93 protein-coding genes (2 of these 93 running past the window's edge) are annotated in these 115,343 nt (G+C 37.8%); 55 read left to right on the forward strand and 38 right to left on the reverse strand.

Annotated elements, in window-relative coordinates; genetic code table 11:
• The 3 genes from CRO54_RS17915 to CRO54_RS17925 all read right to left on the reverse strand — a co-directional run.
• Window positions 1-739, reverse strand: the beginning of a protein-coding gene (locus tag CRO54_RS17915) for an ABC-F family ATP-binding cassette domain-containing protein (RefSeq protein WP_097133450.1). The gene continues 1,124 nt to the left of window position 1, outside the view; the window shows 739 of its 1,863 coding nt (coding positions 1-739); its start codon is at window positions 737-739; the stop codon falls past the left edge of the window.
• A 203-nt stretch (window positions 740-942) separates the two neighbouring features.
• Window positions 943-1,629, reverse strand: coding sequence for an MCP four helix bundle domain-containing protein (locus CRO54_RS17920; protein WP_097133451.1), 687 nt, complete (start codon window positions 1,627-1,629; stop codon window positions 943-945).
• Between the two features lie 455 nt (window positions 1,630-2,084).
• A complete protein-coding gene (locus CRO54_RS17925) occupies window positions 2,085-2,717 on the reverse strand; it encodes a GIN domain-containing protein (protein ID WP_097133452.1) in 633 nt (210 codons plus the stop codon).
• Between the two features lie 407 nt (window positions 2,718-3,124).
• On the opposite strand from CRO54_RS17925, the gene CRO54_RS17930 reads away from it, so the two are divergent.
• A complete protein-coding gene (locus CRO54_RS17930) occupies window positions 3,125-4,642 on the forward strand; it encodes a DUF2271 domain-containing protein (protein ID WP_097133453.1) in 1,518 nt (505 codons plus the stop codon).
• A gap of 6 nt (window positions 4,643-4,648) precedes the next feature.
• Window positions 4,649-5,269 (forward strand): PepSY-associated TM helix domain-containing protein, encoded by a 621-nt coding sequence (locus tag CRO54_RS17935; protein ID WP_205944019.1) that lies wholly within the window; start codon window positions 4,649-4,651, stop codon window positions 5,267-5,269.
• Window positions 5,270-5,332: 63 nt separating this feature from the next.
• Here the strand turns inward: CRO54_RS17935 and CRO54_RS17940 are convergent, their stop codons facing one another.
• The 3 genes from CRO54_RS17940 to CRO54_RS17950 form a co-directional block, all read right to left on the reverse strand.
• Window positions 5,333-5,791, reverse strand: coding sequence for an SRPBCC family protein (locus CRO54_RS17940; protein ID WP_097133454.1), 459 nt, complete (start codon window positions 5,789-5,791; stop codon window positions 5,333-5,335).
• A 94-nt stretch (window positions 5,792-5,885) separates the two neighbouring features.
• Complete coding sequence (gene ybeY / locus CRO54_RS17945; protein WP_097133455.1) at window positions 5,886-6,308, reverse strand: rRNA maturation RNase YbeY; 423 nt, start codon at window positions 6,306-6,308, stop codon at window positions 5,886-5,888.
• A gap of 146 nt (window positions 6,309-6,454) precedes the next feature.
• Window positions 6,455-9,769, reverse strand: coding sequence for a DUF4175 family protein (locus CRO54_RS17950; protein ID WP_097133456.1), 3,315 nt, complete (start codon window positions 9,767-9,769; stop codon window positions 6,455-6,457).
• A gap of 316 nt (window positions 9,770-10,085) precedes the next feature.
• On the opposite strand from CRO54_RS17950, the gene CRO54_RS17955 reads away from it, so the two are divergent.
• Entirely contained in the window at window positions 10,086-10,871 is a 786-nt protein-coding gene (locus tag CRO54_RS17955) for a glycerophosphodiester phosphodiesterase (RefSeq protein WP_097133457.1), read from the forward strand.
• 73 nt (window positions 10,872-10,944) lie between these two features.
• Here the strand turns inward: CRO54_RS17955 and CRO54_RS17960 are convergent, their stop codons facing one another.
• The 4 genes from CRO54_RS17960 to CRO54_RS17975 form a co-directional block, all read right to left on the reverse strand.
• A complete protein-coding gene (locus CRO54_RS17960; RefSeq protein ID WP_097133796.1) occupies window positions 10,945-11,136 on the reverse strand; it encodes a cold-shock protein in 192 nt (63 codons plus the stop codon).
• 86 nt (window positions 11,137-11,222) lie between these two features.
• Window positions 11,223-12,176 (reverse strand): hypothetical protein, encoded by a 954-nt coding sequence (locus CRO54_RS17965; protein ID WP_097133458.1) that lies wholly within the window; start codon window positions 12,174-12,176, stop codon window positions 11,223-11,225.
• A gap of 27 nt (window positions 12,177-12,203) precedes the next feature.
• Window positions 12,204-13,070, reverse strand: a complete 867-nt coding sequence (locus CRO54_RS17970; RefSeq protein ID WP_097133459.1) for a phosphodiester glycosidase family protein — start codon at window positions 13,068-13,070, stop codon at window positions 12,204-12,206.
• A 7-nt stretch (window positions 13,071-13,077) separates the two neighbouring features.
• The gene (locus CRO54_RS17975) at window positions 13,078-14,319 is read right to left on the reverse strand and encodes an aspartyl protease family protein (protein WP_097133460.1); all 1,242 of its coding nucleotides are present in this window, start codon (window positions 14,317-14,319) and stop codon (window positions 13,078-13,080) included.
• A gap of 148 nt (window positions 14,320-14,467) precedes the next feature.
• Between CRO54_RS17975 and CRO54_RS17980 the strand changes: the two genes are divergently transcribed.
• From CRO54_RS17980 to CRO54_RS17995, 4 genes are all read left to right on the forward strand, one after another.
• The gene (locus CRO54_RS17980) at window positions 14,468-15,745 is read left to right on the forward strand and encodes a D-alanyl-D-alanine carboxypeptidase/D-alanyl-D-alanine-endopeptidase (RefSeq protein WP_276329157.1); all 1,278 of its coding nucleotides are present in this window, start codon (window positions 14,468-14,470) and stop codon (window positions 15,743-15,745) included.
• Between the two features lie 193 nt (window positions 15,746-15,938).
• Entirely contained in the window at window positions 15,939-16,970 is a 1,032-nt protein-coding gene (locus CRO54_RS17985; protein WP_097133462.1) for a glycosyl hydrolase family 18 protein, read from the forward strand.
• On the forward strand, window positions 16,970-18,022 hold the full coding sequence (locus CRO54_RS17990; RefSeq protein WP_097133463.1) for an aminotransferase class I/II-fold pyridoxal phosphate-dependent enzyme: 1,053 nt from the start codon (window positions 16,970-16,972) through the stop codon (window positions 18,020-18,022). Before CRO54_RS17985 ends, CRO54_RS17990 begins: the two co-directional genes overlap by 1 nt.
• A gap of 38 nt (window positions 18,023-18,060) precedes the next feature.
• Window positions 18,061-18,588: a phosphoglycerate mutase family protein gene (locus CRO54_RS17995; RefSeq protein ID WP_171047943.1), complete on the forward strand. Its 528-nt coding sequence runs from the start codon at window positions 18,061-18,063 to the stop codon at window positions 18,586-18,588.
• Here CRO54_RS17995 and CRO54_RS18000 read toward each other — a convergent pair.
• Together CRO54_RS18000 and CRO54_RS18005 are read right to left on the reverse strand one after the other, a co-directional pair.
• Window positions 18,583-19,269: a M15 family metallopeptidase gene (locus tag CRO54_RS18000; RefSeq protein WP_097133465.1), complete on the reverse strand. Its 687-nt coding sequence runs from the start codon at window positions 19,267-19,269 to the stop codon at window positions 18,583-18,585. The two genes, CRO54_RS17995 and CRO54_RS18000, sit on opposite strands and share 6 nt — an antisense overlap.
• Before the next feature lie 12 nt (window positions 19,270-19,281).
• A complete protein-coding gene (locus CRO54_RS18005; RefSeq protein ID WP_097133466.1) occupies window positions 19,282-20,508 on the reverse strand; it encodes an alanine dehydrogenase in 1,227 nt (408 codons plus the stop codon).
• A gap of 121 nt (window positions 20,509-20,629) precedes the next feature.
• On the opposite strand from CRO54_RS18005, the gene CRO54_RS18010 reads away from it, so the two are divergent.
• Window positions 20,630-22,459, forward strand: a complete 1,830-nt coding sequence (locus tag CRO54_RS18010) for a hypothetical protein (RefSeq protein WP_097133467.1) — start codon at window positions 20,630-20,632, stop codon at window positions 22,457-22,459.
• Between the two features lies 1 nt (window position 22,460).
• Here the strand turns inward: CRO54_RS18010 and tsaE are convergent, their stop codons facing one another.
• On the reverse strand, window positions 22,461-22,886 hold the full coding sequence (gene tsaE, locus CRO54_RS18015; protein ID WP_097133468.1) for a tRNA (adenosine(37)-N6)-threonylcarbamoyltransferase complex ATPase subunit type 1 TsaE: 426 nt from the start codon (window positions 22,884-22,886) through the stop codon (window positions 22,461-22,463).
• Window positions 22,887-22,964: 78 nt separating this feature from the next.
• Window positions 22,965-24,515, reverse strand: a complete 1,551-nt coding sequence (gene porX / locus CRO54_RS18020) for a T9SS response regulator signal transducer PorX (RefSeq protein WP_097133469.1) — start codon at window positions 24,513-24,515, stop codon at window positions 22,965-22,967.
• A gap of 111 nt (window positions 24,516-24,626) precedes the next feature.
• Between porX and CRO54_RS18025 the strand changes: the two genes are divergently transcribed.
• The 8 genes from CRO54_RS18025 to CRO54_RS21275 all read left to right on the forward strand — a co-directional run bounded on the left by CRO54_RS18025 (window position 24,627) and on the right by CRO54_RS21275 (window position 31,885).
• Complete coding sequence (locus CRO54_RS18025) at window positions 24,627-25,850, forward strand: HD domain-containing protein (protein ID WP_097133470.1); 1,224 nt, start codon at window positions 24,627-24,629, stop codon at window positions 25,848-25,850.
• A 102-nt stretch (window positions 25,851-25,952) separates the two neighbouring features.
• A complete protein-coding gene (lpxD, locus tag CRO54_RS18030; protein ID WP_097133471.1) occupies window positions 25,953-27,026 on the forward strand; it encodes a UDP-3-O-(3-hydroxymyristoyl)glucosamine N-acyltransferase in 1,074 nt (357 codons plus the stop codon).
• The gene (locus CRO54_RS18035) at window positions 27,026-28,438 is read left to right on the forward strand and encodes a bifunctional UDP-3-O-[3-hydroxymyristoyl] N-acetylglucosamine deacetylase/3-hydroxyacyl-ACP dehydratase (protein WP_097133472.1); all 1,413 of its coding nucleotides are present in this window, start codon (window positions 27,026-27,028) and stop codon (window positions 28,436-28,438) included. Before lpxD ends, CRO54_RS18035 begins: the two co-directional genes overlap by 1 nt.
• Window positions 28,435-29,220: an acyl-ACP--UDP-N-acetylglucosamine O-acyltransferase gene (gene lpxA, locus CRO54_RS18040; protein ID WP_097133473.1), complete on the forward strand. Its 786-nt coding sequence runs from the start codon at window positions 28,435-28,437 to the stop codon at window positions 29,218-29,220. The genes CRO54_RS18035 and lpxA overlap by 4 nt, the downstream gene beginning before the upstream one ends.
• 77 nt (window positions 29,221-29,297) lie before the next feature.
• Complete coding sequence (locus tag CRO54_RS18045; RefSeq protein WP_097133474.1) at window positions 29,298-29,915, forward strand: ABC transporter ATP-binding protein; 618 nt, start codon at window positions 29,298-29,300, stop codon at window positions 29,913-29,915.
• Between the two features lie 382 nt (window positions 29,916-30,297).
• A complete protein-coding gene (gene efp, locus CRO54_RS18050; RefSeq protein ID WP_097133475.1) occupies window positions 30,298-30,858 on the forward strand; it encodes an elongation factor P in 561 nt (186 codons plus the stop codon).
• A 163-nt stretch (window positions 30,859-31,021) separates the two neighbouring features.
• Window positions 31,022-31,582 carry a 5-formyltetrahydrofolate cyclo-ligase gene (locus CRO54_RS18055; protein WP_097133476.1) on the forward strand — a complete coding sequence of 187 codons (561 nt, stop codon included), beginning with the start codon at window positions 31,022-31,024 and terminating at the stop codon, window positions 31,580-31,582.
• Between the two features lie 141 nt (window positions 31,583-31,723).
• A complete protein-coding gene (locus CRO54_RS21275; RefSeq protein WP_171047942.1) occupies window positions 31,724-31,885 on the forward strand; it encodes a hypothetical protein in 162 nt (53 codons plus the stop codon).
• Between the two features lie 84 nt (window positions 31,886-31,969).
• On the opposite strand, the gene CRO54_RS18060 is transcribed toward CRO54_RS21275, so the two are convergent.
• The 4 genes from CRO54_RS18060 to CRO54_RS18075 all read right to left on the reverse strand — a co-directional run bounded on the left by CRO54_RS18060 (window position 31,970) and on the right by CRO54_RS18075 (window position 35,835).
• Window positions 31,970-33,001 carry a formimidoylglutamase gene (locus tag CRO54_RS18060; RefSeq protein ID WP_097133477.1) on the reverse strand — a complete coding sequence of 344 codons (1,032 nt, stop codon included), beginning with the start codon at window positions 32,999-33,001 and terminating at the stop codon, window positions 31,970-31,972.
• On the reverse strand, window positions 32,994-34,232 hold the full coding sequence (hutI, locus tag CRO54_RS18065) for an imidazolonepropionase (protein ID WP_097133478.1): 1,239 nt from the start codon (window positions 34,230-34,232) through the stop codon (window positions 32,994-32,996). The genes CRO54_RS18060 and hutI overlap by 8 nt, the downstream gene beginning before the upstream one ends.
• Window positions 34,233-34,314: 82 nt before the next feature.
• On the reverse strand, window positions 34,315-35,082 hold the full coding sequence (locus CRO54_RS18070) for an exodeoxyribonuclease III (RefSeq protein ID WP_097133479.1): 768 nt from the start codon (window positions 35,080-35,082) through the stop codon (window positions 34,315-34,317).
• Window positions 35,083-35,130: 48 nt separating this feature from the next.
• A complete protein-coding gene (locus tag CRO54_RS18075) occupies window positions 35,131-35,835 on the reverse strand; it encodes a peptidylprolyl isomerase (protein WP_097133480.1) in 705 nt (234 codons plus the stop codon).
• Window positions 35,836-36,029: 194 nt separating this feature from the next.
• Here CRO54_RS18075 and CRO54_RS18080 point away from each other — a divergent pair, with 194 nt between their 5' ends.
• From CRO54_RS18080 to ygiD, 3 genes are all read left to right on the forward strand, one after another.
• Window positions 36,030-36,587: a helix-turn-helix domain-containing protein gene (locus tag CRO54_RS18080; protein ID WP_097133481.1), complete on the forward strand. Its 558-nt coding sequence runs from the start codon at window positions 36,030-36,032 to the stop codon at window positions 36,585-36,587.
• A gap of 207 nt (window positions 36,588-36,794) precedes the next feature.
• Window positions 36,795-37,367, forward strand: a complete 573-nt coding sequence (locus tag CRO54_RS18085; RefSeq protein ID WP_097133797.1) for a YceI family protein — start codon at window positions 36,795-36,797, stop codon at window positions 37,365-37,367.
• Window positions 37,368-37,437: 70 nt separating this feature from the next.
• Entirely contained in the window at window positions 37,438-38,274 is an 837-nt protein-coding gene (gene ygiD, locus CRO54_RS18090; protein ID WP_097133482.1) for a 4,5-DOPA-extradiol-dioxygenase, read from the forward strand.
• A gap of 184 nt (window positions 38,275-38,458) precedes the next feature.
• Here the strand turns inward: ygiD and CRO54_RS18095 are convergent, their stop codons facing one another.
• Together CRO54_RS18095 and CRO54_RS18100 are read right to left on the reverse strand one after the other, a co-directional pair.
• Window positions 38,459-38,926 carry a DUF6265 family protein gene (locus CRO54_RS18095; protein ID WP_097133483.1) on the reverse strand — a complete coding sequence of 156 codons (468 nt, stop codon included), beginning with the start codon at window positions 38,924-38,926 and terminating at the stop codon, window positions 38,459-38,461.
• 80 nt (window positions 38,927-39,006) lie between these two features.
• Window positions 39,007-40,404: an aldehyde dehydrogenase family protein gene (locus CRO54_RS18100; RefSeq protein WP_097133484.1), complete on the reverse strand. Its 1,398-nt coding sequence runs from the start codon at window positions 40,402-40,404 to the stop codon at window positions 39,007-39,009.
• 112 nt (window positions 40,405-40,516) lie between these two features.
• Here CRO54_RS18100 and CRO54_RS18105 point away from each other — a divergent pair, with 112 nt between their 5' ends.
• The 7 genes from CRO54_RS18105 (at window position 40,517) to CRO54_RS18135 (ending at window position 47,815) form a co-directional block, all read left to right on the forward strand.
• Window positions 40,517-41,716 (forward strand): FAD-dependent oxidoreductase, encoded by a 1,200-nt coding sequence (locus tag CRO54_RS18105; RefSeq protein WP_097133485.1) that lies wholly within the window; start codon window positions 40,517-40,519, stop codon window positions 41,714-41,716.
• A gap of 167 nt (window positions 41,717-41,883) precedes the next feature.
• Window positions 41,884-44,286, forward strand: coding sequence for a S9 family peptidase (locus CRO54_RS18110; RefSeq protein ID WP_171047941.1), 2,403 nt, complete (start codon window positions 41,884-41,886; stop codon window positions 44,284-44,286).
• Between the two features lie 51 nt (window positions 44,287-44,337).
• Window positions 44,338-45,237: a DUF4886 domain-containing protein gene (locus CRO54_RS18115; protein WP_097133486.1), complete on the forward strand. Its 900-nt coding sequence runs from the start codon at window positions 44,338-44,340 to the stop codon at window positions 45,235-45,237.
• A 169-nt stretch (window positions 45,238-45,406) separates the two neighbouring features.
• Window positions 45,407-46,039 (forward strand): peroxiredoxin, encoded by a 633-nt coding sequence (locus tag CRO54_RS18120; RefSeq protein ID WP_097133487.1) that lies wholly within the window; start codon window positions 45,407-45,409, stop codon window positions 46,037-46,039.
• 194 nt (window positions 46,040-46,233) lie between these two features.
• Window positions 46,234-46,542, forward strand: coding sequence for a thioredoxin family protein (locus CRO54_RS18125; protein ID WP_097133488.1), 309 nt, complete (start codon window positions 46,234-46,236; stop codon window positions 46,540-46,542).
• Between the two features lie 2 nt (window positions 46,543-46,544).
• On the forward strand, window positions 46,545-46,808 hold the full coding sequence (locus CRO54_RS18130) for a DUF6952 family protein (protein WP_097133489.1): 264 nt from the start codon (window positions 46,545-46,547) through the stop codon (window positions 46,806-46,808).
• A 107-nt stretch (window positions 46,809-46,915) separates the two neighbouring features.
• Window positions 46,916-47,815: a phosphatase PAP2 family protein gene (locus CRO54_RS18135; RefSeq protein ID WP_097133490.1), complete on the forward strand. Its 900-nt coding sequence runs from the start codon at window positions 46,916-46,918 to the stop codon at window positions 47,813-47,815.
• A 60-nt stretch (window positions 47,816-47,875) separates the two neighbouring features.
• Here CRO54_RS18135 and CRO54_RS18140 read toward each other — a convergent pair whose 3' ends face one another.
• Complete coding sequence (locus tag CRO54_RS18140; protein WP_097133491.1) at window positions 47,876-48,703, reverse strand: N-acetylmuramoyl-L-alanine amidase; 828 nt, start codon at window positions 48,701-48,703, stop codon at window positions 47,876-47,878.
• A gap of 195 nt (window positions 48,704-48,898) precedes the next feature.
• On the opposite strand from CRO54_RS18140, the gene CRO54_RS18145 reads away from it, so the two are divergent.
• The 3 genes from CRO54_RS18145 to CRO54_RS18155 all read left to right on the forward strand — a co-directional run bounded on the left by CRO54_RS18145 (window position 48,899) and on the right by CRO54_RS18155 (window position 53,557).
• Window positions 48,899-50,575, forward strand: a complete 1,677-nt coding sequence (locus CRO54_RS18145) for a dipeptidyl-peptidase 3 family protein (protein ID WP_097133492.1) — start codon at window positions 48,899-48,901, stop codon at window positions 50,573-50,575.
• A 540-nt stretch (window positions 50,576-51,115) separates the two neighbouring features.
• Entirely contained in the window at window positions 51,116-51,724 is a 609-nt protein-coding gene (locus CRO54_RS18150) for a carboxypeptidase-like regulatory domain-containing protein (RefSeq protein WP_097133493.1), read from the forward strand.
• A 414-nt stretch (window positions 51,725-52,138) separates the two neighbouring features.
• The gene (locus tag CRO54_RS18155; protein WP_171047940.1) at window positions 52,139-53,557 is read left to right on the forward strand and encodes an outer membrane beta-barrel family protein; all 1,419 of its coding nucleotides are present in this window, start codon (window positions 52,139-52,141) and stop codon (window positions 53,555-53,557) included.
• A gap of 306 nt (window positions 53,558-53,863) precedes the next feature.
• Here the strand turns inward: CRO54_RS18155 and CRO54_RS18160 are convergent, their stop codons facing one another.
• From CRO54_RS18160 to gltX, 8 genes are all read right to left on the reverse strand, one after another.
• Entirely contained in the window at window positions 53,864-54,226 is a 363-nt protein-coding gene (locus CRO54_RS18160) for a response regulator (RefSeq protein WP_097133495.1), read from the reverse strand.
• 9 nt (window positions 54,227-54,235) lie between these two features.
• Window positions 54,236-54,808, reverse strand: coding sequence for a chemotaxis protein CheB (locus CRO54_RS18165; RefSeq protein WP_097133496.1), 573 nt, complete (start codon window positions 54,806-54,808; stop codon window positions 54,236-54,238).
• A complete protein-coding gene (locus tag CRO54_RS18170; RefSeq protein ID WP_097133497.1) occupies window positions 54,805-55,632 on the reverse strand; it encodes a CheR family methyltransferase in 828 nt (275 codons plus the stop codon). Before CRO54_RS18170 ends, CRO54_RS18165 begins: the two co-directional genes overlap by 4 nt.
• Entirely contained in the window at window positions 55,632-56,006 is a 375-nt protein-coding gene (locus CRO54_RS18175; RefSeq protein ID WP_097133498.1) for a response regulator, read from the reverse strand. Before CRO54_RS18175 ends, CRO54_RS18170 begins: the two co-directional genes overlap by 1 nt.
• Before the next feature lie 8 nt (window positions 56,007-56,014).
• Window positions 56,015-59,602: a response regulator gene (locus CRO54_RS18180; protein ID WP_097133499.1), complete on the reverse strand. Its 3,588-nt coding sequence runs from the start codon at window positions 59,600-59,602 to the stop codon at window positions 56,015-56,017.
• A gap of 20 nt (window positions 59,603-59,622) precedes the next feature.
• Complete coding sequence (locus tag CRO54_RS18185; protein WP_097133500.1) at window positions 59,623-60,747, reverse strand: ATP-binding response regulator; 1,125 nt, start codon at window positions 60,745-60,747, stop codon at window positions 59,623-59,625.
• Between the two features lie 77 nt (window positions 60,748-60,824).
• Window positions 60,825-61,670, reverse strand: a complete 846-nt coding sequence (ypfJ, locus tag CRO54_RS18190; RefSeq protein WP_097133501.1) for a KPN_02809 family neutral zinc metallopeptidase — start codon at window positions 61,668-61,670, stop codon at window positions 60,825-60,827.
• 30 nt (window positions 61,671-61,700) lie between these two features.
• Entirely contained in the window at window positions 61,701-63,209 is a 1,509-nt protein-coding gene (gltX, locus tag CRO54_RS18195; RefSeq protein WP_097133502.1) for a glutamate--tRNA ligase, read from the reverse strand.
• Window positions 63,210-63,447: 238 nt separating this feature from the next.
• Here gltX and CRO54_RS18200 point away from each other — a divergent pair, with 238 nt between their 5' ends.
• The 4 genes from CRO54_RS18200 to CRO54_RS18215 all read left to right on the forward strand — a co-directional run bounded on the left by CRO54_RS18200 (window position 63,448) and on the right by CRO54_RS18215 (window position 66,833).
• Window positions 63,448-64,677: a sensor histidine kinase gene (locus tag CRO54_RS18200; RefSeq protein ID WP_097133799.1), complete on the forward strand. Its 1,230-nt coding sequence runs from the start codon at window positions 63,448-63,450 to the stop codon at window positions 64,675-64,677.
• Window positions 64,637-65,140 (forward strand): DinB family protein, encoded by a 504-nt coding sequence (locus tag CRO54_RS18205; RefSeq protein ID WP_097133503.1) that lies wholly within the window; start codon window positions 64,637-64,639, stop codon window positions 65,138-65,140. Before CRO54_RS18200 ends, CRO54_RS18205 begins: the two co-directional genes overlap by 41 nt.
• Window positions 65,141-65,208: 68 nt before the next feature.
• A complete protein-coding gene (locus CRO54_RS18210) occupies window positions 65,209-65,637 on the forward strand; it encodes a hotdog fold thioesterase (RefSeq protein ID WP_097133504.1) in 429 nt (142 codons plus the stop codon).
• Between the two features lie 146 nt (window positions 65,638-65,783).
• On the forward strand, window positions 65,784-66,833 hold the full coding sequence (locus CRO54_RS18215) for a DNA topoisomerase IB (protein ID WP_097133505.1): 1,050 nt from the start codon (window positions 65,784-65,786) through the stop codon (window positions 66,831-66,833).
• A 76-nt stretch (window positions 66,834-66,909) separates the two neighbouring features.
• Here the strand turns inward: CRO54_RS18215 and CRO54_RS18220 are convergent, their stop codons facing one another.
• The gene (locus CRO54_RS18220) at window positions 66,910-67,263 is read right to left on the reverse strand and encodes a DUF6249 domain-containing protein (RefSeq protein ID WP_097133506.1); all 354 of its coding nucleotides are present in this window, start codon (window positions 67,261-67,263) and stop codon (window positions 66,910-66,912) included.
• Between the two features lie 128 nt (window positions 67,264-67,391).
• Here CRO54_RS18220 and CRO54_RS18225 point away from each other — a divergent pair, with 128 nt between their 5' ends.
• From CRO54_RS18225 to CRO54_RS18240, 4 genes are all read left to right on the forward strand, one after another.
• Window positions 67,392-67,958 (forward strand): Crp/Fnr family transcriptional regulator, encoded by a 567-nt coding sequence (locus tag CRO54_RS18225; protein WP_244904299.1) that lies wholly within the window; start codon window positions 67,392-67,394, stop codon window positions 67,956-67,958.
• A 328-nt stretch (window positions 67,959-68,286) separates the two neighbouring features.
• The gene (locus CRO54_RS18230) at window positions 68,287-68,613 is read left to right on the forward strand and encodes a DMT family transporter (RefSeq protein ID WP_097133508.1); all 327 of its coding nucleotides are present in this window, start codon (window positions 68,287-68,289) and stop codon (window positions 68,611-68,613) included.
• A gap of 166 nt (window positions 68,614-68,779) precedes the next feature.
• Window positions 68,780-69,361, forward strand: a complete 582-nt coding sequence (locus CRO54_RS18235) for an RNA polymerase sigma factor (RefSeq protein ID WP_097133509.1) — start codon at window positions 68,780-68,782, stop codon at window positions 69,359-69,361.
• Complete coding sequence (locus tag CRO54_RS18240) at window positions 69,358-69,861, forward strand: anti-sigma factor family protein (protein ID WP_097133510.1); 504 nt, start codon at window positions 69,358-69,360, stop codon at window positions 69,859-69,861. Before CRO54_RS18235 ends, CRO54_RS18240 begins: the two co-directional genes overlap by 4 nt.
• Window positions 69,862-69,888: 27 nt before the next feature.
• Here the strand turns inward: CRO54_RS18240 and CRO54_RS18245 are convergent, their stop codons facing one another.
• The 3 genes from CRO54_RS18245 to CRO54_RS18255 all read right to left on the reverse strand — a co-directional run bounded on the left by CRO54_RS18245 (window position 69,889) and on the right by CRO54_RS18255 (window position 73,418).
• Window positions 69,889-70,458 carry a DUF2911 domain-containing protein gene (locus tag CRO54_RS18245; RefSeq protein ID WP_097133511.1) on the reverse strand — a complete coding sequence of 190 codons (570 nt, stop codon included), beginning with the start codon at window positions 70,456-70,458 and terminating at the stop codon, window positions 69,889-69,891.
• A 63-nt stretch (window positions 70,459-70,521) separates the two neighbouring features.
• Entirely contained in the window at window positions 70,522-70,704 is a 183-nt protein-coding gene (locus CRO54_RS18250; RefSeq protein ID WP_097133512.1) for a hypothetical protein, read from the reverse strand.
• 209 nt (window positions 70,705-70,913) lie between these two features.
• On the reverse strand, window positions 70,914-73,418 hold the full coding sequence (locus tag CRO54_RS18255) for a bifunctional glycoside hydrolase family 9 protein/polysaccharide deacetylase (protein WP_097133513.1): 2,505 nt from the start codon (window positions 73,416-73,418) through the stop codon (window positions 70,914-70,916).
• A 373-nt stretch (window positions 73,419-73,791) separates the two neighbouring features.
• Between CRO54_RS18255 and CRO54_RS18260 the strand changes: the two genes are divergently transcribed.
• Both CRO54_RS18260 and CRO54_RS18265 read left to right on the forward strand, forming a co-directional pair.
• Window positions 73,792-76,374, forward strand: coding sequence for a phosphoenolpyruvate carboxylase (locus CRO54_RS18260; protein ID WP_097133514.1), 2,583 nt, complete (start codon window positions 73,792-73,794; stop codon window positions 76,372-76,374).
• 212 nt (window positions 76,375-76,586) lie between these two features.
• On the forward strand, window positions 76,587-77,042 hold the full coding sequence (locus CRO54_RS18265; RefSeq protein ID WP_097133515.1) for a GNAT family N-acetyltransferase: 456 nt from the start codon (window positions 76,587-76,589) through the stop codon (window positions 77,040-77,042).
• 426 nt (window positions 77,043-77,468) lie between these two features.
• On the opposite strand, the gene aspS is transcribed toward CRO54_RS18265, so the two are convergent.
• Window positions 77,469-79,220 carry an aspartate--tRNA ligase gene (gene aspS / locus CRO54_RS18270; RefSeq protein WP_097133516.1) on the reverse strand — a complete coding sequence of 584 codons (1,752 nt, stop codon included), beginning with the start codon at window positions 79,218-79,220 and terminating at the stop codon, window positions 77,469-77,471.
• A 373-nt stretch (window positions 79,221-79,593) separates the two neighbouring features.
• Here aspS and CRO54_RS18275 point away from each other — a divergent pair, with 373 nt between their 5' ends.
• The 4 genes from CRO54_RS18275 (at window position 79,594) to CRO54_RS18290 (ending at window position 84,173) form a co-directional block, all read left to right on the forward strand.
• Complete coding sequence (locus tag CRO54_RS18275) at window positions 79,594-80,739, forward strand: DNA polymerase III subunit (RefSeq protein ID WP_097133517.1); 1,146 nt, start codon at window positions 79,594-79,596, stop codon at window positions 80,737-80,739.
• A 1-nt stretch (window position 80,740) separates the two neighbouring features.
• Window positions 80,741-82,273 carry a PSP1 domain-containing protein gene (locus tag CRO54_RS18280; protein ID WP_097133518.1) on the forward strand — a complete coding sequence of 511 codons (1,533 nt, stop codon included), beginning with the start codon at window positions 80,741-80,743 and terminating at the stop codon, window positions 82,271-82,273.
• Complete coding sequence (locus tag CRO54_RS18285; protein ID WP_240775156.1) at window positions 82,266-82,835, forward strand: gliding motility lipoprotein GldH; 570 nt, start codon at window positions 82,266-82,268, stop codon at window positions 82,833-82,835. The genes CRO54_RS18280 and CRO54_RS18285 overlap by 8 nt, the downstream gene beginning before the upstream one ends.
• A gap of 147 nt (window positions 82,836-82,982) precedes the next feature.
• The gene (locus CRO54_RS18290) at window positions 82,983-84,173 is read left to right on the forward strand and encodes a thioredoxin family protein (RefSeq protein ID WP_097133519.1); all 1,191 of its coding nucleotides are present in this window, start codon (window positions 82,983-82,985) and stop codon (window positions 84,171-84,173) included.
• A gap of 636 nt (window positions 84,174-84,809) precedes the next feature.
• On the opposite strand, the gene CRO54_RS18300 is transcribed toward CRO54_RS18290, so the two are convergent.
• Window positions 84,810-86,111 carry a UDP-N-acetylmuramoyl-tripeptide--D-alanyl-D-alanine ligase gene (locus tag CRO54_RS18300; protein WP_097133521.1) on the reverse strand — a complete coding sequence of 434 codons (1,302 nt, stop codon included), beginning with the start codon at window positions 86,109-86,111 and terminating at the stop codon, window positions 84,810-84,812.
• A 156-nt stretch (window positions 86,112-86,267) separates the two neighbouring features.
• Between CRO54_RS18300 and CRO54_RS18305 the strand changes: the two genes are divergently transcribed.
• From CRO54_RS18305 to CRO54_RS18340, 8 genes are all read left to right on the forward strand, one after another.
• The gene (locus tag CRO54_RS18305; RefSeq protein ID WP_097133522.1) at window positions 86,268-88,751 is read left to right on the forward strand and encodes a M14 metallopeptidase family protein; all 2,484 of its coding nucleotides are present in this window, start codon (window positions 86,268-86,270) and stop codon (window positions 88,749-88,751) included.
• 571 nt (window positions 88,752-89,322) lie between these two features.
• Window positions 89,323-92,448, forward strand: coding sequence for a SusC/RagA family TonB-linked outer membrane protein (locus CRO54_RS18310; protein WP_097133523.1), 3,126 nt, complete (start codon window positions 89,323-89,325; stop codon window positions 92,446-92,448).
• A gap of 9 nt (window positions 92,449-92,457) precedes the next feature.
• The gene (locus tag CRO54_RS18315) at window positions 92,458-94,131 is read left to right on the forward strand and encodes a SusD/RagB family nutrient-binding outer membrane lipoprotein (protein ID WP_097133524.1); all 1,674 of its coding nucleotides are present in this window, start codon (window positions 92,458-92,460) and stop codon (window positions 94,129-94,131) included.
• A 12-nt stretch (window positions 94,132-94,143) separates the two neighbouring features.
• Window positions 94,144-95,028, forward strand: coding sequence for a hypothetical protein (locus CRO54_RS18320; RefSeq protein ID WP_097133525.1), 885 nt, complete (start codon window positions 94,144-94,146; stop codon window positions 95,026-95,028).
• A 422-nt stretch (window positions 95,029-95,450) separates the two neighbouring features.
• The gene (locus tag CRO54_RS18325) at window positions 95,451-98,393 is read left to right on the forward strand and encodes a SusC/RagA family TonB-linked outer membrane protein (protein ID WP_097133526.1); all 2,943 of its coding nucleotides are present in this window, start codon (window positions 95,451-95,453) and stop codon (window positions 98,391-98,393) included.
• A 12-nt stretch (window positions 98,394-98,405) separates the two neighbouring features.
• Window positions 98,406-99,932, forward strand: a complete 1,527-nt coding sequence (locus CRO54_RS18330) for a RagB/SusD family nutrient uptake outer membrane protein (RefSeq protein WP_097133527.1) — start codon at window positions 98,406-98,408, stop codon at window positions 99,930-99,932.
• A 332-nt stretch (window positions 99,933-100,264) separates the two neighbouring features.
• A complete protein-coding gene (locus tag CRO54_RS18335; protein ID WP_097133528.1) occupies window positions 100,265-103,426 on the forward strand; it encodes a SusC/RagA family TonB-linked outer membrane protein in 3,162 nt (1,053 codons plus the stop codon).
• A gap of 18 nt (window positions 103,427-103,444) precedes the next feature.
• On the forward strand, window positions 103,445-104,935 hold the full coding sequence (locus CRO54_RS18340) for a RagB/SusD family nutrient uptake outer membrane protein (RefSeq protein WP_097133529.1): 1,491 nt from the start codon (window positions 103,445-103,447) through the stop codon (window positions 104,933-104,935).
• 369 nt (window positions 104,936-105,304) lie between these two features.
• Here CRO54_RS18340 and CRO54_RS18345 read toward each other — a convergent pair whose 3' ends face one another.
• Window positions 105,305-105,970: a hypothetical protein gene (locus CRO54_RS18345; RefSeq protein ID WP_097133530.1), complete on the reverse strand. Its 666-nt coding sequence runs from the start codon at window positions 105,968-105,970 to the stop codon at window positions 105,305-105,307.
• Window positions 105,971-106,561: 591 nt separating this feature from the next.
• On the opposite strand from CRO54_RS18345, the gene CRO54_RS18350 reads away from it, so the two are divergent.
• Window positions 106,562-109,702, forward strand: coding sequence for a SusC/RagA family TonB-linked outer membrane protein (locus CRO54_RS18350; protein WP_097133531.1), 3,141 nt, complete (start codon window positions 106,562-106,564; stop codon window positions 109,700-109,702).
• Between the two features lie 10 nt (window positions 109,703-109,712).
• Window positions 109,713-111,212 (forward strand): RagB/SusD family nutrient uptake outer membrane protein, encoded by a 1,500-nt coding sequence (locus tag CRO54_RS18355; protein WP_097133532.1) that lies wholly within the window; start codon window positions 109,713-109,715, stop codon window positions 111,210-111,212.
• A 99-nt stretch (window positions 111,213-111,311) separates the two neighbouring features.
• Here CRO54_RS18355 and CRO54_RS18360 read toward each other — a convergent pair whose 3' ends face one another.
• Window positions 111,312-111,719 carry a DoxX family protein gene (locus tag CRO54_RS18360; RefSeq protein WP_097133533.1) on the reverse strand — a complete coding sequence of 136 codons (408 nt, stop codon included), beginning with the start codon at window positions 111,717-111,719 and terminating at the stop codon, window positions 111,312-111,314.
• 7 nt (window positions 111,720-111,726) lie between these two features.
• On the reverse strand, window positions 111,727-112,626 hold the full coding sequence (locus CRO54_RS18365; protein ID WP_097133534.1) for a S66 peptidase family protein: 900 nt from the start codon (window positions 112,624-112,626) through the stop codon (window positions 111,727-111,729).
• Between the two features lie 39 nt (window positions 112,627-112,665).
• On the opposite strand from CRO54_RS18365, the gene metG reads away from it, so the two are divergent.
• Both metG and CRO54_RS18375 read left to right on the forward strand, forming a co-directional pair.
• Window positions 112,666-114,774, forward strand: a complete 2,109-nt coding sequence (gene metG, locus CRO54_RS18370) for a methionine--tRNA ligase (protein ID WP_171047939.1) — start codon at window positions 112,666-112,668, stop codon at window positions 114,772-114,774.
• A 251-nt stretch (window positions 114,775-115,025) separates the two neighbouring features.
• Window positions 115,026-115,343, forward strand: the beginning of a protein-coding gene (locus CRO54_RS18375) for a mechanosensitive ion channel family protein (protein WP_097133536.1). It continues 966 nt past the right edge of the window; the window shows 318 of its 1,284 coding nt (coding positions 1-318); the start codon lies at window positions 115,026-115,028; its stop codon lies off the right edge, out of view.

Raw genomic sequence — 115,343 nt, forward strand, 5'->3', positions numbered from 1 at the left:
CTTCTCTTTCTGATTTCTTTTCTAGAAAATAAGCATAGTTACCATTGTAAGTGAAAGTCTTCCCTCTCTCTAATTCTACAATGGTATTGCAAACATTGTCTAGAAAATATCTATCGTGGGTTACTAATAATAAAGTTTTAGCGCCTGAAGTAAGAATTTTTTCTAACCATTCAATCGTATCGATATCCAAATGGTTGGTTGGCTCATCTAATACATAAATTTCAGGGTCTTCAATTAGAAGTTTAGCTAAAGCAAGCCTTTTGCGCTGACCACCAGATAAAGTATCTATTTTTTGTTGCAGTTGGTTAATGCCCATTCTGCTCAAAATAGTTTTTATTTGATGTTCATATTCCCATGCATTGTGCTCGCTTAATTCTTCATATAATCTGTTGAGCTTCTTTTCATCAGGATGTTCTTCCTCAATTAATTCTTCATATTCTTTTATCAACTGTTGTTGCTTGTTTTCTGAAGAGAAAATAAAGTCGCTGATAGATGAATTATCTGGGAAAGATGGTTCTTGATCCAGGAATCCAATCTCGGTAGATTTATTTTTTACAATCTTTCCTTCTAGCGGAGCGAAGCGCTCTGCAAGTAATTTCATTAGCGTGCTTTTACCAGCGCCATTAACGCCAACCAGCGCAACACGCTGTCCAGCATTAATTCCTAATGTTAAATTTTTAAATAGCCATTCGTCGTGGTAGGCGTGGCCGAGCCCTTCTGCTGCAATTAATGTACTCAAGATGCTTTGAAACGATTTATATAAACTAAACCATTCCGATTATCGGAATAGCTTCATCACCCTTTAAACAATTATTTATATGGTGAAAATTCGCAGCAAAAGTACGGAATAATAACTGCTTAATGCTTTGTAGCTAACAGATTAGTTGTTAAACCAAAAAATATTACGAAAGTGTGTTACGGATGTAGCGAAGTTTAATCTAATTAATTCAAATTGAAATTGTCGTTTCTGATGTTCATTACGTTAGATGCGGCAAGAATTGACACGATTAAAGCTCCAATAATGATGGCAATAAGTAGTTGTAAAGTGGAATATAGATTGGTGCCTCTTACAATTTTTTGAGATTCTTCCTTTAATTGTTCCCCAACTACGGTTTGGACTTTTGTAAGTTGAGAAAGAGTATTAGAAATATCTAAAAAAGATTGTTCGGCATTGCTGTCGTATAACTTTCTAAGCGCTGTTTTTTCTAAGGTATTTGCATTTAATAAGATGTTTTTTTCCAGAACTTTATTTTCTAATAACTTAACTTTTAATTCAGTTAAATGATTTTTTTCATTCTTTACTAAAAATGTCTTTTCGTACTTAGCTAATAACGTATCAATATGTTTGTCGTACGTTTTAAGTTTGTTGTTTAATTGCTGAGCAGAAAGTTTATTTTGATCGCTATAAACGAATGTTTCTAGAAGGAAGCGCTTTGCGTAAAGCTTCTCGGAAATGTAGAAAATATCAGTTGCCGGAACGAGCCTGTCGTTATACAAAGAAGAAAATGCCTTTTCCATGTTTTTAATACTTCTGTCTTCGAGTAAACGAATCAAAATGGTACAAGCCATAATTAAGAACAGCAAAACCGCAATCTTGGTCTTTTGCTTAAGGGAGTAAGCGAATTTCATCTATCTGTTTTATTAATATTTTGTTTATTTTCTCATTTTGTATTAATGAGCTCGTAAACTCGGTTTTATTTTTCAAAGTTGATAAGCACTCTCCCGATATTTTCGGGATCGGTTTCATATTTGGTTGTTATAAATTCACAAGATAACTAAATTTTTGTAAAGGGTAGGGTTTATGTTGAACTTGCTCAATTGATTTTTGGTAGCTCAAATTAGGCTGCGCAAGAAAACTTAAATACGAGAACTGGTTTACATTATTTAAACCCGATTAAAGCGAGCACAAAATGAAGCGCTATCAGCGCAAATGGAGTAAAGCGGAAAGCGGGACTATCGGGACCCTTATTGTAGTGATATTGCTTTTCTAAAATATATTTTTCGAAATCAATAGAAATAAAAAAAGCGGGCATCCACCCGCTTGTTAACTAAAACTAAACTAAATTTATATGTGAATATGAATTTTAAAAAATGGTTAAAACATCGTTAGTAGGTAGCTCGTTGCTTGCAACTTGCTTTTGGGCTACTGCAGTGTTTTTAGATTGGATACTACTATTTTCGGCAGTAAATTTATCCATATTGATAGCTGCCAAATTGTTAATTGATGCGTTATATTCACCAGTATTACCGCTTAAAGTTAAACTAGATTTTCCGTTTACGTTTGCGAATAAATCAACAGTGTTTGTGTTTAAAATTGCTTTAGATTGGTCTTTCAAATTAATGGTTAAACTAAGTGCGCTAAATTTTCCGCTAGTTTTTACTATTGCACTGTCGCTAACTGTAATTTCGTTTAATTGATTGGCGTAAACCACAACCGTTAAGGTTTCTTTATTGAACGAGCTAATTCTTAACTCGCCATTTTTCTCTTGTACTAAAGCATTTTTTGCATAGTAGTTATCGTAAACTTGTACACTTTGATTTTGGCTTTGAACCAAGATTACTTCAACGTTACCAGCAACGTTTAATTTGTTGAACTTTTTAACTTCGCCTACTACAGTTACTTTTTTTGTTGCTGAAGCGTTTACAAAAGCTGGAGCACTTGTACTGATAGCTACTGTTAAGATGGCTGCGAATAGATTTTTAATAGAAGTTTTCATATCGTTATTTATTTAAATATTTTTCTGTTTTTTAATTGGTTACATCTATAAGACTGTATCATTTGGAAAACGTTGCAGCAGATGTTGAAGGTTTATACCAGCGAGAGTTTTGCTTCGACCAACGCTTGTAATTTTTCGACGAACGGTCGCGTATTTTTGAGTGGAATGTCAACAAATTAAGTTTGATGAATTTAGGTAGCTTAATTTCGCATGTATCATTAAATATTAATTGAAACATTAAGGAGTTAAGGTTAATTAAGGATTTTACTTCGCTTTTTTAATTCATTATTGATTAAAGTTTTTGGCTGGAGAACTTCTCGAGATGAAATAAAAATTGCTTAGCCGCATTGAATTTGGCTCCAAGAGGCTAACTTTGCTCTTATCTGGAATAAAACTTAATAAATACAATGAAGATATTAGCTACCGTGCTTACTGCATTTATATTGGTGGGCAGTCATCCCGATAGGGTAGAAAGGCCAGCAAAGGCACATTTATATGTTTCTAACTACGAAAATATTTTAGGAACATCGCTAGAATTTAAAATGATGAGCACATCTGAAGCTGAAGTGAATAAGGCGGAGCAGGCGGCATTGAAGGAAATCAAAAGGCTTTCGAATATTTTTAGTGCTTATGATGTTAACAGCGAATTCAGCCAATGGATGAAGCAGGATTTGAATAAGCCAATAAGGGTTTCGAAGGAACTTTTTGAAATGTTGAGCTTGTTCGATGCTTGGAAGCAAAAAACAAATGGAGCTTTAGATGCTTCGGCTGTTGTGGCTTCGCAGCTATGGCGTGATGCAGCTGCTAAAAATGAGTTGCCTACTAAATTGGCGTTGAAAAATGCAGTTGCTACAATCCAAAAGAAGCATTATTTGCTAAATAGTGCAGACTTAACAGTTACCAGATTAGATCATGTGCCTTTGGTAATGAATTCTTTTGCGAAAAGTTACATCATTAACAAAGCTACTGAAGCTGCTTTTGCTGCTGCGCAGGTAAACAATGTGGTGGTAAATATTGGAGGAGATTTAGTTACAAAAGGAAATGAGAGGGATTTGGTTTATGTGACGAATCCTATAGAAAATGCAGATAATGATGCTCCGTTAGCGAAATTACGTGTAAGAAATAAAGCGGTTGCTACTAGCGGAAATTACCGCAGGGGTGTACAAGTGGGAAAAAATTGGTACTCGCACATTGTTGACCCAAGATCCGCAATGCCTGTAGATGGAATCATCAGTGCTACTGTAATTGCAGACAATGCAGTTGATGCTGGTGCCTTGGCTACGGCTTTCAACGTATTGACTTTAGCAGAAAGCAAAGCGCTGGCAGAGAAAGTAGCAGGAGTGGAGTATATTATCGTAACTAAAAGCGGAAAAATAGTAAACAGCAGCGGCTGGAATAAGTATGTTATAGCAGAAGAAAAACCAGTTGAGAAAACTGAAATCGCGGTAAACTCCGCTTTTGAAAAAGTTTGGGACCCGAAATTTGAGTTGGCTGTCAGCTTTCAATTTAATGCAATAGAAGACAATAGCCACCGTCCGTTTGCGGCTATTTGGGTAGAAAACGACAAACGAGAATCGGTTAGAAATTTAGCTTTATGGTACAATAAACCAAAGTGGATTCCAGATTTGAGGAATTGGTACCGTATTAATGGAGAGCGCTTCAATGCAGATAAAAATAATTATGCCTCGGTAACTGGTGCTACCAGAAATCCTGGAAAGTACACCGTAAAGTGGGATGGTAAAGACGACAGCGGAAAATATGTACCACAAGGCAAGTATACCATCATCATAGAAACAGCAAAAGAGCACGGTACAGACGAAATTTTGCGCCAGCCGTTGCAATTGTTGAAAGCTCCGGTAAAAGTGACTCACAACGGAAATTTGGAGATTTCTAACGTAAGTTTTGAGTTTGCAAAGAAGAAATAGATAACATTGGCAACGAAAACTAAAAAATCCGGCGGAGCAAGGAAAGAAGTAGCTAAACTTTCTAGGTGGCTACACATTTACCTTTCGATGGTGAGCTTTGCTATTGTCTTGTTCTTTTCCTTTACAGGATTGACCTTAAATCATCCCAATTGGTTGGGCGGCGATAAGCAGATTGAAGAAAAATACAAAGGAAAGTTAAATGTAATTTGGGTAAATCAACCTGATACAAACAAAATTGCGAAGCTAGAAATTGTAGAATTTTTAAGGGAGAAATACAAAGTAAAAGGTGCAGTTAGCGAGTTTAGAATTGAGGATTATGATGTAACGGTTACGTTTAAAGGTCCGGCATATTCTTGCGATGCTTTTATTGACCGAGAAAGCGGAACCTACGAAATTACAGAAATCAAAATGGGTGTAATTGCGCTTTGGAACGATTTACACAAAGGTCGCGATTCGGGAAAAGGGTGGAGTTGGTTAATCGACGTTTCTGCTGTATTTCTAATCTTGGTTTCCTTAACGGGATTAATTTTACTGCTGTTTATCAAGAAGAAGCGAATAGCAGGATTCGTAACTGCAGTTTTAGGGTTGATGATTAGCTACTTGATTTATTTGATTTTTGTGCCTTAAAATTTTAAGCTTTTTGTGAGACTTAAGAAGTTTTCGAAACTTCATAAGTCTTGATCATAACAACTAAATCATTTTCTGAAGCTCAATTTCGAGACGGTCAAAGTTCTCTTCATTTTTATCTACCACATAAGGCTTCAGTTTGTTACACTCTTCTGCTGTGTTAAAAAGCATTTTGAAAACGAGCTTTGTTTCATCTTCTGATAATTCTTCAAAAGTGGCTAATACTTGAAAAAGTGGTTTGGAAAATCTTTTCCAAGCTATAAGCGAAGGTTCTTCAATTTTAAGGAACTCGCATTCGTTAGCATAATTTCCTTTGTCTGGTCCATGCATTACAAAACTCCATTTTCCACCAACCCTAAAATCGAACTCGTTAAAAGTATTTGTAAACCCGTTTGGTCCCCACCAATTTTTAAGGTGATTAGCATCTGACCAAGCTCGGAAAACAATTGTTCTCTTGAAATTAAAAACTCTCGAACTTACAATTTCGCTTTCGGGTGTTGTGGTGATGATTTCTGTAGCCATTTTGCATTCGTTTAATGTTTGGTTATCACTAAAATAAAGATTTTGTTATAAGAAAGGATAGGAAGGTAGTCTTAGGCTTAAGTTTTCAACTACATTAACTTCTTGATGCCAAATAGAAATCTTCCTTGGCGGTCATTTCCGTTTTTGCTTTTTTGCTTTTGTCTTTATAGCCCAATAAATGCAGGGTACCATGAATCATGATGCGGCATAGTTCATTATGTGTAGTTGCGTTATTTTGCTTAGCGTTATCCTTCACTCTATCAATGCTGATAAAAATATCTCCCAGAATCGTTTTAAGCTCCTCAGAGTTGTCAAAAGTGATTACATCGGTATAATAGTCATGTTGAAGGAAATCTTGGTTTACACGCAATAAATATTCGTCGGAGCAAAAAATAAAGTTCAGCTCTGCTAATTGATAGCCTTCTGAGACAATAGTTTCTTGTAACCATTTTTTAATGGCTGTTTTTCCTTTTAATGTATAGCTGATGTCTTCTGTGAAGAAATTGATTTTTGGCATGACGATATTTGAAAAAGCAAAGTTAAAAAAGAATTAACCACGAAGGCACAAAGATCACTAAGACTCTTATGATTGACAATTTCATGATTATAAAAAAAGGTGCTTGGCGTACTTGGTTTCTTTGTGGTTAAATTTACACGATTAGACTACTTTTTCGTCGAATTTAACAGCCTAAAATACTCTGCTACTTTATTCTTGTAGTAGTAATTCAAGTTTGGTGGCAATTTTTGAATCAGCTCACTTTCACTCTGCATGCTCTTATTAAATTTCTCTAGCATTTGTTTGTAAGAAGGAGGAAACTGTTTTGCCGCATTGCTTTCACGTTTTTCGTCTTGTTCCTGTTCTCGTTGTGCCTTTTCTGCATCCAACAATTTCACCATTAAGTTTTTCTGACGGTTAATCGTTTCCTGATTGATTCGCTTATTTACCAAGTCCAATTCAGATTGTTTCATTTCTTGCACAGCCTGATTCAAATTACCTAGTGAGCCTTTGCCATCTTTATTGTCTTCCTTGTTTATTTTCTCCAAAGCTTCTCTAATCATTTGCTGCTGCTGCGCCATTTTAGCAAATTCCTGACTCATTTGTCCTTTTGGAACTGTGCCCATATTGCCCTCACGTTCCATTTTCTCTTTGGCTTGTTGCATGTTTTTGTTCAGCTGCTCTTGCATTTGTTGTAATTGCTGCATGCTTTGTTTTTGCTTGCCTTTGCCGCCTTTGGCATTTTTCATGGCATTTTGCAACTGCTCTAAAGCCTCGTTCAACATCAGCGCCAAGTTATTTAACGAAGTCATGGCAAACTGCTGCGAACGGTTGGCTTCGCCAGTTCTTCTATCGCCCAAAAAATCTATCGCTTTTCCAATATTGAAGTTGATTTTCTCTACTTCTGTATTTACAGTACTTTCAATTTGGGGAACGCGTTTGCTCAATGAAAACAAGCTATCGGCAATAGTTCTCATGTTGTCACGAATCATGTTCTGCTTTTGCGCCTGCGAAACATAGGCAGGGTCGGTCGGTCCCATTTTACGAAGCGACATCATTACTTTTTCCTGTTCAAAAGAAGTGCTCAATAAGTTTTCTAACAACTTGCGAAGTTCTTGCGCATTTACTTTATTTTCTTCTTCAGAACCAGCTTGTTGTTGCTCTTGCATTTGCTGCGCTAATTGCTGCATCTGCTCGCTGGCTTGCTGTTGTTTTTCTGAAGCTTTCTGTTTGTTATTTTGGTTCAGCTGCTCCTTACTTTCCTGCTGGTTTTTTTCTATTTGATTGGTTTCCTTTTCGGGATTTTTATAATCGTTTGGTCTCTCTAATGCCTGATTTTTTTTGTCCAAATCCTGCAGCTCTTTCTTCAAATCCTTGAAATCTTTGTTAAGCTGGTCTTGCTTCTCTTTCAAATCTTGCTGTGACGAATTTTTGTCCTTACTTTGATTTGATAAGTCTTTCTGCTCTTTGGCCATTTCATTTAGCCGGTCGATTTTATTTTGCAGATTTTGCTCAAATTCCAGCTGCTTGTAGAGTTCCAAAATACGGTCTAGCTCATTCTTTACAGATTTGTTGTCCATTTGCATTTTCGAGAGCTCTTCTCTGGTTTGGTCTTTCCTGTTTTGGTCCATCAACTGCTGTAACTTTTGTAAAAGTTCCTTCGTTTTTTCATCCAAAACATTGTTGAAGAGGTCGTCTATTTTCTTCTGCTTTTCTTTTAGCTCTTCTGTTAATTGTCCATTTTCCTGCTTATCGAAATTATTTTTTTCGTTCAGCTCCTTGATATCCTTAACCGCTTGGTCTAACTGTTTTTGTTTATCTAATAATTGCTCAATCTGCTTTTTATCTTCAAAGTTGAGCTGTTTTTTATCCAGTAAGCTTTCGCTCAGTTTTTTGCTGTCTTTTTCAATGCTATTGGCCAACTTAATGGTTTGTTCCATTTTCTGTTTCAACGATTGACTGCCTTCCGCCAATTTTTCCGCAATCTGCTGCTGTGTTGGCGCTTGGTAGGTTTTTATTTCTGAGCGAGTAACTTTGGCTCCGTTTACACCATCATTATCTGCCACCTCAAAAAAGTAATCAATGGTTTGGCCAGATTTGGTAGCAACCTCGTTCAAATTCCAGAGGTAGAAAAAATTATTTTCCGTTTGTTGGTTCTTAATCGCAATGGCTTTTGTTCCTTGTGCAACAACCTTGTTTTTCTCTTTAATTTGATACCTAAACTTTAGGGATGAAAACCCATAATCATCGTTAACTACACCCGTAAAATACAAAGCTTTACTACTTAAGCTATCTGGAGTTTCTGTTACAGCAATGCTAGGAAATTGATCCTTAATTACGGTTAATTGATGACTTAACGAATCGCGTAAGCTAACAAACTGATTTTTTGGAACGATTTGGTAGTTGCCATTTTGCTTGATTACCGCACTAAAATTGGCGCTATTGTCAACCACATTAATTTGATGAACTTTCTGTTGTAAAATGAAACTGATTTGTTCAGCGTTTTCCGTCTTTAATTTCCAGTTTACTTTTGTTCCTTCGGGGATAAGCAAATCGCCAACATTTGGTGCTTCTTCAGCTTTTCTGTTCAAATATGCTGGATAAACCAACTTTGCACTTAAATTTAATAAAGAAGGTCGAGGTTTTACGCTGATGATATGGCTTGCAGAATTAAAACCGCCGCCGCTAAAGCGGATAGATTTATCTTTTTGAACGTTCTTAAAGGTATAGCTAAAATGACTGATATCTTCCTTTTCCAGTTTGTAACTATTCACGCCATCTTCCAAGTAAATATCCTGCGGAAATTCATTACCAGTCAGTTTTACTTTGAGGGTCAAATCATCGCCCTGCGTAATATTCAAATGCTTGTTTTGAACTACAAATTCGAAAGGCGCTTTGGGCAAAACTTCTTCATTATAGCGAATGAAACTGCTGGTGCCTTCCTTCAAAATAGCAGGAGCAATAATTCCAATAGCTAAAATGATGAAAAGTGGCAGCGCAATGTATTTGATGTGCTTTTTATTATCGCCCAAATTAATTGCAGTAGCAAACGGAATAGGTTGTAGTTCGTTTATTTTTTGGTCGATTCCGGCTAAAATTAGCGCACTGTTTTGAGGTGAATGATCAGCCAGTTCCTTTAGCTGTAAAGTATTCAATAACCTATCCTTAACATTAAAGAAATGGTTTCCTATTAAATTTGCAGCCTCTTCTAAGCTTAAATTTTTACTTAGTTTGAAATAAGAAAGCGCTGGTTTTACAATCCAGAAGAGGATGGCAATTAAGGAAACGGCGAGATACGAGTAGAAGAGTAATGTTTTTGTGGATATACTTGGATAGCTGTAGAAAATCCAAACGAAGAGAACAAGATAAAGGCTTAAAATTAGGGCAGCGGCATACATGCTACCTCGTAAAAGTTTGTTGAGGTAAAACTTTCGGGTAAACTCATTGATTTTTTGTAGCAGTAAGTTGTAGTTATTGCCCATTTATCTTGATGTTTTAAAGTAGCTTTTACCACATAGATACGTAGAATAATATTGTCTATGTACTTATAAGTAAAATAATTTAGCAAAAGCTATTGGCCTAAGTGGTTTTAAAGTTTATACAGTATCAAACGACAATAAAGGTAAAAAATGTGCGTCTAAAATGAAAGTCGGGATTTTTGTGTTAAATGCTTTCGGTTTGTTGCATAAAACAACAATAAAGTATAAATTAGAAGTAAAATATAACCAATAAAAACAAAAAATAACAGAACAGGTGTATATTGCATCAGGTTTAACCAATAACAAAAAACAACACACAATGAACAAAAGATTTTTTGTAGCTATTTTAGCTATGATGATTACTGGAACCGCATTAGCGCAAAAACAATTTAAATCTTGGAACAAAAACGTGGTGATCGCTCACCGAGGGGCTTTTAAAACTCAAAACTTGCCAGAAAATTCTATTGCATCTTTAAAAGAGGCCATTAAAATTGGTTGTTTTGGGAGCGAGTTCGACGTGCAGTTTACAAAAGACAATATCGTTGTAGTTAACCACAATGGCGATTTTTTAGGGAAAGATATTGCTACAAGTACTTACCAAGAGTTAGTAGATTACAAGAAATTAAGTAATGGCGAAAGTATCCCTACGTTGGTAGAGTACCTTAAAGCCGGCATCAAGCAGAAGAAAACAAAGTTGATTTTGGAGATTAAACCTCAGAAAACGCAAGAAAGGGAAGAGGCGCTAACGAAATCAGTAATTGCCACAGTTAACGAGTTGAAAGCTACGCCTTGGATTGAATACATTACCTTCAGTCATTTTATTGGTAAATACCTGATTGCTAATGTGCCAAATGCAAAGGTTTCTTATTTAAATGGAGAATTGGAACCGGCAAAATTGAAAGAAGAAGGTTTCTATGGCTTAGATTATCATCAAAACGTTTTCAAGAAAAATCCAGATTGGATTAAGCAAGCTAAAGATTTAGGTTTAATCATTAATGTTTGGACAGTTAACGCTGCCGCGGATATGGACAGGTTGTTAGAGCAAAAGGTAGATTACATTACTACCAATGAACCAGAATTGCTTTTCACGAAGATTAAGAAATAAATTGAAAATCGAACCTCAATAAAAAAAGCCCCGAGAATGTTCTCGGGGCTTTTTTGGTGAAATATGATAATAATTAGATTACTTTCACATTAACGGCGTTTAAGCCTTTTCTACCGTTTTCAACTTCGTATTGAACTTTGTCGTTTTCACGAATCTCGTCGATAAGGCCTGTTGAATGTACGAAGATTTCAGCGTCACCATTTGCTGGTACGATAAATCCAAAACCTTTTGTTACATTGAAAAATTTTACTGTTCCTTCTTGCATTATATTATGTATTAAGTTTGCAAGGTACAGATTTAAATCTAAATACAAGAAAAACTGATTTTTTTTCAACAATTCCTGTAAAGCAATTACTTATTGCCAACCAAGCTAATTGTAATCTCGCTAGAATGTGGTATACCCAGTGTTGTTCCTGGTTTAATGTGAAGCAGATTTTTTAAATAGACATCTGCTATACCCTGAATTAGCTTCTTTCTATGTGGCATATCTTCAGGTAAAACGCCTTCAATTCTGTTCACATATAAATTTCCCTTTACATCAACAATTACCGAAAAACGGTAGCGAAATTCTTTGTAGGATTTGTTGATTTCTACGCGATATTCTGGGTACATGTAGGCGAAAGATTTTCTATGTGCGCCACTGTCGGCATAACCAATCAGTTTTAAGGATACATTTTTGCTGTTAGGCTTGAAATTTACAATCTCTGTTGCCGCAAAAGCAGAATCAGGATTTGCAGGATGTTTATAGGTTCTTTTGGATAAATTTTTGATGAATGCCGTATCAGCCGATGTAGGACGTTGTAGCTCTCCAACGGTGGTTTTAAGTACTTTTTCGATGTAATCTTTGGTGTAGTAAGTACAATTCACATCCGAAACTTCGCCTTTGGTAATTACACGGGCATCTACCTGTAAACGTTGTAGAATCAAGCTGTCTTTTGCAATTTTCTTAACCCTAAAAAATTCTCTGGCAAAATTATAAACCCTACCATGGTCAAATTGCAGGTAAAAAGCTTCCATGCCTTTTTTTTCGGGACTGTAAGCCAACATGGTATCGGGAGCTTTGTATTCCAAAATCCAAGTTGGTTGCAGCATAAAACCGTCTTTGTTAAAAGAAAGCCCATTGCTAAATCTACGTTTTACCTCATAAAACCTAACTCCGTTTACATCTCTAAAAGTTAGGCCTTCTTCATTTTCTGTAGATGAAGAACTGTTTTTTTTGTTGGATTCGCCCTCTGAACCGCCGCCACAGGCATAAAAAGTAACGGCAATTATCGACGATAGGAACAGTATACGTTTAAAACTCATTTGTTAGAATCTGAATAAAGGCGCAATTTAGGGTTTGCCTTTGATAAAAATAACGTTGGCAACCTTTCTTTCGCCTTCGTGGTCCCATTTTTTATTGTCAGAAGGATGATTTACTATTCCATTTTCGCCATAGCCGCTCACCCAAAGTGCAGTAGAACCGCCACCATCTAAGTTGATAGCACTTGTACAGCCCAACCATTTCATAATTTTGGTAAGCTCGAACAAACTCATCCCTGCCGAATTTTGCTGCCTGCCATCAACCGTTAGCAAAAGTACACTTCCATCGGGCTTAATACCTATCGCTGTACGTGGATGACGAAGTTTGTTAAACGGAACAGAATCCAATTTTTCGTCTTCGTTATTCAATCTTAACAAAGGTCCGCTAAGCATTATATTTTTGTCACTCAGGTTATTTTCCCAAGTGTCCGAGCCGTCCCATTTTTTAATGCCCAATTTATAATCATTAATTACAACTGCGGCTTTGTGATGTAAAGCCCTAATGTTGTTTTTTTCCTGTCTGTTTTGGTTGATGATAGTATCATTTACTTTGATAAAATCTACCGAGCCTCCATTTTTGATATCAAAGAAAGTTCCGTTGATGGCCACAGTTGCATTATATTTTTTAGCAAAATCCGATGTTGTAATCAACTCCTTTTTATCGTAACCAATGAAAAAAACTGGTGCTTTCTTATGGTTTCCCACTTCAACGAAGCTGATATATTGGTTTGCTTTAAATAGGCTACTATCGGTAAATTGATAAGTGTAGACCTTTGTTTTTTTAGCAACAGATTTTTTATCCGATTTGGCTTTTGTAAAAACTAAGGAATCTAAATCTTGGGCGTAAATATTAACAGAAACGAGCGTTAAAAGGAATATTCGTAAAAGAGTTTTCATGTGTGTTCTATATTCGTTTTTTCAGTTTTAGTAATTTAATAAGAGTTGATTTATTTCGCCAAACTTCTACCACAATACTATAACCATTTTTTGCTTTAAATGCGGCGCCAATATCGTCTAAAGTGTAGTCATCTATTTTTTTAAAGTTAATGGAAATGATTTCATCACCTACTTTTAAACCAACTAAATCTGCTGGCGATTGAGGCTCTATTTTATTGATAATTGTTCTTGACGGCGGTCCAGCTTCGGTATAAAGCTCAATTCCAGACATGTCATGCTCGAAATCACGATTAAATTTTTCGTTCTTTTTAATGTACATTAACCGGTTTTGATAATCGTATATGGTATTAAAACGACTCAAAATTTCTGCACCTAAGTTGGCATTTCGTCCTTTGTTCATTAACGAATCGATGTTGTATTCTGGGTAATTAGAAATCACATCATCCAACAAATAATTACCTATTTTCAGGTACGATATTCTCCCGATGTGACCATTTACCTGTCCTGTTAAGCCATTTCCTAGATTGGCGTTCATGGTAAATTGGGGCTTTGGAAAAGATTTGCCTTCCAAAGCTTCCAGTGATATGGCGTGGCTGGCTCCACAATCAACCAGTGCTTTGATGGTTTTAGTTCCCAAGCCTTCCTGTTCTATCGTTAACGATATGTAGGGCTTGTTTTCAATAAGCTCGAACGGAATTTTTTCTCCTTTTAATTTGATTTTCTTCGGATGACTTGCAAAACGTAAAGATTTATTGGTGTAATCTACCTTCACCAAAAAACTATTGAAAAAATTGTAGCCTATTAATCCGTAAATCTTTCTGCCCGCAAAGCCAGAGATGGGAAGTACATCATCCTTTAAAAAAACCGTTGGAATATTTTCGGCTTCTGCATCCCCGATTTTAACTGCTGTAGCACCAAGAAAGGCATCAACCCCCTCGAAATTGCCATAACCACTAATTTTGATTGCACGAGGAAAAGGTACCTTTAAGCTTTCTTTTAAAGTAGAATCGGTAACAATCATTGGATTTACTCCGGTATCTAAAATGAAATCGAAAGGACCTTTTTCATTAATATAAATGGGAATAATAATTAGGTTTTTAGTTAAGGAGAAGGGAATACTTTGCGCTTTTCTGCCATTATTGAATTTAAAATCTTGCGCTAAGGCTTTTTCAAAACTTGCTATTATTGAACTACAGGCAATAAAAATACACAGTATTTTCAAATGAATGTTTGATTTGCCGTTGTTCATGAATCTAAATTAATAAATTAGTGCACACCTAACATTGTTTCGAAATTAAAAGTTAAGCTTCAACGTACAGGCATTAATTTAAATAACCTTATTTCTGATGAATAATATCCGATTAAAAAATATTTTATTTAGTTCATTGCTGTCCACTATGGCTACATTTTATGCCTGTAAGCCTAATCAAATCATAGCCAAAAAGGTATCTAAAGAGTTTAAAAATTCTGAAATGCTGAAGAGATATCAAGTAGGATTTGCCTTATACGATATGGCTGGTAGTGAGATGATTTTTCAAAAAGATGCAGATAAATACTTTACGCCAGCTTCTAACACCAAACTTTTTACCTTTTATGCCGGCTTAAAGATTACACCAGATTCAATTCCTTCGTTGCGATACGTTGAAAAAGGAGATTCACTGATTTTTTGGGGAGCGGGAGATCCTTCTTTGTTGCATACAGTTTTGAAGGGCACCAAGGCCATCGACATCTTGAAGAATAGTGATAAGAAATTATTTTTTGCCAGCGGGCGATATACCGGTAACTTTTTTGGAAATGGCTGGAGTTGGGATGATTACAACGATTATTATCAGCCAGAAATTACGGAAATGCCATTGTACGATAATGTAGTTTTGGTAACCGCTAAGCAAGCAGGAGAGATGAATATTTCTCCTAAAATTTTTAATTCTTGCTTTAGTGTAGACAGTACAGATAAAGCATCGAAATTTAACGTACAGAGGGAGTTTTTAGTCAATAAATTCCATTATCCAACGGCTAAGACCACAGCTAATTACGAACAGCAGATTCCTTTCAAAACTTCAACAGGTGTTACACTTACTTTGTTGGCGGATACCTTGAAGAAAGAGGTGCATGTCGTAAATTATGTATTGCCTAAAGACGCAAAAACCGTTTACAGTTCTAAAAGTGACGATGTTTTCAGGCAGCTGATGTTGCCTTCGGATAATTTCGTAGCAGAACAGTTGCTGCTTACCTATGCAGATAAGTTAGGTCTTGAATTGAGTACTCCAAAAGTAATTGCCGCAATCCAAGAAAAGTATTTGACTGAGCTGCCCGACAAGCCCAAATGGGTAGATGGTTCTGGATTATCGAGAGGTAATTTGTTTACACCAAGGTCTTTAATTAAATTGCTAGACCTCATTTACAAAGAAGTGAATAACCAAGAAAGGTTGTTTAGCATGTTGCCTGCTGGAGGAAAAACAGGTACTTTAAGAAATGCTTATCCAAAAACTGATACGCCATTTGTATATGGAAAAACGGGAACTTTATCTGGTGTTCACAATCAAAGTGGCTACCTCATTACCAAAAAAGGAAAGTTCTTGCTTTACTCATTCATGAATAATAATTATGTACAGTCTACGTCAGAAATTAGAAAGGAAATGGTTCGGGTAATGACTTATATCCACGATACATTTTAATTACTGTTGAAATTGTTTTTGCAGTTTTTTGCAATTATTTAAATAGAATAGAGTGCTTGCTCGTCTAATACTATCTGTGGTTTTATTTGAATTTGCAGATTATTGCGTTTTTTAAAAATTATTCTTAATATTACTATTCTGAATTCGCTAACCCTCAAGAATAGAATACAATAACTTTAAGCCAAACTGAGAAATGAAAAAGCATTTACTTTACCTAGCTACGGTATTAATTTTTTTAGCGTCTTGTAGTAAAAAAGATGATCCAGCGCCAATGCCTGTTGATTCCTATGTTTCAGATAAAAGCTTTAAAGTCGTGGCTTATATGCCGGGGTACAGAGATCCAGCGTTAATACCAGATGCAAAGTATAAAATGATTACTCATTTATTTTTTGCCTTTTTAAATATAAACCCAACGGCAGATGGCTCTGTAGTTTCTTTAACAGCTACCGAACAATCGCGTTTTAATGTGTTGAAATCAAAAGCAGCACAGAATAATGTAAAATTTGGGATTTCTGTAATGGGTGCAGAAAGCATATTTGCAACAGTAGCGGGCAACTCTGCCACGAGGGCTAAATTTGTAGCAGATTTAGTGAGTTTTGTAAAAGCAAATGATTTGGCGGGTTTAGATATGGACTGGGAATACCCTAGAACAACAAGTACTACGGATGTTAATCCGAATGCAAATTATACCTTGCTGATGAAAGAATTGAGTGCAGAACTACATAAAGCAAATAAATTTTTGAGCGCAGCCATAACACCTGGGGTTTATGCCTCAAGCAATAGGCATGCTATTGCACCAGAGGTTTACCAATATGTAGACTTCTTTAACATTATGCAATATGATGGATCTGGATATGACACCTCGGAACCCTTAAATCATGCTTCTTATAAAATGACCGAAGCTAGCTTGAATTTTTGGTTAGGTACCAAGGGCATGCCAAAAGAGAAGGCTATTTTAGGTATGCCTATTTATGGTAAGAGCGCTACGGGGAGTAGCATTACCTATGCTGCTATTATAGCGGCATCTAAAGCAAATGCTGATGTAAATGTAGCAACGGTTAGTGGTGTGGCATACGGTTATAACGGTATGCCAACAATCAAGCAAAAAGCTCAGCTAGCAAAAGATAAGTGTAATGGCATCATGTTCTGGGAATTTGGACAGGATACAAATGATGAAACTTCACTGATAAAAGCCGCTAACGACCAGCTTGGAAGAACATATTGATGAGTGTTAAAATTGATTTCGACCAATTAGATGAGCATCTATCATCAAAGCTAACGGTTAATAACGAAAACTATCTTTACTTCGGGGGTACAGCCTATTTAGGCATCCCTCAAAATAAAGATTTTATAGACATTTACGTAGAAGGCATACAACGTTACGGCCTTAATAATGGCACAAGTAGAGGCAACAATATCCAATTGGCAATCTACGATGAAGCAGAGGCTTTCATAGCAGAACGATATGGAGCAGAGGCCGCCTTAATCACTTCTAGTGGTTATTTGGTGGCAAAGCTAACGGTGCAGGCTTACGCTAGTTTTGGTGCAATTCGATATGCGCCAAACACACATCCCGCATTATGGCTGGATGGAAATCCGTTTAATAATTTGGATTTTGAAGTTTGGTCTAAGCAGTTGGTTGAAGAAATTAATAGCTCAGAACAAGAAAATTGGGTATTGCTAAGTAACTCGTTAAACAATCTTCATCCAGAAATTTACGATTTTAGTTTCATTAAGGATATCAGCCCTGCTAAAAATGTGATGCTCATAATTGATGATTCTCATGGTATTGGTATCATTAATGGTGGTTTCAGTGCGCTTCAAAGTATTCCCAAAATATCAAATGTAGATGTGGTCATCGTGGCATCAATGGCGAAAGCTTTAGGTTTGGATGCAGGGGTTGTTTTTGGTTCCAACGCAGCTATTTCGAAACTGAAACAGAGTGATGAATTTTATGGTGCTTCGCCGCCCGCTGCAGCTGGATTGTACGCTTTTATGAAAGGACAAGAGCTTTACAAAGTAGCCTATCAAAAACTTCAAGCTAACGTAAAATTGTTTAGGCAATTATTGCCCTGTAATAGCGACTGGCTTTACTCAGATGCATTCCCTGTTTTTTTAAACAAGGAGAAAGCTATAGAGCAACGATTATTGCAAGAAAAAATCCTAATTTCGTCTTTCCCTTATCCCGATAGGAATGGAAGTATTTTAAACCGAATTGTGCTATCAAGTTGGCATGGAGAGGTTGATATTTTGAAGCTGATTACGGCATTGCAATGAGTAATCCTAAAACGGGGGTGAGATTAAATCTTAGAAAAATGAAAAAATTAATACTATTATTTGCGCTTGCCTTGGGTTTACAGCAATCATTATATGCCCAAAAAACTTTAAAAGTTTGGATTGTAAGGCATGCGGAAAAGGATATTTCAAATCCGGCAGATAAAGACCCAGACCTTTCGCCAGCTGGAGCAGAGCGTGCCGAGGCCTTAAAGAAAGAGCTGAAGGGCCAAAAAATAGATAGTATTTTCTCAACAGATTATAAAAGAACTAAACTTACCGGTTTCCCTCTGGCAGATATTACCGGAATCAGCATTCAAACTTACGAGCCTTCAAAAGTTGCCGCCTTTGTAAAATCTTTAAAAGAACATGCTGGTGGTAAAAAAGTATTAATTATCGGTCACTCTAATACAGTTCTGGAATTGATTGAAGCTTTTGGCGCTAAAAGACCAGTTCCAGCTATTTCAGACGATGAATATGACTACTTGTTTTCTTTAACAGTAAAAGGAGATAAGGTAGATGTAAAGACTGATAAATACGGAGCAAAGCGCAAAGCAGAGTCGTTATAATTTCTCGAAAGGAATATCCATCAAATCGTAAGCTTGCCAGCCAATAAAATCGAAGTGCCACCATTCGTTGTAAATCACTTTGAAGCCATTTGCTTGCATAGTGCTAATTAAGAAATCTCTGTTTTTGATGATGTGGGCTGGCAAATCGGTATAATGTGGTGCTGCGGCAGCTTCAAAACTATCGTAAGGCGTTGGCATTGGCACATCTTTTCCCGTTTTTAGGTCGATAATACTTAAATCTACGGCACAGCCTCGGTTATGTTTAGAACCCTTAGATGGATTAGCTACAAAATTTTTATCACTGGCCTTTTCGTAGAAAGATACTGTTACGGAATAAGGCCTGTAACCATCGTAAATTTTTAGTCCGTAGCCTTTTTTCTTCAGCTCTGCTTGTATTAATTTTAGCTTCTCTACTACAGGTTTGCGGGCAAAGGCACGAGCTTGCTTGTACATTGCCTGTTTCATAAAATTGTTTTTTGTTGCATATCGGATATCCAAAACTACCGATGGAATAGCTTTTTTGATGTCTACCAATTCGAGCTTAGGATTATTTGCAACATCTGCTTTATAAGTAGCAAAATCGTTGACAATCTTTAGTCCGTACTTATTTTGCGCATTTTTTTGAGCACACGCACTTAAGCAAATACTGATTAGCAATAGTGATAGCAAATGTTTTTTCATCCTGATCAGGTCTTATTGGTTAGAAAGCACGAGCAACTCTAAATCCTTGTAAGGGAGATTGAACATATTTGCTAAATCTTTATTGGTTAAGTGCCCTTGATAGCAATACAGCCCATCCCTTATGCCGGGTCTGTTCCAAACCATGTTCATTAAACCGCCCATATCGCCAATATCTACTAATATTGGAGCAAATATGTTGGTTAAAGCATAAGATGCGGTACGTGGCACCCTAGACGCTATATTCGGCACACAATAATGAATCACATCATGCTTTATGAAGGTTGGTGCTTTATGGTTAGTAACTTCAGAAGTTTCGAAGCAGCCACCTTGGTCTATACTCACATCTACCACCACAGAGTGAGGCTTCATTCTAGCTACCGTTTCTTCCATTACCACACAAGGGCTGCGACCATGATCTGAACGGATGGCGCCAATAACTACATCACAAGTGGTAATCGCCTTGGCTAATACGATAGGCTGCATAACCGAAGTGAAAACTCTGCTTCCCAAGTTGTTTTGAAGGCGTCTGAGCTTAAAAATTGAGCTATCAAATACCTTTACCTCTGCGCCTAAAGATAGTGCCGTTCTAGCCGCATATTCGCCAACGGTTCCTGCACCCAAAATAACGATTTCGGTTGGAGGAACGCCAGTAAAACCACCGAGCATTAATCCTTTACCTCCAAAAGCACTGCTTAGATATTCTGCAGCAATAAAAATTGAAGTAGCGCCAACAATTTCGCTCATGGCACGCACCACGGTAAGTACATTTCCTTCGTCGCGGATGTTCTCAAAGCAAAGTGCATTAATTTTCTTGGCAAGTAGCGCTTTTAAAATATCGGACTTAAGCGTACCAATCTGTAAGGCTGAAATCAAGGTTTGCCCTTTATGCATTAAGCCAATTTCTTCGATGGTAGGTGGGGCAATCTTCACGATAATATCTGATGCCCAAACATCTTTTTTATTGAAGGAAATTTGCGCACCCTGCTCGCTATAATCTTTGTCGCTGAAATTTGCACCGTCGCCAGCCCCGCTTTCCAATATCACTTTGTGGCCGTTATTAACTAACAGCGCAACTGAAAGCGGAGTTAAGGCAATCCTGCATTCTTGATTAGAGACTTCTTTTGGAATTCCAATAAATAAACTGTTGCTTTTTTTTCCAGTTTCTAGCACTGCTTCCTGAGTTTGCATCAAACCTCTTTGTGCAATAGCTGCCATTTCATCGCGTAATCCTGTAGCCATTATTGATGGTATAGTTTAAACCTTGAAGATACGAAATTTAATCAAAGCAATAGCTTTATCGAGAGAAGGGTAACAAATTTTAGCTCCGATTGATTTACTATCAAAACCAATACTTAAAGTTATGAAAACAAGATCTACACTAACCGTTTTACTGATTTCAACCCAAATCAGTTTTGCTCAAGAAAGCAAATTATGGTTATCGCTAGGAGCGGGAGTTAATCAAGCTTCTAACCAAAATAAAAATATTTTAATGGGTAACGGAGCAAACTTGCAGCTAGACGCTTTTGTTCCTTTTTACAGGAAAGGATGGGATGGAACAGTAAAAGGGGGCAGTTTCGCCTTGGGCTTAAATGTTTTAGGAAACTACGCTCGCATTAAAAATCTTTCTCCAAATAATTCCAACATCGAAAGCCAATATCAAATCCATAACGCTACGTTGTCTGTTGCATCTTCAGCTGATTCAAAAAACTCTGCCAGTTTTTCTGGGCTGATTGGCTTACAAGGTAGATTTTTATTCGGAAAATTTAATGTGGCTCCATCTGTAAACGCAGGATATTTAAACTTCAAAAAAGAAGGTTACGAACAAATTGGAAGTGCCTCTATTAACGGACAAGCCAGACAATTAGAATTGACTAGGGTAGAAGAGCAAAGCAGCGGTGGTTTCGTTTTTAAACCGCAGATAAAAGTTGGCTATAACCTAACCTCGAATCTTTCGGTTTTCATCAGTCCGGCTATGGTTATGGGGCACGAAGTTGCGCATACAGTTCAACAGCGAGTACCACAAGGTGGATTTAATGATAGAAATACCTACGAGGCTAGTCAGCTAGCTAACGGAACTTGGGAGAGCAAAACAACCACTAGTAAATATAATTTTTCGGAATTAAACTTTGGTTTATCTGTAGCATTGGGAAAAAAGAAAGCTAAAACAGCATCGGGAAATGCCCGACAAACTCCAAATACATCTTTTGGGCAGCGTGTAGAGGCTAATCAGCAGGCCGCCGTAAATAATCCGCTTTATAAAGACAAAGAAACGCAAGGCAATAACCCCATGTATGAACAAAAAGCCATAGTTACTACAGCCAAGCAAACGCAAGGAAAAACTTTCGGAGAGTCGATGGCGGGAGGTTTACAGGCTGCTGGAAATACAGCTGTAAGCCCAGCTGGAAAAGCAACGATGAAAGAATTTTCGGTAACTAAAAAAACAGAGACAGCTGCAACAGAAAATGTTACCGAAGAAGGCACACGTGAAAATGGCGTAGCCTCGGCTGAAAGAAGAAGAGTTGAAGTTTTGAAAAGCAATAAAACGGGAGACCCGAATAAATATGCGATTGGAAACGAGGGAGAAAATGCGACTTCGGAAAATAGTGCTGCTATGAGGGTAGCTACACTTAAAAACAAAGACGTTAAACGAAATGATGTATCTGCTGAAAATTTAGCACTACCAGCCAAAAGTGAGGTCACTGATTTTAACACCACTAGAAATAACAAAGAAAGAGGGCAATTAGTGGCTGCTCCAGGAACTCCTATTGGTGGGATTGTAGTAAAAGGAGGTAAAAACCCTGGAGGAAATATGCGATTGATATCAAATGGTAATGGAGAAATAGCACTTCCTAATCTGCAAAAAGGCAATTATCTGTTTCAGCTTAGCGGAATAGAACCTGCCGAAAAAAGCATTGGCGAAAAAGGAATAAAGAGAGGTGAAGCTGCGGCGATTGCCAAGCCAGGAAACCCCATTGGTGGCATTATCGTTAAAGGCGGTAAAAATCCTGGAGGAAATTATATCAATTTAACGATTAATGATAAAGGGCAAGTAGGTTTTGAAGTATTAGAGACCAACGACTATAAACTAATTATCCAAACTCCAGAAGCGCCAAATAAAGAAGCTAAAAAGAAAAAAGTGGTTGAAAAAGCAACTTCTGGACTAAAAGATACTTTGAAAACCAACGTCTAATTTAACCTTCAATCTTTGTAAATTGAAATAACCGTTGCTCATTGCCAGTAACGGTTATTTCAATTTTAATATATTCTTCAGGTAGTAATTCTTCCACCTTTGATGGCCATTCTACCAAGCAATAATTGCCGCTGTAAAAATATTCCTCATACCCAATATCATAAGCTTCCTGTACGTTTTTCAACCTATAAAAATCGAAATGATACACGGGACCAGTGGTACTTTCATATTCGTTAACGATAGAAAAAGTTGGGCTGCTTACCACATCTTCAACACCTATAGCCTCACAAAGTGATTTGATGAAAGTAGTTTTGCCTGCGGCCATATCTCCTTCAAAAATGAAGAACTTATGCCCCTCTGCAAAAGCCAATAGTTCTTGAGCTACATGATTTAATTCAGCTGTGCTATTAATAGGAATAGATTTCATTTAACACAAAGATATAGCTTAACCACATAGATACATAGTTCTGCTACTGAAATTCTATATTTCTATGTGGTTATCAAATTACTTAGACCCGTAAGTTACAATTGGAATAATCATTTCCTCCATAGAAATACCTCCATGTTGGAAAGTCTCGTTGTAGTAATTCACAAACTGGTTGTAATTGTTCTGATAAACGAAATATTGATCTTCCTTCGCAAAAATGTAATTAGAACTGATATTTACTTTAGGCAATTTCGCATCATGCGGATTTTTGATTAAGAAAACCTCTTTTGGGTTAAAATTAAGGTTCTTGCCTTGTTTATAGCGCAAGTTGGTATTTGTGCTTCTATCGCCAATTACTTTGCTCGGATTTTTAACCCTAATAGTTCCGTGGTCGGTGGTGATGATTAGTTTTACACGTTGTTGTGCTAGTTTTTTAATCAATTCCAATAGCGGAGAATGCTCAAACCAAGATAAAGTCAGCGATCTGTATGCCGCATCATCGTTAGCTAATTCCCTAATCATCTGCATATCCGTTCTTGCATGAGAAAGCATATCCACAAAGTTAAACACAATTGCATTTAAGTCATTATGCATCAGATTATTTACTTGTTCAACTAAGTCTTTTCCTTGGTCAAAAGTTAATATTTTATGGTAACTAAACTTGCAATCCTTTCTTAAGCTACGCTTGATTTGTTCATCCAAAAATGTTTCCTCGTGAAGATTTTTTCCGCCTTCATCATCGTCATTCTGCCATAAAGAAGGGAAACGTTTTTCCATATCCAGAGGTGTTAAACCAGAGAAAATGGCATTTCTAGCATATTGGGTTGCAGTTGGTAAAATACTCGAGTAGGTGTCTTCTTCCTCCAATCTAAAATGCTCGGAAATCAAAGGATTAATGATTTTCCATTGGTCGTACCTCAAGTTATCTATCAAAATGAAGAACACTGGCGTGGTCTCATTAATTAACGGAAACACCTTTTTCTTAATCAATTCATGAGAGAAAAGAGGTGCGTCGGCACTTCCGTTAATCCAGTCTATGTAATTGTTCTCAACAAATTTTGAATAAAGCATGTTGGCTTCGGCTTTCTGCATGGTCAAAATCTCATGCATTTGCGGGTCGTCAAGTTTCTCCAGTTCCAGTTCCCAAAACACCAATTTCTTGTAAACATCAACCCAATCTTCATAGCTCAATTTGTCGTTCAGGGTCATCCCTATGTTCCTAAAATCTTGTTGATAGGCTGATGAAGTTTTTTCGCTAACTAAACGCTTATTATCGATTAGCTTTTTGATGGTTAGCAAAACCTGTTTCGGGTTTACTGGCTTAATTAAGTAATCATCTATTTTAGAACCAATGGCGTCTTCCATCAGGTTTTCTTCTTCGCTTTTGGTGATGAGCACCACGGGTACGTCGCGAATATTTTTGATTGCAGAAAGTGTTTCCAAACCTGTTAGGCCTGGCATATTTTCATCTAAAAAGACCAAATCAAAATGCTCTTTCCCAAAAGCTTCTAACGCATCATTCCCATTGGTGAACGTGCTAACAGCGTAGCCTTTTTCGTTCAATAACAAAATATGTGGTTTTAATAGGTTGATTTCGTCATCGGCCCATAATATCTTCGTTTCCTGCATTTTATATCCTTTTTGTGTAATTTAAGAGATTAAAAAGCCCTTAGCTTTTCTACTGTCGATAAAATTAGCAATTTTTGTACCGCATATATTTTTTTTAACCCTTTTTAAGATTTGAACAAAAAGAAAATCATTAACGACCCAGTTTATGGGTTCATCACTATACCTTCAGAACTTGTTTTTGATCTTATTTCTCATCGCTATTTTCAACGTTTAAGATATATTAAACAATTGGCGATGACCCACATTGTATATCCAGGGGCAATAAATACGAGGTTTCATCATGCTTTAGGAGCCATGCATTTGATGAGTTTGGCTTTAGAGGTATTAAAAAGCAAAGGGCTCGAAATTAGCCCAGAAGAAGAAGAGGCCGCAACTATAGCCATTTTGCTACACGATATTGGCCACGGACCATTTTCTCATGCATTAGAACATACTTTGGCGCAAGGAATCAAACACGAGGATATTTCTCTGTTAATGATGAACAAGCTGAACGAAGAGTTTGATGGACGATTAACAACTGCAATCAATATCTTTAAAGGTAAATACCACAGAAAGTTTTTTTGCCAATTGATCTCTGGTCAGGTTGATTTAGATAGAATGGATTATCTAAATCGCGACAGCTTCTATACTGGAGTGAGCGAGGGGGTAATTAGCTTCGACCGTATCATCAAGATGTTCAACGTAGTTGATGATCAATTGGTGGTTGAAGAAAAAGGCATTTATTCTGTAGAAAAGTTTCTGATTGCTCGTCGCTTAATGTACTGGCAAGTTTATTTGCACAAAACTGTGGTGGCAGGAGAGCAACTTTTGGTAAAGATATTGGAACGGGCAAAAGAGCTTACATTGAAAGGGGCAACACTATTTGCTACGCCCGCTTTTCAACATTTCCTTAAAAATGAAATCAGCGAAAAACGATTTTTTGAGGAAGAAATCCATTTGCAGCAGTTTTCTAAATTAGATGACCAAGATATTTATGCATCTGTAAAAGTATGGGAAGATAGTGATGATTTTGTGTTGTCAAGACTATGCAAGATGTTGAACGCTCGTAAGCTGTACAAAGTAGAAATCAGTAATGATGCTCCAGATCCTGAAAGATTAGACCTTTTGGCATCTCAAACAGCAAATTTGCTTGGTATTAATGAAAAAGATATCTCATATTTCGTATTTACAGATACCATTACTAATAGAGCTTACAATGCAGAAAGCAGTAATATTAATATTTTAATGAAGAATGGAATATTATCGGATATTGCAAAAGCATCAGATTTATCTAATTTAGAATCATTAGACAGAACGGTTAAGAAGCATATACTGTGTTACATTAGAGGGATTTAGCATTTTTTAACAAAATATTGAGACAAATTCCTCGTTACTTCGTCTTACTAATACCGAGGATTGATAATTTGTTCATATCGATTTAACATTTAACTTTGTAACATGCAATTTACTGCCAAGCAGATAGGCGAATTTTTAAATGGAACTGTAGAAGGCGATGAAAACGCTCAAGTAAGTACGCTTTCTAAAATAGAAGATGGCAAGCTTGGCTCTCTTTGTTTTTTGTCTAACCCAAAATACGAGAACTTCCTTTACACAACGGAAGCTTCTGTTGTTATCGTTTCTAAAGATTTTGTGCCAACCCAACCCACCAAGAGTACCTTGGTAAAAGTACAAGACCCTTACAGCGCATTTACGGTGCTCTTAGATAAATACAATGAAGTGATAAACATGAGCAGTGAAGAACTTGGTGTTCATAATTCTTCGTACGTGCACCCTACCGCTAGCATAGGTCAAAATGTGTTTATAGGTGCTTTTTGCTGCATTGAACAAAATGTAGTTATTGGCGATAATGTGAAGATTTACGCACAAACCTATATCGGTGCCGATAGTAAAGTTGGCAATGGCTGTGTGTTTTTTCCCGGCGTTAAGTTATACAAACAAACTATTGTTGGAGATAGAGTAGTGGTTCATTCGAATACGGTAATCGGTAGCGATGGATTTGGATTTGCGCCACAAAAAGATGGCTCTTACAACAAGATTCCGCAGATAGGTAACGTTGTAATAGAAGATGACGTAGAGATTGGTGCCAACACGAGTATAGATAGAGCAACAATGGGCTCTACATTTGTACGTAAAGGCGTTAAATTGGATAATTTGATTCAAATAGCACATAATGTTGACGTTGGTGCCCATTCTGTAGTTGCAGCTCAAACGGGTATTTCGGGCAGTACCAAGTTGGGAGAAAATTCGGTAATTGGCGGCCAAGTAGGTATTGCGGGGCATCTTACCTTGGGCAAACAAACACAAGTTGGGGCGCAAGCAGGAATCAATTTCAATACCGAAGAGAATAAACAGTGGCACGGAAGTCCGGCGCAGCCGTTAAAAGAATGGATGCGTGCTACCGTAATATTTAAAAAGTTGCCAGAGGTTGATAAGAGAGTGAGAGAATTAGAGGCTAAAATAGCAGCACTTACTGCTATGATAGAAAAAATGACAACAACACAAACACAATAATGAACGTTAAGCAGAGAACTATAAAGGGTGAGATTTCAGTTCAAGGAGTTGGCTTGCACACAGGAGCCAATGTAACTTTAACTTTTTGTCCGGCACCAGAAAATCACGGTTTTAAATTTCAAAGAGTTGATTTACCTGGGGAACCAATCATAGATGCAGATTGCGATAATGTAACCGATACCGCAAGAGGAACTACAATTACCCAAAATGGTGCTAGTGTTAGTACCGTAGAGCATGTAATGGCTTCTTTGGTAGGGATGGATCTGGATAACGTTTTGGTGAAGGTTGATGGTCCAGAAACGCCGATTATGGATGGTAGCTCTATTAAATTTATCGAAGTATTAGAGCAGGTAGGATCTGCCTTGCAGAATGCAGATAGAGAGTATTATACTATTCCTCATAACATTACTTATACAGAGCCAGAAAGAAGTGTTGAAATTGTAGCCATGCCATTAGACGATTATCGTTTTACTTGTATGATCGACTACAATTCGCCTGTTTTGGGTAGCCAGCATGCTGGAATTACCACCATTGGCGAGTTTAAAAAAGAAATAGCCTCGTGTAGAACTTTTTGTTTTTTACATGAATTAGAATATCAATTACAACACAACCTTATTAAAGGTGGCGATTTAAACAACGCGATTGTAATTGTAGATAAGGAAGTTACCAAAGAAGAGTTACAACATTTGGCCAAAATCTTCAATAGAGAAGAGATTGATGTTGCTCCACAAGGTATTTTGAACAATATGGAGTTGCGCTATCAAAACGAGCCAGCACGTCATAAATTATTAGATATGATTGGTGATTTGGCTCTAGTTGGTGTACACTTAAAAGGGCATATAATGGCGGCTAGACCTGGCCATGCAGCCAATGTAGCTTTCGCCAAAAAAATTAAGGCTGCTATTAAAAAAGAAAAAGGTAAAAAGAAGTTAAATACTTACGATGTAAATGCTAAGCCACTTTATGATGTAGTAGATGTCATGAAGATTTTGCCACATAGGCAACCTTTTTTGTTTGTAGATAAGGTATTGGAGCTAAGTAAAACTCACGTAGTTGGCGTTAAAAACGTAACGATGAACGAAGAGTTTTTCAAAGGCCATTTTCCAGGAGCGCCGGTATTTCCAGGTGTAATTCAAATTGAAGCTATGGCACAAACTGGAGGTATCTTGGTGCTTAGCACTGTTCCTGATCCAGAAAATTACCTAACTTACTTCCTTAAAATAGATAATGTGCGTTTTAGAGCGCAGGTACTTCCAGGAGATACCATTGTTTTTAGGTGTGATTTGGTAGAACCTATGAGAAGAGGCATTGCACAAATGAAAGGTGTTGGAATGGTAGGGGAAAAAGTTGTAGTAGAGGCAGAGATGATGGCACAAATTGTTAAAGTTAAAGAAAGCGAAATCACGAAATGATACAACCCCTAGCTTATATCCACCCGCAAGCTAAAATAGCGGACAATGTAGTAGTAGAGCCATTTGCAGTTATACACAAAGATGTAGAAATTGGTGAAGGCACTTGGATTGGTTCAAACGTAGTCATCATGGATGGCGCCCGTATTGGAAAAAACTGCCGTATATTTCCTGGTTCCGTAATTTCTGGTGTTCCGCAAGATTTGAAGTTTGCAGGTGAAAAAACTACTGCCGAAATTGGCGACAATACGACTATCCGCGAATGCGTAACCATTAACAGGGGTACTAAAGATAAATGGAAAACCGTAGTGGGAAGTAACTGCTTGATCCAAGCTTATTCGCACATTGCACACGACTGCCAAGTAGGTAATTATTGTATCTTTTCAAACAGTACCACACTAGCTGGACACATCACTATCGGCGATCACGTGGTTTTGGCTGGTTTGGTGGCAATTCATCAATTTGTTAAAGTTGGTTCGCATGCTTTTGTGACAGGTGGTTCATTGGTTCGTAAAGACGTACCTCCTTATGTTAAAGCAGCTAGAGAGCCTCTTTCTTATGTTGGGATTAATTCTGTAGGCCTGCGTCGTAGAGGCTTTTCTTCTGATCAGATCAACGAAATACAGGAAATCTACCGCGTGCTCTTCGTGAAAAATAACAACGTAACCAAAGCGTTAGATACCATCGAAGCAGAGTTTCAGCCAACAGAAATTCGTGATGAGATTGTAGACTTTATACGTAACTCAAATAGAGGCGTAATGAGAGGTTTTGGCTCTGGCAGCTAATTAGATATGCAACCAGCATAGACTACATATTGTAGCCTATGCTAGCTTCATCCCCTTTAAAAACAAATCTTATACTGATGAAAATTATCCTTGAGAATTTAGGTAGGCGATTTAACAAAGAGTGGATCTTTAAAGATATCAATTACGTTTTTTCTCAAGGACAACAATACGCTATACTTGGCCCTAATGGCTCTGGTAAATCTACTTTGTTGAGTGTTTTGCTAGGTAACTTAACGCCTTCCGAAGGTAAGATTATATATAAAAATCAAAAAGAAATTCTTCCAGAAGATATCTTTAATTCTATTAGCTTGGCTGCTCCCTATTTAGATTTGATAGAGGAATTTACACTGCAGGAAACTATAGCTTTTCACTTTCAGTTCAAAGCTTATCAGCAAGGCTTTAATGCTGCTGCGGTATTAGATTTGTTGGCTTTAAGCAAAGCCGAAGACAAACCATTGAAATACTTCTCGTCGGGGATGAAGCAAAGAACAAAGCTTGCATTGGCTTTTTGTGCAGATACGCCCATTTTGGTATTGGATGAACCGACTTCCAATTTAGACGTACAAGGTACGGATTGGTACTTGGCATTAATTGAAAAATTTTCGAAAGATAGGTTGGTTTTAGTTGGTTCAAATCAATCTTATGAATACGATTTTTGTCAACATCAATTAAATATTCTAGACTATAAAAAGTAATATTTATATGATAAATGTGCCAAAATATAGGTTTAAACCTAACTAAAGCACATCTTAAAAATATTTTAAATTTACTATTGTGAGATTTGAAAATAGTGTATACCTTTGCGCCACGAAATAAGGACGAAATATTAACGTTTAAATTTCAGAAAATGCCAGAGGCATTTGATATAAAAAAGAAATAAAAGTTCCAAGGTTTAGGTTAATCCAAAAACGGCGGATACATATAAAGAGTAAAATAAATTTTCATAGTTTAGTTTTAGGTTTAGGTTGATTGTGGCTTCGGAGTGGTTCCCGAAGCCATCTTTTTTTGTACTAAATTTTAAAAATTGTTTTTACCTTGCAGCTTCAAAAATAAAAAGTATTTAAGTATATAATAGTAATGGCAAAAGCATCAGAAATAAAAACAGGTAATATCCTTAGAGTGAACAACGAATTGGTTACTGTTGATGAGTGGAACCACCGTACACCAGGTAAAGGCGGCGCTTTTTACACTGGAAAATTTCGTAATATTAAAACTGGTAGGTTAGTAGAAGCACGTATGAATACCGACGAAGCTGTTGAAATTTGTCGTGTAGAAACAAACGATTACCAATACTTATATGAAGAAGGCGATTCTTTAGTGGTAATGGATAACAATACTTATGAGCAGTTTAACGTTGCAAAATCACTTTTTGGCAACGCAATTAAATTCTTGAAAGAAGGCATGACGGTTATCGTATCTATTGAGAGCGATGAGCCGATTATGGCACAATTGCCAAACTTTGCTGAGTTTGAGATTACTTATTCTGAGCCAGCGGTAAAAGGTGATACTTCTACCAACGCCTTAAAAGCTGCAACGCTTGAGAACGGTGTAGAGGTTAAAGTTCCTTTGTTTGTGAACCAAGGTGATAAGATTAAAGTAGATACACGTACAGGTGAATACGTAGAGCGTGTAAAATAGGATCGGGATTTAGGGATTAATAGATTTTCAGGATTTATTTTTCTTTATCGTTAAATAAGATTGGTGGCCTTGGATATTTTTCCAAGGCCATTTTTATAACTTAGTATTAGTTTGCACTTCGTCATCCTGAATTTATTTCAGGATCTTTTAGGAATATATAGTTATGCTGAAATCAACGATAAGAAAACAAGTTTTAGATCAGAGAAAAGCACTATCGGACGATGAGTTTTTAGCACTTAACCAATTGCTTTTAGCTCATTTTAAAATGCTGGATTTTTCTGAAATCAGAAGCATTCACGTTTTTTTGCCTATCGTAAAGAAGCGGGAGCCGGATACTTTTTTAATGATAGATTGGCTGCAGGAAAATCATCCTCTTGTTCATATTGTAGTATCTAGGGCTAACTTTGAAGATCACTCCATGAGTCACCATCCTTTTGCCAAAGCTGACTTGAAGGAAAATTCTTACCACATTCCAGAACCTCAAACTACTGCCGTTTTTGAGGGGAAGATAGATATGGTTTTAGTGCCTTTACTTGCATTCGACCAAAGAGGATACAGAGTGGGCTATGGCAAAGGCTTTTACGATAGATTCCTGTCGGGAATTGAAACCAAGAAAGTTGGGGTTTCACTTTTTGAAGTTAAGGATGAAGCTATTTCAGATGTGAATGAAGATGATATTCGTTTAGATTTATGTATTACTCCTAAAAAGATTTACAAGTGGTAAGCCATTTGAGGTGTTTTTGAACAGGTTTAATTCAAATTTATCGCGAAGAAAAATAAACGCTGTGTAAAGAGCGCTAAGTTGTTCGGGTCAACATTGCTTTAAATCTTTTTTATACCTTTGAAATCATTTCAGACAACAATTATGGAAAAGGATTTTAGAATTACCAGTGCAAAGCAATACGAAGATACCATGATTGCCATGTTTGAATTGCAGGAAAAAGAAGAGCCTTTAACCGCAAAAGAGTTAGCCGATATCGAAATTATGGCAAAGGCGGCTCAACGTTACGAAGACGAGGAACTGTAGTTTTTTTTCGCAGATTTTCACAAATTGAGCCGCAGATTTAAGACGATTTAGATTTGCGTTATCTACGTAAAAAATCAGCGTATATCAGCGGGAAAACTCAAAACGTTTAATAAAATCACTTACTAAATAAGCAATTGTTTTACCAATAGTTTCGTCTTTTGTGCCGTTATTTAACTCGTGAGCTCCTTCACAAATATGTAGATAACAGAAAGGCTGCTTTGTGGCAATAACCACTTTTCTTACCTCATCTAAAGTAAATCCGCTTGGTGTAGCTGCGCTAGACAAAATGTTGCTGATGCTGTCTAAATCAATTTCTAAGCCTAAGGGCAATTTTACGTCTTTTAAGAGCATTTCTGTTTCACCGCGAACATCTTCCTCTTTGCTTAACAAATCGTCGAAATAAACCGTTTTAATAGATTCGTTATTGGCAATGAAATCTAATTGAGCTTGACTGATATAGCTTTGATGTAGACCAAGCATACGGTATTGGTCTAAAAAACCATCTTTAATTGCCGTACTAAACCCGTTTCCGCTATGTCTTCCTTCTTCTGTATTGCGTAAATCGGTATGCGCATCAACATTGAGCACATTCACTTTTGCTTGCAGAGCCAAGGATGTTCCTTTAATGATTGGGTAACAATTGTTGTGCCCACCACCAATCACGATAGGGATTTTTCCTGCGGCTACAATGGCTTGAATAATTGGAAAAGCCAAATCATCAATTTCTGCAACGATTTCTCTTAGCTCGGAAATGTCAGTTGAGTTGTTTTCAGGAATTTCAAACTGCCCTAAAACCAAAATATCTTCTCCTTTTAGAAAAGCATTCTGTTGAAGGTTGAGGAATGTTTTTAGTGCGGGTATCCAAGCGGTATGTGTGCCGCCAATTCCATAATTAGCACGAACGCCAATATCTTCTGGAATACCTAAAAGGACAAATTTCGCCGAGGATTTTTGAAGAATTTCAGAAGAGATTGCTTTCCCGAAGTCTCGGGACAGGCTGTCACTATGCTCGCAATGATGATAGAAATCAACTTTTTCACCAAGCTTGGTTTCGCCATCACGTTTGTTAACGAGGGTTAAAATATCGCCCTGCGAAAAAATGCGGAAGCTAGCCATGATAAATCTCTCCGTTTAAAATTACCGTTTCTATTTGACTTTGCGCAAAACTGTAAGGTAAATAAGCTAAAGAAGTCATTGGTCTGGTGATAAATAAATTGGCTGTTTTACCGATAGCGATGCTACCAACTTCATTGCTTAATTCCATTGCTGCGGCACCATTTAAGGTTGCAGCATTAATAGTTTGCTCAGGCGTCATTTTTAATTTGATGCAACCTAAAGAAACTACAAAATTCATGTTTCCAGATGGCGTAGAGCCTGGATTGTAATCGCTGGCTAGTGCTACGATTGCATTGTTTTCTATCAATCCTTTGGCATTGGCGAAAGGTATATTGATGTAAAACGAACAAGAGGGAAGCAAAGTTGCAATGGTATTGCTGTTGCTTAGTGCTCGTAAAACTTCGTCGTCGGTTTCTTCGAGATGGTCTACAGAAACCGCTTGATGACTTATGCCGGTTTGCACTGCACCAGAACTAGATAACTGGTTAGCGTGGATTTTCGGTTTCAATCCGTAGTTTGATGCAGCGGTTAAAATTTGTGCCGTCTCTTCGTTCGAAAAGAAACCTTTTTCGCAAAAAACATCAATATAATCGGCTAATCCTTGTTCGGCAACCTTTGGGAGAAGTTCATTAATAATTAAATCTATATATCCTTGATGGTTGTTTTTGAACTCAGTTGGATAAGCATGAGCAGCTAACAGGGTAGTTTTAATCGGAATCGGGAAAGCGGCTTTTAAGCGTTTAATTACCCGAAGCATTTTCAGCTCACTTTCTACGGTTAAACCATAACCACTTTTGATTTCTAGAGCGCCAGTGCCTTGTTTAATCATGTCCTTTAAGCGAATGCTAGCACTTTCAAACAGTTCATCTGCTGTGGCTTTTTGTAGTTTATTCGCCGAGTTTAGAATTCCTCCACCTGCTGCCGCAATTTCTTCATAGGTTTTGCCAGCAATTTTTAAAGCAAATTCCTCCTCACGAGGTGCGGCAAAAACGATATGTGTATGGCTATCGCACCAAGAAGGAAATACAAATTTACCAGTTGCATCAAAGGTATTCAGATTTGAGTATTGCGTATTGAGATCACTCATCAAGCCAAAATCTTTAATCAAACCATCTTCCAATAGCAACCAAGCATTTTCTAAAATAGGCAGTTGATTTAATTCGCTACCGCGAAGAAAAAGCTTTTCTTTTGAATGAACGCCTACAAGGGCTTTGATGTTGGTAATTAGCATATTTGGTTAACTGTTTAAACTGTGTAAATGGTTAACTGTTGCAAAGCGATTAAACGATTTCAACAAACAATCGATTAATCCGTTATTGTAGTTCCAATAAAATAGGGCAGTGATCACTATGCAAAGCATCTGGTAAAATGCGTACATTTTTCAATCTGGCTTCCATTTCTCTAGTAGTTAAATGATAATCGATGCGCCAGCCCAAATTCTTGCCTCTTGCGCCTGCACGATAGCTCCACCAAGTGTAATGGTGTGGGTCTTGGTTAAAATGACGGAAGGAATCTATAAAACCGTTGTTGATAAAAAGCTCCATCCACTCACGCTCTTCTGGTAAAAAACCTGATGAATTGGCATTAGATTTCGGGTTGTGGATATCGATCGCTTTATGGCAAATGTTATAATCACCAGAAATAATCAGATTTGGATGTTCTTTTCTTAACTCTCCAATGTAACTATTGAAAAACTTCATGAACTCGTACTTTTTTACCTGTCTTTCATCGCCACTAGAACCCGATGGCAGGTAAACGCTCATCAATGAAAAATCTTCGAAATCAGCTCTTAAAATTCTTCCTTCGGCATCAATCCATTGCTCGCCACAACCATATGCTACATGTTTTGGTTTTATTTTAGTGAAGATCGCTACACCACTATAACCTTTTTTTTCTGCCGGAAACCAATAATGATGATAGCCCAAATGTTCAACCAGAGCTAAAACTTCAGGAATTTGCTCTTTCAATGCTTTTACTTCCTGTAAGCAAACCATGTCGGCATCTGTTGATTGTAACCAAGTAAATAAACCTTTGGTTGCTGCGGCACGAATGCCATTTACGTTGTATGATATGATTTTCATTTATTTATTTCTTTTTGCCGTTGGTTTAAAGCAATGGTAATGTAATTTCTATTTAATGGCTTTAGCCGTTTTATTTAATTCTTTCTCTAGCTTTTTTGCCTCTCTTTTTTTCAATACCGTCACCGTCATTTTTACATCTTCTTTCGGACGGTTTGCTGTGCTCGTTTCTACGTTAGCAATACTGTCAATCATTTCAAGACCCTTTACTACCTCTCCATAAGCGGTGTAACTTCTGTCTAAATGCGGTGTGCCACCAATAGTTTTATAAACCTCACGTTGGTATTCGGGGATTTTATGCTGTAACCTGTTCTTTTCCACTTTATCCAATTGCTCGTCGGTAAAAACCTTTCCTTGCACCAAATAAAACTGACTGCCACTAGACGCTTTTTCGGGATTGTTGTCTCTCGCTCCCGCCAAAACTCCTTTTTTGTGGAAAATACTATCCCTAAACTCGGCAGGAATGGTGTAGTTAGGGCCACCTTCGCCCAACACTGCATCTGGAGTTGCATTTTTAGAATCAGGGTCGCCGCCTTGAATCATGAAATCTTTAATCACCCTGTGGAAAATAGTCCCGTTATAATAGCCTTCTTTGGCCAGTTTTAAGATATTGTCACGATGTAAAGGGGTTTCGTTGTAAAGTTTAACAATACATTCGCCTTTGGAAGTACTTATCTTGATGTATTGATATTTCGGCTTTGCCGCGTACACAAAACTGCAACAGAATAAGGCACAAATCAATAGGAGTTTTTTCATGATGAATTGAATTTGCGCTAAGTTATTTAAAAATTATAAAGTGTCATAAATTAGCCACAGATGCACAGATTTAATCTAATAATAAGACTGAGATATAAATTCATTTGTGCATCTGTGGCAAAGAATGTCTGCCTAAAGTTGAATTATCACCTACGGTTTTAAGTGGAAAGAATAATTAGCTACTTTAGTAATCAATGAAGCTATACATCAAAAATATGGTATGCGACCGCTGTAAAATGGCGGTAGAAACAGTACTCGATAAACTAGATTTAAATCCTACGAATGTGGTTTTGGGAGAGGTTGATTTAAAAGAGGAAAGCCTAACCGATGCGAAATACCAAGAGATGAAAACTGCTTTAGAAAACTTGGGCTTCGAGTTGTTGGAAGACAAAAAGAAAGCTGCTGTTGCTCAAATTAAAGCTGCAATTGTAGAGCTAGCCCATTACACCAAGGAACCTTTGAAAGTAAACCTTTCCGAATACCTGAGCAATAAGCTAGGTACAGATTATGCTTCATTAAGTAGTGTTTTCTCTGTTGAAGAGAAAAATACTATTGAGCACTACTTTATCCAACAAAAAATAGAAAAAGCAAAGGAGCTGTTGAGCTATGGAGAACTGACTTTGAGTGAAATCGCATTTCAATTGAACTATAGTAGCGTAGCACATTTGTCGGCGCAGTTTAAAAAAGAAACGGGGTTGACGCCGTCACAATTTAAGCAAGACTTGAAACGCCAAACTTTGGATAAAATTTAGTTTCCCGCAGATTTGCGCTGATATCTCCGCAGATTGAAGGAGATTCCTTTTTAAAACTTCACTGCCAATCACCTTAAATCTGCGGCTAAAATCTGTGTTAATCTGCGGGAAATGACCCGCACATCAAAACTCCTTTCTTATCATACATCAACTTTTTCCCGATTGTGCTGTTGTAGCTTTGTGTTCAATTAATTAATGACAAAAAGCATGAAAAGATTATTCTTATTTTTATTAGCAACGAGCTTAAGTGTAGCAACGTTTGCTCAAACAAAGTGGACGGTAGATCCGATGCACTCTTTCGTAAATTTCTCGGTTAAACATTCTGGAATCTCTTTCGTAGATGGAAATTTTAAGAAGTTTGAAGGTGGATTTGTTTCTTCTAAAGCAGATCTTTCAGATGCGAAAATTAGCTTTACTGCAGATGCGGCAAGTATCAATACTGGCGTTGAGCAACGTGATGGTCACTTAAAATCTGATGATTTCTTTAATGCAGAGAAGTTTCCAAAATTGGCTTTCGAAAGCACTTCTTTCAAAAAAGTTAAAGGTAACAACTATGCATTAACTGGAAAATTAACTATCCGTGATGTGACTAAAACGGTAACTTTTGCAGTAGTTTACGGTGGTACGGCAAAAGACCAACAAGGTAATACCAAAGCTGGTTTTTTAGCTACAACTAAAATCAACCGCCTGGATTTCAACGTAAAATATGACCCAACGGGCGCAGGTATTGCTAAAGACGTAAACATTACGTTGAATTTGCAATTTGCGCAAGCGAAGTAGTATCCACTGTCACATTGAGCTTGTCGAAATGTATGCTTCGACAGGCTCAGCATGACACAGTCAACGAACAATGAACACACTCAATCAATTCAAAAGCTTTACCGCTCATCTACCACAAAGTGATATCATGCCTGCATTGTTTATGGGGCACGGCTCACCAATGAATGGCATCGAGATAAACGAATTCAGCACTGGCTGGGCAAATATGGCTAAGTCCATTCCTCTGCCGACAGCAGTTTTGGTAGTTTCTGCACACTGGTTTACCCGTGGAACCAAAATTACGGCAATGGATTTCCCACCGACTATCCATGATTTCGGCGGTTTCCCACAAGCTTTATTTGATGTGCAATATCCTGCTGCCGGAAATCCGGAATTGGCTAAAGAAACAGCGAACTTTATTACGTCTACTTCAGTGGAATTAGACCACGATTGGGGTTTGGACCACGGCGCTTGGACGGTGATAAGGCACATGTACCCGAATGCAGATATTCCAGTTCTGCAGCTAAGTATCGATTACTCGAAGGGTGCTCAATATCACTACGATTTGGCAAAGGAATTATCCGCTCTGCGCAAAAAAGGAGTATTGATTTTAGGCAGTGGTAACATGGTGCATAACCTACGTATGGTGAGTTGGGAAATGATTAATGGTGGTGGTTACGATTGGGCTATTGAAGCTAACGACAAGTTTAAAACGGCAATTTTGAACAAAAACCATCAATCACTTATCAATTTTGAGCAAATGGGTAGTGAAATACGTCTATCTATTCCAACGCCAGAACATTACTTGCCGCTAATGTACACTTTAGGCCTGCAAGGTGATAAAGAAGAAGCTTTGTTATTTAACGATAAAGCCGTTGGTGGTTCGTTAACCATGACTTCGGTAAAGGTGGGATCGAAACTAATATAGCATATTATTGTATTTTATTGAGCATTCTCATATACTCAACGTCATCCTGAATTTATTTCAGGATCTTAATACGAGAAAAAGTTAATGCATATTCCTTTTACGATTCCCGTTTTCAGACCCTGCTCGGATACTTTGGAGGGAATTAAATCACTAAAGAAAACCCAAGGGTAGAGAGGATTAAACTTTATTTCGCCCTCTGATAAGGAAACTCCATTTTCCTCTTCTTGCCGCCAATTTCTCCCTCAATCCAAGCCAAAAGGTTATCTTTTCCCTTGTTTTGATACACGATTTGTTGAGGGAAATCATGTTGTTTGTTTTCGAAAGTAAAGGTGTTGTTCGCCGAAGTAGCCAATTTAAAATCTGTTCTTCCTTCGTTGCCTTTCTCGTAACCAGTAACGCAATAATGCCAATCTCCTTTTATCTTTTTAAGCACAACAGACTCCGTTAATACACTATCGCCTTTGGCGTTAAAACGATGAGAAGTTCCCGTTAAGCTATCGCGATGTTTTTGCCAACGTTCTACAATTTTTCCCGTCTTGGTTTTCATCTCCCATTTTCCAATAATGAAGTCGAAAGTTTTTAGGGTTGGTTTTTGTGCAGATGCGTAAAGCGATGCTATGATTAAAATTGCGATTGAAAGTGATTTTTTCATTGGATTTCAAGTTGTACTCCACAGATGCACAGATAAGTTTTTGGTAATTATTATCTGTGCATCTGTGGCTAATGATCAATTTACATAATTCGTTTAAGCATCTTCAATACCCATTGTTTAGCTTGGTAGGGAGGGTAAACTAAACTATTGAAATCTATACTTCTTTGAGTAACTACAGTACGTTCATGAGAAAAGTTCTTGAACCCAAAAAAACCGTGGCTACTACCCATTCCACTATGATTTGCACCGCCGAAAGGTAATTTGGGGTTGGCAATATGTACCAAGACATCGTTAATACAGGTGCCACCAGCGCTGGTTGATTTGATGATTTTTTTGATGTTCTTCTCGCTTTTGCTAAAAATATAAAGCGCTAGAGGTTTTGATTTTCCGTTAATAAAATTGATGGCTTCATCTAAATCTACATAAGGAATAATTGGTAAAATAGGACCAAAAATTTCTTCCTCCATTAGCTTCGTCTCTTTAGGAACTTGCGTTAAAACAGCTGGGTAAATTGTTTGGGTTTTTTCATTGGTTTTGCCACCCCAATTAATCCTAGCGCCTTTATCAACGGCTTCAGTAATTAGGTTGCTCAGTCTTTCAAAATGTTTTTTACTAATGATTTTACCGTAAACTTCGGGATTGATTTCCTCTTTTGCTTTGAAATACATTTCGGTAGCGAACTGCTTATATAAGCCAACAAATTCGTCTAATCTTTCTTGATGAATGAGCACGTAATCTGGAGCAATACAGGTTTGACCAGCATTGACCAACTTGCCCCAAGCAATTTTCTGTGCTGCTTTTGCTAAATCTACGTCCTTGTCAATAAGTGTTGGCGATTTGCCTCCTAATTCTAGTGTTACCGAAGTGAGATTTTTTGCTGCCGCTGTCATTACTACTTTACCAATTTCGGTACTGCCCGTAAAAAATATATGATCGAAAGGCAGTTCTAAAAGTTGCTGGGCAACCTCGGCATCTCCTTCCAAGCTGGCAATATGCTCTTCCTCAAATGTATCTAAAATGATTTTCGTAATGACTTTGCTCGTTGCAGGGCTTAATTCTGATGGCTTAACCATTACACAATTTCCAGCGGCAATAGCCGAAATTAAAGGCGACATCACTAACTGGAAAGGATAATTCCACGGAGCGATAATCAGGCAAACACCCTTTGGTTCGTAATGAATTCGGTTTTTAGCGAAGGGATTGCTCAACGTCTTGCCAATCCGGCTAGGCGACATCCAGCTTCTAAGGTTGCTGATGGCAAAGTCTATTTCTCCGTAGATGAAGAATAGCTCGGTGACAGAAGCTTCAAAACGACTTTTTCTTAAATCTTTATGCAGGGCGAAATAGATGGCGTCTTCATTTTCCTCAATGGCGCTTTTTAATTTCCTCAGCTGGTCTATTCGCTGTAAAGCATGAGTTTGCCTTAACACATATTGATGTGCTTTTTGAATTTCAAATACGTAGCTGATTCTGCTCATAAGGCCTCACAAAATGCAGGAATAATTGTTAAATATAGTTAAACGCCAATAAAACTTCTTATAATTATAAGCAAATTAGCGTTTTGTAATCACACAATGTTCGTTTAACATCATGAAAAGATATCTGTTTTTATTTTCTGCTTTCTTTTTTTCATTTCAGCTAAAAGCGCAAACTATAAAACCAGATGTTTTTGTGGTTGGCAATGGTAATGCAGCTGTCGCGGCAGCTATTCAAGCGGCACAATCCAATGTGAAAACTATTCTATTGTTGCAATCGGGTGGTTTTGATATTGAGCCTATTGGAAAAGATTTACATTCTGGGGTACAGGCTGCCTTCATCAAAAAACTAAAAGCCTTTCAAAAACAGCCCGACAGTATTCCAGATGTTAAATTTGATAAGCAAGCTGCGAATGAAGTCTTGACAAAATGGACGGATAGCATTAAAAATCTCACAGTGATTAAGAACGTGGTTTGGGCAAAGGCAGACAGATCTGGCAAAGGTTGGGTTTTTAAACTATCGGATGGAAAGACAATTAGGCCAGAAGTGTTTATTAACGTCGCAGATCAGAAACTGAATGTAGCGCTAAAAATTGATGCCAGCGCTTCTACTACTTGGAATAAATTCGATTATCAAAACTCCATTTATAAGACCAATATAGCTACAGGAAAAAATATTGATGGAAGTACCAATTCTATTTATTCTTTGTATCAATTGTTGATGCCTACGCAAGAAAATTTGGTTTACGTTAATGATGCTTCGAGTATGTTGTTGGGGCAGTCGGCAGGTGTTATTGCCGCTTATGCAGGCTTTTTCAACCTTAAAACTTCAGAGTCAAATCTCAAAAAAATACAAGGCGAATTAATTGCCTTCAATACTAACTTAATGCCTTTTGCAGATGTTGGTGTTAAAGATGCTAATTGGAAAGCCGTCCAAATGGTGGGGTTAACAGGAGTTCTAAAAGCGGAGGAGGTGAACGGAAAGTTGCTTTTTAATGCCGAGAAATTAGTAAGTACAGCTGATATCCGCCAGCCGATAAAAGACCATTATTACAAAGCTCAGATTTGGTTTGATGATCATAAAAGCGAAATCATTACTATTGGAGCAGCGATAGATATGATTTGCTATGTAGGTAATAAAGCCCCAGAAACCACCAAAAAGGAGGTAGAGAAAAAATGGAAAACCACTTATGCTTTTACATCAGACCTTAACCTAGAGCGACAAATTTCTAAACGTGAATTTGCAACGCTTTTGCAAGATTACATGCCCCCTTTTAACGTAACAATAGATAAAACTGGTAAGATTTTGAGGTAGGTTTAAATTTTACCACCTTAGACACCTTAGCTCATTTAAGCCTTAGGTTTTCTTAGGTGTCTAAGGTGGTAAAAATAAGTCTTCGTGGTTCAAATGTGTAACATTTGTTTTGCCTTGTTTAAGTCGAAATGCTTTTTGTATAACTTGCATTCATAACCGTAAACTAAATGAAGAAGTTATCCTTTCTATTTTTCCTGTTTGCTTCTGCAGCAAATGCACAGCAACTCGCACCGCTATCAGTTCAAAAAATCATGAGAGACCCCAAATGGATGGGAACATCGCCAGACGAATACCGCTGGTCGGCTGATAGTAAGACCGTTTTCTTTAACTGGAATCCTGAAAACAAAGACAAATCGCAACCTTATAAACTAAATGTAGCTAGTCAGAAAGTAGACAAAGCGGAAAAAGAGGAAGCAGAAAAAAGTGCTTCCATCAACTATGTTTACAATAAAGATAAATCGCTGGGATTGTTAGAAAAAGGAGGAGATATTTATTTAACCAACCTTAAATCAAAAAAAGAAACGAGATTAACCAATACATTAGAGAGGGAAAGCAATGCTCGCTTTTTGTATAACAATGAGATTGTTTTTCAACGAGCAGATAATGTTTACCAATTAAACTTTAGCACAGGAGAGTTAACGCAGCTAACCAATTTTGTAAAAGGAAAGTCAGATGCAGCTTCTCCAGCCTCAAGACCTGCTGGTAGAGCTATTGCACAAGGAACTTCACAGCAAGATCTTTGGTTAAAAAATGACCAAACGGCATTGTTCGATATCATTAAGAAAAGAAATGCAGAAGGTGGAAATAGAACAATGGGAAGAGGTAGAGGTTTTGGAATGGTTAACGATAATGTTAAGCCAAGAGTAATCAAACCAATTCATTTAGAGGATGATTTTATGGCTGGCTTAACGGTTAGTCCAGATGGGAAATATGTAAGTTATAGGTTAATTAAGCAAGCTGCAGGAAATAAAAACACCATTGTTCCTAATTACGTAACGGCATCGGGTTACACCGAAGACATCAATGGAAGAACCAAAGTTGGAGAATCCTTATCTACAAGTACAACTTACGTGTTCGATGTGGCAAAAGATTCTGTGTACGCTGTTAATGTTTCGCAAATAGCGGGTATTAAAGATTTGCCAGATTACGTAAAAGACTATCCGAAACAATTAGAAGAACGCACTAAAAAGAACGAAGACAGAAAGGTTAACCTTAATGTAGTTAACTGGAACGAAAATGGTTCGTTTGCGGTAGTTAGCGGAAGAGCGCAAGACAATAAAGATTTTTGGATTTTAAAGTTGGATCCTACTACGGGTAAGTTAACATTAATTGACCGCCAAAGGGACGAAGCTTGGGTGGGTGGACCAGGTGTTAGCCGTGATGTAAAATGGATTGACAACCAAAGATTTTATTTCCAAAGTGAAGCTACAGGTTATTCCCATTTATACACCTATAACGTAAATACTGGCGAGAAAAAGCAATTAACTTCTGGTAAATGGGAAGTGCAGCAAGCGCAGCTTTCGAAAGATAAAAGTACGTTTTATATCAGCGGTAATAAAGAGCATCCAGGCATCACTCATTTTTATAAACTGAGTGTAAACGGCGGAGATTTGGTACAAATCACTTCAATGAAAGGTGGAAATGAAGTTACACTTTCTCCAGACGAGAAATGGTTGGCGATTAACCATTCTTACATGGACAAACCTTGGGAGCTTTATATCCAAGCAAATAAACCAGGAGCTAAAGCTGTTAAGATAACGAAGTCAACTTCTGCCGAATTCGATAGTTATCAGTGGAGACAGCCTGATTTAGTATCTTTTAAAAATCGTTACGGAGATGATGTTTATGCTAGGGTTTATCCATCTAAAAATCCGCATCCAAATAAACCTGCGGTAGTTTTTGTACACGGTGCTGGTTATTTACAAAATGTGCATTACTGGTGGAGCCAATATTTCAGAGAATATATGTTCAATAATTTACTGGCGGATAATGGTTACACTGTCATTGATATCGACTATACTGCAAGTTCTGGCTATGGTCGTAATCACCGTACTGGAATTTATCGCCACATGGGTGGAAAAGATCTGACAGACCAAGTAGATGGCGTGAAGATGTTGGTAGAAAAATATGGTGTTAATCCTAAAAATGTAGGCTTATATGGGGGGTCGTATGGTGGTTTTATCACTTTGATGGGATTGTTTAACGAGTCAGATACCTTTAGAGCTGGTGCGGCATTGCGTTCGGTAACCGATTGGGCGCATTACAATCACGGCTACACCGCAAATATCTTGAACGAACCTTTTAATGACCCAAATGCTTATAAGAAAAGCTCACCAATTTACTTTGCAGACAAACTTAAAGGCGATTTAGTAATGTTACACGGTATGGTGGATGTAAATGTTCATTTTCAGGATATCGTTCGTTTATCGCAACGCTTTATTGAGCTAGGTAAAGATAATTGGGAACTGGCAGTATATCCTGTAGAAGATCATGGCTTTGTAGAACCAAGCAGCTGGACAGATGAGTACAAGCGAATTTTTAAGCTATTCGAAAATACCTTGAAGAAGTAAAGCATAAATGCTACCTTGAGATAATTAAGTAAACTTATAACCTAATTTGAGATGAAATTATTTAAACAGAAGCTTTTCGTTATTTTGGTATTGCTTACAGGAGCATTTATTAGCAAAGCTGATACCTATTATTTTGTCAACCACAGCGCATTCTCTAATGCTGGAAAACCGAATAAAGATAGCGTAATCAAAATTTTAGCGATTGGAAACAGTTTTTCTGAAGATGCCATTGAATATTATTTGCAAGGCTTAGCAAAAGCAGGAGGTTATAAGGTGATTATTGGAAACCTTTATATTGGCGGTGCACCTTTAGATTTGCATTGGAAAAATGCTCAAAACAATGCAGATGTTTATGAATACAGAAAAACAGGGCTGGGCGGTAAAAAAGAGCGTTTGTCTAAAGTTAGTATCGCTAAAGCGCTAGCTGATGAAAATTGGAATTATGTCAGCTTCCAACAAGCTAGTCCAAAATCTGGATTGTTTGATACCTATGTGGAGCCACTTCCATTGTTGTTCAATTATGTTAAGGAAAAGGCAACCAACCCGAAGGTGAAATACATTTGGCACCAAACCTGGGCTTATGCTCAAAATTCTACGCACAACGGTTTTGCCAGTTATAACAAAGATCAAATGAGGATGTACCAAGCAATTGCAGATGCTTCTAGCAAAGTAAAGAGCTTGGTTCCGATAGATATTGTAGTACCTGCAGGAACGGCTATTCAAAATGCTCGTACCAAATTAGGAGATGTTTTATGTAGAGATGGTTATCATCTAGATTTAAACATAGGTCGTTATACCGCTTCTTGTGTATGGTACGAAGCAATATTCAAGAAAAATGTAATTGGAAACACCTACAAGCCAGATAAAGTTAACGGCGCTGACGCTTTAACCGCTCAGCAAGCCGCCCATAAAGCCATCAAAAAACCGTTTAAGGTGTCGAAAATCAAATAAGAGATCAAAAGCTTCGAGATAGAAAACTCGGAGCTTTTTTGTATAGCGAAAATCTAATTTAGTTTTGAAGTGTATAGTTTTTGTCTATATGCTTATCAAGATTTCGTATTGTCTTAGCGTTCATTTTACACTATCTTTGTGCCAAGAAAATTAAAAACACAAAATAATTATGAGTTTCGTAGGTAAAAAATTCCCTAGTATTACAGTTGATGCCATTTCTGAAATGGGTGACGATTTAAAAATCAACGTTTTTGAAGAAGCAGTAAAAAATAACTCTAAAGTATTATTATTCTGGTATCCAAAAGATTTCACTTTCGTTTGCCCTACTGAATTACATGCTTTCCAAGCAGCTTTAGGTGATTTCAAAGAAAGAAACACAGTAGTAATCGGCGCATCTTGCGACACTAACGAAGTTCACTTTGCTTGGTTAAACACAGCTAAAGATAACGGTGGTATCGAAGGTGTAACTTATACTTTAATTGCGGATACGCACAGACACTTAGCAGGTACTTTAGGTATCTTAGATCAAGAAGTTGATTATAATGAAGAAGGCGAAGAAGTATTCTCTGGTTCAAACGTATCTTACCGTGCTACTTACTTAATTGATGAGACAGGTAAAGTATTCCACGAAAGTGTAAACGATATGCCTCTAGGTAGAAACGTGAAAGAATATATCCGTTTAATTGATGCTTACGCTCACGTACAGAAACATGGCGAGGTTTGTCCTGCTAACTGGGAAGAAGGTAAATCAGCAATGAACGCAACTAGAACTGGCGTTGCTGAATACTTAAGCGCTAACTAAGCAAAAGCTTAAAATAGGCTGTTCCTTGCAGTCGGTTTGTCACATTGAGCTTGTCGAAATGTTTCTTAAAAGAGGATTCGACAAGCTCAGCCTGACAAACGAATAATACTCTATTCCCAATCATTAACTATGCGATTTCTAAACTAACACAAGACTGAAAGTAATGTGATTGCATAGCTATTAAATTTTATATCATGTTTTTAGAATTAACAGAAGATAGTTTAAGCCAATACCTTTCAGATAATCCGAAAGTAATGGTACAGTATGCAGCTTCGTGGTGTGGCAACTGCCGTATCATGAAACCAAAGTTTAAAAAATTAGCAGCAGAAAATGAAGACGTAGCTTTTTTAATCGTTGATGCAGAAAAGTTTCCAGAGTCGAGAAAATTTGCAAAAGTTGATAACCTACCAACCTTTGCTGCTTTCCAAAATGGTGCTTTAGTAGAGCAGGTTCAAACCAACAAAGCCGAAGTTCTAACCGATTTATTCGCTAAAATCAAGTAATTATGAAGGTTCCTGTAATTAGACAATTGTTTGAAAACTCAACACCAGAGCAATTGAACGCTACACTTGAAGTGTTAGAAGCATTTTGCGAGTTTAGAGGTGTAAGCGAAGCAGAAGTTGATGTAGCCGGAGAGATGATCACCAATATCTGCGGTGCATTAGAAGTACACGAAAGTGTAAAAGGAGGTTTAGAGCCTCGTGAAGCTTTAAATGCTTTCTCTCAAAAAGTAATGGGTTCTATTGATAGAAGTTCTTCAATAAAATAAAAAGAAGCCCCAGCAGAAATGTTGGGGCTTCTTTGATTTAAATACCTATTTGTGAGTATTTCAATTTTGAGTTATTGTTGCCAATTTCAATATTTTATATTGAAATCATGGGCAATAAAATCTTCCTATTATTAATTTTTGCTACAGTAAGCATAGCTCACGCACAAACGGTCAATAAGGCAGCCCGAGAATTAACCACCTACACAGAAACCATTGATAAAAGCAAAGTTGTAGCTGCACAGAAAAACTTAATTGTCGCTCTAAATTTAAATCAAGATAAGAAAACTGACTCTATAAAAAAAGTTGTTTTTTTAAAAGATACTGTTGTTTTAGAACATCAACATCAAGCTCTTTTGACGAGATTTTCTTTGAAAAAAAACATCGTCCCCATCTTGTTAATTACTTATGGAGGATTTAGCGTAGAAAATCCACATATTAAAAATTTCAATTCTTCTTGGAAAAATGAGATCGCATCAATGAGAATGCCAAGAAATCATGCAGACGATTACACACAATTTGCGCCTATGGCTATTGTATATGGACTCAATTTTGCTGGTGTAAAAGGTAATAATGATATTGGCGATATCATTACTGTAAATATTACTTCTTTTCTGCTTTCTACCGCAATTGTGCGTCCGTTAAAACAGCTAACCGCTGTTAAAAGACCAGACGGCTCAAATGACCACTCGTTTCCATCGGGGCATACCAGTACCGCATTTGTCTCAGCTCAATTTATGTATAGAGAATACAGGGGAAAGGATAGGCTTTTAAGTTTAATGGGCTACCCATTTGCCGTTTACACAGCATTATACAGGACTGTAAACGATAAGCATTGGTTTGGAGATGTTGTGGCTGGTGCAGGTATCGGTATCTTAAGTACTGAATTGGCTTATTTTCTGCTTCCCCATATGAAAAATATGCTTAAGAAAATTTCGAAATCTAATGCTATAGCTTATCCTTTTTATCAGGATAATGCTTATGGTTTGGGGGTACAGGTTAAGTTGTAAGAACGCCCTATCATCTTAAAGTTGATAAGGCGTCAAGTACGAATGCATCCTGAAGAAAAATTATAAGTTTTTTCTGTACAGATCATAAATTACTTGTTTATCAAAGTCGGTTAAAACCTTAGTAATATCTGATTGAATATAATGGATTTTGAACGCTTCGATAGCATAGTTTTGACGGATGATGTTATATCCAATTACTTTTAAGCCTATCATAGGATCAAAGTTTTCCGGAACGCTATCTAAAACATCGTTATACCATAAACCGTAGCCTTGTTGCGCTAAGGTTTTCCAAGGGAAGTTTTTTGGGTCGTTTTTGCGTCCTGGAGCATAATCTGCATGACCAATAAAATTAGCCGTTGGTATGCTGTATTTCTTCTTTAAAGTTTTCAATAAAGCACATAAACTATTGATTTGAGCTTCGGTCCAAGGATCGGTAGTGCCGTTATTATCCATTTCAATGCCAATCGAGCAAGAATTCATATCGGTAACATTGCCCCACTTGCCGGCTCCAGCATGTTGGGCTCTCAGATAGTCGTTAACCATTTGCACCACTTTTCCGTCTCTACTTACTACATAATGTGAGCTGGTTTGTGTTTTGGGAATAGTAAAGGTTCTCAACGTTTGTCCCAACGAATCTTGTGCGGTATGGTGGATCATCACAAAATTCGGCTTGCGTATCCCCATATTGGTTGTGCCTACAAAATACTGCTCGTTAAAAAGCGAATCTACCTGTTGACCCTCTGGTGGGGTAGCAGCAATGATTTTTGAAAATGTTTTCGCATTATTTTTGTAAACCTTGTCGGTGGCTTTGTATTTATAGGTGCTGCAAGCTACAAGCAAGGATATCGATAGTAACCAAAAGGCGGGTGAAATTTTTTGTAGTTTCATGTATGTTGTTATTGGAAGATTAAAAAACTTATAGGGCCTAGGAATTGTTTTGCTAGCTGTAAAACAAAAACTGCCAACTCTTTTATGTACTTTCCCAAAAAATCAGGATAATTGATATCTTTTGTTATTAAATTTGGCAAATTAAATTTTACGAATTTAACACATTCACGCAAAACCCCGAAAAAACAATCGCATATGCGCAAAATAAATATTAAAATTGCTAAGGGAATCCTTTTAGGAGCAGCAATAGCGACCGCTATAACCGCTTGTACCGGCAATAATACTAACGAAGATAATTCGGCAAAAAAAGAAGTAGACTCACTTACAGAATATGTAGCACAACGATTGCCTATCTATGAAAAAGTTAGGTTAAGCACAGATTTGAATTTGCTAACACCAAACGAGCGTAAGGTTTTGCCGCTGTTAATAGAAGCAGCACAAATTATGGACGAACTTTTTTGGAAGCAAGCTTATCCGCAACGCGATAGTTTATTGGCGACCATTAAAGACGAAAAAACTAGAGAGTTTCTAAAAATCAACTATGGACCTTGGGATAGATTGAATGGAGATAAGCCTTTTGTTGCTGGCATCGGCGAAAAGCCATTAGGGGTTACTTTTTACCCATTGGATATGACCAAAGAAGAATTGGAAAAATCTGATGTGAAAGATAAACAAGGACTTTATTCGGTAATCGTAAGAGAAAATGGAAAGTTAACTTCTGTTCCCTACCATCTTTATTTTGCTACCGAATTACAAAAAGCCAGCAGCTTATTAAAACAAGCCGCTTTATTGGCTGATGATGAAGGGCTTAAAAAATATTTAAACCTTAGAGCTGATGCATTGGTAACAGATAACTATACCGCCAGTGATTACGCTTGGTTAGATATGAAATCGAATGGATTAGATATCATCATCGGCCCGATCGAAAACTATGAAGATAAATTATTTAACGCCAGAGCTTCGTTTGAGAGCTATGTGCTAGTAAAAGATAAAGAGTGGAGCAAACGCTTGGCTAAATATGTTTCGATGCTTCCTGAGCTTCAAAAAGGTTTACCGGTAGATGCTAAATATAAGAAGGAAGTGCCAGGCACAGATTCTGAACTGAACGCTTACGATGTGGTATATTACGCTGGAGATTGCAACGCAGGTTCTAAAACCATTGCCGTGAACTTGCCAAACGACGAAAAAATCCAGCAGGAAAAGGGAACTCGTCGCTCGCAGTTAAAAAATGCGATGAAAGCGAAGTTCGATAAGATTTTAGTGCCAATCTCGAATGTTTTAATTGATAAGGAGCAACAAAAGCACATCAAGTTTGATGCCTTTTTTGCCAATGTAATGTTCCATGAAGTGGCTCACGGCTTGGGTATTAAAAACACAGTTACTGGAAAAGGAATGGTACGTACCGCCTTGCAAGAGCAATATTCTTGGTTAGAAGAGGGCAAAGCCGATGTTTTAGGTCTATACATGGTAACTGGATTACTTAAAAAAGGTGAACTAGAAGGAGATATCAAAGATTTTTATACCACCTACATGGCAGGAATTTTACGCTCGGTTCGTTTCGGTGCATCTAGCGCCCACGGAAAAGCGAATATGCAGTGTTTCAATTTCTTCCAAGAAAAAGGTGCATTTGAGCGTACAGCTGCGGGAACGTACAAGGTTAACTATGATAAATTTGCTACAGCAATGAATGAATTAAGCGCTGTGGTATTGGCATTGCAAGGAAACGGAGATAAAGCTGCGGTAGAAAAAGCGCAAAAGGAAAGAGGGATTATCAAAGCAGAACTACAAGCTGATTTGGATAAATTGTCTCAAAAAGGAATTCCGGTAGATGTGATTTTTGACCAAGGCGTAGATGTTTTGGGCATGAAATAAGACCATCCTATTTTTTGCGTCTAAATTATAACCACATAGACACATAGATTTTAATCCGAATTTGGATTGCTATGTTTCTATGTGGTTTTATTTTTTAAGTTTTTTATGGCTGCGTAGTCAAATTGAGAAACGGTAAAAGCCGATCTGATGTTTTGGGCATGAAATAAGGCCATCCTATTTTTTGCGTCTAAATTATAACCACATAGACACATAGATTTTGATCCGAATTTGGATTGCTATGTTTCTATGTGGTTTTTATTTTTTAAGTTTTTTATGGCTGCGTAGTCAAATTGAAAAAAAGGCAAAAAGTAGCCTGATGTCTATTTTCTCAGCTATTTTTATGCTTTTGTGTTCTGTCTCATAAAAAAAAATGAAAATTTCTTGTAACCTTTTGCAACGCACTATCGTCTACATGCTACAAACTATGAGGAAGGTTTCGGCCTTTTGAAAAACTAAGCGAAAAATTATTAAAAGTTAAAAAAAGCGCCCAGAGCGTAATGGGATTTTTATGCCCAAATTTTAAATATAAAACACAAGGAAATGAAGAATATATACTTTTTAATCATTGCACTCTTAACCTCAGCTTCGCTGTTTGCCGAAGCGAATAGAGGGAAACAGATTGATGTGAACGGCACTGTTTTAGATGAGCAACGTAAACCTATAGATTACGCCACGGTGGGGTTATTCAAAGCCTCAGATTCTTCGTTGGTAAAAACAGCAATGACTACACCAGAGGGGAAATTCAACTTCCCAAATGTTGCTGCTGGTAGCTACTATATCAAAATCAATATGATGGGTTATCAAATCTATAAAGGAAAAGCTTTCTCGGTAGGAGAAACCATCATGAATTTACCTGATATTCTGCTAAAATCAGATAGTAAAACTTTAAACACGGTAAGCGTTACTACGGTAAAACCACTTTTAGAACGCAAAGCAGATAAAATGGTCATGAATGTAGAGAATAGTTCTGTCGCTGTGGGTTCTTCAGCGTTGGAAGTTCTGCAAAGAGCACCAGGCGTTACCGTAGATCAAAACGATCGTATATCGATGCAGGGAAAACAAGGCGTACTGATTATGTTAGACGGTAAACAAACTTATATGAGTCAGGCAGATGTGGCCAACTTACTGCGCAACATGCAAAGCTCTTAGATTGAAACCATCGAACTGATTACCAATCCATCTTCAAAATACGATGCTTCCGGTAATTCTGGAATCATCAATATCAAAACAAAGCGGTCTAAAAATGGCGGTGCCAACGGTAGCTTTGTTGCGGGTACTGCTTATGGTAAAAACCTAAGAGGAAACACTGGCTTAAACCTAAACTACAGAAGTAAAGGTGTTAACGTTTTTGGTAGTTATAATTTTAACAAAGGAGCAAGGTCAAACGTAATTAATATCGACCGTATAGCTAATGCCACTTCCACAGATCCAGAAACTTATTTTTCTCAGAAAGGTGGCGATGATAGAGATTTCGAAAATAACAATTTTAAAGTAGGAGTAGATTTCTTCATCAACAAGAACAACACTATTGGAGTGTTGGCTAACGGCTATTTAAATAGTGGTTTGGAGAAAGCGAATAACCATACGTCTATCGGCAAATCGTTTAAACAGGTAGATTCTACTTTGACTACCACGAACAATCAAAAATCTAGCTACAGAAACTTTGCCTATAACCTTAACTATAAATCTATTTTAGATACGACAGGTCAAGAACTTTCTGCCGATGTGGATTACTCGAGATATAACAGTAGAGATTATGCAGAATTGGTAAACGAATTGTTGTTTCCTAATGGTTCGCCAGTTAAACCCATTGGACGTTTGAGAAATAACAGCCCAAGTACAATTGATATTAAAGCGGTAAAAGTTGATTATACTTTTCCGATTAATAAAACAACGAAATTTGAAGCGGGGATTAAAAGCAGTTGGGTAGAAACGGATAACGATTTGCGTGCCGAGGAATTTAAGACCAATGCTTGGCAAAACGATGTCCGTAGAAGTAACCGATTTGTGTACGATGAAAATGTAAATGCGGTGTATTCTAATTTTAGCAAACAGTTTAAAAATACGAGCGTACAGTTGGGTTTAAGGATGGAACAAACCAATTCTAAAGGCAATTTGGTGACCACTAACAATGTGGTAGAGCGCAGTTACTGGGATTTCTTTCCGACCGTTTATATACAACAAACTTTGTCTAAAAATCACCAAGTGGGCGTTTCTTATGGAAGAAGAATAGATAGACCTAGTTACGACGCTTTAAATCCATTTATTTACTTTTTGGATGAATATACCTACAATCAAGGAAATCCTTTCTTAAAACCGCAGTACACGAATAATTATGAGATGAATTATACTTTCATGCAGAAATACTTCTTGAATGTTGGTTATAGCGTAACTAATGACGCAATTACGGAAGTGATTCTGCCAAATGAAGAACGTAAAGCTTTGTTTCAAACCAATGAAAACTTACAAACGCAAACAGTTATATCGGCTAACCTAACAGTGCCCGTTAAAGTTAAAAAATGGTGGACAATGAGTAATAACCTGAACGTTTTCCATATGGCTTTTGAAACACCAAACTTAAATGGTCAGGCTTTGAAAACGGGGCAAACTTCTTACCAGTTCCGTATGCAAAACAACTTTATCATTATGGATGGTTTAACAGCAGAGCTTAATGGTAACTATGAATCGCCGTTAACTTACGGAACACTTGATTTGGAAGAAAGAGCTTATATCGATTTCGGTATCAGCAAAGCGATTCTAAAGAAAAAAGGAAGTTTAAAATTTGCGGTGTCAGATGTTTTTGATACCAATAGAACAAGATTGAAAAGTGCTTACCCAGGCTTGTCGTATAATTTGTACCAAAAGAATGAGACACAGTTATTCCGTTTAAACTTTACCTACAGATTTGGTAAAAATGAAATTAAACCAGCTCGTAGACGCTCTACAGGAACTGAAGCAGAACAGGGAAGGATGAAGAATTAATAGCTTTCTTTTAGACTTACGAAGTTTCTAGATGGCGCAACCTTCCGCTTTACATTTAAAACAATGATAACGAAGGTTAAACTTCGTAAGGCTGGCAAACAAAAAGTCCGTGCAAGTATCAACCTTGCACGGACTTTTTTATGCGTTTCGTCATTGCGAACAGAAGCGTAAGGATAAGTAGGGAGTGAAGCAATCTTTTTTTATTGAAGCCATCATTAATGACGTCAAAGATTGTTTCTCCGAATTGTCGGAGCAGGCTGTCGTTCCTTCTCGCAATGACGAAAAAATTAGCGGTAGCGCTAAAATCTACTTTCCAATCAAAGAAACCACTTTCTCTTCCAGTTCCTCAATATCAAAAGGTTTCGATAAATAACTTTCTGCACCTGCAGTTTCTGCTAATGATCTAATGTCGTTATTAGCCGAAAAATACACCACGGGTATGCTCTTGTACTTCGGATGTTTTTTAAGCGCTTGTGTAGCTGCTATTCCGCCCACATCGGGCAGCCAGTTATCCATTAGAATAATGTCTGGTTCGTAAGCAGAAACCTGTGTGATAATGTCGTTCGAAGTGGATGAGGTTTTGGTTTCATAACCGGCGCCTTCCAATATCAAGGTACAAAGTTCCAAAATGTCGTTGTTGTCATCAAAAATGAAAACCTTTTTACTCATCTTAATTTTTTAGTGGTTTAAAGATAAAGAATTAATATAATCAGCCATTTCCTCGATATCAAGAACCGAAGTTACATTTGCTCTTGAAATGGCCTGCTCGGGCATATACGATACCTGTGCCGATGCTGGATTTTGTGCCAAGGTCACGCCTCCATTTTTTTTTGCGGCAATGAGTCCGTTTACACCATCTGCATTTGAACCAGATAATAATAAGCAAACTAATTTTTCCCCATAAACGTCAGCAGCCGACTGAAAAGTAACATCGATAGAAGGTCTAGAGTAGTTTATCTTCTCCGAATAGTCTAACGAAAAGGTAAAGTCTTTTTCAATCAATAGATGATAGTCTGATGGAGCGATATACACGTAGCCATTCAATATTTTCTCCTTTTCATCAGCCTCCTTCACTTTTAAAGTGGTACGGTGGGCTAGCAGATCGGTTAAAAGAGAATCGGTACCTTGCTTGCGGTGTATCACAATGATAATTGCAAAATCTAGGTTTTTATTTACTTCTGGCAGCACCTTTAGCAGTACATCTAGGCTTCCGGCCGAACCTCCAATCACAAATGCTCCAATTTTTCTCATGCGCTCACCTTCCTCCAAACTTTATCGGTACCCACTCGTTTGTAAGCAGGCGAAATGGGAGAGAAATCAAGTGTTTCTTTAGTGCCCAAGGCCAGATAACCTAAATTCTCTAAACTTTGATCGAACAATTGAAAAACACGGAACTGCAAAGGCCTATCGAAATAAATCAATACATTTCTGCACAAAATAAGCTGAAATTCGTTGAAAGAACGGTCTGAGACAAGGTTGTGCGTAGAAAAGATCATCTTGCTTTTTAGCTCTGTATCAAATTTAGCTAAAGAGTAACTTGCAGAATAGTAAGAAGAAAAATCCTTTTTTCCGCCAGAGGCGATATAATTTTCAGAGTAGCTTTTCATTTGGCTAAGCGGAAACATGCCGTTGGCAGCTTTCTCTAAAACGGTCGGATTAATGTCCGTAGCATAAATTAGCGACTTATGCAGTAAATTAAGTTCTTTTAGAATAATGGCAATAGAATAAGCTTCTTCGCCAGTAGAACAACCAGCCAACCAAATCCGTATGAATGGATAAGTATTTAAACTAGGTAGAATTTTTTCCCTCAGTAAACGATAAAAACTTGGGTCGCGAAACATTTCGGTCACATTTACTGTAACACCTTCTACAAAGTGTTTAAAATAAACGTCGTCGTTTAAGGTTTTATACCTGAACTCGGCAAAGCTCACATGCTTATCCAATGCGTACAATCTGGCCAAGCGTCTTTTTAGGGAGGCCCGAGAATAACCCGTGAAATCGTAACCATGCTGTTCTAGCACATCGTTGATTAAGATTTCAACTTCTTCATCGCTTATTGGTCCAGAGTTTGACACTAGAGGTAATTGTTTAATAATTTAACGAGTTCTTCTACATTTACAGGTTTAGAAACGTAGCCAACTGCACCAGCTTCAAGGCAACGTTCTTTGTCGCCAAGCATGGCCTGTGCTGTAACCGCAATTACGGGCACATCTTTTAATTGCTCGTCTTCTTTCATTTTGGCCATGGCCTGATAGCCATCTAAATCTGGCATCATCATGTCTAATAAAACAACGCCAACATCATCGTTTTTCTTGATGATTTCGAAACCTTCGTGGGCACCATTGGCGGCCAAACAAGTAAACTTCTTAGCAGTTAAAACAGCCTTTAAAGCAAAAATGTTTCTGCTATCGTCGTCAATAATTAAAATTTTCTTTTGTGAAGCTTCCATTTCAGAGATTAATTAGATTTATCATAAAGCCAAACTCTCAACAATGATATCAATTGGTCAATATCTACAGGTTTAGAGATATAATCTGATGCACCAGCGGCAATACATTTTTCCCTATCGCCCATCATCGCTTTTGCGGTTACGGCTAATATTGGCAAGTTTTTGTACTCTGCCATAGCTCTAATTTGCTTGGTAGTTTCATAGCCATCAAGCTCTGGCATCATCATATCCATTAGCACTACATCAATTTTTGGATTAGCTTTAATAGCCGCTAGCGCTTCTTTTCCATCAATAGCTGGTAGAACCTTCATTTTATGAGGTTCTAAAGCTTTAGTGAGCGAGAAAATGTTCCTCACATCGTCATCAGCAATTAGCACCACTTTATCTCTTAACACATCGGTTACATTTTGCAAAGTTTCCAATTTGCTGGGTTGTTTTCCTTTATCTTTTTCTTCTACCAGATGTAAGAATACGGCAGCTTCATCTAAAATACGTTGGTAAGAATGAGCGGTTTTTACAACAATAGAATCTGCATATTGTTTGATTCTGCTTTCTTCTCCCTTAGAAAGGTTTTTACCCGTAAAAATGATGATAGGTAAATTCTCCAATCCATCGCTTTTTTTAATGGTTTCCAGTGTTTCGTAAGCCGTTTTATCGGGAATTCCCATATCTAAGATTACACAGTCAACCTCTTTACGCTGTAATGCGTCAATGCTTTCGCTGATATTGGAAACAACAATGGTTTGCAGATTAGATGAGCTTAGGTAATGACTCAAAGCTTCGGCATGTTGCTTGTTTTCTTCCACAATAAGTACTTTCTTCGGGTTTTTGCTCAATGCATGTTCCAGCTTTTCGAAAATTATCTTCATGTGTTCCAAAGCAAAAGGCTTGTTGATGAAATCTACCGCACCTTTTTGCAAGCTTTCTCTCTTTGCAGAAAGCGAGGACATGATGTGTACTGGAATGTGTCTGGTTAATGGGTTAGATTTCAGTTCATCCATCACTTGCCATCCATCTTTAACAGGAAGTTGGATGTCTAGCAAAATCGCTAATGGATTGTATTTCTGAGCTAGCTCAATACCTACATCTCCACGAACGGCAACTAATCCTTTATAGTTTCTTTTTCTGGTGAAATCAAGCAAGGTTTTGGCAAAGAAAGTGTCATCTTCTATGATGAGGATGGTTTTATCTTCTGTAGTAATACTTTCTCTGTCGTCATCTACATCAGCAGGGATTTTAGAAACAATAAAACGTTCCTCTTCTTTTCTTTGCTGTTCCTTTTTTTCTGCAGCTTCTTCTACGGCTTCGGCAAAGGTTAACTCTTCGGTTCTGTTGTTAAAATCTGCTGGAATGGTGAGTGTAAATGTACTCCCTTCACCTTCACTACTTTCCAGTTTAATGTTACCACCAAGTAGGTTCGCCAACTGCTTACTAATGGATAAGCCTAAACCTGTACCGCCAAATTTGCGTCGGGTAGAGCCGTCGGCTTGTTGGAAAGCTTCGAAAACTAATCCTTGTTTGCTTTTGGCAATGCCAATACCAGTATCGCTAACTGCAAAGCTTAAAATACTTTCTTTTTCGTTGTAACCGATAGTTAAACTCACTTTTCCTTGCGAAGTAAACTTAAAGGCGTTAGAAAGTAAATTCTTCAATATCTGAGATAAACGCATCTTATCGGTAGTAAATGCATGGGGGGTATCTCCAGAAACGCCAATAACTAAATCGAGGTGCTTATCTTTAGCAATTGGCATAAACATCGATCTAATATCTGCGGTAACTTCCTCTATGCGAACATCAGTAATTTCCAGTTCCATTTTACCTGCTTCAATTTTAGAAAGATCTAATATTTCATCAATTAAGCTCAATAAACCTTGCCCAGAACTTTGAATTACCGAAGCATACTCTGTGTACTCTTTTTGAAGTTCTTCGCTTTCAGACATCAGCTTAGATAGCAACAAAATAGAATTTAAAGGGGTACGTAACTCATGCGACATATTAGCCAAAAACTCTGATTTGTATCTAGTGCTTTGTTCTAGCTGTTCTGCTTTTTGTTTAATCTCTAGGTTTCTTTCCAGAATTAACTGATTGCGCTCCTCTAATAATGCACTTCTTTCTTCTAGTTCTTGGTTACTTTGTAATAACTCTTCTTGTTGTACCCTCAGTTCTTCTTCTGAGGCTTGTATTTTCTGGGTTTGCGCTTCCAATTCTGCATTTAAAGCTTCTAATTCGCTGTGTTGCGATTGTAGCTCTTCTGCCTGAGATTGGGTTTCTTCCAAGAAATCTTGCAGTTTTTTTCTGCTTTGAGCAGAGTTGATAGCGATACCGATATTCGTAGAAATATTGTTCATGAACTCGATTTTGCGCTGCGGATAGGCATTTATCGTTGCCATTTCAATAACGCCCAATACCAAGCCATTCCTAATGATTGGAAAAGCAACTACATTAGAAGGTTTCGTTTGACCTGTAGCGTAGCTAATGGTGCCTTCGTTGTTAGGTATTTTTTCGAGTAAAATCAGTTTTTCTGATTGGTAAGCCTGTCCAACTAGTCCTTCGCCTTTGGCTATTTTTTTTCTTTTCTCGTTGATATCTAAGGCGTAACCACTCACTAAATGTAGATGTTGGTCTTCATCTAAAATATATAAAGCGCCAACCATACTTTTGGTATGTTCTACAACCGCCATAAGCACGTCATTAGCTAGTTCATGCACATCCTTATCGCCTACCATTTTATCGTTAAGTGTAGCCACGCCGGTTTGCATCCATTCTTTGTCTTCGAGCAGGCCAAAAGCTGTTTGTAAAGCTTCGGCCATACTATTTAGCGAGCCAGATAAGCTACCCAATCCATCCTTAGAGGTCTCGTGCAGTCTAACCTTGTAATTTCCTGTAGAAATTTGATGTGCGATACTTTTGATGGTATCGATTCTTTTGGCAGTGTCTTCGTTAAGGCGCTGTAATTGCTGAAATAAATCTATACGCTCATTAAACTCCGAACTTACTTTTTGATAGAAGAAAACCGTACTTAAAACGGATAAGATTGCCGCAAAAATGATAAGGTATGGAGAAAAACCTGCCAAGGTATTCATCTCTTTGGTTTTCTCCGCTAGAGACCTTTTTTCTTCGTTGCGAATTTCTCTGATGATTTGACGGGCATCATCCATGTATTTTTTGCCTTCTAATAAAGAAGCTTCTAATACGGTACCATTGTTTTTTTTGGTTTGGATGGTGCGGATTAAAACTTCCATCCTTTTGTCGATAATACTTCTAAGCTCGTTAAGCTTTTGCTGCTCGAAAGAATTATTGGTAGTGGCAGCCATCACCCTTGAGAAAAGAGAGTCAGTTCTTTTGATGCTTCTTTCGTAAGGATCTAGAAAAACGGTATTTCCCGTTAGCAAATAGCCTCTTTGTCCTGTTTCGGCATCTTTCAGCATCGATACAATATTGTCAACATCGTTGATGATGGTATTGCTCTCTACCACCAGATCGGCACTTTTAATCAGGTTTTTGATACTGATAAATGACGCTGTGGAACTAATAATTAGCAGCAGCAAGGAAATTCCTAAACCAATGCGCAAGTTAGTTTTTAAGGATAGTTTCATCTATAAAAATAAGTTAAGTATTAAACTTCAGCACTTAATTGTTCTATGGGTATGGTAAAATAAAATTCGGAGCCTTCGCCATAAACGGATTGAACGTTAATTTGACCGCCATGTCTTTTGATAATTTCGGAAGAAATGTAAAGTCCAATTCCTAAACCCTGAAAACGGTGAGAAGTTTCTTCTACGCGATAAAATTTTTCGAATACTCTTTTGACTTGATCTGGTTGCATGCCAATGCCATAATCTTTAACACCTAAATACAGCTCGTTGTTCTGTAAACGGACGGTCATTGTAGCCTGGCTAGTTCCTGGAGAATATTTAATGGCGTTGGTAATGAAGTTGACGATTACCTGCTCAATACGCATTTCATCACCGAAAATTTTGGCGCTTACCATTCCGTTTTTAACGATATTAAAATCTGGATTAGATTGGTGGATAACCTCGATAATACCATCGAGTAATTGGTCGAAATCGAAATACTGTTTGTTGAACTTCAATTTTCCACTTTCAATTTTAGAGATGTCTAGCAAGTCGGCAATTAATCCATTGAGTTTTTCCAGCTGGATCTGCGCTTTAGAAAGGTGGCTTTTAACGGTTTCGATATCGCCTTTGTTTAATCCTCTTTCTAACAATTGGATATAACCCTTCACACTGGTTAGCGGGGTTTTCAGTTCGTGACTGGCAATGCTAATAAACTCGTCCTTTTTTTGCTCAGCTTCTTTTCTAAACTCTATTTCTTCAAGAAGCGCTGTCTGTATCTCGCTGAGTTTACGGTTTTGCTCGTAGATGCGATAAAAGGTTTTGATTTTCAACAAAAGAATGTTGATATCGACCGGCTTGGTGATATAATCCAATCCGCCAGAAGAGTAGCCTTTTGCGATGAAACGGAATTCGGTATTTGCCGCCGAAAGAAAGATAATCGCCGTTTCTTTTGCTTTACTGTAGCCAGAAATTACTTCGGCCACTTCAAAACCATCCATCTCTGGCATTTGTACATCTAAAATGATGAGCACGTACGAGTTTTTAAGCACTTTTTTAAGCGCTTCTTCACCCGAGTTGGCGGTATCTACTTCAAAACCATGTTTTTCGAGAACATTTTTCAGAGAGATTAAATTCTCTGGAGTATCGTCAACGAGTAAGATCATTCTCAAATGTAATTAAAAATGGCTGTATAAAAATTTTAATTACAACTTGAGGTGTTAATACGGGTGTAAATTTTAGTTTACAATTGATTGGTATTAAAGGTATCTCCTTGTTTAAAATCGCCACTTTCGAAGCCTTTTTTAAACCAGTACATGCGTTGCGCCGAGGTTCCGTGGGTAAAAGAATCAGGAACAACCTCGCCAGTGGCTTGTTTTTGGAGCTTGTCGTCACCAATAGCGTTGGCTGCGGTTAGCGCTTCTTCTATGTCTCCAGCATCTAGCCTAAAATCTTTCAGGTTTTGTGCATGATGTGCCCACAAACCAGCATAAAAATCGGCCTGTAGTTCTAGCATTACTGAAAGTTTATTGTATTCTTTTTCGCTCAGCCTACGGCGGGCATTTTGTACTTTTTCGGAAGTGCCTAACAAATTTTGTACATGGTGGCCAACTTCGTGGGCAATTACATAAGCCTGAGCAAAATCTCCCGCGGCGCCGAAACGAGTTTTCAGCTCTTCGAAGAACGATAAGTCGATGTAAACTTTATTATCACCAGGGCAATAAAACGGACCCACTGCCGAACTTGCGCCTCCGCAAGCGGTTTGTATGCCATCTTCAAATAGCCTCAAAGTTGGATGTTGATATTGCAAACCTAATTGATCGAATTGCGCTACCCAAACTTGCTCAGTAGATTTAAGTACGCCAGCAACAAATTTTTTCTCTGGGTCATCAGCATCAGAGCTGCCTCTTTTTACGTTAGTTTGCTCGGTAGTAACTGGCAACTGGCTAACTAAGCCGGTCAAATCTTCGCCAAAGAACAAGCCAATAATTACGATGATGATACCTACACCACCGCCCAAGGCAACTTTTCCGCCGCCACTACCACGACTATCTTCGACATTATCGCTGCCTTTACCAAACCATTGCATAATACAAGATCTTAAAATTCTTAAAGCAATTTAGGAATTAAATTCGGCAATACCTTTGGCGATTCTATTTTGGGTTTCTTCTTTTCCTAATAACTTCACAATATCAAAAACACCTGGTCCAAATTTGCCGCCAACCAATACAATACGCAGTGGCAACATCACTTCACCAGGTTTTAAGCCTTTGGTTTCTGCTAATGCTTTAAAGCTGGCTTCTAATTCCAACGCACTTAATTCTACATTTAAAGTATTCGCAAATTCCTCAAAGAAAGCCGCTTTATCTGCATTCCATTTTGGTTTTACAGCAGCAGAATCATACTCAGCTGGGGAAGTGAAAAAGTAAGCCGTTTGCACTACGAAGTCAGGCAATAAAGTACACCTATCTTTTACCAGTTCAATTACTTCTGCTAATTTTTCTTCATTAGCTTCAATGCCGCTCTGTTTCAATAAGCTGCTAACTACTAACTGTAAACTGCTCACAGGAGATTGCTTAATCCACTCATGGTTAAACCATTTTGCTTTTTCGAAATCGAATTTTGCGCCAGCTTTGCTTATCCTTTCTACAGAGAAGCTCGCTTTCAATTCATCCAATGAGAAAATCTCTTTATCCGTTCCGTCGTTCCAGCCTAATACGCCCAAAAGATTTACGAAAGCTTCTGGCATAAAGCCTAGTTCTTTAAATCCTTTGGTTACATCGCCAGTTTTAGGGTCGGTCCAGTTCATTGCATAAACCGGAAAACCTAATCGATCTCCATCACGCTTGCTCAATTTACCGTTGCCGTCTGGTTTCAAAATTAATGGCAAATGTGCCCAAGCAGGCATTTCATCTGCCCAGCCCAAATATTTCCAAAGCAAAATATGTATTGGTGCCGATGGTAACCACTCTTCGCCTCTAAAAATGTGCGAAATTTCCATTGCTTTATCATCTACCACTACGGCTAAATGATAGGTTGGCATGCCATCCGCTTTTAGTAAAACTTTGTCGTCAACCAAGTTGGTTTCAAAGCTTACTACACCCCTAATCATATCAGTAAAAGTTACCTGCTCATCAGTAGGCATTTTAATACGGATAACGTGTGGAGCATTTTGCGCCAACAATTCGCTTACTTCGCTTTGCGTTAAAGTTAAGGAGTTGCGCATTTGCATACGGCTTTTTTGTCCGTACAAAAAATTAGGTTCTTCCGCTCTTTTAGCAGTTAATTCTTCTGAAGTATCAAAAGCATAATAAGCATAACCACTAGCCACTAACTGCTCTGCATATTGACGGTAGCTGGGTTTGCGCTCACTTTGGCGGTATGGGCCAAAAGCACCAGGTTTCTGGGGACTTTCATCAGGAGAAATGCCACACCACTCTAAACAGTCTACAATATATTGCTCCGCACCTTCAACAAAACGGGTCTGATCGGTATCTTCTACTCTTAAAATGAAAGTGCCATTATGTTTTTTTGCAAAAAGATAATTGAAAAGGGCAGTTCTAACGCCTCCTAAATGCAAACCACCTGTTGGGCTTGGTGCAAATCTAACTCTAACTTCTTTACTCATATTTCAGTGTGTAATCCTATCGAAATCTCAACACCGTTCCTAAGCACGTCATCCTGAATTCATTTCAGGATCGGCTAAACCCAACGGATGCTGAAATAAATTCAGCATGACGACGAGTGAATGAACCCGCGATAACTTCTTTTGTGCTGCAAAGATAGGTTTTTCATCTTGATTAGCTTTTCGAAAAAGCATAATGGTTTTGTGGTTTTTCCGTTCTGATATTGTATTTTGGCTCAACATGAATCCGTATCAGAAAAAAAAGCGTTGGAAATTGTTCTTGTTATTGTTTGCAGGGCTTATTGGAGCTGCTTCTGTTTTTTATTCCGATTTTTTTGTGAAGAAGATGGAGAGAGAGGAAGCTACACAGTTTTTGCTGTGGGTAAAAGTAGCTGAGCAACGGATGAAAATGTACGATAATGAACAGCTTACCGATGTTTTCGAAACCATCAAAAAGAATAACAAAATGGATGTTATCATCACCAAAACGGATGGCTCCATTTATCTTTGGGATGGCTTAGATACGACCAAAACTCTTTATCCCGACAATAAGACCAAACAATACGATTCGGTCTATTTCGCTAGGCAGCTAGGCAAGATGAAGGAACAACATCAGCCCGCAAAAATGAAGGGAATTAACGACGAAGTACTTATTGCCTACTACAAAGATTCGATAATTTTAACGCAGTTGCGGTTTTTCCCTTACATCCAATTAGGCGTAATTGCCTTATTTCTGATTACCGCTTATGTTGGTTTCAGTGCCGCAAGAAGAGCAGAGCGAGACCAAGAATTTGTTGGAATGGCCAAAGAAACTGCCCATCAGTTAGGCACGCCAATATCATCGTTAATGGCTTGGGTAGAATTGATTAAAACTCGGTTTGACGCAGAAGATGACCCTTTAGTTGCGGAAATGGAGAATGATATTACCAGATTGGAAATTATTGCAGATCGCTTTTCAAAAATAGGTTCTAAGCCGATATTGGAAGATCACGTGGTACACCAGGTGATTAACGGTTTTATTCAATATTTTAAGGTACGAACTTCGGATAAAATCAATTTTGTGCTAACCGGCGACAAGCAAGTGAGAGCAATGCTATCTGCTCCATTATTTGATTGGGTGATAGAAAACTTGCTCAAAAATGCTGTAAATGCGATTGATAACGATGGCACAATTACCGTAAACATTATTGAAAATCTAGCCAAAGAAGAAGTTTTAATAGATATTACCGATACAGGTAAAGGCATTCCTCGTTCTAAATTCGATACCATTTTTCAACCAGGTTACACGACCAGAAAAAGAGGATGGGGCTTAGGCCTAACTTTAACCAAAAGAATTGTAGAAAACTATCATCGTGGTCAAATCTTCGTGAAAGACTCGGAAATAGGAAAAGGAACCACCTTCAGAATTATTTTAAAAAGCAGCATTACTTATGAACCCACCACAAATACAGGATTACCCGGTTTGGTATAAAGGCTACATCGACTTAGTTGAGGGAGATGTATTGAACATTTTAGAAACGCAAGCCGAAGAATTTGCTGATTTTATAAATGCTAATTCTGACAAAGCAGATTATGCTTATGCAGCTGGAAAATGGACGATCAAAGAAATGTTTGGGCATATCATCGACACCGAACGTATCATGGTGTTTCGCTTAACCAGTTTCGCTAGAGCGGAAAAAGCAGCCTTGCCTGGTTTTGATGAAAACGATTACGTAACCAATGCCCATTTTAAAGATAGAAGCTTAGCTAGCTTGTGTGATGAATTTGTGTTGCTAAGGAAATCGAACATGTACCTGATCAATTCGCTCAATGAAGAAGAACTGGATAGATCTGGCGTAGCGAATGGAAACCAAATTTCAGTGAAAGCTTTGGTATATATCTTAGCCGGTCATGTAATGCACCATAAAAATGTAATTTTACAACGTTACTTATAGTGGTTGATGTGCTTAATTGCTTAGTCGGTAAACTGAATACTGTCTACTGATACCTGAAAACTTAAAATATGATTTGGTTCAAAGAATTTACACCAGAAATGCTCAATAGTCGACCTAAAAACCATATTGGTGCTTTATTGGGTATAGAATTTACAGAAGTAGGTGAAGATTATATTGTAGCAACAATGCCAGTTGATGAACGTACGCACCAACCTGCTGGAATACTGCATGGTGGTGCTTCGGTAGTATTGGCAGAAACTTTGGGAAGTATCGCTTCCTACATGTGCATCAACCCTGAAAAGCATATCGCAGTGGGGTTAGAAGTGAATGCCAATCACATCCGTCCGGTAAGTTCTGGTTTTGTAAAAGGCATTTGTAAACCATTACACATAGGGGGTAAAACCCATATTTGGGAAATTAAACTTTATACAGATAAAGGTAAAATGAACTGTGTAAGTAGATTAACAGTAGCTATTTTGCCAAAACCGCAAATTTAGGCTAAACAATAAGCGCTGTGTCAGGCTGAGCTTGTCGAAGCCTTTTCTGCAAAGTAATAAGACAATTCGGGAAGCTCAATATGACAAGCATAGTGTTTACTCAAACCATTTCCTCTTCCTTTTTGTTGTTGCCATAAATATAAATTATGGTAAGCACAGCCGATATCATCAACGATAGTCATTTAGTTTTTGTAAGTCCCGAAAAAGGAGGTATTTACCGAAAAGGTGCCCCGGGGAAATTCAAATACGAAGACCACAAAGGCAACAAGGTTACTGATGCCGTTGCTTTAGAGCGTGTGCAAAAGTTGGTGTTACCACCAGCGTGGAAGGATGTCTGGATTTCTCCCAAAAAGAATGGCTATTTACAGGCTGTAGGTATAGATGTGGCGGGTAGAAAGCAATATCGTTATCACCCAGATTGGGTAAATAGACGCTCCGATCATAAATATTTCCGCTTATTAGAGTTTGGTAAAGCCTTGCCTAAGGCTCGCAAACAGGTCGAAAAAGATTTAAAACGAAGAAACCTCGATGAACGAAAAGTCTTAGCCATTTGCGTTAAGGTTTTGCAAGAAACATTGATCAGAATCGGAAACTCAGCTTATGAGAAAAACTATAGTAGCTACGGTTTAAGTACGTTAAAAGATAAACACGTTAAACATAAAGCTAACGGAACTTTCTTATCCTTCGTTGGTAAAAAAGGCGTGAAACAAGATATTAAGTTAAGCGATAAAAGTTTAGCTAAGCTGGTTAAGAAATGTAAGGATATCCCAGGTCAAGATTTGTTCCAATTTTACACTGATGGTAAAGAACATAAATCTGTAGATTCTGGAATGATTAACCAATACATCAGAGAAATCACCGAAGACGATTTTACTGCAAAAGATTTTAGAACTTGGGGCGGAACTTTAGAAGCCATGCGACAACTGGCGGTATGTGCCAACGAAAATCCAGAAATTGCAGCTAAAAAATTAGTGGTTAAAGCATTAGATTGCGTGGCTGCAAAATTAGGAAATACTCGTGCTGTCTGTAAAAGTGCCTACGTGTATCCAATCTTGCTAGAGTCGTTCGAAGCGGGCGATTTACAACGTTACTTGAAAAAAATCGCTATTACTGAGAAGAATGAAAAAATAGCCCTAAAAAACGATGAAGCAGTCTTGATTCAGTTTTTGAAGGCGGTGAAAAGGAAGAAGAAATAAGCGCTAAACAAAAAACTTACGAAGTTTCGAAAACTTCGTAAGTTTAAATATTGGCCCCAGCTGTTGAAGACTTTATTTAAGGTTGCTTATCAAGCCATTTCTTCTCAATCACATAAGAAATAACTAAGCCCAAACCTCCGAAGATAAAGATGCATCCAAAATAGATAGCCACAGCTTGTCCTTTTTCTGCATCCAAGTTTGTTAGTATTGCCCTTGTGGTCAATAAGGCAACAATTAGCCCTAATCCGGCGCCTATCATTAACAAACCAAACTTAAGACTTAAAAAAGGCATTGGTGTTGCTTTGCGAAGTCCTGGATCGATTCCTCTTTCTATCATCGCCATTTTTTCCTTATTAGAAAGATATCTGATGCCTATGATCAGTGCTGCCGCACAGATAAAAAGCGTAATTGGTATTAATTCTCCTGGCATATTTTTATTTTTTTAATTTGTAAATAATCTTGTCCTGAACCGTGTTCTGTGAGTTATGACAACAGGAGAAAAAAATAGGTTACAGTATTCAAAGAAAAAAATTAAATTGTGCTATGAAACCCTGCAAATTGACTGTTATATCCAATAAAATTGATGAAATTTTTTTCTTGCCCCCAGCAGAGAAGAATTTGTTTTTGTCTCGATTTGAGCGGATTGAAGTTCAAAAAGGAGCAATTGTCGTTAGTGCAGAGAAGATAGAACGCTACGTATATTTCATAGAAGAAGGAATTGCCAGAGCTTTTCGGGATACAGAGAAAGGTCAACGAACCATTTGGTTTGGCGAAGCAGGCAGTATAATGCTTTCCTTTTTGAGTTTCTTCAAAAATCAGGCAGGTTATGAAAGCATAGAAGTTTTAGAAGACAGTGTGCTTTACAGGATTTCTAGCCATAATTTACAAGATTTATATAGTCAACATATTAACATTGCCAACTGGGGAAGAAAATTTGTAGAGCAGGAACTGCTACTTACCGAGCAGCGTTTTATGGACTTGCAATTTAAAACAGCTACTGAACGCTATCAAGATTTGATGAAGCATTCGTCAACCATTCTACAGCGGGTACAGTTGGGATACATTGCATCTTATTTAGGTATTACACAAGTGTCGCTTAGTAGAATTAGGGCAGCTACAAAGTGATAATTTTAACCACATAGAAACATAGGCTTTATTCGTCATTTCGACCGCAGCGAAGTCCCGTACGTACTGGAGAAATCTTTGAATGGAGAATTAGTGTTAAAAGTTATTCCAAAGATTTAGCTACACTTCCTTTCAGTTCTCCTATCATCGAAATGACGACCCCTTTATCATTCTATATGGCTAATATGTTTGAAAAATAAACAGAAATACCCATAACTCACTTTATTTAAAGCCTTCTATGCCTCTATGTGGTTTTTATATTGTTTTTTATCATTTGTTAAATAAAATGATTTCCTAACCACCGACTTTTGCAGCAAATAAAAAATAAATGAATTGGATTATATTAATTATTGCAGGACTTTTTGAGGTAGCTTTTGCTTCTTGTTTAGGTAAAGTAAAAGAAACAAGCGGTACCGAATCTGCTTGGTGGTTCGCTGGCTTTTTGGTTTCCTTAACCATCAGTATGTTATTGTTAATTAAGGCTACCCAAACTTTGCCAATTGGCACTGCTTATGCCGTTTGGACGGGAATTGGTGCAGTAGGAACTGTGTTGATGGGCATTCTTGTGTTTAAAGACCCAGCTAGCTTTTGGAGGTTGTTCTTCATCGTAACTCTAATTGGCTCTATTATTGGTCTGAAAGCAGTATCACATTAAAAGGTTAATTGTTTGAACTGTTGAATCGGTTAATTGTTTAATCGATAAATAGTGCTGCGGTTAAACAAATAACCAGTTAGCCAATCAACCAACTCAACAGTTAACCGCCTAAAATTTGTAATTTGCTGTAACCTGATGTAAAAACCTAGCGTCATAGAGGTAATATATGCAGCAATTAGAAACAGATTTAGACCTTATTAACTCCATTTTGGCTGGTAACACCGGCAATTATGCGGCGTTGGTAAAACGTCATCAACGATTTGTTTTTACTTTGGCTTTGCGTTTTGCGAAAAATAGAGAAGATGCCGAAGAGATTGCGCAAGACTGTTTTATTAAAGCTTACAAGGCTTTGGGTACATTCAAACAAACCTCTAAGTTTTCTACTTGGTTATATACCATTACCTACACCACCGCAATGACCTATTTAAGGAAGAAAAAATTAAATGCGACTTCCATTGATGATGAAGAACAGGTACTGCAGGTAGCGAACAGAGATACTTCATTTGATGCTGATAGTTTTGAAAAAAAATCGACCTATAAATATTTAAACGAGGCAATTTCGATGCTTTTGCCAGACGATGCTGCAATCATCACCCTGTTTTATAAAGGAGAGCAAAGTTTAGATGAAATAGGAGAGGCTTTAGTGATGGAACCCAATACCGTAAAGGTAAAACTGCATAGGGCCAGACATAGATTAAAAGAAAAATTACAATTTTTGTTAAAAGACGAAGTAAAGGAGTTGATATGACACAGCAAGAAGAACAACTTTGGAGCTACATTGATGGCTTTTCTAACGATTTAGAAAGAGCAGAGATAGAAGCTAAATTAGCTACAGATGCTGAATTTCAGCAGCTTTATGAAGCATTATTGGAAGTGAATCAGCAAATAGCCACACATTTAGAAATCGATGAACCTTCGATGTCATTTACACGAAATGTGATGGAGAAAGTTCAGCAGGAAATCGCCCCAGTTAGGTTGAAGACAAAGGTCGATGCTCGAATAATCTATGCTATCGTTGGCTTTTTTGCACTTGGGCTAGTAAGCATACTAACCTATGCTATTGCTACGGCTGTACCAAATTTTACAACTAAAATCTCTACAGTCAACCTAGCGAATAAATTTGATGGACTGTTGGATCCGACCGTTATAGGTGCTTTCTTGTTTATAAATGCAATATTGCTCCTCGTTTATCTAGATAGTTACCTTAGAAAAGGAATGATAAAGACACAAAAAAAGGGAGAACTATAATTCTCCCTTTTGATTTATGCAATGTTTTTATTTCTTAAATCCGATAGGTAAAAAGATTTGCGTGTTGTCCCAAGCGGCTACTAAATTTGCGCCCTCAGGGCTATCGATAAACGTAATTGAAAAGGCTTCAACAGTTTTTTCGATTTTATTAACTACCACATCGGTTCTTAACACATCTTTGGTTTCGTCATAAGAAAAAGCTCCCCATTTATCAATTTGTTTGTTGATGATAATGGTCCATTTATCTTTACTAGGGATAGCGAAAATGCTGTATTTGCCTTTTTTAATCTTCTTGCCAGCAATATTTACCGACTTAAAGAACTCAATTTCTGCACTTTCATTTGCTCCAAAACGCCAAACTTTGTCGAACTGCTCTAATACGCCAAAAATTTCCCTTCCTTTTTTCTGCGGACGAGAATATAATACACGCATTACAGGCGCTACTGGCTCCTTAGATTTAGTAGTGTTTAATGGATAATATACTACATCCAAAGGACTGGGATCTACTTTTGGAAAAGCAACACCGCTAGTATAATTTTGCGCATTTACAGCTAATGCCCCCATCAAAAGGAGCACGATTAAGCTTAATTTTTTCATCAAAATATTTTGTTGGTTGTGTATCTTGATTTTACTGCTCTGCAGAAGTAGATGTGAAAAAGCTTAGTATTGTCTTCCTTTTACAATCTTGTGTAAGAAAACTCCACCGAAAATTAAGCCGATGATAGCTGCTAAGAAAAGATAACCAATGTGTAAAGTAACTGCAGAGAAAGCAAGTACAAATGCCACCATACCAATCACATACCAAACCCAATCAAAATTGTTTTTATTTTCTGAATTGCTCATGTTTAAAACTTTTGCCGCAAAGTTAGTTATTTCAATGAAAAACGACACATTTTAATGTGATAATTAGCTGATGTGAGAATGAGATAATTAATGAATGAGCTAATTAGCTAATGTGATAATGCCCCTGCAGAGCGATTAACCTATACAATCAGCTTATTAACTAATTATCATATCATCAAATTCACCAATTGCTACATAGAACAATCATATCAATTTCCTAACAACTGGTTTACGGTAACTGCTTTGTAGCCATTCTGCTTAAGGTGTTTAAGCAAAGCTGGTAACTTATCATAAAATTTATCTTTCCGCCTTGGGTCGGTTCCTATGTGTAATAACAGGATAAAACCATTTAAGCCTTGCTGTTTCTCTAATTCGATGATAGATTGATAAATTTCCTCACTGGTTCTGTAAGATTTTCCGAGTTCGGGATAAGTATAGTCGGCGTTTGAACGTGTACCTGTACTAAAATTAATCAGCTTCAGCCCAAAATCTTCCGTCCAGTTGGCAATAGTTTGGTTATACCATTCGTAAGGAGGAAGGAAATAGGATGCAGACTTTTTGGAGATGCCAAATTTCTCCATGGCTTTGTAGTTAGCTTTAAGGTCATCGTCAAATTGTTTCTTAGTCACTAAAAGAGAATCTCTTTTCTTCCAATCTGCATATAGTAAATGTTGGTCTGAATGTGCGCCTAAGTAATGCCCTTTTGCTTTTGCGGTTTTAATAAATGATGAAAAAGAAGGATTTCGATAAAAATTCCCTGTGAAAAAGAAGGACGCTTTTGCTTTTTCCTTATCTAATGCGGCAATTATTTTCTGACTGCCATCTGCATATTCGTCGCCAGTAAATACAATGGCCAGCTGTTTTTCCTTTATATCTCCTCTAATAATTGCTCCTTGTTCCTTTCTGTAGTTCGAAAAATCCTTATCCGTTTTACTGTCATAAGCTGCCAATAAATAAACCAAAGAAGCCGTTCCATCCATGGTTGGCTCATTGGTGCTGTAGTCGCCATAATCATCATGGTAAACCGCTAAATCACTTTGAAATTCAGCATATGCATCTGGTTTGGTTAACTGTATGCCTATTAGATTTTTGTAAATGCTCGTATAAACTGGGCCATCTACCAATCCTCCGTCAATTGGATATTTGCCCAAATGTGTAAACGCAGAATGCGGGTCGGTTGGTGTATCTCCCCAGCTTGGCAGTCCGTAAACCATGCTCGTTCCCCAAGGATTACAACCAAAAAGCCAATCGAAATTTGCTTGCTCTAGTTCTGAGAAAGTACCATCGCCACTAAGTTGCTGGTACCACATACATTGCATCGCAAAAGCAACGGTTAAATTGTTGCTACACCATATAAAGGGCACACCTCGATAAAATGCATTGTTTTTTGCTCGGTTCCACACCTGTGTGATACCTTGTTTATAGTAATCTATCAGTTCTCGTTTTCTATCTCCAAAAGATTGCTTGGCCAATTCATAATGCCCTAAATTGATGAATGGATACCATTGATAGTGTTTAGCGGTGTCGGCAATTAGCCAAGGTGTAACCGACTCTTGCATGGCATAATAATAAGCGGAATCCAGCGCTTTATCGCCGTAGCCAGTAATTTTTCCAGTTTTCGCCAAAGCCAGCTCCATGTCATCCACCCAGTTATCTTCTGCATAGATATAAGGAGATTTTACAGACACAGTTTGAGTAACACCTTTTTTCTTAATGGCATATTGATAAGAAGTTTTCGACTTTTCGGCCAACTGACTAGCATAGCTTTTATCGTTCTGATAAAGTTCGCTGCCCAAAGCAAAAGCACTCGCAAATTTGGCTGCGGTAGAACTCGTTCCTTTGGTGTCGTTCATGAATTTGCCTCTTTGTTGTGGCTTGCCATCAATAAAATACAAAGGACGCTCAAAGCCTTTTCCGTATTGGCTGTCTTCCTTTGGTATGCGCATAGCGATATGGTCTCGGTCATCCGCCAGTTGGTTGAACATAATGTTTGGCTGCGGATGCATTTTCATCAGCCAATTTAATCCCCATTTTGCTTCATCCAGTACATCTGGCATACCATTTTTGCCATCTAAACCTGTAGCTAGCTTATGATCCGAAAAAGCGTTCGGAAAATCTCTATAGGCCATTAAAAGATGATAGGTTGCATTGGCCGTGGTGGTTGAGTATTGTAGATAATCGCTGGCGTCATGCCATCCGCCCACGGCGTCAAAATGGGTGCTGTCTTTGATGCCTCCTTCTTTCCCGTAAACCACAAAACCATCATGAGTATGGCAGCTGTCTTTTAAAAATGGATTGTAACCACAACGCTGCTGGCGCATGTATCGCAGAGCGAAATCAGCTGTGTTTTTGTAGACGTTTTCGTTAATGATAATTTCTGGGGAAGTTATTCCATCAGCTTTGATATAGTAAGTTCCAGATTTTTTGAACTCCGAAAAATTTAACCTTGCAGAAGCAACAAAAGGACCATAAGCTCCAAATACTTTGATATTGGAGGAGGTGTAAACCGTTTTTCCACTGCTCTTGTCTATCAGCTCAAAACTTTTAGGAGTTTCAGTTCCCTTGCTTGCCCAAACTGCTACTTTGAAAGACTTAGTTTGGTAGCCCAAGAGGTTAATTCTTATCCAGCTTTGCTGATTTTTGGATTTGAACGCTGAAAAAAGTAAAGAAATACTGCAAATTAGGGCAATTGCCAATACGAATGTCTTTCTCATGATGAGCGGAAAATTTGGTTAACTAAAATTAGATAAATGTTTTTAGAAACGGGTATGCTCTCGGAGCGTAAAATGGAGTTGGCTGGTTGGTATTGTTTTTTTGAATGAGTTGAGATGACGCTAAAAATAAAACACCCCTGATTTTTGGTCAGGGGTGTTTTTCCCAAAAAATTAACAATTTTTACAAATGCTTAAAAATTAAGAACTTGTAATACTTTTAAAAGATTTTTACGTTTAACCTTTCATAAGTACAAGGTAACAATTATTTCTCTAACTATCAAAATATAATGTTGCAATTACTTAAAGTCTACTAAAATGCTCGTTAAATTGATATTTTGTTTTGTAACGAAAAAAATATAACTTATTTTTCGGGATGCAATTAAATCAACCCAGCCAACGCGAGTATTATTTTAACAACGAGGTTATTTCTCGTTTCGAATTGTACAACAGTTTATTTCTAACGCTTCCATTTTATAAGATTAAGGATACTGGAACCTTATTGCCGCTTTTTTTTAAGAGTTGCGAAGAGGGTATCAAGAACCATGAGATGCCTAGTGAACTGATTGAGAAGTTCTTCGAAAAATATGTTCACGATAAGGATGAAAACAGTGTAGTGGATTTGTTGTTCCGGTTTATTCAGTACATCGAACGTCAAGTGGTACTTTTTGATGCGGTAGAAGATGCTTCTTTTACCAAATTGAACATCAGTGATGAGCAGAGTTCGTTAAGAGCTTTGTTTTTAAAGGCAAATGATGACGCTAATTTGCACGAGAAAATTGATAAATTAGTAGAAGAGTTTTCATTGAGGTTAGTGCTAACGGCACACCCAACGCAGTTTTACCCAGGCCCAGTTTTAGGAATTATAAATGATTTGACGGCGGCCATTAAAACGAACGATTTTACGACCATCAACCAATTGTTGCAGCAGTTAGGTAAAACACCTTTCTTTAATAAGAAATCGCCAACGCCGGTAGACGAAGCGTTAAGCTTGGCTTGGTACCTAGAAAACGTATTCTATTTCGCCGCGGCAAATATCCAAACTGGATTAAATCAGTTGTTGAGTGAATATCATATCGACCCTAAAAAAGTTATCGAATTAGGTTTCTGGCCAGGTGGCGATAGAGATGGTAACCCAAATGTAAAAGCGCAAACTACTTTGGAAGTGTCTAAAATGTTGCGCCAAATCTTGTTCAGGTGTTACTATCGTGACTTTAGGAATATCAAACGACGTATTACTTTTAGAGGCGTAGAGGATAGTCTTAATTTGCTCCAAGAAGTATTTTACGAAAATGCATTTAATAACGCTGTAGAAGAGAAAGATATATCAGATTATATCATTAAGAACTTAAATGATATCATTGATACTTTAAACAAAGACCACGATGGATTATTCGCTAACGTTGTACAAGATTTGTTGAGGAAAGTAGAACTCTACCGTTGCCATTTTGCTTCTTTAGATATTAGACAAGATAGCAGGGTTTTAAGAAGTGTGCATCAATATTGCAGAAGTCAGAAGCCAATCAATTCACTTTACAGCGAGAACTATGATGAACTATCTGAAGAGGAAAAACTAAAGGCAATTTCATTCAGAACTGCAAAAATCATCTATACCGACGAACAGGATAACTTGATTAAGGATGCCTTACAGACCATCTCTGAAATTAAAGACATCCAACAGAAAAATGGGGAAGAGGCTTGCCACCGTTTCATTATCAGTAACTGCCAACAAGCAAGTGATATTTTGCAATTAATGGAGCTTTTCCTTTGGAATGGTTGGGAAGCAGAAGATTTAACGATAGATTTTGTGCCATTGTTCGAAACCGTTAATGATTTAACTGGTGCAGGAGAAATCATGGAGAAACTATATACGCATCCTTTCTATAAAAAACACTTGGCTTTGAGAGGCGGTAAGCAACATATTATGCTAGGCTTCTCAGATAGTACCAAAGATGGTGGTTATTTAATGGCCAACTGGTCGATATTTACCGCTAAAGTTGCCTTAACCAAGGTTGCAGAAGAGCATAACGTTCAACTCGCATTTTTTGATGGTAGAGGTGGTCCTCCAGCACGTGGTGGTGGTAAAACACACCGCTTCTATGCTTCAATGGGTAAAGAAATCGCTAACAAAAACATCCAGTTGACAGTACAAGGACAAACGATCAGTTCTCAATATGGTTCGGTAGATAGTGCCGCTTTCAATATAGAACAGTTGATTAATGCGGGTATTTCATCTGGCGTTAAAGGAAAACATAACGTTTTATTGGATAAAGAGAATTTCGATATCCTTGACAAAATGGCGAAGGACAGTTATAACGCTTACATAGATTTGCGTAACGACCCATTGTTCTTGGAATATTTGGAGAAACTATCTCCGCTGAGCTTGTTATCTAAAATTACCATCAGTAGTAGGCCAGTAAAAAGAAATTCAGGAGATAAATTAAAACTAGATGATTTACGTGCTATCGGTTTTGTGACTTCATGGAGTCAGTTGAAGCAAAATGTACCAGGTTTTTATGGGGTAGGAACAGCGTTAAAAGCTCAAGAAGATTTAGGTAATTGGGAGCAGGTCCAAAAAACGTATCATCAGTCGGGTTATTTCAAAACGATAGTAGATAACTGTATCATGTCGATGAGCAAATCTGATTTCGAGATTACGGCTTATTTGGCTAATAACAAAGAATTTGGTGCATTTTGGAAACAGTTACATGCAGAATTTGAGCTTTCGAAAAAAATGCTGCTGAAATTAACTGGGCACGAAACTCTAATGGAAAACTATCCCGTAGAGAAGAAATCTATCGCAGTGCGTGAGAAAATTATCTTGCCATTGGTGTTGATTCAACATTTTGCTTTAGATAAGCTACAGGGTGATTTAAGTGAAGAAAAGCAACAGGCTTACGAGAAACTAGCGATTAGAACAGTTTATGGTATTGTAAATGCTGGTAGAAACTTGGCTTAGAAGGTTAGAATTTATACGACGGAAAGTCTGAAAGACGAAACGTTAGTATCTAAACTGGCATAAATTCTATCATTTTACCCGCAGATTTTCGCTGATAAAAACGTCGATTACGCAGATAGGTATCTCCTGAAATCTGCGGATAAATCTGCTTAAATCTGCGGGTGTTTAATCATTTTGTCAATTACCCATTTTATCATTCACTCATTAAAAATATGTCAACCCCAACATTAAACTGGACTTATAAATCATTCGAAGAACTATCGAAATTAGAACTCTACACCATTTTAAGGCTGAGAAGCGAGGTTTTCGTTGTAGAGCAGCACTGTAATTACCAAGATGTAGATGGGAAGGATTTAAAATGCCATCATTTAATGGCTTGGGATGGCGATAATTTAGTTGCCTATACGAGAATAGTTCCGCCAGGAGTTTCTTTCACAGAAGCGAGTATTGGACGTGTATTGAGCAATTCAAGATATAGAGGTATAGGTGCTGGCATTACTTTGATGGAAAAAAGCATTGAAAAGGTATACGAAACACATGGCAAACGCCCGATCCGTATCGGTGCCCAGTTGTATTTGAAGAAATTTTATGAAGGTTTTGGCTTTGTAAAGGATAGTGAAGAATACTTAGAGGACGAAATTCCTCATATTGAAATGGTATTAGCTTAAAGGATTTTAACCATTAAGAAATGAAGCTTAGTTAAGAAATTGACTAGGCTTTTTTTGTTGCGCTTGCTTTTAAAACTGATGTTGACGTGTAGCGAAGCTGCGCAGTAAAATAAATTCAGCATGACGGAGCCTAAATATTACGTCAACCTGAATTTATTTCAGGGTCTGTTAGAAATATATTCAGTATAGGCGTTTCGTCATTGCGAACTGAAGCGTGAGGTTTTGAGAAGGGGTGAAGCAATCTTTATCGTTGGCAATAAATGTATGAAAAATTGCCGCGTCGTTCCTCCTCGCAATGACGACATGACTATAAAAAGCCTTAATTCCTCTTAATTCCTTAATGTTTTCAAAAACAAAAGCCCCGACATAAATCGAGGCTCTTGTTTATATGCGTTGTGAAAACTGTTAACTGAGAACTGCCAACTGTTAACTGCCAACAGTGCTAATCTTCAATTCTTTCAACTGTTTATCATCAATGGTGCTTGGACTGTCAATCATTACATCTCTACCCGAGTTATTTTTAGGGAAAGCAATGACGTCTCTAATACTATCTAAACCAGCAAAAAGCGAACATAGACGATCGAAACCGAAGGCCAAACCACCATGTGGCGGAGCACCATATTCAAAAGCATCTAATAAGAAACCAAATTGTTTTTGAGCCTCTTCATCGCTAAAACCTAAGTGTTTAAACATTAAAGCTTGTGTTTCCTTATCATGGATACGGATAGAACCACCGCCAATTTCGGTGCCGTTTAACACCATATCATAAGCGTTTGCTCTTACCTCACCAGGTTTGGTATCTAACAAAGCGATATCTTCAGGTTTTGGCGAAGTAAATGGATGGTGCATGGCATGGTAACGTTCAGATTCTTCATCCCATTCTAAAAGAGGGAAATCTAACACCCAAAGTGCCGAGAACTTATTTTTATCACGTAGCCCTAAACGAGAACCCATTTCTAAACGCAATTCGTTCATTTGCTTCTGTACCTTCTCTTTCACCGCACCAGCTAAAACTAGTACTAAATCTCCCGGTTCTGTTTGCAACGCTGCCGACCATTTTTTCAATTCATCTTCGTTATAGAACTTGTCTACCGATGATTTTAACGAGCCATCTTCGTTGTGGCGTAGATAAATCAAGCCAGTAGCACCAATTTGCGGACGCTTCACGAAATCGGTTAATTCATCTAGTTGCTTACGTGTGTAATGTGCGCAACCTTTCGCATTGATACCCACTACCAATTCTGCATTATCAAAAACTGGGAAATCTTTGCCTTTTACGATATCATTTAGCTCAACAAAAAGCATCTCGAAACGCGTATCTGGCTTGTCAGAACCATATAAACGCATCGCATCGCTGTATTGCATACGAGGCACTTCTGGTAAATCAATGCCCTTAATTTCTTTGAACAACGTTCTAATTAAACCCTCGAAAGTGTTCAAAATATCCTCTTGCTCTACAAACGACATCTCGCAGTCAATTTGGGTAAACTCAGGCTGTCTATCTGCACGTAAATCCTCGTCTCTAAAGCATTTCACAATTTGGAAATACCTATCGAAACCAGAAACCATCAATAATTGCTTAAACGTTTGTGGCGATTGTGGCAAGGCATAAAACTCACCAGCATTCATACGACTAGGTACGACAAAATCACGGGCACCTTCTGGCGTAGACTTGATCAGCACAGGCGTTTCTACTTCGATAAAATCCAAGCCATCTAAATACCTACGCACCGATTGTGCCATTTTATGACGCAATACCATGTTGTTGCGAACAGGATTACGACGCAAATCCAAGTAGCGATATTTCATTCTCAAATCATCACCGCCATCGGTTTCGTCAGCAATTAAGAAAGGAGGCAATTTAGCTGCATTCAAAATTTCTAGCGAAGAAACTTTGATTTCGATATCTCCAGTGGGAATGTCTTTGTTTTTATTGGTACGCTCAACCACTACACCGCTCACTGTAATCACAAATTCGCGACCAAGTGCACGGGCTTGCTGGCACAAATCGGCATTATCGTTCATGTTAAATACCAATTGGGTAATGCCATAACGATCACGGATGTCGATAAACGTCATTCCGCCCAAATCCCTAGAGTTCTGCATCCAGCCGCACAAGGTTACATTTTCGCCTAGATTTTCAAGGGTCAATGCACCGCAAGTAGTTGTTCTTAACATATTTATTCGATGTTTAAGCGGCAAAAGTACGAATTGATTTACGATTTTAGATTTACGATTTTAGATTTAGCCTGTAAAGGAGTTAAAATATTCTTTTTTAGAAGAGCAGCGCCTGTTTTTGAATTGACACAAATTCTGGTGTAAACTATCACTCTTAGGCAGGTCGCTTATACAAAAAACTTAGAGGGCGTGAAGAAATCTAAGCAGCGGTTGAAAAACACGGAAACAGCTATGAAGCGCTGTTGAATTAAAGACTTGAGTTTGTTTAGCAGAAAACACCAACTCATCAGCTAATGATCACAACATCTCATTCGCTATGTAAAATCTCACATCTCATATCTCAATACTCGTATCTATTTACTATTTTGCACCAATGCAGTTTAAAGAGATTATTGGACAAGACGACGTAAAGCAACACCTTTTACAAACCGTAGCCGAGAACAGGGTTAGCCATGCGCAACTTTTTCTTTCGCCTGCCGGAAGTGGTGCCGTACCCTTGGCTATCGCCTACGCCCAATACATCAATTGCGAGCAAAAAACCGCTGAAGATAGCTGCGGAGAATGTACCTCTTGTCGCAAATACGAACGCTTGATTCACCCCGATTTACATTTTTCTTATCCCTTCTTTGCCTCAAAAGACGTGAAGATTGCTACCGATGTTTTGGAAGAATGGCGAAATATGGTGTTAGAAAATGCTTACTTCGATTTGGATGTGTGGCGTTCTAAGTTGAGTGCAGATAACAAGCAGGCAAACATCAATATTGCGGAAGCGCATGACATCATCAAGAAATTAAGCTATAAAGCTTTCGAAGCGGATACCAAAGTGCTGATCATGTGGTTGCCTGAGTTTTTAGATAGAGAAGGAAACGCCCTGCTAAAAATTATCGAAGAGCCACCTGCGAAAACACTGTTTATTTTAATCGCACAAAATCAGGAACAAATTTTATCTACTATTTTATCTCGTACGCAGATTGTTAAGATCCCTAAGCTGGCAGATGAAGTAGTGAAACAATATCTAGTAGAAAAAGCCAATCTTTCCGAACATCAGGCAGCAGAATATAGCTTTTTGGCTGATGGTAATTTGATTGAAGCCAATGCTTTACTAGCCGACCAAGTGAATAATAACGCAGGTTACTTTTCAGAATGGTTGCGAATGGCTTATAGTAACAGAGTGCCAGATATGATGGCTTTTACCGAAACCGCGGCAAGCTGGGGTAGGGAGAACCAAAAAAATTATATCAAGTACGGAATCAATTTTTTACGAGAGTGTGGTTTAATTCTTAGTGGGGCCGAAGCTTTGGTAAAACTGCCTCCTCAGCACCTAGAAGTGGCTAAAAAATTATCAGGAGTATTAAATATGCCAGTTGTAGAAGCGTTAATTAACGAGTTGGAAAAGGCGCATTACCATATCGAACGTAATGCAAACCCGAAAATTCTGTTTTTAGATGTATCTTTACAATTGGTAAAAATTATAAAATTTAAAACGCTCCCGAAAGGGACTCAATATATATACACGTAATATGGGATGTGGAAGTTGCTCAACGGGAGGCGGTTGTGCCCCTGCTGGCTGCAAAAGTAATGGCTCTTGCCTTACTGGAGGTTGCCAAAAAATGGAAGTCTACGACTGGCTGTCTAATTTAGATATGCCATCTAATTATAAACCTTTTCCAATCATTGAAGTTAAGTTTAAAGGCTCTAGAAAAGAGTTTTTTGTGAACCAGGATGATATTTATTTGGAAATAGGAGAACTCATTGCGGTGGAAGGTCCAACTGGCGGATATGACATTGGCCACGTTTCTTTAACTGGCGAATTGGTGCGTACGCAGTTGAAGCGCAGAAAAACACCTATCGACCAAGTTACCCGCAAAGTTTACAGAAAAGCTACAGAAGCTGATGTAGAGAAATGGAAAATAGCGAAAGGCTTAGAATGGGAAACCATGCACAAGGCTCGTACGTTGGCTTTAGACTTAAAGCTGTCCATGAAAATTAGCGATGTAGATTATCAGGGAGATAGAACAAAAGCCACTTTTTTCTATACTGCAGAAGGTAGGGTAGATTTTAGGGAACTGATTAAGAAAATGGCGGAGGCTTTCCGTATCCGTATCGAGATGCGCCAAATCGGGATGCGCCAAGAGGCGGGTCGTTTAGGTGGTATCGGCTCTTGCGGTCGCGAATTGTGTTGCTCTACTTGGTTAACTAACTTTAAAACAGTTTCTACGGCTGCGGCTCGTTACCAAAACCTATCGCTAAATACCTTAAAGCTTGCCGGACAATGCGGTAAGTTAAAATGCTGCTTAAACTACGAGTTAGATACTTATTTGGATGCTTTAAAGGATATTCCAGATAGAATTGAATCGTTACAAACGGATGTTGGTGTTGCCCGCCATCAAAAAACTGATATTTTTAAGAAACTGATGTGGTTCAGTTATGCTAATCAAGAAGATTGGATTCCGCTAAAAGTTGACCGTGTAAAAGAAATCATGGCAATGAATAAACGTGGCGAAAAACCAAGCAATCTAAAAGATGAAGCAGTTGAGCTGAAAACAACTACCGTAGTAGAGAAAGTTCACGATTATGAGAATGTGGTTGGTCAGGATAGTTTAACACGTTTAGACGATAAAAACCGTAACAAAAACAATCGTAACCGTAATAACAGAAACGATAGAGACCGCGATAGCAATAGAAATAGACCTCAGTCTAATCAAGGTGTTGGAAACCAGAACGGTGGCAATAGCCAAAATGGACAAGCTGCCCAGAAAAATAGGGAGAAACCAAGCCAGCATAGGCAGCAACAGCAGAAAGCTCAAGACAAGCCTCAGCAAGAGCAAAATCAGAGAAATCAACCTAGAAAGGATAACAACAGGCCTCAACAAAATCAAAAGCCTCAACAAAAACCTATAGAGGCTAAAGCGAACGAAAATGCTCCTAAGCCTCAAGCAGAGGGTGGAAATACTGAACAAAAGCGTAATAACAGGAATAGGAACAAGAACCGTAATAGGAATAAGGAACAAGGAGCAAAGAATAAAGATCAAGGACCAAAACCAAATGAATAAGCAGCTGTTGAGGAACAAGGAACAAGTAACTTTGAAAATTGGAAAGACTATGCGGTTTGTTTGTCCCCCTTCGGAGGGGGTAGGGGGAGGATTTTTAGCGAACCACTTCTTTAAATTGCAAGTTTTTGCCTTTTTCTGTGTTTTATTCACTTTTTCTTCCTGCAATTTCAATACGGTAGTAGATACCAATCAAACTATCGAGGATAACCAATGGTTGTATGCCAATGTTGCCAAAGCGGAATTTGAGATTAATGATGTAGCTAAACCTTATCAGGTCAATTTTAAGCTACGTATCAACAGCGAATACAGGTATTCAAATTTGTTTGTTTTGGCTACTTTTAAAGATGCGAAAAGTCGTAAAAAGACTCGCTATCAGTTTAAATTAGCAAAAGCAGATGGCCAATGGCTGGGTAAAGGTTCGGGAGATTTATATACCTATTCCTTTCCCTTACTTAAAAATCATCGTTTTGCAGATACTGGGAAATATAGTATTGAAATAGAACAAAATATGCGAGATAATCCTTTGGTAGGGATTAGCGATGTAGGGATTGAAGTAAAGTAATTAGGTTAACTGTTTAATCGTTTAAATGGTTATTTGAAAATTGCATCTTGATTAAATTAATTGCTAAATTGTTGGAAAGTTATAATGTTTAAAAGTTGAGGGAATATTTAATCATTCAAAATTCACTCATTTAATCATTAATTGTATATGAGAAAGAGATTGTTGGCGGCTTGTCTGCTATTGGTAACGCTTTCGGTTAATGCTGCCGAAATCAAATTTTTAGAAAATCCTACGTGGACTTCAGTGCTTGAAAAGGCCAAGAAAGAGAATAAAATCATCTTCCTAGATGCTTATGCAACTTGGTGCGGTCCATGTAAACAAATGGATGCAGAAACCTACACCAATCAGGCCGTGGCCGATTTCTACAATGCCAATTTCATCAACGTGAAATACGATATGGAAAAAGGTGAAGGAGCAATGTTGGCAGACCGCTACTATGTTTCGGCCTATCCTAACTTGGTTTTCATCAGTCCAGATGGTGTAATGCTACATAAAGGTGTTGGCTTTATTGCCGCAAACGAGTTTTTGACTTTGGCTAAAACCGCTAAAAATCCAGAAACGCAGTACTATACTTTAAAAAAGGGTGCTTTAAAGTTGAGCAATGCACAGTTTTTAAAATTCGCTAAACAGGCGGTAGACTTACAAGATGAAGATTTTGGTCACATCAGTAAAGATTTCCTAGCAGCAAAGCCTGATATTCTAGGCGATTCTGACCTGATTGATCTGATCATGAACTATGCTTTTGCCTTACCTAAAGAAAAGGATTTGACTTACTTCTCGACCAGCAAAAGCAAAATACTGAGAGAAGGCAAATACACAGAAGATGATTTTGAAGAACGTTTGGTAAGTTTAGCTATCCAGTTCGCACTTTCAGAAGAAGTTCAGGTTACTGAAGAGATGGATTTCGAAGCCATTGAAAAGATTCTGGATAAATATGTTCCAGAACGTTCGTTTTTTGTTTACAATTATTTCAAAACACAATATTTCTTAGAAAATAAAGAAACTGACCAAGCCTTAACTTCATTCAATGAAATTTTAGAGCATCCTGATAAAGCAGGTTATCAACAAGTGTGCAATGCCATGATGGGCTTTGGTCCAATTCTATTTGAAGAAGGTAAACTGGATACTTATTTAGCCAAGTTTAATGCGATTCCAGTGCCTGCCAAAGATAAAGAAGTGGCTTATTTGAAAGATTTTGTGAATGCGATTATCTTTATCAAAACTAAACAAACCGCTAAGTTCAAAGAAACTGCAAATGCAATGTTAGCTAGTGCAACTACTCCAGAAGATGTGAAGAAAGACCTGAAGCTGGCTTTACAGAATATGGGAGCTAATTAAGGTAAAAGTTAAAAGTAGAAAGTCAAAAGTTGTTTAACCGGTTAATTGTTGGAATTGGTTAATCGTGTTTGTACTAGCTTTCCTATCTCGTCTCCTAAAGCAAGTTCTGGACGTAAAGCGATAGTAATTTCTATTTCTTTTCTTTTGATGAAAAGAAACAACCTGAGCTTTAGCGAAAGCATACTTACCTATAACAATAAATAAAAAAGTATAAAATCTAGGCCTGCATCTTTTCTTGAATAAAGCAGCGAACACATTGATAGTGCAAAAAAAATGCGTCCCTTTGCTTTTTGGCTTACCCACACGCTGCTTTCTTGCTTGCCTGTGTGCAAAATGTGTTTTGGCACTTTCTCCTACGAAAATCTGCTATGCCGGATAAGTGCTTGGGATTGTGGGTGATGAGTATGAAGTCCCATAACTATTTTTTCTCTCCCTTTGGGAAAGATGCCGAAGGCAGAGAGGGTTTCTTAAAAATATAATAAAACTTCACCCTAACCCTTCCGAAAAATCGGAACAAGTACTTCCTTAAAAATGAGAGGGAAACAAGATGTCTGACTTGCGTTTTGTAATTCTTTCCCTTTTAGAAGAGACAATAATAGTGGCTGCAATCGTAATTCGTAAATCTAAAATCGTCAATTATAGCATCGGTAACAACTGCTCCAATGCCATTCCTCTACTTCCTTTTAATAAAATCAACGAATCTTTCCAGTTTTGCGTTTGAATAAACGTTGAGGCTTCTGTTGGTGTCGTAAAAAAATGTGCATTAGCATCGCCTTTGGCATTATCAAAATGGTGACCTACAAATATTAAGGTATCAATTTCATTTTTGAGTGCTAGCTCAATGATACGCAGGTGTTGTTCAGCAGATTCATCGCCTAGTTCAAACATATCGCCCAAAATGGCAATCTTGTTAGTAGAAGTTAGACTGTTTAAATTGGTAATTGCTGCGGCCATGCTACTTGGATTAGCATTGTAGAAGTCGCAAATTACTGTGTTTTTCTCCGTTTTGGTCAACTGCGAGCGATTGTTGGTAGGAAAATAATCTGCCAAGCCTTTATTGATCTCCTCAGCACTCAATTTAAAGAAAGAACCAATGCTAATGGCAGCTAAAATATTCTCGAAATTATAGGTTCCAGTTAAATTGGCCTTTGCCTCATGACTCTCGCCTTCAAAGCTCCATTCAAATTCAATGAGCGGGTCGCTATGTTTCAACACGCCTTGTACCGTGCTCTCTTCAGCGATGTTGTAACGTATGATGTTTTTAACACCAGCTTTGCTTACCATTTCTATTAAGTCTTTGTTGGCAGCATTCACAAATGCAAAACCATTGCTTTCACTTAAGTAAGCGTACAGTTCCGCTTTTCCTTTTTTTACCCCTTCAAAGCCCCCAAAACCTTCTAAATGTGCCATGCCAACATTGCTGATTAAACCATGTGTTGGTTGTGCTATGCTGCATAACAATTCAATCTCTTTTTGGTGGTTGGCACCCATTTCAATCACGGCAATTTCTACCTTATTGGTAATACTTAAAATAGATAGCGGTACCCCAATGTGGTTATTCAAGTTGCCTTTGGTGGCGAAGACTTGGAAATGTTCGGCAAGTACAGCTCTAATCAACTCTTTGGTCGTGGTTTTACCATTACTTCCCGTCAAGCCAATTACCGGAATGCTCAACTGCTTTCTATGGTGTTTGGCTAACTCTTGTAAAGTGCTCAGTACATCGTCAACTAAGATCAATTGATCGCCTTTGGCAAAATCAGGGTTGTCGATAATCGCAAAAGCAGCACCCGCTTCTACCGCCTTTTCCGCAAATTGATTGGCATCGAAATGATCACCCTTTAAGGCAAAAAATAAACAACCTTCTGTAATAGAACGGGTATCTGTACAAATCACAGGATGTTTTAAATAATGCTGGTAAAGCTGTTCGATGTTAACCATGTTGCCGATTGATAAATAGTATTTTGTAAAATTACGAATGCTTAAGCGAAATCAAATATTCTTTTAGTATAATTGAGTAAGTAGCCACAGATGCACAGATAAGAGTTTCTTAAATAAGGAATAAATCTGTGTATCTGTGGCTAAAAAAACATAGGCATGAAAAAAACATTACTTTCTCTCTGGCTTGGATTATTATGCCTGCCGTTATTTGCACAAATACAAAGTCCAGATGCATTTTTGGGCTATGAGTTGGGTACGCATTTTTCTGCCCATCAAAAAGTAGTCGACTATTTTAAGGAAGTAGCGTCCAAAAATAGCCATGTAAAGCTTCAATCTTATGGCAAAACTTATGAAGGAAGAGAGTTGCTTTTCGCTATCGTATCCGACCCTTCGAACATGGAACGTTTAGAGCAAATCAGGATGAACAACTTGGCTATTTCTAATAATGACAAAACGGTAAAGCTCGCCAAACAACCAGTAATTGTATGGTTAAGCTATAATGTACATGGTAACGAAGCCAATTCTACCGAAACCGCAATGAAAGTGCTATACACCTTGGCAGAAGCAAAGGACGAAAAAACAAAGGCTTGGCTAAAAAATACAGTCGTAATTATTGATCCCTGCCTAAATCCAGATGGAAGAGAAAGATACGTAAACTACTTCAACAGTGTAGTGGGTACCACTCCAAATCCAGACCCTGCGGCTAGAGAGCATTTTGAACCTTGGCCTGGAGGCAGAACCAACCATTATCATTTCGATTTGAATAGGGATTGGGCTTGGCAAACGCAAATTGAAAGTGAGCAGCGGTTAAGACAATACCACCAATGGTTGCCCCAAATCCATGTCGATTTTCATGAACAAGGGTACAACGAACCTTATTATTTTGCGCCAGCAGCAGAGCCTATACATCAGGCCGTTACCCCTTGGCAGCGAGAGTTTCAAGTTATTGTAGGTAAAAATAACGCAAAGTATTTTGATGAAAATGGCTGGCAGTATTTTACCAAAGAGCGCTTTGATTTACTGTATCCATCTTATGGAGATACTTATCCGTTATACAATGGTGCCATAGGGATGACCTATGAGCAAGGTGGTATTAGGGCTGGTTTGGCCGTGGTTACCGCCGATGGAGATACGCTGACGTTAAAAGATAGGATTTCGCATCATTTTACTACATCGATGTCTACTTTGGAAGTAGCATCTGGGCATGCCGAAAAACTAGTTGCTGAGTTTAGGAAGTTCTTTGAACAAAGTCTGACACCAGCAACAGCTTATAAAAGCTATGTCATTAAAGCGCAGAATGTTTCGAGATTAAGAAAATTAGCGGAATTGCTTGCTAAAAATAAAATCAGCTATGCTTTTGGTGCGGAGCGAGCAGATAGAACGTTAAATGGCTATAATTACGAAACGCAAAAAGTAGAGCAATTTAAGCTGGAGCGTAATGACATGGTGGTCAATGTATCGCAGAAGCATGGTGTATTGGCCAATATTCTTTTCGAGCCACAAACCTTAATTACAGATTCAAATACTTATGATATTACTGCTTGGGCATTGCCTTATGCCTACGGATTAAATGCTTATGGGCTAAAAGAAAGCGTTTCGGGAAACTATCCTTTTATAGAAGAGCAAAAGAGAGCAGTTGCAAATGTGGCTAAACCTTATGCTTGGGTGCTGTCATGGAATGGGATGGAAGATGTTAAAGTGCTAATGGCATTGCAGCAGAAAGAGATTAAAGTAAGAATGGCCGAACAGGCTTTTACTATTGGTGGGACAGTCTACAAAGCAGGTACTTTGCTAATTTATAGAGCAGAAAATGAAAAGAAAATCCCTAATCTGCAACCACAAGTAGAGAAATTACTCCAAGATTTGAATGCAGATTTCAAAGTGCTAAGTTCGGGCTATGTAGAAAAAGGAAAAGATTTCGGTTCGTCTACTTACCGATTGCTTGCCGCTCCAAAAGTAGCAGTATTGGCTGGTCAAGAGGTCTCTTCACAGTCGATAGGAGAAATTTGGCATCTTTTTGAGCAGGAATTGAAATGCCCAATTTCGGTGTTAAACGTATCAGCGGTTGGTAATTTGGATATCCATAAAATCAATACGTTAATTGTAGCAGATGGCTATTACGCAGATAGGCTAGCAGAACAATTGGCACCTTGGGTGAGTGCGGGAGGCAAACTGATTTTGTTAGAAGATGCTATTGTTGCTTTTGTAGGTAAAAAACCTTTTCAGATTAAGAGAAAGGAAGAACCCAAAAACAATGATACAAAAGGCGCAAGTAGCCAAAGCTATAGTAGCAGAGACCATGATGATTTCAGCAATGCGATTCCTGGGGCCATCTATAAAGTACATCTAGACCAAAGTCATCCATTGAGTTACGGCATTGGGAAATATTATTACACCTTAAAAACAGATGCCAATATTTATGAACCTTTAGAGAATGGTTATACTATAGGCTCATTAAAACCAGATAGCTATGTGGCTGGTGTAGCCGGAACAAAGGTAAAGAGTAAAATTTCTTCGGGAATGCTGTACGGCGCTCAACCCATTGGTAAAGGTGGAGTTCTTTACTTGTCTACAGATTTAATCTTTAGAAGTTTTTGGGAAGGTGGTAAGCAAATCTTGTTGAATGCTATCTTTTTTTAGCCAATCATTGAAGTAGGTCATTCTATAAATTCTTGCAATTAATCAAATTAGGAGGTTATTTTTAGGCTCACTATTTTGATGGTCATCTAGTATTTATTAAAATTCAAGGTAATCTTGTCAGCTTTTTCGACTTCATAAGCACAATTTCATTATTCAATTTAATCTTCTTCAGAGGCAGTTTAGAATTTTTTCTAATCAACCCTAACTGTCTTTTTAGCCACCCTAAAACCTGAAATTTTGAAGGTGTTTTCATTGGGTCATGTTTGGTTCACGTTCGGTTCAGGTTTGCATAATTGGAAGCTTTTCCGAACAAGTACCGAAGATGGTACAAATGAGGGTCTTATTTTCATTTTATCTCATTCGCATATTTAATATATATCGTTTTGAAAATCATGGTGATAGATTGCTGTTTTCACCAGTCGCTTAGTTTTGTGGCATTATATTCTGATAAGTTGTGGTTAAACAAAATTGGAGTTAGAAATATAGATTATTTTCGAAATAAAATTCTGTCTTAGTGAAAATTATTGTTTCTTTTGCGTGAATTTTTATTAACTAACTAAATTTTTACACTATGAAAAAACTCTTACAAAGTTTGTTCGTACTGCTGTTTGTATGTGTGGCTGGCTATGCCCAAGCACAAACGGTTACCGGTAAAGTAACAAGTGCGGATGATAATCTACCCATTCCAGGGGTATCGGTTAAAGTGAAAGGTGCGTCTGGTGGTGTTGCAACCGATGCAAAAGGTAGCTTTACAATCATCGCTGCCAAAGGTACTACACTAATTTTTTCTTCTATAGGCTTCGCTACACAAGAAGTTACGGTGGGTTCAGGCCCAGTTAATGTCCAATTGGCGAGCGATTCGAAGCAATTATCAGAAATTGTAGTTACCGCAATGGGGCTTTCAAGACAAAGTTCGGCTGTTGGTTATTCCACCACAAAGGTAGATCCTAATAAGCTTTTGCAAAAATCAGAACCTGATATGTTAAAATCGTTGCAGGGTAAAGTAGCTGGTGTGGATATACGTACCTCTCAAGGTACCCCAGGAGCAGCAACCAGAATTCAAATTAGGGGTAATTCTTCATTTTTTGGGGATAATCAGCCGCTTATTGTAGTAGATGGAATACCTTATAGCAACGATCAGATTACAACTAGTAGTCAAACTTCGGGAGGCGGTGCTTACTCAAGTGGTTTGGGTAACTTGGATCCAAATGATATTGCTTCTATGCAAATTTTAAAAGGCTCTGCCGCTGGTGCGCTATATGGCTCTCGAGCATCAAATGGAGTAATTTTAATTACAACCAAGTCAGGCTCAGGTAGCTATCAAAACCAACCAGTGAGCGCTACTTTCAAGTCTTCTGCTTCTGTTGAAAATGTAGCTAACCTACCTAGCTATCAAAATTCATACGGTGCAGGTTCAAATTTTACTTATTCTAATTCTAATGGATCTTGGGGGCCTGCTTTTTCTGCTTTAACTACTATTCCAACATGGCCTGCTTATGCAAATTATTTTGGAACGGCCACTATTCCATATCAGGCTTATCCAAATAACGTGAAAGATCTGTTTAGAACAGGCTCTGTTTTCGAAAACTCGATATCGATAACTGGAGGGGGAGCAAACAGTTCGGTTGCGTTAACAGCGTCTAGACTAAGTCAAGATGGCTACGTAGACAATGCTGGTTACAACAGAACAAGTTTAGGAGCAGGTGGAAAGACAACTACAAAGTTTGGCTTATCATTGGGCGCAAATTTAAGCTACACTAAGAGCAATCAAAATGGCGGTGTGTTTGGAGAGAATCAAGTAGATGGGGCCGCTTCTCAGTTTGCCAGAACATTATTTTTAGCTAGAAACTGGGACCTTAACCTGCCTTACGAAAATAATGAAACTCCTAATGGTGGAGGTCAATTTGACAATCCAAGATGGTCTGCAAGGCATAATACAGTTGATACACAAGAAGAACGTTTCATTACCAACTTTAATGCTGATATCAAAGTTTATAAATGGATAACTGCGGTATTTAGAATGGGGGGTAATATACATTCATTAAATAGACGTCAAATTACCGATATAGGTTCAAGAGCTGCAGAAGGTTTGGGTCGTCTTGTAACGGATAATTACAGAAAACAAGAGATAGAGTCAACTGTCCTGTTAAATTTCGATCCTAAAATCGACAATGACTTTACCTTAACCGGAACATTGGGTTTCAACTCTAATTCACGTAAAACATCCCGTCAACTAAATACAGGAAACAGGTTTATTACTCCGGGTATCTTTACATTGAAAAACACCTCGCAACAAGAGTTCTCAAATGATAATATTTCTAATAGACGCTTATATGGTGCATTTGGAGAAGCTACTGTTGGATATAAAAACTACGCTTTCTTAACTTTTACCGGCAGAAATGACTGGTCTTCTACCCTGCCAGCAAGTAATAGAAGTTATTTCTATCCATCGGTATCTGGATCTTTTGTGTTTTCGGAAGCTTTAAAGATGGATAGCAAAATTTTGGATTATGGAAAAATTAGAGCTGGTTATGCAAAAGTTGGTCGAGATGCTTCTCCATACAGTTTGGCTGACGTATTTGTGATTGGAACCAATTTTATGGGACAAAGCACGGCAAGTATTGATGGGACATCAAATGATCCTTTGTTAAAGCCTGAGTTTACAAAAGAATTGGAGATTGGAACAAACCTTAGTTTTTTAAAGAGTAGATTAACCTTAGATTTAGCTTGGTACGATAAAAAATCAACCAACCTAATTGCACCTATCAGCACTCCGGCCTCATCAGGTTTTGATTCTTATTATACCAATTTTGGCGCAATCAGCAATAAAGGGGTAGAGGTTGAGCTTACTGGTATACCTGTAAAGTCAAATAACTTTTCTTGGTCTATTACTGGAGTATTTACTAAAAATAAGAACATAGTAACTGAATTAACTAATGGGGTTACACGCTTGCCGTTGGCTGGTGTATTAACTACCATAGCGCCTTACGCTGAGGTAGGTATGCCTTACGGTTACTTAAGAGGATCTAGATCATTAAGAGATGCTGCTGGAAATTTACTAATTGATTCTTCTACTGGAATGTTAATAGAAGATACTGAGCAAGGTATGGTCGGTAATCCTAACCCTGATTATAAATTAGGTATTACCAACGCTTTTAAATACAAGAATTTTACATTGGGTGTTCTTTTTGATATGACCAAAGGCGGAGATCTTTATTCGGTAACCATATCTAGCTTATTGGGTAGAGGTGTTACCACAGATACAGAAGACCGTCTTAAAAGTTGGGTTATCCCTGGCGTATATGGCGATCCTAATACTAAAGCCCCTATTTTGGATGGAAACGGTAACACTATACCTAACATTACTCGAATTACCACCAACGACTTATACTTTGGAAACACATTCGCTGTAAACTCTTCTACAGAGTGGAATGTGTACGATGCCACTGTATATAGGTTGCGAGAAGTAACACTGGGCTATACTTTTCCTAAAAGCATGTTCAGAAAACTACCTATTGGTTCTCTTAACCTAAGTTTATCAGCACGCAACCTATGGTACATTGCGCCAAACGTGCCTAAGGGAAGTAATTTTGATCCAGAAACTAACAGTTTTGGAGCTACTAACGTTCAGGGTATCGAGCTTTCAGCAGCACCAACCACACGCAGGTACGGTGTTAATTTAAGTGTAACTTTTTAAGAAATAGACATGATTAAGAATTTTAAATATATGATATTGCCGGCAATGTTACTGACGGTAATGTCGTGCAAAAAAGAGCTTGATATTAATACAGACCCAAATAATCCTACGGAAATGAGCTCTTCTAGGCTACTCACAAGTGCAGAGCAATCATTGGGGGAAAGCTTAGCTATCACTAGCGGACTGTCTCAAACTCTATCTGTGTATACGCATCAATTGGTAGTTAGGGAAGAAGAGGATGGATACAAAGCCTCAGGTTCCACGTTTGCTATACAGGAAGCATGGAATGGCATGTATATTAAAACTTTGAGCAATCTGGATGCGATTATTAAGCAAGGTACTGCAAACAGTGAAACTAAGTATGTGGGTATTGCCCAAATATTGAAAGCTTATACTTATAGCCAGCTTGTAGATGTGTTTGGAGATGTGCCATTTTCCGAATCGCACAATTTGAAGGTGGGTACTTTTTATCCTAAGTTTGATAAAGGCTCAGATATTTACCCAGCTTTATTTACATTATTAGACCAAGCTATCACTAATCTTAACTCTAGCACAGTTAATCCGGCTGTGCCAGGCACAGATGATGTGATATATAAAGGCAGTGTAAGTAAGTGGATTAAAGCCGCCAATACGATTAAGCTGAAATTGCTTTTGCAGCAACGTAGAGTAAAAAATGTAGCGACCGAAGTTAATGCCTTGCTAACGGCAGGTAATTTGATCAGTACAACCGATGAGAGTTTCTTGCTGCCTTATGGGCCTAATGGTGCTACGGACGACCGCAACCCGGGCTTCGGCGATTATTATGCGTCGCAACGTAGCAATTACATCAGTCCGTGGTTTTACGAAATATTGAAAGGCTATAATACAGACATCAATAATGGTATTGTAGATCCTAGGCTGCCTTATTACTTTTATAACCAGTTGAGGCCAACTTCTGCTGGCACCCAAAGAACAGAGTATAGAGATGGTGCATTTGTATCTATTTATTTCTCTGCAAACGGACCAGATGGGGACGCTAACCAACAAGATAACATGACCTTGTTAGGTATGTATCCAGTAGGAGGTAAATATGATGATGGAACAGGAATTACTGGAGGTAAAATCACAGCAGCTAGTGGCACTGGCGCAGCGCCTTATCGTTTTATTACTTACGCAGATCGTTTGTTTATGGAAGCAGAGTTGATAAAGGAAGGTGTAGTTACGGGAGATGCAAGAGCTAAATTTAAAGCAGCCATGACTGAGGCCTTTAAGCAGGTTGATTATGTGGTAACTACCTTTGTAAAACCTACCCAGACGGTTCCAGCAATTTATAACACAGGGGCCACATCTCCAATGAACACCTACATTGATGCGGTATTGGCTCAGTACGATGCTAACACAGCTAAACAGCTACAATATATTATCACACAAAAGTGGATTTCAACGTTTGGTAGTGCGATAGATGCATATACTGACTATCGTAGAACGGGTTTCCCTAAATTATTTGCTCCTTTTGCGGGAGGTTTTGTGCAACCACCACTTAATGGAGATCCAACAATGTCTCCACAAGATGCGATACAAATGGTTAACCCATTGAATTATCCGCTTACATTGCCTTGGTACCAAAGCGAGCTGGAAAGCAATATTAATGCGCCTAAGCAAAAAACAGATCCATCTACTTACAAACCATTTTGGTTGCCATAATTGAATAAAATCATGAAAAAGATAATATTAAGTTTTTTTATACTGGTTGGAATGGTATCAGCTTGTCGTAAAAGCGATAACGCCAAATTACCAGATCTGCAAGCTGTTCCACAGCCTCAGTTAACCAGAGATGCATCAGCAGATATGTCTATTTCTGCTCAAACACCTGATGCCTTTAACGGAAAGATTAATGTAGGACTATATTTTCCGGATGATATTAAGCCGGCTAAAATGGACTTGGTTGTGATAAAGAATGATAACAAAGCTAATGTGAAAGTTGTCAAGACAGATATCACTACCTATCCTACCTTAGTGGCTATAACAGGAGCTCAGTTAAAGGCTTTGTTTGGAAATACGGTTATCGTATTGGGCGATAAGTTTGATTTTGGAGTAAATATTACTACCGCCGACGGAAAAGTTTATCCAGCTTTTACTACCACAGGAATAAGCGTTGGCTCTGGTATAACTGCTTTACCAAACGCTAGGCCTACTGTAAGATACGAGGCAATGTGCAAATTTACGGCTACCGATTACGGTGCTATTGGCGTAGCTACCAATTATGTGGTAGTAAAGGATGAGTGGGAAGATTATGCCCCAGGAGATGTTGTTCCGATAAAAGTAATAGATGCTACACATATCTCATTCGAGTATCCGCTTCCTATACAAAATCACCCAGTAATTGTGGAGATTAATCCAACTACCAATGAAACAAAGGTGGTGAAACAAGAAGTTGGGACTTACAATATGGCTACTTACGGTATATTTTCTGTAGAAAGTGTAGCTAGTGCTGATAACTACGTTGCACCTTGCGAGTTAACTTTAAGTGTTAAGCTGAAATGGACAGCGGCAGCAGGTACCTATAGCAACGGCGCTATTATCAAGCTGAAGAAGCAATAGCCCAAATAAAGAGAATTTCTCTGCTAAAATGGATTTAGAATTAGATAAGCTCTCTCTGAGCGCCGATTAAAGCATATTTAATCGGCGCTTGTTTTTTAATTAGCTTCAAGTTGTTGCTAAAGCAGATGGAGTAAATACTTCTAATGCAGGTTGGAGATAATTTTAAGTTAAAAATCATTTATTATTTAAAGGCTACCTATTTAGGTGGCCTTTTTTGTGCTGATTCCATATTTTTTATAAATCTATTAAAAGGCTATACTTGGTTTGTTGAAGCGGGATTTTTTTACCCATTTAGGTTGAAAATATGTGTATTAGTTTTCTCAAAGTGTTAAAAAATGTTAAATTAAATTCGTTTCACAACTTTTAAGAATGGTATATTAGCGGTTAATTAAATTTTAACTAACTAAATTTTTAAAAAGTTTATGAAAAAACTGCTACAAAGTTTGTTCATTTTGCTGTTTGTTGCTACGGCGGCCTTTGGGCAAAATAGAACAATCACTGGTACGGTTACTTCTAAAGAGGATGGACTTCCTTTGCCAGGAGTAAGTGTGAAAGTAAGAGGCACAAATATCGGCGTGTCTACAGGAGCAAATGGAAAGTTTTCTATTTCTGTTCCTTCTAGTTCTACAGCGTTAGAATTCAGTTCAATTGGATATGGGATGCAGACAGTAGTCTTGACTTCAAGTGATGTTGTTAATGCTTCATTAGATGTTGATTCTAAATCGTTAAATGAAGTAGTGGTAACTACTGGATACACCACAATTAATAGAAGAGCCTTTTCTGGTGCTACCGCAAGTGTAAGTAGTGCAGAAGTAGCAAAACAAACTTTTGGATCTTTTGACCAAGCTTTGCAGGGTGCGGCTACAGGTGTAAGTGTTGTAGCGAACGGAGGTCAACCGGGTCAAAATGCGGTTGTTCGTATTAGGGGAAATGGTTCTATCTCTGGAAACAACGTACCATTATATATTATGGATGGTATCGAAATCTCTGCAGCAGATTTTCAAACGATGAACCAAGGAGACTTCGAAAGCATTGAAGTATTAAAAGATGCGGTTTCTACAGGTATCTATGGTTCTAGAGGTGCGAACGGTGTTATCGTTATCACTACAAAGAAAGGTAAGGTTGGACAAGTTCAAATCAATTATGATTTGCAAGTAGGACGTTCTAAAATGCCAGAAGATAGGTTAATTGTAATGAATAGCCAACAGAAAATTGATTATGAGTTGCGAAATGGCAATCCTTATGACTGGACAGATGAACAAGCAGACAGCCTTAGAGCGGTTAACTTCAACTGGCAAGATGCTTTATTCCAAACCGGTGCTACACAGCAACATCAGATTTCTGCTTCTGCAGGAAGTGAAAATAGCAAGGTTTATGGATCTCTTTCTTTCTTAGATCAGGATGGTATTGTAAAAACTACCGGTTTAAAAAGATATACAGCTAGATTAAACCTTGATAATAAGGTTAATAATTTTAGATTTGGTTTAGGATTGCAAGGTGGTTTCTCGAATCGTAATAACACTTTGGAAGGTGATGCGGTTACCAATATGCCTCTAAATGCAATTCGTTGGAGTAATCCTTACGAAGTTGATAGATTGCCAGATGGTAGTTACAACAATTTTAATGGTAACTTATATTCTGGGCAACCTAACGGCGCTATGGAGTTGTTTGAGAATAAACGTAATACTAAACAGATAAAAGGTATTGGAACTGCGTATCTAGAATATCATCTGCCTGCTGTACAAGGTCTTTATGCAAGAACAAACTGGGGTGTAGATTATACGCAGAATGAAGGTGATACTTATATTAGTCCAATAACTTCAACAGGATTTGCTAGACAAGGTTCTTTAATCAGGTCGATGAATAGAAATTTCCGTTATACAGGAACCTCATCTTTAAACTATAAAAATACTTTTGATAAACACGAAATTAACGGAGGTGTTTTCTTTGAAGTAGTTAAAAATGACTATAGAACATTTGGTTTTACAGGCTTTGGACTAGACAATGGTTTTGGTAACGAAACAGGTATTACTGCGGGTTCTGCAGCAAATGAGAATTACATTCCTACGGTTACTGGTAATGGTAACCAAACAGGTTTGATGTCGGTATTTACTTCGCTGAACTACGGTTATGACGGTAAATACTTCATTAATGCTGTATTAAGAAGAGATGGATCTTCTCGTTTCGGTTTGGATAGAAGATGGGCAAACTTTGGTTCTATCGGAGCTACTTGGGCAATAGATAGAGAAGAATTTGTTAAGAATATTTCATTCCTAAGCCAATTAAATTTAAGAGTTAGTTATGGTACTTCTGGTAATCAGCCAATAAACGAATACTCTTTGTCGCAATTAACCAAAACAGCCTATGCTGGGGTTACTGGTTGGACGCCTAGCATTGCAGGAAACCAACTATTAACTTGGGAGACTAATAAAACCTTTAACGTTGGTTTAGACTTTGGATTCTTTAAAAACAGATTAAGTGGTACTTTGGAGTATTATAACCGTTTAGCAGTAGATCAGTTTTATAATGTTCCGGTAGATCCATCTGTTTCGGGTTTTACTACCGTGCCGGGTAACTTCGGTGACTTGAGAAATAGAGGTGTTGAGTTCACGCTTAGGGGCGATGTGCTTAAAACAACTGATTTTGTTTGGAACTTAAGCGCTAATATTTCTTACAATAGAAACGAAGTGGTTTCATTGCCTGTTAACGATAGAATTGTTGGTGAAACAATATTATCAGAGGGAAGCCCAAGAAATACATTTTTTCTTGTGCCTTACGTAGGCGTTGATCCTGCAACAGGTAATGCCCTATATAGAAAGTTAGACGGAACTATTACGCCTGACTTTGATGCCAATGATAAAGTGAAAATGGGTACATCTGATGCGCCATGGTTTGGTGGTTTCACTACCAAGTTTTCTTACAAAGGATTTGATTTAAGTGCTCAGGTTAACTTCTTCCTAGATAGAGTAATGTATAATGCAGATTTAGTAAACTTAACTAGACCCGATTATTTCTACGACAATTTAGCTGCTGAAATGTTAAACGAATGGACTCCAACCAATACCAATACGAATGTACCTAGATTTGATGCATCAAATGGTAACGAATTTCAAGCTGAAACTTCAAGGTTCTTGGAAAACGCAAGTTTTTGGAGATTGCGTAATGTAACTTTAGGTTATACTTTCCGTCCATCTCTATTATCGAGTTTGAAAATTAAATCTGCAAGAGTATTTGTTCAGGGACAAAATTTGTGGACCTCAACTAAGTTTAGAAGTTTTGATCCTGAGGCTACAGGGTCTGTGTTAGCTGGAGCGCAATACCCGTCTTTAGTGCAAGGAACTTTTGGTTTAAGTATTGGTTTTTAATCATTGATAATTATGTTTAGTAATAAAGGATTTAAATATAGAAAAGTGGCTTTTTTAGCCATGGTGGGTGCGCTTACATTTAGTGGTTGTCAGAAAGATTTTGTTGAGCTAACACCAGAGTTCACCCTTGATGCGGAGAACAATCCGTCTAATATGACTCAAGTGGAGCATATCTTAAATGGCGCTTATGCAGGCTTAAGAGCAGCTGATTATTATGGTTCTGGAAGCGGTACGGGAAGTGTTTCTGCATTGATGCCAGATGTGATGAGCGATAATTTGTTCGAGACAAATCAGTCATTGGCAAATTCAAGACCAATGTCTCAATTGGTTTTTCAGATCAATGAAGATCAAATTACCAGATTCTATAATGCTGGTTATAAAGTGATTTCTAGCGCAAATATCATATTGCAAAATATCGATAAATTTGCTACCGCAACTAATGCAAAGCAGATAAACAGAATTAAGGGGCAAGCTTTGACTTTGAGAGCCTTGGCGCATTTTGATATGTTCAAGTATTTTGCTGAAAACTATGATAGAAATAGCACAACAACCTTGGCCCTGAATTATAGTAAGGAATTTAAAGTGGATGTTAATGCAAAGCCTTCGAGACTTAATAATAAAGTTTTCTATGATGAATTATTAGCTGACTTAACCCAAGCTCAAACATTTCTTGCCGATATTGATGTAACCTCTGTTAATGCGGGATTCACCACTAGTAGGCCACGATTGTCTTTAGCTGCTGTTCACTTGTTAAAAGCAAGAGTTTATCTATATGCAAAAATGTATCCAGAAGCCATTGCTTCAGCTACAGCTGGGATTTCATTAGCTCCTGCATTGGCAAATACCCAAACTGCATTTTCAGGTATGTATAACCAATCTGCGGTAGGTGAGATTATTTGGAATGTGCAATTTGATGCAAACCAAGGTGGACCAACTAACTTAGTGTTTTTTGCTACTCAGACACAGAGCTATTTTAGACCGGCATTAGAAATTGTAACATTAGCTGGTACAACTGGTTTAATTAGGACGGGTGATATTAGATATTCGGCTTATTTTGCCAATGTTAGACCATCGACCGCAATTCCACAGGCTTTAGCCTTAATTAAGTATAGAGGTAAAGGTACCTTGTCGAATGCAAATGCAAACTTTGTGGCTATGAAAACAGCAGAGTTGTATTTGATCAGGGCGGAGGCTTATGCAGCTGGTTCTCCGGCTAATGAAGCGTTAGCAATGGCAGATCTAAATACTTTGCGTACAGCTAGAATTGCAGGTTATCCTGGCGAATCGTTAACAGGGACAGCACTGATTGAAGCTATCGCAAACGAAAGAAGAAGAGAGTTTGTAGGAGAAGGTCATAGGTTTTTTGATTTAAAGAGAACAACTAGGACTCTACAAAGAGGAAGTACATGTGGTGTGCAAAACCAGTCGCCAATTACAACGTGCTCTTTAGCGCCAACAGCGAGAGAGTGGTCTTTCCCGATTACTCAAACTTTAACCAACGCAAATAATGCTTTGGAGCAAAATCCGAGTTGGAAATAACAATCATTAAATAGTGTAAAAAAGGGGAAGTGTTAGCTTCCCCTTTTTTTTATGTAAGCGGGTGAGTGTCTACGCTAATAAGGTGTAAATGTTTTAAAATTTTGGAGAGTTAAATGGCTATATATTTAGTTTCTGAGAAAAACGGTTTAATCTGCGCTATTACTATAAACCGTTAAGAATTATTTAAAGTTTTTATCTTACTAACGATAAAAGAGAATGTTAAATTTAAAAATGTTTGTTAAAAAATGTTAAATAAAATTTGTGTTACATTGGGAATGTATATATCTTAGGCTAATAATTAACTATTAACTAACCTAAATTTTTAAAAGTTTATGAAAAAACTTCTACAAAGTTTGTTCATTTTGCTTTTTGTTGCCACTTCGGCAATAGCGCAAAATAGAACAATCACAGGAACGGTTACGTCAAAAGAAGACGGTCTTCCAATTCCTGGCGTGAGTGTAAAAGTAAAGGGTACTAACGTTGGCGTTTCTACAGGCGCAAATGGAAAGTTCTCCTTATCTGTTCCAGCTAATGCAACCGCATTAGAATTTAGTTCAATCGGTTTTGGTTCTCAAACCGTAACGATTGGATCTTCAACTACAATAAATGTCTCGATTTCTCCAGATTCTAAAGACTTAACCGAAGTCGTAGTAACTGGTTATGGTGTAACTAGAAAAAAAGACTTTACTGGTGCCGCTTCTTCTGTTAAAGGAGATGATTTAAAAGACAGACCTGTTCAAAGTTTTACACAGGGTTTGACTGGTCAAGCTGCGGGTGTAAGCATTGTGCAGCCTAACGGTGTTTTGAATAATCCTCCAGTAATTCGTGTAAGGGGTGTAAGTTCAATTTCATTAAGCTCTTTTCCTTTGGTAATTGTTGATGGAATTCCTTTTCCAACAGGTGACGTATCTCCAAACTCTGCTGCAAATAACCCATTAGGTGATATCAATCCAGCTGATATCGAGTCTATTGATATCTTAAAAGATGCTGCTTCTACAGCACTTTATGGATCTAGAGCTGCAGCTGGTGTTTTGGTAATCACTACTAAAAAAGGTAAAACTGGTGATGCTAAGGTAACTTACGATGGATGGTTCGGTACAACTAAGGCTGTGCGTTTACCAGAGTTATTAAGTGCCGAACAGTATGTAGATTCGAAGAACATCGCTCTTAAAAACGCTTTAGTTCTTAACCCTAATGTTGTTCCTGCTGCACAAAGAGATGCAAATGGTAATGGATTTTTCCTTGCTTACAACCCTGATGGTTCAGTAGTAAGAACTAATTGGTATGATGAAGTGTACAGAACTGCAATGTCTCAGAATCATAGTGTAACATTGAGCGGTGGATCTGCTAAAACAACATACTTTGTTTCTGGTGGTCTTTCTGATCAAGATGGTTTTATTAGAGCTAATAACTTTAAAAGATATTCTGGTCGTGGTAACTTTACCCATAAAGCTACTGACTGGTTAGAGTTAAATCTAAATCTAGCCTATACAAATAGTGTAAACAACTCTCCAAATAGTGGTTCTGTGCCTGGAGCTGCATTTAACTCTTCAGGTTTGGGTCGTATTGCTATTGCGGCAGCACCTAACGTAGGTGTGTTGAATGCTGCAGGTACGGATTATAACCTATCGGGTCAATATCTAGGTGCTTATGCAAACTTAGTGCCTTCAACTTGGGCGAATCCTAGGGTAATTGTTGAAAAAGATAGAAATACTTCTGAAAGTACTCGTTTTTTAACCAATTTAGGTGCAACGTTCAAAATTGTTGAAGGTTTAACTTTTAGAACAAATTACTCTTGGGATAGAAGTAACACTGAAAACATTCAGTTCTGGAATCCAAGATCTGGCGATGGCTTTACTAACGGTGGTCTTGCTGCTAATAATAATCAAAGAAGAAATAACTGGAACTGGATTAACACCCTATCTTATAACAAGACATTCGGAGGTGATCATAATTTAAATTTAACTGTCGGTTCTGATGTTCAAAAAACTAGAACTGATAACTGGGGAGCTACCCGTACAAATTTAGGTGATCCTACTTTCTTTGATCAATTTCAAGGAACTTTTGTAACTAATACGCCATCGGGTAATGGTATTAGTGAGTTTGCTATTGAATCATATTTAGCAAGTGCTAGCTATAATTACAAAAGCAGATATTTCATCAGCGGTAACTTTAGAAGAGATGGTAACTCAGGTTTAGCTTTTGAAAACAGATGGGGTAACTTTGGAGGAGGATCAATTGGATGGGCGGTAGCTCAAGAGGATTTCTTCAAAAATTCATCATTAGCCAAAACAGTAAGTACTTTACGTCTTCGTGCAAGTTATGGTAAAGTAGGTAATGGTAACGTAGGTGCATATAATGAATTTACTACTTATAGCCCTGCGTTATATGGTGCAATTCCTTTTGCTTGGGTATTTAATCAGGCTGGCAATAGAGAATTGAGATGGGAGGTTACTAGCCAGGTAGATATTGGTTTAAATCTAGGTTTCTTGAATGATAGAATTACTTTCGAAGCGGATTATTTCAAGAAAACAGTCAATGATTTATTAATCAATGTGCCGCAAGCTCCTTCTAAGGGTATTCCTGGGGGAACAATTCTTGCCAACGTTGGTGGTATGTATAATAAAGGTTTTGAATTTACCTTAGCTGGTAATCCTGTTAAAACCGCTAAATTCAATTGGACTACTAGTTTAAATTTAACTACTATTAAAAATGAAGTAACTGCGCTAGATCCAAATGTTACACAAATCATCTCTTCTACTGGAGGTCTAGAGTCTGCTAGTGTTACTAAACCGGGGTATTCTATCGGAAGTATTTATGCGGTTAAAACTGCTGGTGTAAATCCAGATAATGGTAGAAGAATATTTATCAATGCCGCTGGAAGAGAAGTTCAATATCAACATTTCGGTGGAACTTCAGCTTGGACTTATTTGGATGGAACTCAAGCAGCCGCTGTTTCTGGTGATGCGCAGGTGATTGCAAATACATTACCTAAATGGTATGGTGGTTTTAATAACACCTTTACTTATGGTAACTTTGACTTAAATGTAATGTTTACTTACTCTGGTGGTAACTATATTTATAATGGAACTAGGTCTGGTTTACTAGATCAACGTTTTTGGAATAACTCGACAGAAATTCTGAATGCTTGGACTGCTGCAGGTCAACAAACAGATATCCCTAGAAGAGTTTATGGAGATAACGTTTCAAATGGTTCTTCATTTGCTATTGATGCTAACGTGGAAAAAGGAGACTTCCTTCGTTTGCAAGTTGCGACTTTAGGTTATAAAGTTCCTAGGACTCTTTTTGGGAAAACTGGTTTAAATTCATTAAGAGTTTATGCATCGGTAAACAATGCATTTATTATTACAGGATATACCGGCGTTGACCCAGAGATATCTACAAATGGAAATTCTAATACTTCTGCGGGTATAGAGCGTAACAGTGTTCCTCAGGGAAGAACATTTACTTTTGGACTTAGTTTAGGATTATAAGATTTTAAATAGAATAAAATGAAAATTTTTCAAATACGAACATATAAATTGAAGATGGCTGCTATAGCTATGCTTGCAGTTCCTTTGTTGGGAACGTTGTCTTCATGTAAAAAGGATTTTCTTGTTGCTGCACCGGAAACATTGTTGCCGGATGGTGATGCTTTTGCAAATCCGACAAGAATATTGGGACAGGTAAATGGTCTTTATGTGTCTACTAAAAGTGGCGCTTTTTTAGGAGGTAGATATCAAATTTACAATGATATTAGAGCAGAGGAATTCGTAAATCGATTGAGTAATGGTGTAACTGGTTATACTGTTTATCAGGGAACTAATAATAACTCAGACTCTTATGTTGCGAATTTTTGGTCGCAAGGTTATTTGACCATAAATAGAGTAAATTTATTTTTAAAGGGCTTGACAGATAACCCGGGAGTGCTTACTGCCGCATTACAGGCAAATTATGAAGGAGAGGCAAAATTCATTAGAGCATTGAGTTATTTTTCATTGATTCAAATTTTTGCTAAACCTTATGTGACAGATAATGGTGCTTCTCGAGGACTTCCACTACGTTTGACTCCAGAGCAATCTTTAGCTAATAACGCTCTGAAGAGTAGCACAGTAGCCGCTGTTTATGCTCAAATCCTTAAAGATTTGAATGAAGCTGAGACAGGTTTGCCAGCCACCTACAGTACTGCTTTGCTTAGAACAACTAGAGCGCATAAAAATACAGCTATAGCTTTAAAATTAAGAGTTTTAATGGCTATGGGTAATTATCCAGCTGCTTTAGTAGAAGGAAACAAATTGGTGCCTCAAACAGCACCATTCCAAAACGCAACAAATGCAGCACATGCTCTACAGCCAACTCTTGCGGCTGTTTTTGCAGCGCCTTATACAACAAGCGAGTCTATTTTTTCTCTTCCATTTGCAGATACTAATGCGCCTGGAACTCAAAATCAAATTGGCTATTACTTTAGTTGGGACGGTAGTGGTAATTTAGAGTACTCTCTCAATACTACAGGAGCTGGTATCTATGCAGATCCTGCGTGGCCTACTACTGATGCTAGGAAAGCTAATTTAACTGCTAGCGCTACAATTTCTGGAACACTTTATCGCTATCCAACTAAGCATAGTGCGGTTAACCCGTTCTTGGACTATGCTGGTATTATTAGATATGCAGAAGTTTTATTGAACGTTGCAGAATGTGAAGCATCTGTTACGGGAGGAAATTTAGTAAGAGCTAGAGCAATTTTAGATGCTGTTAGACATCGTTCAGATGCTGCTTATAACTTCGGTGTTTTAGCTACTCCTGCTGATTTGCTTGCTGCGATTCTTAAAGAAAGAAGAATTGAACTTCTAATGGAAGGCTTTAGATATAATGACTTAGCAAGAAGAGCAACTGCTTTGCCTTCATTCGGTGCAGGTTCATCAATTCCTGTAACTGATGCTCGTTACACTTACCCAATTCCTCTTTCAGAATTGAATACCAATAATTTGGTAAATACTTTCTAGAAATAGCTTTTTAATTAGCCTTAAAAGGTCTCTTTGAAATTTTTCAAAGAGACCTTTTTTTATATAGATTTCCTATTAGGAAGTTTCAATTTACTTGAATACAATAATTGCGTTTTATCTGTTAACACTAGTAAATGGTATGCGAATCTGTTTAATAAAATAATGTAATCGAAAGTGTATACTTTTATTGATATTTGAAAACGATTTGATGATTCGTTTTAATCAACTGTATCGGGGAGAGAAGTTCTGCGAAATCCTTAGTATCTAGATTGTAAGTGTGGCTTATAAAAGAAAAACCCGACCTTTGTACTGTCGAGTTTTTTTAACTAATTTTTATTGTAAGCTAAATTGAAAGGTATGTAGAGTTAATTAATTCATTTTGTTATGTTCTTCAACAATAGCAATCATTAAATCTTCTTCTGTAGCAAACTTGTTTTTATTTTCCTTATAATAATGTGATAAATTAGGTTCTTTTAGCTTTTCCGCAAGAGATTTGGTGTCTTTTTTAATTCTTGTCATTGTTTTTCCATCAAAGAGGTAATAAAAATCGGCATATACTGCTTTTTTAACTAACGTAGCGGAACCATAAGGGATCGATTCAGTAAAACTTTTTCGGGTCTTCTTTAGCAATTGAATTTTTCCGACAATAAGTACTTCATAAAAGTCTCGTTCAGCAAATTTATCAATTGCTGGGAAATCTCTTTTGTAAGTATATGTACCTTTACCTGGAATTGAGTAGCTGAATTCAATAGGTAGCTCATTGAATTTTAAAAATCTACCTTGCTTGTCTACGGCCAAAGGAACATCCGCATTTAAGTCGTAAAGCAGCGCTAAGTTTTCAGAACTTTTTTGATTTGCAAATTTTACGGAACCGTTAAATGTTTCATTATGAAGATAAGGCGTATTGTCAGTCTGTCCTGATGATTTTGATGTTAAAGGAACTCCCGATACTACTTCTGTTGCAGCTAAAAATTGCGCATTTAATGACAAACTTGCTAAAAGCAGTTTTATACAAATAAATAATTGCTTTTTCATATATTGAAAATTAAAGATTAAACATCATTAAATATACAAAATTAAAAGGCTATTGTATAGTACATCAATCGTTCTAGATATATAAAAACGGAATAAAACCAAGCTAATTTCAACTTATAAGTAGTAGTTCTTATAAATATTTTTGTGTTTATCCAGATGGGAGAACTCTTAAGTAAGCTCCTAGCAATTAGCATATTTATAGGATGTGATAATTTATATAATAGATCTATATTGTTTTCTCTTCATATTATTTTTGATAGCTCAATCAAATCAACTCCCTTTTGCTTCTAAAATATTACAATTAGTTTTTCTTTATCCGCTTAAATCTGAAAGTGAATTCGATACCTTTTATCACTGTAAAAGACCTTATAAATATTCCTTGTTTTTGTTGTTGATATTCAAAAGGTTAGTTCTGGTGAGTTTTTCACTGCTTATGACAACTTTTTGTTGGAAAGCTGTCGTAATGGCTTTAATTTTTCCCTATAAATAGCTAAAAATTATCAAACATCAATTTTTGTAGCTAAAAAGTTAGTCTTGGCGAAGATAATTGTCTCTATATTCGCCGCTCTTAAAAACTAACACATATTTATAATGAAAAAAATTCTACAATTTTTCTTCATCATCTTGTTCGTGGCTGCGAATGCCATTGCACAAGAGAAGGTGATTACAGGAAAAGTTACGGGTACTGATGGATTGCCAATTCCTGGAGTATCTGTAAAAGTGAAAGGAACTACGGTTGGTGTGGCAACTACGCCAAACGGTTCTTTCTCAATCAAAGTTCCATCTAATGCAGGCCTCTTGGAAATTTCTTCTATTGGTTTTAAAACAAAGGAAGTTGGCATCGGTTCGGCTAACAACTTAAGTATTGTAATGGAAATGGAAACCAATGTTTTGAATGATGTGGTTGTAATGGCCTACGGAACTCAGAAAAAAGAATCAATTACTGGTTCTGTTGCTAAAATTGGCGCTGAACAATTAGAATCTAGAGTAATTTCTAACGTAACACAAGCATTGGCAGGTGCAGCGCCAGGTATTTCTGCAAGTTCAGGTAATGGTCAGCCAGGTGCTGATGCAGGCATTAGGATTAGAGGTTTTGGTTCTGTGAATGCCAGCAACTCGCCATTGTATGTAGTAGATGGTTTTCCGTATGAAGGAAACATTAGCGACATCAATGCGAATGATATCGAGAGTATTTCCATTTTAAAAGACGCTTCCTCTACGGCTCTATATGGTGCTAGGGCAGCAAATGGTGTAATCATCATCTCCACCAAAAAGGGTGCCACTGCCGATCCGAAATTGAATGTAAATTACACTACGGGAATTAGCAGCAGAGCTATACAAGAGTATGACAGAGTAGATGCTTACGATTATTACCCGCTATTTTGGCAAGCCTTAAAAAACAATAGAATGTATAGCAATGGAGATACTGAAGCTGCTGCGATAACCTATGCTAACAATAATGTAGGCACACAATTGGTGTATAACCCTTTCAATGTACCAGCCAACCAGTTAGTAACTAATGATGGTAAGTTGAATGCTAATGCTAGCCTGTTATACAATGATTTTGATTGGTTTGGTGAAATGCAAAATAATGGAGCTAGAAATGAAGCTTCTTTGGACTACTCTGCAAAACAAGCAAAATCAGATTATTATGTATCGTTAGGTTATACAAAAGATAATGGGTTTATTATCGGATCTGATTTTGAGCGTATCAACGGTAGGATATCAGTAAATTCAACTCCAAAATCATGGTTGAAATTAGGGGTTAATTTAGCAGGTTCATTAAGCGATAGCAACCTAGCTAACGCAACTTCAGACAATACGGGCTCTAATGTGAATCCATTTGTGTTTGCAAGGGGCATTGGGCCTATTTATCCTGTAAGAGCATATACAGCAACAGGTGAGCCAGTTTTGGATAGTAAAGGTGTACATATGTATGATTATGGTATGCATCCAGGCGCTGTAGGAAGGCCTAGCGGTGCTTATCCAGGTAGAAATGTGGTTTACGAAACCTTATTGAATACCAATAGAAGTGGAAGAAATAGTATTACAGGTAGAACTTTTGCTGAAATATCATTCTTAAAGCACTTTAAGTTTACAACAAACTTAGCTATAGATTTAGCAAATACTAGAGGTACATCTGCACAAAGTAGAGTGGTAGGAGATGGAGTAACCAATGCAGGTACTTCTACACGTTCATCAAATGAGTATAGAAACGTTTCGTTTAACCAACTATTGAAATATGAGCGTCAATTTGGAGTGCATAGTGTGAAGGCTTTAGCGGGTCACGAAATCCAGAAAGTAGACAATACCTTCTTATCAGGTAATAGAAGGTTAATGAACTTAGATGGAAACATTGAGTTGGTAAACTATGTTACGTTAAACGGATTGTCTGGTTCAATGACTAATTTGAGAAGAGATGCCTATTTGTCTAAGGTAGAATATGGTTTCAACAATAAAATTTTTGCTGATGTCTCTTACAGAAGAGACGCCTCTTCGAGGTTTAGCCCTAAATCTAGATGGGGAGATTTTTATTCTGTAGGTGCTGCTTGGAATTTAACAAGCGAAAGCTTCCTTAAAGACCTTTCTTGGTTAAGTAACTTGAAACTTAGAGCAGCTTATGGAACTGTTGGTAATGATGCTTTGGATACTTACTACGAGTATCAAGCGCTATATAGCATAACTTATAACAACGCAACAGAGCCAGGGGCTTTAAATACAAAATTAGCCAACGAAGATTTAACTTGGGAAGTTAATAAGACATTTACTGCCGGTTTGGATTTTGCTTTGTTTAACAATAGAATAGACGGTTCGATTGACTGGTTTAAAAGAGGTTCTTCTCAGCTTTTATTTGATGTGCCATTTGGATTGTCTTCGGTAGTTACTACCCGTACCGAAAATATAGGTGCAATGTCTAACAGAGGCTTTGAGATTTTATTGAATGCAAAAGTAATTAGGGGTAAAGACTTTAAGTGGGATGTACAATTGAACAACACTTTTGTGAAAAATAAAATTACGTCACTGCCTGGTGGCAATCCAATTACTTCTGGAACCAAGCGTTTAGAAGAGGGAAATGATATCTATGCCTTTTATTTGAGACAATGGTATGGAGCAGATCCGGCAAATGGCCAGGCTTTGTGGTTAAGAGACCCATCTGTTTCTGCTACAGCAACAGGTTCGCAGACAATAAACAATGTTAATGTAACTTCAAATCCTAACAATGCACTTTGGGATTATTCTGGTTCAGCAATACCAGATTACTTCGGCTCATTAAATAATACTTTTACATATAAAGGCATATCTCTTTCGTTTTTACTTAATTATCAACTTGGAGGTAAATTCTACGATTCGATTTACGCAGGCTTATTTGGTCTTTCTTACGGAACTTCAGTACATAAAGATGCATTAAATTCTTGGTCGGCACCTGGAGAAAATAACAATACCCCACGTTTAGATATTGCAAACTATGGCACTTATAATACGCAGTCTTCAAGATTTTTGATTGATGCATCTTACTTAAGTATCAGAAATGTAACGCTAGGTTACAATATCCCTAAGAGTTTGGTAAGCAAAACAGGTCTTCAAAGAATTAGAGTTTTTGCTAGCGGCGAGAATATTTATATGTTTTCGAAACGAAAAGGTTTAAATCCAATGGAAAGCTTTAATGGTACCAACAGTAATATTTACGTACCAAACAGATATGTAAGTGCAGGATTAAACGTGACATTTTAATTTTTAAAAAATGAAAAGAATTAGTTTAAAATTGATATTGCTTTTTGTTACAGTACTTTTTAGTAACTGCAAAAAGGAATTTTTAGATACGGTGCCTACTTCGAGTACTGATGAGGCAACTATTTTTGCTACAACTACCAATACGAAAAATGTGATGAACGGTATTTATCGTTACATGTACACCAAGTATTCTACCCAGAATCAACCTGGGCATGGAGGTATGATGCTGCAATTAGATTTTATGGGTGAAGATATCGGCTTAGCCGTTCAATCTTGGTACACCAATGCTGCTAACGGAGCTGCTAACTGGATTGAAATGCGTAACGAATCCGATATTTGGGTAGAGTTTCCTTTTAGGTTTTATTATCGTGTTGTGGGTAATGCAAACCGTATTATCGATAATGTAGATGCTGCTGAAGGTCCTGATGCAGAGAAAAGAATGTTAAAGGCTGAAGCATTAACGGTGAGAGCTTGGGCTTATCATAACTTAGTTAGGCTTTTTGCAAAGAGATACGATAAGGCCTCTAAGCCGAATAACCAATTAGGTGTATCTATGCCGCTTAGTGCTACACAAATTAATCTTCCTCGCTCTAGTGTAGAAGCAGTGTATACTCAAATTAATTTGGATTTAGATAATGCAATTGATTTGTTCAATGGAGCAACTTTAGCTGAAAACAAATCGCATATTAGTATTGATGCAGCTAGGGCAGTTAAAGCTAATGTGGCCCTAACCATGCAAGAGTATGAAGTGGCAGCAACATTTGCGCAAGCTGTAATTACTAATAACAAGTATTCTTTGATGACGGAAGCACAGTATCAATCTGGATTTAACGATATTTCTAATCCGGAATGGATATGGGGGGTGTATTTGCAGGCTGATCAGGGAGATACTTTTGCTAACTATCATGCTCAGATATCTCTAGATGGAAACACAACATTTATCCGTGATAGGCCTAAGCGTATCAATTCGGCATTATATGCTTTGATACCTAGTACCGACGTTAGAAAGAAGATGTGGGAACCAACACCTACTGCAGCTAATTTTCCACTTCCAGCAGCTAATTTTAAGCGAGAAAACTATATGAGTAGAAAGTTTAAGGTTAAAACAGCTAATACTACGTTAGGCGATGTACCTTATATCCGCTTGGCAGAAGTTTATTTGACATTGGCAGAAGCTTTGGCGAATATTCCTGGAAGAGAGGTAGAGGCCAGACAAAAATTATACGACTTAAATAGAACTAGAAATGCAAGCTATGCCTTATCTACAAATAGTGGAGCTGCATTGATAGAGGAGATTTTAGTATACAGAAGGGTTGAGCTTTGGGGCGAAGGACATAGGTTTTACGATTTGAAACGTTTGAACAGAGGTTTAGACCGTAGAACTGCACCTAATTTTGTTGCAGCTTCTGTAGGTGACGTAATGGTTATTCCGGCAGGAGACCCAAGATGGCAATGGGTTATTCCTCGTGCAGAAATACAAGCGAATACAAACACAAAACAAAACGATTAATAAGGATAATCAAATAAAAAGGGAGGCATTTAGCCTCCCTTTTTATTTGATAGAATTTCGAGATGTATTAAATCATCGCGAAAGTAAAATCATCTAAGTTTATTTCTTATCCACGCTATACTTTCCAGGGCCAATAAAGATCAAGCTGAAAAACACAATGCCAACTTCAATAGCGTGAGAAGCACCCATAATGCCTTCACCTTTGCCAAAGTGAACTAGTGCCGCAATCAGCATGGTAAAAGCTAACAACATGTTTACCGGACGGAAGAATAGACCTAATAATAGCAGAAAGCCTCCCATCCCTTCAGCAAGTGCTGCCATCAAGCCCCAAAAGGTTGGTAAAAAGTTAATGCCAATTACTTTCATGCTGCTGCCTAATCCAGTCCAGGTATCGGGGCCACCCATAATTTTAGGTAAACCGTGAACCATCATCATGGCGCCAAGGCCAACTCTTAAAATTAATAAACCAGTATTGCGGTATTTGCCTAAGGTGTCAAAAATTGCCATGTATATTTTAGATGTATTTAAATGTTACGTTATTTTTTGTGATGGATAAAGATACAGATTTGCCCAAAACCATTGCCCTGTTATCGGCAATGTGGCCAGATGGAAAACCAAAGCAAACGGGATAGTTGTACGTAGCAACCTGCTCCCAAATTACTTCTTCGGGAGTTTGACCAAAGTAAATACTTTCCTCGCCAACTTCGTTAAAAGCACCAACTACCAAGCCTTTTAACTTTGCTAATTTCCCTTTGCGTTTTAAGGTCCTAATCATTCGGTCTATCGAATATTCATGCTCGCCAACATCTTCTATGAATAAAATTTTATCATCAAAATTCATTTCAGATACAGAACCTTCTACGGCAAGTAATAGCGTTAAATTACCGCCTATTAAAATTCCTTCTGTATCCCCGTCTCTGCTGGCAAAATCACTTTGGTAAGTATAAGTATCGTTCTCGCCAAATAAAGCTTTTCTGAGGCTCTCTAAAGCTTCGGGAGTGCTCTCTTCAAAGGTGTATGGCATTTGCCCATGAATGCTCTGTGTTTCGAACTGTGCAAAGACGTGTGAAAGCAAAATAGTAATGTCACTAAAGCCAACCAACCATTTCGGGTTGGTATTAAAAGCAGTGAAATCTAAATCATCGATAATGCGGATAGTACCATAACCACCACGAGCAGCAATGATTGCTTTAATGGAAGAATCGTTTAGGAATTGCTGGATGTCCTGTTTTCTCAGCTCGTCTGTACCTGAAAATTGGTGATGCGAACCAGTAATGGTTTTGCCTAAAACCACTTCCAATCCCCAGCTTTGTAAAATCTCAATTCCTTTATCAATAGGTTTGGGAAGTTTCTTTGCCGGACAAACAATCGCAATTTTATCTCCCTTTTTTAAATATGGTGGCTGTTTAATCATCTTAAAAACGCTTATCTTTGCCAAAATAAATAAATTGTTTTGGATAATAATAAATTTAAAAGATATACCGTAACGGCAGCTTTGCCTTACACCAATGGTCCGGTGCATATTGGTCACTTAGCGGGAGTTTATTTACCTGCAGATACCTATGTGCGTTATCTCCGCTCAAACAAAAAAGACGTGAAATTCATTTGCGGTTCTGACGAAAACGGGGTGCCCATCACTTTGAAAGCGAAGAGAGAAGGAATTACACCGCAAGAAGTGGTAGATAAATACCATAAAATCATTGGCGATTCTTTTAAGGAGTTTGGAATTTCTTTCGATATCTATCACCGTACTTCATCCTTAACACACCACCAAACGGCCGAAGATTTCTTTGAGAAATTGTACAACGATGGTATTTTTACCGAGGAAGTGACCGAGCAATATTATGACGAGAAAGCACAATCTTTCTTGGCAGATCGATACATTACAGGTACTTGCCCTAAATGTGGTAACGAAAATGCGTATGGCGACCAATGCGAAAGCTGTGGTAGTACCTTAAACGCTACCGACTTAATCAACCCAAAATCGACTTTGTCTGGAGAACCTCCAGTAATGAGAGAAACCAAGAACTGGTTTTTGCCATTAGATAAATACGAGGATAAATTAAGAGCATATATTGAAAGCCACAAAGAATGGCGACCAAATGTGTATGGACAGTGCCAAAGCTGGTTAAACGCAGGTTTGCAGCCAAGGGCGATGACCAGAGATTTGGATTGGGGTGTACAGGTGCCAGTAAAAGGTGCTGATGGTAAAGTGTTGTACGTTTGGTTCGATGCACCTATCGGTTACATTTCGGCAACTAAAGAATTAGCTAACTATGCTAAATTAGGCGTTTGGAATCCGAAAGCTGAAGAATATTACATCGACCAAACTAGCGTAGATAATTTCGAGTACGAAGAATATTGGAAAAGCGAAGATGCGAAATTGGTCCACTTTATCGGTAAGGATAACATCGTTTTCCACTGTATCATTTTTCCGGCAATGTTAATGGCGCATGGTGAATATACACTCGCGGATAATGTGCCTGCCAACGAATTCCTAAACCTGGAAGGTCAAAAAATATCGACCTCTAAAAACTGGGCGGTTTGGTTGAACGAGTATTTGCTAGAGTTTCCAGATAAACAGGATATTTTACGTTATGTATTAACGGCAACTGCTCCAGAAACGAAGGATAACGATTTTACTTGGAAAGATTTTCAAGCGAGAAATAATAATGAGCTGGTAGCGATTTTCGGGAATTTTGTGAACCGTGTAACCGTACTTACCCACAAATATTTTAATGGTAAAGTACCAACTTGCATGGAGTTGACTGATATCGATAATGCGGTGATTGAAGAGCTAAAAGCTTATCCTGCAAAGATTAGTGCTTCGATTGAAAATTATCGTTTTAGAGAGGCTTTAAGCGAGGTGATGAATGTGGCTAGGTTAGGTAATAAGTACTTGGCAGATACTGAGCCTTGGAAATTGATTAAAACCGACGAGGACAGAGTTAGAACCATTCTGAATATCGCTTTACAAATTGCGGCGAACTTAGAAATTCTAATTGAGCCATTCTTGCCGTTCACTGCAGATAAATTGCAGAAAATGTTGAACTATGGTGGTCATATTTGGGAAGATGCAGGTTCGGTAAGTTTATTGAAACGTGGTCACCAAATTAACGAGCCAATTTTATTGTTCGCTAAGATTGAAGATGAAGAGGTACAAGCACAAATTGACAAGTTGAACAATAGCAAAGCGCAAAACGAAGCGGCAAATGCTATTGTTGCTCCAGCGAAGGAAAATATTACTTTCGAAGATTTTGGTGCGATGGATATTCGTGTGGCTACTATTATTGCTGCCGAAAAAGTAGAGAAAACCAAAAAGCTATTAAAACTTACTTTAGATACAGGTTTAGACCAACGTACCGTGGTTTCAGGCATTGCAGAGCATTACAAGCCAGAAGAAATTATTGGTCAGCAGGTAAGTTTGTTGGCTAACTTGGCGCCAAGAGAAATTAAAGGGATTGTTTCGCAAGGAATGATTTTAATGGCGGAAGATGCACAAGGCAAATTGAGTTTTGTGAGCCCGACATCGGCTAGTACAAATGGAGGTGTAGTGAGATAAATGAATTAGATATGATATGTAAACAGCCTGTTGTTAATTACAATGGGCTGTTTTGCTATAGATAGATTTCAAACATTAAATGACCTTTTTACCCCTCTCTGCCCTTTGGGCATCTCTGCCAAAGGGAGAGAAAGTATAATCGCTAATTCTCTCCCTTTGGCAGAGATGGCGTAGCCAGAGAGGGTGTTTATTGAAAAGAGTGTACTTCCTCCCTTCGCTAGTTACCCACAAAAGCCTTATATTGGCACGATATGGAGTTAAACAATCACTTGCGAGATTTCAGTCGTGCCAGTTTACATTTCTTTAAGAGTTTAGGATTAACCGACAACGTAGCCGCCGTGGTAAATGCCTTGGTGTTGTTAGTTTTGGCCATAGGTATTACTTACCTTATCTATTATGTGGTTAGGCGTATTCTCCGTCTCATCGTTATTCAAACCATCCGTAAAACGGATATTTCCTTTTTCAAGTTTTTATTAGAACATAAGGTAACGCATTATTTGTCGCTTATTGCGCCTTTAATGGTGCTTTACCTTACTATTCCTGTTGTTTTTCACGATTATCCCCAAATT

The sequence above is a fragment of the Pedobacter xixiisoli genome, assembly GCF_900215335.1.
GTDB classification, from domain to species: Bacteria; Bacteroidota; Bacteroidia; order Sphingobacteriales; family Sphingobacteriaceae; genus Pedobacter; species Pedobacter xixiisoli.

What these genes read in the sequence shown, in the direction of transcription:
- CRO54_RS17920 (WP_097133451.1), bottom strand. Translation starts at nt 1,629, where the DNA reads ATGAAATTCGCTTACTCCCTTAAGCAAAAGACCAAGATTGCGGTTTTG.
- CRO54_RS17925 (WP_097133452.1), bottom strand. Translation starts at nt 2,717, where the DNA reads ATGAAAACTTCTATTAAAAATCTATTCGCAGCCATCTTAACAGTAGCT.
- CRO54_RS17930 (WP_097133453.1), top strand. Translation starts at nt 3,125, where the DNA reads ATGAAGATATTAGCTACCGTGCTTACTGCATTTATATTGGTGGGCAGT.
- CRO54_RS17940 (WP_097133454.1), bottom strand. Translation starts at nt 5,791, where the DNA reads ATGGCTACAGAAATCATCACCACAACACCCGAAAGCGAAATTGTAAGT.
- ybeY (WP_097133455.1), bottom strand. Translation starts at nt 6,308, where the DNA reads ATGCCAAAAATCAATTTCTTCACAGAAGACATCAGCTATACATTAAAA.
- CRO54_RS17950 (WP_097133456.1), bottom strand. Translation starts at nt 9,769, where the DNA reads ATGGGCAATAACTACAACTTACTGCTACAAAAAATCAATGAGTTTACC.
- CRO54_RS17955 (WP_097133457.1), top strand. Translation starts at nt 10,086, where the DNA reads ATGAACAAAAGATTTTTTGTAGCTATTTTAGCTATGATGATTACTGGA.
- CRO54_RS17960 (WP_097133796.1), bottom strand. Translation starts at nt 11,136, where the DNA reads ATGCAAGAAGGAACAGTAAAATTTTTCAATGTAACAAAAGGTTTTGGA.
- CRO54_RS17965 (WP_097133458.1), bottom strand. Translation starts at nt 12,176, where the DNA reads ATGAGTTTTAAACGTATACTGTTCCTATCGTCGATAATTGCCGTTACT.
- CRO54_RS17970 (WP_097133459.1), bottom strand. Translation starts at nt 13,070, where the DNA reads ATGAAAACTCTTTTACGAATATTCCTTTTAACGCTCGTTTCTGTTAAT.
- CRO54_RS17975 (WP_097133460.1), bottom strand. Translation starts at nt 14,319, where the DNA reads ATGAACAACGGCAAATCAAACATTCATTTGAAAATACTGTGTATTTTT.
- CRO54_RS17980 (WP_276329157.1), top strand. Translation starts at nt 14,468, where the DNA reads ATGGCTACATTTTATGCCTGTAAGCCTAATCAAATCATAGCCAAAAAG.
- CRO54_RS17985 (WP_097133462.1), top strand. Translation starts at nt 15,939, where the DNA reads ATGAAAAAGCATTTACTTTACCTAGCTACGGTATTAATTTTTTTAGCG.
- CRO54_RS17990 (WP_097133463.1), top strand. Translation starts at nt 16,970, where the DNA reads ATGAGTGTTAAAATTGATTTCGACCAATTAGATGAGCATCTATCATCA.
- CRO54_RS17995 (WP_171047943.1), top strand. Translation starts at nt 18,061, where the DNA reads ATGAAAAAATTAATACTATTATTTGCGCTTGCCTTGGGTTTACAGCAA.
- CRO54_RS18000 (WP_097133465.1), bottom strand. Translation starts at nt 19,269, where the DNA reads ATGAAAAAACATTTGCTATCACTATTGCTAATCAGTATTTGCTTAAGT.
- CRO54_RS18005 (WP_097133466.1), bottom strand. Translation starts at nt 20,508, where the DNA reads ATGGCTACAGGATTACGCGATGAAATGGCAGCTATTGCACAAAGAGGT.
- CRO54_RS18010 (WP_097133467.1), top strand. Translation starts at nt 20,630, where the DNA reads ATGAAAACAAGATCTACACTAACCGTTTTACTGATTTCAACCCAAATC.
- tsaE (WP_097133468.1), bottom strand. Translation starts at nt 22,886, where the DNA reads ATGAAATCTATTCCTATTAATAGCACAGCTGAATTAAATCATGTAGCT.
- porX (WP_097133469.1), bottom strand. Translation starts at nt 24,515, where the DNA reads ATGCAGGAAACGAAGATATTATGGGCCGATGACGAAATCAACCTATTA.
- lpxD (WP_097133471.1), top strand. Translation starts at nt 25,953, where the DNA reads ATGCAATTTACTGCCAAGCAGATAGGCGAATTTTTAAATGGAACTGTA.
- CRO54_RS18035 (WP_097133472.1), top strand. Translation starts at nt 27,026, where the DNA reads ATGAACGTTAAGCAGAGAACTATAAAGGGTGAGATTTCAGTTCAAGGA.
- lpxA (WP_097133473.1), top strand. Translation starts at nt 28,435, where the DNA reads ATGATACAACCCCTAGCTTATATCCACCCGCAAGCTAAAATAGCGGAC.
- CRO54_RS18045 (WP_097133474.1), top strand. Translation starts at nt 29,298, where the DNA reads ATGAAAATTATCCTTGAGAATTTAGGTAGGCGATTTAACAAAGAGTGG.
- efp (WP_097133475.1), top strand. Translation starts at nt 30,298, where the DNA reads ATGGCAAAAGCATCAGAAATAAAAACAGGTAATATCCTTAGAGTGAAC.
- CRO54_RS18055 (WP_097133476.1), top strand. Translation starts at nt 31,022, where the DNA reads ATGCTGAAATCAACGATAAGAAAACAAGTTTTAGATCAGAGAAAAGCA.
- CRO54_RS21275 (WP_171047942.1), top strand. Translation starts at nt 31,724, where the DNA reads ATGGAAAAGGATTTTAGAATTACCAGTGCAAAGCAATACGAAGATACC.
- CRO54_RS18060 (WP_097133477.1), bottom strand. Translation starts at nt 33,001, where the DNA reads ATGGCTAGCTTCCGCATTTTTTCGCAGGGCGATATTTTAACCCTCGTT.
- hutI (WP_097133478.1), bottom strand. Translation starts at nt 34,232, where the DNA reads ATGCTAATTACCAACATCAAAGCCCTTGTAGGCGTTCATTCAAAAGAA.
- CRO54_RS18070 (WP_097133479.1), bottom strand. Translation starts at nt 35,082, where the DNA reads ATGAAAATCATATCATACAACGTAAATGGCATTCGTGCCGCAGCAACC.
- CRO54_RS18075 (WP_097133480.1), bottom strand. Translation starts at nt 35,835, where the DNA reads ATGAAAAAACTCCTATTGATTTGTGCCTTATTCTGTTGCAGTTTTGTG.
- CRO54_RS18080 (WP_097133481.1), top strand. Translation starts at nt 36,030, where the DNA reads ATGAAGCTATACATCAAAAATATGGTATGCGACCGCTGTAAAATGGCG.
- CRO54_RS18085 (WP_097133797.1), top strand. Translation starts at nt 36,795, where the DNA reads ATGAAAAGATTATTCTTATTTTTATTAGCAACGAGCTTAAGTGTAGCA.
- ygiD (WP_097133482.1), top strand. Translation starts at nt 37,438, where the DNA reads ATGAACACACTCAATCAATTCAAAAGCTTTACCGCTCATCTACCACAA.
- CRO54_RS18095 (WP_097133483.1), bottom strand. Translation starts at nt 38,926, where the DNA reads ATGAAAAAATCACTTTCAATCGCAATTTTAATCATAGCATCGCTTTAC.
- CRO54_RS18100 (WP_097133484.1), bottom strand. Translation starts at nt 40,404, where the DNA reads ATGAGCAGAATCAGCTACGTATTTGAAATTCAAAAAGCACATCAATAT.
- CRO54_RS18105 (WP_097133485.1), top strand. Translation starts at nt 40,517, where the DNA reads ATGAAAAGATATCTGTTTTTATTTTCTGCTTTCTTTTTTTCATTTCAG.
- CRO54_RS18110 (WP_171047941.1), top strand. Translation starts at nt 41,884, where the DNA reads ATGAAGAAGTTATCCTTTCTATTTTTCCTGTTTGCTTCTGCAGCAAAT.
- CRO54_RS18115 (WP_097133486.1), top strand. Translation starts at nt 44,338, where the DNA reads ATGAAATTATTTAAACAGAAGCTTTTCGTTATTTTGGTATTGCTTACA.
- CRO54_RS18120 (WP_097133487.1), top strand. Translation starts at nt 45,407, where the DNA reads ATGAGTTTCGTAGGTAAAAAATTCCCTAGTATTACAGTTGATGCCATT.
- CRO54_RS18125 (WP_097133488.1), top strand. Translation starts at nt 46,234, where the DNA reads ATGTTTTTAGAATTAACAGAAGATAGTTTAAGCCAATACCTTTCAGAT.
- CRO54_RS18130 (WP_097133489.1), top strand. Translation starts at nt 46,545, where the DNA reads ATGAAGGTTCCTGTAATTAGACAATTGTTTGAAAACTCAACACCAGAG.
- CRO54_RS18135 (WP_097133490.1), top strand. Translation starts at nt 46,916, where the DNA reads ATGGGCAATAAAATCTTCCTATTATTAATTTTTGCTACAGTAAGCATA.
- CRO54_RS18140 (WP_097133491.1), bottom strand. Translation starts at nt 48,703, where the DNA reads ATGAAACTACAAAAAATTTCACCCGCCTTTTGGTTACTATCGATATCC.
- CRO54_RS18145 (WP_097133492.1), top strand. Translation starts at nt 48,899, where the DNA reads ATGCGCAAAATAAATATTAAAATTGCTAAGGGAATCCTTTTAGGAGCA.
- CRO54_RS18150 (WP_097133493.1), top strand. Translation starts at nt 51,116, where the DNA reads ATGAAGAATATATACTTTTTAATCATTGCACTCTTAACCTCAGCTTCG.
- CRO54_RS18160 (WP_097133495.1), bottom strand. Translation starts at nt 54,226, where the DNA reads ATGAGTAAAAAGGTTTTCATTTTTGATGACAACAACGACATTTTGGAA.
- CRO54_RS18165 (WP_097133496.1), bottom strand. Translation starts at nt 54,808, where the DNA reads ATGAGAAAAATTGGAGCATTTGTGATTGGAGGTTCGGCCGGAAGCCTA.
- CRO54_RS18175 (WP_097133498.1), bottom strand. Translation starts at nt 56,006, where the DNA reads ATGGAAGCTTCACAAAAGAAAATTTTAATTATTGACGACGATAGCAGA.
- CRO54_RS18180 (WP_097133499.1), bottom strand. Translation starts at nt 59,602, where the DNA reads ATGAAACTATCCTTAAAAACTAACTTGCGCATTGGTTTAGGAATTTCC.
- CRO54_RS18185 (WP_097133500.1), bottom strand. Translation starts at nt 60,747, where the DNA reads ATGATCTTACTCGTTGACGATACTCCAGAGAATTTAATCTCTCTGAAA.
- ypfJ (WP_097133501.1), bottom strand. Translation starts at nt 61,670, where the DNA reads ATGCAATGGTTTGGTAAAGGCAGCGATAATGTCGAAGATAGTCGTGGT.
- gltX (WP_097133502.1), bottom strand. Translation starts at nt 63,209, where the DNA reads ATGAGTAAAGAAGTTAGAGTTAGATTTGCACCAAGCCCAACAGGTGGT.
- CRO54_RS18200 (WP_097133799.1), top strand. Translation starts at nt 63,448, where the DNA reads ATGAATCCGTATCAGAAAAAAAAGCGTTGGAAATTGTTCTTGTTATTG.
- CRO54_RS18205 (WP_097133503.1), top strand. Translation starts at nt 64,637, where the DNA reads ATGAACCCACCACAAATACAGGATTACCCGGTTTGGTATAAAGGCTAC.
- CRO54_RS18210 (WP_097133504.1), top strand. Translation starts at nt 65,209, where the DNA reads ATGATTTGGTTCAAAGAATTTACACCAGAAATGCTCAATAGTCGACCT.
- CRO54_RS18215 (WP_097133505.1), top strand. Translation starts at nt 65,784, where the DNA reads ATGGTAAGCACAGCCGATATCATCAACGATAGTCATTTAGTTTTTGTA.
- CRO54_RS18220 (WP_097133506.1), bottom strand. Translation starts at nt 67,263, where the DNA reads ATGCCAGGAGAATTAATACCAATTACGCTTTTTATCTGTGCGGCAGCA.
- CRO54_RS18230 (WP_097133508.1), top strand. Translation starts at nt 68,287, where the DNA reads ATGAATTGGATTATATTAATTATTGCAGGACTTTTTGAGGTAGCTTTT.
- CRO54_RS18235 (WP_097133509.1), top strand. Translation starts at nt 68,780, where the DNA reads ATGCAGCAATTAGAAACAGATTTAGACCTTATTAACTCCATTTTGGCT.
- CRO54_RS18240 (WP_097133510.1), top strand. Translation starts at nt 69,358, where the DNA reads ATGACACAGCAAGAAGAACAACTTTGGAGCTACATTGATGGCTTTTCT.
- CRO54_RS18245 (WP_097133511.1), bottom strand. Translation starts at nt 70,458, where the DNA reads ATGAAAAAATTAAGCTTAATCGTGCTCCTTTTGATGGGGGCATTAGCT.
- CRO54_RS18250 (WP_097133512.1), bottom strand. Translation starts at nt 70,704, where the DNA reads ATGAGCAATTCAGAAAATAAAAACAATTTTGATTGGGTTTGGTATGTG.
- CRO54_RS18255 (WP_097133513.1), bottom strand. Translation starts at nt 73,418, where the DNA reads ATGAGAAAGACATTCGTATTGGCAATTGCCCTAATTTGCAGTATTTCT.
- CRO54_RS18260 (WP_097133514.1), top strand. Translation starts at nt 73,792, where the DNA reads ATGCAATTAAATCAACCCAGCCAACGCGAGTATTATTTTAACAACGAG.
- CRO54_RS18265 (WP_097133515.1), top strand. Translation starts at nt 76,587, where the DNA reads ATGTCAACCCCAACATTAAACTGGACTTATAAATCATTCGAAGAACTA.
- aspS (WP_097133516.1), bottom strand. Translation starts at nt 79,220, where the DNA reads ATGTTAAGAACAACTACTTGCGGTGCATTGACCCTTGAAAATCTAGGC.
- CRO54_RS18275 (WP_097133517.1), top strand. Translation starts at nt 79,594, where the DNA reads ATGCAGTTTAAAGAGATTATTGGACAAGACGACGTAAAGCAACACCTT.
- CRO54_RS18280 (WP_097133518.1), top strand. Translation starts at nt 80,741, where the DNA reads ATGGGATGTGGAAGTTGCTCAACGGGAGGCGGTTGTGCCCCTGCTGGC.
- CRO54_RS18285 (WP_240775156.1), top strand. Translation starts at nt 82,266, where the DNA reads ATGAATAAGCAGCTGTTGAGGAACAAGGAACAAGTAACTTTGAAAATT.
- CRO54_RS18290 (WP_097133519.1), top strand. Translation starts at nt 82,983, where the DNA reads ATGAGAAAGAGATTGTTGGCGGCTTGTCTGCTATTGGTAACGCTTTCG.
- CRO54_RS18300 (WP_097133521.1), bottom strand. Translation starts at nt 86,111, where the DNA reads ATGGTTAACATCGAACAGCTTTACCAGCATTATTTAAAACATCCTGTG.
- CRO54_RS18305 (WP_097133522.1), top strand. Translation starts at nt 86,268, where the DNA reads ATGAAAAAAACATTACTTTCTCTCTGGCTTGGATTATTATGCCTGCCG.
- CRO54_RS18310 (WP_097133523.1), top strand. Translation starts at nt 89,323, where the DNA reads ATGAAAAAACTCTTACAAAGTTTGTTCGTACTGCTGTTTGTATGTGTG.
- CRO54_RS18315 (WP_097133524.1), top strand. Translation starts at nt 92,458, where the DNA reads ATGATTAAGAATTTTAAATATATGATATTGCCGGCAATGTTACTGACG.
- CRO54_RS18320 (WP_097133525.1), top strand. Translation starts at nt 94,144, where the DNA reads ATGAAAAAGATAATATTAAGTTTTTTTATACTGGTTGGAATGGTATCA.
- CRO54_RS18325 (WP_097133526.1), top strand. Translation starts at nt 95,451, where the DNA reads ATGAAAAAACTGCTACAAAGTTTGTTCATTTTGCTGTTTGTTGCTACG.
- CRO54_RS18330 (WP_097133527.1), top strand. Translation starts at nt 98,406, where the DNA reads ATGTTTAGTAATAAAGGATTTAAATATAGAAAAGTGGCTTTTTTAGCC.
- CRO54_RS18335 (WP_097133528.1), top strand. Translation starts at nt 100,265, where the DNA reads ATGAAAAAACTTCTACAAAGTTTGTTCATTTTGCTTTTTGTTGCCACT.
- CRO54_RS18340 (WP_097133529.1), top strand. Translation starts at nt 103,445, where the DNA reads ATGAAAATTTTTCAAATACGAACATATAAATTGAAGATGGCTGCTATA.
- CRO54_RS18345 (WP_097133530.1), bottom strand. Translation starts at nt 105,970, where the DNA reads ATGAAAAAGCAATTATTTATTTGTATAAAACTGCTTTTAGCAAGTTTG.
- CRO54_RS18350 (WP_097133531.1), top strand. Translation starts at nt 106,562, where the DNA reads ATGAAAAAAATTCTACAATTTTTCTTCATCATCTTGTTCGTGGCTGCG.
- CRO54_RS18355 (WP_097133532.1), top strand. Translation starts at nt 109,713, where the DNA reads ATGAAAAGAATTAGTTTAAAATTGATATTGCTTTTTGTTACAGTACTT.
- CRO54_RS18360 (WP_097133533.1), bottom strand. Translation starts at nt 111,719, where the DNA reads ATGGCAATTTTTGACACCTTAGGCAAATACCGCAATACTGGTTTATTA.
- CRO54_RS18365 (WP_097133534.1), bottom strand. Translation starts at nt 112,626, where the DNA reads ATGATTAAACAGCCACCATATTTAAAAAAGGGAGATAAAATTGCGATT.